The organism is Caulobacter sp. (assembly GCF_017744445.1).
GTDB lineage: Bacteria > Pseudomonadota > Alphaproteobacteria > Caulobacterales > Caulobacteraceae > Caulobacter.
This window is the reverse complement of sequence record NZ_JAGIBH010000001.1, coordinates 375,520-487,838: the sequence shown is the minus strand read 5'-3', so window position 1 is coordinate 487,838 and position 112,319 is coordinate 375,520. Positions and strand designations below refer to the sequence as shown.

Genomic DNA, 112,319 nt, shown 5'->3' with positions numbered 1-112,319 from the left:
ATGATCGTCGGCTTTTCGACCAACAGCGCCATCAGCCCCAATTATCGCGGGCCCGTCCCCAACCTGGTCATCGACGGCGCGGGCAAGCTGACGGCGCAGATCGCCAGCAACTTCACCAATATCGACGCCCGGCAGGCCGGCGACCTGAACCTGGCCTACCGGATCAACGTCACGGGCACGGAGCAGGTCGTCCGCCTGGGCGACGGGACCAACAGCCTGCGCCTCTATTTCGACTGGGCGGCCAACGCGTCCGGCAGCCCGGCATCGGCCAAGGTCTATCTGGGCGCCGGCGTGGACACCATCAGCCTGGGCGCGGGCGGTTACGACACCGCCGGGGCCGCCTCGGGTCCCGGCGCCGGCCTTTCCAACCTGTACCTTTTCAACGCCGTCACCCTGAGCGCGCCGCCCCAGATCGTCGGTTTCCAGAAGGGCGTCGACCACCTGGTGCTGGACACCCAGATCCACGCCATCACCGCCGATGTGCAGACCTACGCCGACGGCAAGGCCACCCTGCAGGACGCCCTGATCGCGGTCTCGGCCCATGTGGCGGCCAATACCGGCGCGGTCTTCACCTGGGGCGGCGACACCTATGTCTACGCCCAGGACACCCGAGCGGGCGTCAACTCGGCCGTGGACGGCAATCTGGGCGACGGCCTGATCAAGCTGACCGGCGTCACCGGCCTGACGGTCGGCACGGGCGCCGGCAGCTACGACATCCATTACGGCTAGGGCGGGATCGCCTCCCCGCCCCTTCCGCGCCTAGAACGTCTCGCCGACCATCTTCTCGCTCAGCGCCCACAGGGCCTGGGCGTTGGCCGGATCCAGCGCGTACGAGCGCACGCCGAAGCGGACCTCCGAGGCGTCCTCGACCGGCGGGGCCAGGTGGCAGTCCTCGCAATAGCGGCCGCCGACCTCGTCGATCGGCGCCACGACGCCGGCCCAGACGCTGGTCGCCGCGCCCTGCGGGATCGTCTTCCATTCCAGCGGCGGCTCGCCCCTGGCCTCGGCCTGGGCGTTCAGGTTGTCGATCATGCCCTGGATGAAGCTCGGGTCCAGGTGGCGGGCCAGCTCGGTCTGGATGCCGCCCGGATGCACGGCCACGGCGCGCACGCCGCGATCCTTGTGGCGACGGTCGAACTCGACGGCGAACAGGATGTTGGCGGTCTTGCTGCGGCCATAGGCGGCGAACGGGACGTACTCGGTGGTCTCGAAGTTGGGGTCTTCCAGGTTCACGTCCGAGAAGCGGTGCCCCGACGAGGCCAGCGACACCACCCGCGATCCGGCCTTCAGCAGGCTGGCGATGCGGTTGATGAAGGTGAAGTGGCCCAGGTGGTTGGTCCCGAACTGGGTCTCGAAGCCGTCGACGGTCTTGCCCAGGGGCGTGGCCATGACGCCGGCATTGGCGATGACCAGGTCGAAGCCGCGGCCATCGGCGACCAGCGCGTCGGCGGCGGCGCGGACGCTCGCCAGGCTGGCCAGGTCCAGTTCGATCAGTTGCAGCGAACCGCCGCTCGCCGCAGCCGCCTCGCGCACGACGGCGGTCGCGCCCTCGGCCTTCCGGAGGTCGCGCGCCGCGCCCACGACGTCGGCGCCGTGGGCGGCCAGGGCGCGGGCGGTCTCGACGCCCAGGCCGGCCGACACGCCGGTGACCAGCACGCGCTTGCCCTTGAGGTCGACGCCGGCCAGGACGTCGTCGGTGGTGGATTTGGCGCCGAATTGTTCGCTCATGACTCTCTCGCTTCCCCAAAGGATGTGGGTTGTTGTCCGAGCCGATCCGGAGGATAAGTGGAGGAAGGCTCCGGATACATATTCGGAGGCGCCCTCCGTTTTTCAAGTGCGATGCTCGAAGATTCCGCTCCCCAGGCGCGAAAGCCCCGCGCCGACAGCCTGCGCAACCGCGAACTGCTGCTGACGACGGCAAAGACCGCCTTCGCCGAGACGGGCGCCGACGCGCCGCTGGAAGAGATCGCCCGCCGCGCCGGCGTGGGCATCGGCACGCTGTACCGCCACTTCCCCACCCGCGAGGCCCTGGTGGCGGCGGTCTATGCGCGGGCGCTGGAGCAGTTGGCGGAAGCCGCCGACGGCCTGATGGCGACCCGCCCGGCCGGCGAGGCCCTGGCCGCCTGGCTTGACCTGCTGATCGACTACATGGCCACCAAGCGCGTCGTGGCCCCCGCCCTGCAAGCCGACCCCGGCGAAGGCTCCCGCGTCTACGCCAGCGCCGGCGCGACCATCCTGCCGGCCCTCCAGAAGCTCATCGACACCGCCCACGCCGCCGGGGAGATCCGGGGCGACATCGGCTTCGAGGACATCCTGCGGATGATGGGGGGCCTCAGCCAGGGGTATGAGCGGCCGGGCTGGGAGGTTGGCGCGCGGCGGTTGCTGGGCGTGATGATGGATGGACTGCGGGTGCGGTAGGGGGCGGTCGGATGGGGTTCGGCTTCCGGCCTATGCGGACCTCGGCGGTATATACAGGCCACGCGGAAGTGACGCTTAGGCGGCATTTTGAATGCTGGTTTGTGGGCACAAAGATGAGCTCACTTAAGCGAGCAGCCCAGAGCCCAAGGGCAAATACCCGAACTGGTTACACCCACCCATCACAACTAAGCCGAGCGCGTGTAAACTCGTCTCGGGCAAAGAAATAGCCAGATAGAGAACCGGCGCTCGCCCTATAACAGGGGGAGCGCATGGCTATCATCAAAAGAATAAAGACGCTCAAGGGTGCCGGAATACTCGCCGACAGGGGTGCTAAGGATCAAGCTCCCGACTTCCTGCGATTTAACCTCGTCTACGGTTTCAACGGCTCGGGCAAGAGCACACTTTCCCGCGTCTTCGCATGCCTCGAAGTTGGCAAGCATCACGAGGCCCTACCGGAAGAATGCAGCTTCGATATCGAGATGGACGATGCCACGAGCTTCAGCGCACCCAAGAAGCTGACGGGGTTGGAAAATCGAGTCTGCGTCTTCAACACCGACTTCATCGAGCGCAACCTTCAATGGGGTGTGGGTCGGGCCAATTCCATTTTTTACATCAGTCAAGAACAAGCCGACCTAGCCGCTGAGCTGAAGGCAGCACAAGCGTCTGTGCCCCCAGGCGAAGCCGCCAAGAAGGCACAAAGCGACGTGGTGAAAGCCACGGACAAAGCCCTAAAGACCTACCGCACGGAGCGAGCCAAGGTCGTGGCTGGCGCTCTTCATTCCGCCAGTCGGCGCTACGAAGCCGGACAACTTCAGGCGGACTACGAGAAGCTACCTCATGGGCCTGAGTTGGTGTTGGCCGAAGAAGCGTTGAAGGCGCTGATCAATGTCGCGCAGTTATCCGCACCACCGCCGACGCTTGAGGAAATCAAAATCGATGTCGCGGCGATTCAAACCCTGATCGAAAGCGCTCGCCACTTTGGCGAAGTTAGCATCGGCCAAGTCGTGCTTGCAGAACTCGAAAAGCACCCTTCCATGGTGCCATGGATGAAGGAGGGGCACGACTACCACGCATTAAACAGTTTGGAGACGTGCCTGATGTGCGGAAGCGTCCTGACAGAGGCGCGCAAAGACAAGTTGGCGGCAGCGCTAAATGATAAAATCGCCTCCCTCTTGGTGGATCTCGAGATAACACGGACGCAGGCCTCAAATCTTCTAGAAGCTGCTCTCGGACTGCAAGGCCGATGGCCAAAACCGATTGAACTCGATCTCTCATTACAAGCTGACTACGCCAAGGCATCCAATGCAATCGCCGAGAACTTCGGAAACATTCAGACGCACTTGAAGGAGGCAGAGCGGGTTGTCTTCGCGCGACTGACCCAACCGACCAATGCGGTGGCGCATGCACTGCCGACGACGGCAGCGCTGCAGAAGAGCAGTGAAGCTCTCGTTGGATCAGTGGCACTGGCAAATGCGTTGATCAGTCAACATAACACCGCGACCGAGGATTTCGTGAAACGCCAGGACAACGCGCGCGAATCTATTCGAAAGCACTACATTTCTGAGGGAAAATCAGACTACGCATCGCTGGAAATATCATACAGCGATGCATTGGCAGCAGCGCAGAAGATTGATCAGGACAACGCAGATATTCAGGAAAAAATTCGCGATCTGAACGCCAAGGTAAAGTCGCATGGTCCTGCTGCCGAACAGATCACAAAGCTGGTGCGCGCCTACCTTGGCCATGGCGAGTTGACGATCGTAGCAGCCGTCGAGGGGTACGAGCTGCATCGCCACGGCAAGCTGGTTCGAGGGCAGCCAAGCGAGGGCGAAAAGACTGCCATTGCGCTCTGCTATTTCCTGTCGACACTTGAGTCCGAAGGACGGTCGCTTAAGGACCTGATTGTTGTCATCGACGATCCAATATCTAGCCTCGACACCAAGGCGATGAACTATGCATGCGCGCTCGTGCGCAATCGCCTTGCAGAGGCAGCACAGGTATTCGTCTTAACGCACAATCAGCACTGCATGAACGAGTTCAAGAAGAATTGGCGTAATTTGTCGAAAAATGAAGATGGCAAATCTGCAAAGGCCACACTCCTATTCATGGATGTGAAAGCACCTGCTGCCACGGGTTTGCGCACGGCAACTATCGTCGAGATGCCTGCTCAACTTCGCGGCCACGATTCCGAGTATCATTTCCTCTGCTACAAGATGCTTCAGCTCGAAGCTACAGGCGAAGGGCACTCAGAATATTGGTTCATGGTGCCGAATGTCATCCGGCGGGTGTTGGAGATCTTTCTGGCCTTCAAGGTTCCCGGCAGTCACCCTATCTCCCAGAAGCTCGATACGCTGGCGAAAAAGCTTCCCAATTTCGACAAAGCCCGCATCGTGGCGCTGGAGCGGCTAACGCAAGTCGAATCTCACTCCGACAGCCTTGAAGATCTGATCGCTCACTCGTCTATGACCGTGGAGGAAACACGCGACGCCAACGCCGCTATGCTCGCCCTGATGTTCGCGGCAGACGATGATCATGCGAAGGCAATTCGCACTCAGTGTAAGGCCGCGTAGTCGTAGGCCGGTCTAGTGTCGCAGTGATGAACGTCGACTTCCTGGGGTCAGACCAAGGTCTGCTCCTAGCGTGGCGACCCGGCCGTTCAATCGCCAAGCCAGAGAGAAGCCCCTCAGTTCCCCTCCTCGTCCACGTAGATCACCACCGGCTTGCCCCGCGACAGCGGCTCCCATCCGGCCTCGACAGCCGAGGCGATGGCCTTGGCGACGATGCGGACGGGGATCTGCGAGGGCTTCAGCGGCGGGGCGCTGAACTTGGGTTTGGGGCCGGGCGGGAACTCGATCAGGGCTTCGCGCTGGCCTTCCTTGTGGCGCACGCCGATCACCTTGCCGTGGCGCTCGGACGGGTCGTAGGACCATTGCGGCAGGCGGTGCAGGCGCCAGACATAGGGGTCGCCGTCGACCTCGATGTCGAATTCAGTGATCAGCTTGGTGGTTTTGGCCATGCGGGGAGATACCGCGATGTGGGCGGAAGAAAAAGGGCCGCCTCTCCCTTCACCCTCTCTCATGGAGAGAGGGAGGGGCCCGCGCCGTAGGCGTGGGAGGGTGAGTGGGTAGGCGAAGCCCGTGGACGATCTTGGAACAGCCTAGCGGAGTCAGTGCCGGCACGCCGGTTGAGGGTGTAACCACTCACCCTCCCACCGCTTCGCGGCGGGCCCCTCCCTCTCTCTAAGAGAGAGGGAGTTTCGAGCCCTACTGCAACGTCGCCTTGCCGAACGAGAGCTGCCCACCTTCGACCCCGACGGCGATGACGCCGCCGTCCTCGATCTCGCCGGCCAGCAGCTTGCGGGCGATCGGGTCGATCAGTTCCTTCTGGATCACGCGCTTCAGGGGGCGCGCGCCGTAGACCGGGTCGTAGCCCTTGTCGGCGATCCAGTTCAGGGCCTCGGCGTCGATCGACAGCGTCATGCGGCGGTCGGTCAGCAGCTTCTCGACGCGTTGCAGCTGGATCTTGACGATATCGCCCATGTGCGCGCGCGACAGGCGCTTGAACAGGATGATCTCGTCGATCCGGTTGAGGAACTCGGGGCGGAAGTGGCCGCGCACCATGTTCATCACCATCGGCCGGACGGCTTCCACGTCCTCGCCCTCTTCCTGGTTGGCCAGGAATTCGGCGCCGAGGTTGCTGGTCATGATGATCAGCGTGTTGCGGAAGTCGACCGTGCGGCCCTGGCCGTCGGTCAGGCGACCATCGTCCAGCACCTGCAGCAGCACGTTGAAGACGTCCGGGTGGGCCTTCTCGATCTCGTCGAACAGCACCACCTGGTACGGACGGCGGCGCACGGCCTCCGTCAGCGCCCCGCCCTCGTCGTAGCCGACATAGCCGGGAGGCGCGCCGATCAGGCGGCTGACCGAGTGCTTTTCCATATATTCGGACATGTCCATCCGGGTGATGGCGTGCTCGTCGGCGAACAGGAACTCGGCCAGGCTCTTGGTCAGCTCGGTCTTGCCCACGCCCGTCGGGCCCAGGAACAGGAAACTGCCGATCGGCTTGGACGGATCGTGCAGGCCGGCCCGCGCGCGGCGGACGGCGTCCGACACGGCGGTCAGGGCCTCGTCCTGGCCGACTACGCGGCCGCGCAGCTCGTCCTCCATCTTGAGCAGCTTCTCGCGCTCGCCTTCCAGCATCTTCTCGACCGGCACCCCGGTCCAGCGGCTGACGACGGCGGCGATCTGCTCGGCGTCGACGACCTCGGGCGTCAGGGCGGCGGTGTCGCCCTGCTCGGCTTCCTCGAGGCGGCGCTCCAGGGCCGGGATCTCGCCGTACTGGATCTGGCCGGCGCGGGCGAAGTCGCCGGCGCGCTGGGCGTTGGCGAGATCGGCGCGCAGGCGGTCGAGGGCTTCACGCGCCTGGGCGGCGCCGCCGACCTTGTCCTTCTCGGCCTTCCAGCGGGCGGTCATCTCGTCCGACCGGAATTGCAGGTCGTCGATCTCGACTTCCAGGTTTTCCAGGCGGTGCTTGGAGGCCGCGTCGGTTTCCTTGGAGAGGGCTTCCCGCTCGATCTTCAGCTGCACCAGGCGGCGGTCGATCTCGTCCAGCTCCTCGGGCTTGCTGTCGATCGCCATGCGCACGCGGCTGGAGGCCTCGTCGACCAGGTCGATCGCCTTGTCGGGCAGGAAGCGGTCGGCGATGTAGCGGTTGCTGAGCGTCGCGGCGGCCACGATGGCGCTGTCGCTGATGCGCACCCCGTGGTGGACCTCGTACTTCTCCTTCAGGCCGCGCAGGATCGAGATGGTGTCCTCGACCGTCGGCTCGGTGACGAACACCGGCTGGAACCGGCGAGCCAGGGCCGCGTCCTTCTCGACGTGCTTGCGGTATTCATCCAGCGTGGTGGCGCCGACGCAGTGCAGCTCGCCGCGCGCCAGGGCGGGCTTGAGCAGGTTGGAGGCGTCCATCGCCCCGTCGCCCTTACCGGCGCCGACCAGGGTGTGCATCTCGTCGATAAACAGGATGATCGAGCCTTCGGCGGCCGTGACTTCGCCCAGGACCGCCTTCAGGCGCTCCTCGAACTCGCCGCGATATTTCGCGCCGGCGATCAGGCTGCCCATGTCGAGGGACAGCAGCTTCTTGTCCTTCAGGCTTTCGGGCACGTCGCCATTGATGATGCGCAGGGCCAGGCCCTCGACGATGGCGGTCTTGCCGACGCCGGGCTCGCCGATCAGGACGGGGTTGTTCTTGGTGCGGCGCGACAGGACCTGGATGGTGCGGCGGATCTCTTCGTCGCGGCCGATCACCGGGTCCAGCTTGCCGTCGCGGGCGGCGGCCGTCAGGTCGCGGGCATAGCGCTTGAGCGCCTCATAGCCTTCCTCGGCATTGGCGCTGTCGGCGGTGCGGCCCTTGCGGATGGCGTTGGCGGCGGTCTCCAGAGCCTGGGCCGAGACGCCGGCTTCCTTGAACAGCTTGGCCGCGTCCGCGCCTTCCTTGGCGATGGCGATCAGCAGGCGCTCGGTGGTGACGAAGGCGTCGCCCGCCGCCTTGGCGGACTTCTCGGCCTCGGCAAAGACGCGGGCCGTGTCGGGCTTCATGTAGAGTTGGCCGCCGGCGCCATCGACGCGCGGGGTCTTGGCCAGCAGGGTCTCGACGCCGCCGTCCAACTGGTCGGGGCGGCCGCCGGCGCTCTGGATCAGGGCGCGGCTCAGGCCGTCCTTCTCCTCGAGCAGAACCTTCAGGATGTGTTCGGGCGCGAACTGCTGGTGGCCGCGAGCCAGGGCCAGGCTCTGGGCCGACTGGACGGCCTGCTTGGCGCGGTCCGAATAGAGGTCGATATTCATGTGTCTAAGGTGTCCCCTTCCTAGGCGGATCTGGACCGGTCGCCTCCAATGAGCACGGCCGGTCCCGATGGGGCATTTAGGTGTGGCGCTCTAGCCACACAAGGCTCACCAGCCCCGGCTCGCGAGATAACGTTCCAGTTCCTGGATTCGCACCGCATCCGAGGGGTGGGTCGAGCCCAGGTCGCCGCCGCCCGACTGCCCGGCCTGGGCGTCCTGCGCCTGCATGTTGCGCCACAGGGCCACGGCCTCGCGGGGGCGGTAGCCGGCGCGCTGCATGAAGTCGACGCCCAGCTTGTCGGCCTCCAGCTCCTGCTTGCGCGAGAACGGCAGCAGCACGCCGAACTTGGCGGCCTGGTCGCCGTGGTCCTTGAGCAGCTTGCCAAAGTCGGTGCCGCCGGCGGCCGCCCCGGCGATGCCCAACAGGATCTTGGAGGTCCGCTCCTGCGAGACGCGCTCGGCGGCGTGGCGGGCGACGACGTGGCCGGCCTCGTGACCGATGACGGCGGCCAGCTGGTCGTCGTTCTCGACCAGGGCCAAGAGGCCCACGGTCACGCCGACATGGCCGCCTGGCAGCACGAAGGCGTTGGGGGCCTCGTCCAGGAACACCGCATAGTCCCACGGCCGGTTGGCCAGGCCCGCCGCCGTGATCACCCGCTGGCCCACGGCCTGGACGCGGGCGTTCTTGCGCGGCTCTTTCGAGATGTACGAGGTGCGCAGCGTATCGGCCCAGGCCTTCTCGCCCTCGCCGATCAGGCTGTCGTCATTGACGATCAGCAGCTGGTCGCGGCCCAGGTCGGCATTGTACGCGCAGCCGCCCAGCAGGGTGGCGGCCATCAGGAGCGGCAGGGTCAGGTGGCGGAAGGTTGCCATGAAGCTCGGCTGTGTTGCGAACGCGACATAGGACTTATCTCCGGCCGCCCGCCCGGACGCAACCGGCGACGCTTCGGGGATCTAGTCCTCGTCCAGCGGCCGGCCGTTCCGGGCCCGCAGGTCGGCCATCAGGGTGCGCATGGCCCAGCCGGCGGCCTTGGCGATCTTGTCGCCCGAGAGGCCCCAGTGGTCGCGCATCTCCAGCCAGGAGGTCGTGTGCAGCAGCTGCAGGATGGCGGTGGCCAGGTCCTGGTCCTCGGGCGGCAGGTCCTTGACCAAGTCGGCGGTGACGGCGCGGTAGCGGGCCTGACGCGCGTCGTTGGTGGCCAGGCGCATGGCCCGGCCCTGCGGGGTGGCCCGCACCAGGGTGGCGATCGCGGCGATGCTGTCGAAGCCGGTATGGATGTCGTGCAGGTCGCCCACCAGGTCGGCCTCGGTAGTGGGATAGGTGACCCGCGGCCCGGCCAGTTCCTGCACCCGCTGGTGGGCGACAGCCAGCAGCGCCTCGCGGTCGGGGAAGTAGCGATAGACCGTCCGCCGGGCCACGCCCGTGCGCTCGGCGATCAGGTCGTGATTGATGTCCATCCGACCCTCGCCCAGCAGGTCGATCAGGGCGTCGGCGATGCGGGTGCGCATCTCCTGCTTCTGGGTTTCACGAACGCCGGGCGGCTTGCTGTCGGGAACTTCGGGAATCTCACCATCCATGACCCGGATTTAGAGCGCGGCACATTTTGTGTCAAATTTCGATTGACACTTTTTGTGCCACATAGCATCAAGCGCGGCCTCAACCGAAGGGGATAACAATGCTATTTCACATGTCGATCGCCGCGCGGGATCCCAAGCGCGTGGCCGAGGTCTTCGCACAGCTGTGGGGCGGCGAGGCGTTTCCGTTTCCGCCGGTGTCGGACAATGGCTGGATCGCCGTGGCCGGCGACGCGCGCGGCACCGCGCTGGAGGTCTATCCGGCCGATGTCGTACTGCGCGAGGCCGACGGCGACGCGGACGCCTATGGCGAGGCCACCGGCCAGGTCGCCTACAGCGCCAGCCACGGCGCGGTCGCCACGAGCCTGGACCTGGACGCGGTCATGGCGATCTGCGCCCGCGAGGGCTGGCCGGCCAAGTACCGCAAGCGCGGCGGCATGTTCGGCGTGGTCGAGGTCTGGATCGAGGGCCGCCAGATGATGGAGATCCTGACCCCGCAGATGCAGGACGAGTACCTGGCCAGCATGAGCCTGGAGACCTGGGGCCGGATGCGCGACGCGATGGCGGCCAGTCAGGGCGCGAGCGCCTAGCGGCGCAGCTCCAGGATATCCAGCTTCGACTCCTGCTTGGGCCACGGCAGGGCCAGGCGGTACTGGCCCGCGCCGACGCGCTCCAGCACCCCGACCTGGTCGCGGTCGGGATCGCGGCCATAGCGGGCCCGGCCCTCCCCCGTGCCCCACGCCACCGCGCCCAGGAACACCAGGCGCCGGTTGGCCTCGGGATAGAGGTTCCCGGCCTGGCGCTGGCTGCCGGTGGTCTTCTCCAGGATCAGGTCGCCACCCGGGGTCAGCGCGACCCGGCAGCGGAACCAGCCATAGGCGACATAGGACGGCCCGCTGCTCGGCGAGCCCAGCTTGATGGTGCGGCAGCGGTAGGCGCCCGGCGTCGGCTGCGGGCGGGCCAGGGAAACGTCGGGATCAACCAGCGCGCCCAGGGCTTTCAGCTCACGCCCGTGACCCTCGGCGCGCGCCTGCGACAGCGCCGCGTCCCAGGCCTCGTCCAGCTGCTCCAGCCGGCGGACATCCGACCCCTTGGCGTCGGCGCGCCAGTCGCCGGACGCGGCGTGGGCCGAGCCGGCGGCCATCAGGGACAGGACGATAGCGACGGGCAAACGCATGGGCGGCTCCTGAGCTGTGCGGTCAGGGGTAACGCGAGTGTGGGGCGGGAGTTCGGCGGTTCCCCGAACCGCCTCCTCTCCCTGCCTTCCTAGGCCTTGTGCCTAGGACCCATGGCGCGGCTGGGCGCGGCGTCGCCGGTGTAGCGCGGCCCACGGGGGCGATCACAAGAGGAGCTCAGCAGAACCGGAACGATGGGTCCTAGGCACAAGGCCTAGGAAGGCAGGGTTGGTTTGCGGAGATCAGGGTGTGGTTTACCGACACCCCTGCTTCAACAACCCCGCCATCGCCACCGCCAGCTTCCCACCCAGCGCCCGCTGCCCCGCCGTCGTCAGGTGCAGCGTATCGGCCTTCAGCGGCAGGCCGCCGGCGGGGACCATGGCCACGCACGGCGGCAGCGGGCCGGCCTGCACCGCCTGGATCGCCGCCCAGGAGGGATAGGTCTTGGGCGCGGAAACCTCGGGCGACGGCGGGTCGGCCAGTTGCACCAGGACCAGCGGCAGGCGCTTGCCGCCCAGGTCGGCCCGGAACCGCGCGACCAGGACCTCGAAGCTCTCGCGCCAGTCGGTGGCGGAGTCCGCCCGGCCGGCGTCGGTTTCGCCCTGGTACCAGAGGATGCCCCGCACCTTGCCCACGGCGCGGGCGCGGGCCAGGCACGAGCCGTAGAGCGTGTCCCTGCCCTCGCCCGGTTTCCCCTCGTTTGGCTTCCACTGCGCCATCGACGAGCCGCCCTTGGCGCAGGGACCAGCAGGATCGGCCGGCCGTTCAGGCCGTGCAGGGTCCGCGCGAAGAACAGGCCCGGCCCGACGGCGGCGATGGTGTCGGTCGAGATGGCGTCGACCTGGCCGACGGCGGTGTCCAGCGGCTCGACGGCCGGGCGGATCGTCCCTTCGTTGCCATAGAGCGTGATGGCCGGATCAGCGACGCGCTCCTCTGCCGTCAGCTCCTCGACCAGCCCTCGGCCCGACATGTTGGACTGGCCGGTCAGAAGATAGACGTCCGGCGTCTGCGCCATCAGCGCCAGGGCCAGCAGCAGGCCGCTCACTTGAGCACCGCCAGCGGGATGGCGGCCGCCATGGCGCGATAGCCGGCCGGCGACGGATGCAGCAGGTCGCCGCTGTCGTACTCGGCCTTCAAGCGCGAAGGATTGGCCGGATCCCGCGTGATGGCGTCCAGGTCGACCACGGCGTCGAAGGCGCCGGACGCGCGGAGCGCGGCCGGCAGGGTCAGGCTGACGGCGAGCCGATCAAGAGCCTTCACGGGCAAGGTGACAGGGTCGGGCAGCCAGACCGCGCCAGCCGGAATGACCACCGCCTCGCGCCCGTCGAAGGTCACCTTACGATCACTGCCCGCCACGATCGCGGCGGATGCCGGCGCGGCCGACAGCGCCACATGCGCGGCGTCGATCCTCAGCGGCGCGGTCCCGAAGGCGTTGGACAGCCGCAACCGCACACGCGGCCCGCCGGCGGTCAGGCGCACGACCTCGCGGATCACGAACGGCCCTTCCGGCCAGGTTGGGGGTTTCTCGGTCTCAGACGACACCAGCCCGGTCGACCAGGCGCTGACCCACGGCGAAAGCCGCTCCGCCGCCTGCCCACTGGTCGCCAGCAGCAAGGCGCCCGCCAGCGCCAGCATCGCCTTCTTCATGGAAGCTCCCCGATCGTTGGCGGGGACCTTAGCGCTTCCCACAAATGGGGTAATGAGCCCACGATGTGGAAGTCAGGGATCGACCGAGCCGGCGAACGGCGGCTTTCGACCCTTGTTGGACGGGCATCCCTCTCCCCTTGCGGGAGAGGGTGGCCTGCGAAGCAGGTCGGGTGAGGGGTTGCGCTCCGTTGTCCGGACAGGCCTTTCAACCCCTCATCCGGCGCTGCGCGCCACCTTCTCCCGCAAGGGGAGAAGGACGCACGGCAGGTCCGCAAACCACCCATTGCCGACGTTTCCGCCTAGATACCGTCTCTCTTGGAGAGGGACCTCAACCGTCAGTCCAATCTGACATTTTTGGTCAGGCCAGTTTGACAAAGTCGAAAAACATGGTCATGCCAATCGCGCGGTTTTCATTCGTGGACGTCGCGGCAGGGACGCGACCGTAACGGCGGCGCGCTCAGGGGAAACGAAAGGTCATTTCTCGGACAGCGCAGGTCCGTTCGACGCTCTCAAAAAACATCAAAAATAACAAAGCGTAATACCGGGTAACCGGTCACCTCGATGAGCAGGAGGGGAAAACTTGCTCATGCAAAAAGGGGTGGAATACCAATGTCTCGATACAACAACGGGCTCGTGCGTCGCACGGGTCTGCTGGTCAGCGTCTCGACAGCCGTGCTGTTGAGCGGCGGCTACGCCATGGCCCAAGAGAAGGCGGCTTCCGACGAGTCTCAGGTCGTCGAAGCCGTCACCGTGACCGGCTCGCGGATCACCGCGATCGCCACCAACGCGCCGACGCCGGTGACGGCCGTCTCGACCGAACAGCTGACCCAGACCACGCCCAGCGCCCTGCCGGACGGCCTGAACAAGCTGCCGGTGTTCCAGGGCTCGTCGATCCCGACCCGCTCGGGCGACGGCGCGGGCAACCAGGCTCAGAACGTGCTGGCCCTGCGCGGCTTTGGCGCCCAGCGCACGCTGGTGCTGATCGACGGCCACCGCCAGACGCCGTCCAACGCCAACGGCACGGTCGATGTCGACTCGGTGCCGCAGATGCTGATCAGCCGCGTCGACGTCGTCACCGGCGGCGCCTCGGCCGTCTATGGCTCGGACGCCGTGACGGGGGTGGTCAACTTCATCCTCGACAAGAAGTTCACCGGCCTGAAGATCGAGGCCAACGCCGGCATTTCGACCTATGGCGACGGCCAGAGCTACAAGTTCGGCATCGCCGGCGGGGCCAAGGTGCTGGGCGGCCGCGGCCATGTGATCGGCTCTTACCAGCGCCGCGAGACCGACGACGTCGACAATTTCGACCGCGCCTATGGCCGAGGCGTCTATACCCTGACCGGCAGCGGCACCCAGGCGGCCCCCTTCACCACCTCGGCCAATGTCCGGCGCGGCGACAGCGCGTTCGGCGGCAAGATCACCCAGTGCCAGGGCGGCTGCGCGGCGCTGAACCAGCAGTTCATCAGCAACGGGGTGCTGGGTCCGTTCCTGCCCGGCCAGACCACCGGCACCGGCAACCAGAACGTCGGCGGCGACGGGGCCTATGCCCGCTACACCACCGCCCTGGTGGCCATGCGCCAGGACGAGCTGTTCGGCCGCTTCGACTATGACCTGACCGACAACGTCCAGTTCTACGCCCAGGCCTCTTACGCCAACGCCTATTCCGGCGGCTGGCACTTCCCGGTCAAGCTGACGCCCGGCAACGGCCAGGCCAGCACCTTCTACAAGAACAATCCCTTCCTGAACGCGGCCACGCGCGCGGCCCTGGGCGACAACGGCGCCTCGGACGCGACCAACACCTTCCAGATGGGGACCTACATCATCAGCACGGGCCCCAAGGGCCTGACCGGCACGCGCAACGTCAACGAATATACGAACTTCAACACCGGCCTGTCGGGCACGCTGGGCGCCTATCGCTGGGACCTGTTCTTCACCCACGGCCGCAACGACCTGATGGTCGAGAGCCGCAACAACTCCAACTACCAGAAGCAGTTCGCCGCCCTGGACGCGGTGACGGTCGGCGGGACGGTGCAGTGCTACGCCGCCACCCAGGCCGCCACGGCCGCCGCCTACAAGGGCTGCGTGCCGCTGAACGCCTTCGGCCCCACGGCGATCACTCAGGACGCCTTCGACTGGTTCACCGACAACACCCACCAGAACGTCATCAACACGATGGACAATGTGGGCGGCAGCTTCACGGGCCAGGCCTTCAACACCTGGGCCGGCCCGATCAACTTCGCCGTCTCGGGCGAAGCGCGCTGGAACAAGTACACCGTCTGGAGCGACGCCAGCCCGACGGCCACCGTCGACTGCACCGGCCTGCGGATCTGCAATCCGGGCCTGGCGCTGTGGGCCCAGCCGGTCTCGGCCAATGTCACGGCCAAGAACAACGTCTGGGAAGTCGCCGGCGAGCTGGCCGTGCCGCTCTTGAAGGACCTGCCGTTCGTCAGCAGCCTGGATGCCAACCTGGCCGGTCGCTACACCGACTACAGCACCTCGGGCAGCGTCCAGACCTGGAAGGTCGGCCTGGACTACCGCGTCAACAACAGCCTGCGCTTCCGGGCGACCACGTCGCGCGACATCCGCGCCCCGACCCTGAACGACCTGTTCCAGCCGGTGCAGGCCTCCGTCAGCGGCTTCGTCGACCAGCACACCAACACCAGCAGCACGGTGTTCATCTCCAGCCAGGGCAACGCCAACCTGGTGCCCGAAGTGGCCCGCACCTGGACGGCCGGCGTCGTGTTCACGCCCAGCTTCCTGCCCGGCTTCAACGCCTCGGTGGACTGGTACAAGATCAGCATGGACAACGCGATCGGCACGATCTCGGCCGGCAACACCAGCATCCAGCAGCTGTGCGAAGCCTCGGGCGGCAGCTCGCCCTACTGCGCGCTGTTCGAACGTCCGCTGCCGTTCAGCGACAAGACCCCGGCCAACTTCCCGACCAAGGTCTATAACCAGAGCCTCAACACCGCCTATACCGAGATCAAGGGCTTCGACTTCGAGGCCAACTACCGGTTCGAGGCCCTGGGCGGATCGTGGTCGGCGCGCCTGTTCGCCAACCACCAGCCGACCAACATCTCGCAGGCCTTCACCAACGCCATGTTCAACAAGGTCTCGGCCCCCAAGACCCGGGTCACGACCTTCCTGCGCTACGAGCGGGGCGACCTGGCGATCGGCGTGCAGGACCGCTGGCTGAGCGGCTTCAGCAAGATCACCAACATCCCGCGCACGCCGCAGGAAGTGCAGTACTGGGTCGATCCGGACGTGCGCGCCTTCAACAGCGCCGACGTCAATGTCGAGTACAAGTTCGGCGGCGCCACCACCGCCTATGTCACCATCCAGAACGTGGGCAACGCCAAGCCCGAGATCGTGCCGCTGGCCGGCTCGATCGGCCTGACCTTCCCGGTTCCGGGCGGCCAGGACATCATGGGCCGCTACTACACCGTGGGCGTTCGCGCGCGGTTCTAGAGGCAAAGAAAAAGGGAGCCGCTGCCGCGGCTCCCTTGATCTTGTCAGCGCTCTTGAGCGGATCAGGCGTCTTCGGATTCCGAACCGGCCGGAGCGCCCTCGCCCGCTTCGAAGCTGCGCGGCGCGCGGCGACGACGGGGCTTCTTGGCTTCCTCACCACCTTCGGCGGCCGGCGCTTCGGCCGGAGCCTCGGCGGCCGCGGCTTCGGCCTTCGGCGCGCGGGTCGACTTGCGGCCCAGGAAGGCCGGAGCCTCGCTGATGGCGCCGTCCTGGCCACGCAGCACCGGCGAGCTTTCGCCGGCGGGTTCGCTCGAGGTCGGCAGCGGCGAGGCTTCCGGCTCGATCACGGCCAGCGGGTCACGCTCGCCGCGCGGCTGCCAGTCCCGATCGCGGTCGCGGTTACGATCGCGGTCACGGCCCCGACGACGGCCTTCGCGGCCCTCGCCCTCACCGCCTTGCGGCTGTTCGCCCTCGGCGGCGGCCGGACGCTCTTCACGCGGACGATCATCCCGGGGACGATCGTCGCGATCACGGAAGCGGTCTTCACGGGGACGGTCGTCACGCGGGCGGTCGTCACGGGGACGATCATCGCGAGGACGGTCATCCCGAGGACGGTCATCGCGGTTGCGGTCACGGTCGTCACGGTCGCGCCAGCGGTCGCGGCGGCCTTCGCCGTCACGCCCGTCACGAGGACGATCATCGCGGTCGCGCGGACGGTCGTCGCGGTTACGGTCGCGATCGCGGCCTTCGCGGTTGTTGTCGAAGTTCCGGTCCCGGTCGCGGTTGCGATCGCGGTCACGGTTCTCGAAGCGGTCGCGGCGCTGCTCGCCTTCGCCCTCGCCGCCTTCGCCCTGGCCTTCGGCCGGAGCGGGCGTTTCGGTCACTTCCGGCTCTTCCGGCGGCTCGGCCTCGAAGTCGATCTCGTAGGCCGCGTAGACGTCCTTGCCCACGATGTCGGCCACCGGACGATTCGGCTGGATGGCGCGCAGGACGCGGAAATAGTGCTCGGCGTGCTGCAGGTAGTTCTCGGCCAGGACGCGGTCGCCGGACGACGTCGCGTCGCGGGCCAGCTGCTGGTACTTTTCGTAGACGCTCTGGGCCGCGCCGCGAACCTTGACCCCTTCGGGCCCGTTCGAGTCGAAAGCGCGGTTGGCGTTGTGCTGTTGAGGCTTGCCGCCGCTGCCACCGCGATTGTTGCGGCCGCGCTGGCGCTTCATGCCTTTGAAATCTCTCATGGTCTCTCTGAACCTGTCCGGAGGTCAGTCTTGCGCTGGCGCGTCCGGCCTTGCTGGTCTCTGAGCGGGTCTAACCCTGATCGGTTTCAGAGACACTGGTTTCCGTAGAGCCCCCGCCCTGTCTTTCGGCGCGGCGACCGGCGAACCGGGCGCGCCTGCCAGGGGAGCCTCGCATGCATCAGTGATGCCTGCTTTTCCCGTCACCTGGCGATCTGGAAGGGGACATGACTCGTCTAACGGTTCACGCCCCGGTTTCCAAGGGATTTTTCACCCCCGTGACGACACGGTCGTGCGTCGACAGGTCCTTGATCGTCTTGACCTGCTGCGCGCCCGCCTCACGGAACAGCGCCTCGACGGCCGCGGACTGGTCGAAGCCGATCTCGACGGCGAACATGCCGGCGGGCTTGAGCACCCGGAGGATCTCCGGCGCCAGCAGGCGATAGGCGTCCAGGCCGTCGGCGCCGCCGTCCAGGGCCAGGCGCGGCTCGTGGTCGCGAACCTCGGGCTCCAGCGTGTCGATGACCGCCGTCGGGATGTAGGGCGGGTTGGAGACCACCAGGTCGAAACTGGCGTCGCCCAGGCCGGCGGTCCAGTCGCCGTGCAGGAACGCCGCGCGGGTGTTCAAATCCAGATTGGCGGCGTTGTCCTTGGCCACGGCCAGCGCCTCGGCAGAAGCGTCGATTCCCAGGCCCTTGGCGGCCGGCCGCTCGGCCAGCACCGCCAGCAGGATGGTGCCCGAGCCCACACCCAGGTCCAGCATCGAAAAGCCCATCTGCTCGGGGAAGGCCTTCAGCACCTCGTCGACGATGACCTCGGTCTCGGGACGGGGGGTGAGGACGTTCTTGTTCACCTGCAGCAGGATCTTCCAGAAGCCCTTGCGGCCGATGATGTGGCTGACCGGCTCGCGACGCGTGCGGCGGGCCAAGTACTCGTCGAGGGTCGCTTCCTGTTCGGCGGTCAGCTCGCGATAGGGATCGGTGACGATCTCGGTGCGGGTGACGCCGGCGGCCACCTCCAGCATCAGGCGCGCGTCGATCGACGGCTGATCGATGCCGGCGTCCTTCAGACGATCCTTGGCGGCGGTCCAGGCTTTGACGAGGGTCAGGGTCATGGGCGGGGTTTAGCGTGTTGGGGCGGGGGTGGCGAGATTGAATGGGGTACCAAGTTCTGGTATTGTTGTGAAAGATTGGAGCCGTTCATGACCAAGAACACGTCCATCGTGCTCAGCGAGCATTTCCAGTCCTTCATCGCCGAACAGGTCGAGGAGGGCCGTTACGGCTCCGCGAGCGAGGTTGTGCGCGCCGGACTGCGGCTTCTGGAAGATCGCGAAATGCGGCTTTCCCGATTGCGCGCCGCCCTCCTCGAAGGCGAGCAAAGCGGCATGGCCGAAGAGTTCGATCTTGACGCCTTCATCGCCGAAAAGGCCAGAGAGGAAGGCCTTGAAGAGTGAGTGGCTATCGGCTCACGCCTAGGGCACAACGCGATTTCGACGAAATCTGGGTCTACTCCAAAGCCAAATGGGGCGCGCGGCGAGCACTGACCTACTTGCGAGAAATCCGAGCGACGATCGCGCTGGCCGCCGCCAACCCTGATCTCAGCCCTTTCGACGAAGATCTTCCCAGTGGATATCGACGGCGCTCGACGGGTTCACATTTCATCTTCTATCGGCGTGGTGAAGGCTTCATCGAAATCGTCCGCGTTCTGCACCAGACCATGGACATAGACAGCCATCTACGTTGACGGTCAGCCGACCGTCAGCCCATCCCCCTCCGTCACCGCGCCGCCCTGCGTCACGTTCACGTAGATCCCGCAGAACATGTGGCCGTAGTTGTCGAACAGCGCCTTCACCAGCTCGACATCCCGCTCGGCGGTCGTGGGATCGACGTGGGTGGCGGCGCAGCGGACGATGGGTTTGAGGACCGTGGCGGCCGCAGCCCCGACGGTCAGGGTCTTGCCGGTCCAATCGTTCTCGACCCAGGCCGGCCAGCCTTCGACATACAGGTTGGCGCGGAAGCGCAGCGGATCAAGATCCATTCCCAGCCGCTGCCCCAGATCCCGCACGCTGGCCAGGTTGACGATCGAGACGTAGCCGGACTTGCTGTCCATGAAGCGGTGCGCGCCCGGACCTTCGATCACCTTCAGCGGCCCGGTGATCTCGCCGTCCAGCAGATCGGCCAGCCAAGCCTCCAGCCCCTCCCGGCCTACGTCGCTACGCAGGTCGCCAGCGAAGTCGGGGCGGCCCTCGGCGCGGGCGGTGAAGACGCCGCTGGCCTCGTCATAGGCCGTGCGGGCCTTGGCGACGGCCGGGATCTTGGCCAGCACCGTGAACTTCATCTTCGAGATGTGGCCCGGCGCGGCCGGATCGAAGCCGCTGGGCCCGTCCTCGACCGCATACAGCCGGTCGCACGGGAAGCACGCCCCGGCCTCCAGCGTCGCGGCGGTCAGGCGTTCGGGGGTAAAGCCCTTGACCGGGTGGCGGTAGATCGAGGCGATGCGGGCGTCCATGCCGCGCAAGATTGTGGACGACTCACCCCGTGGCAAGGCTTGCGCGGAACGTCCCCGCCCCAACCGGGTTTTGCAGGCCTGGAGGGCGTTTCATGGCCGACGCAGCAAAGCGTCCGATCCTCGAGTACCTGAAGTCGCGTCCGTACCACCTGGCGCCCTGGATCGTGCTGCTGGCCGTCGCGCCGTTCGCGTTTCCGAAGAAACCCGTCGAAGAGCATATCGAAGCGCCCCCTGGCCTGTCGGAAGACCGCGCCATGCCGCCGGCCGACTTCGACCAGGCCGAACCGAAACGGGGCCGCGCCGCCCGCCATCCGGGCCACATCCCGCTGCTGGGCTGGCGCGACATTCTGTGGCGCACCTGGCGCGAGATCACCGTCGACCGCCTGCCGGCCGTGGCCGGGGGCGTGACCTTCTATACCCTACTGGCCCTGTTCCCGGCCATCGGCGCATTTGTCTCCCTCTACGGCCTGTTCGCCGACGTGCGCACGGTCGAGGAACAGCTGCGCGAGATGCGCGGCGTCTTTCCGCCCAGCGTGGTCCAGATCGTCGGCGAGCAGATGCTGCGGCTGGCCGGCCAGGGCCAGGCCAAGCTGGGCGTGGCCTTCGGCTTCTCCCTGCTGCTGTCGATCTGGAGCGCCAATGCCAGCATGCGGGCGCTCTTCGACGGGCTGAACATCGCCTATGACGAGGAGGAAAAGCGCCACCTCGTGCCGCGCACCCTGCTCAGCTACGTCTTCACCTTCTGCGCCCTGCTCTATGCGGCGGTCGCCTCGGGCGTGCTGATCGCCACGCCTCTATTTTTGAGGGCTGCACGCCTCTCGGCGCTGGATGAGATCATAGCCCCGATCCGCTGGCTGCTGGTGCTGGGCATGACGGCCTTCGCCTTCGCGGTGCTCTATCGTTTCGCCCCCAGCCGCGCCCAGGCCCGCTGGCGCTGGGTGTGGATCGGAGCCGCAGCCGCCTCGGCCGGATGGCTGTTCGGCTCGCTGGGCTTTTCGTTCTACCTGGCCAACATCGCGCACTACGACGCCACCTACGGCACGCTGGGGGCGGTGATCGCCTTCATGGTCTGGGTGTGGTTCTCGATCATGGCCATCCTGGTCGGGGCCGAGCTGAACGCCGAGATCGAGCACCAGACCGCCGTCGACTCCACCACCGGCCCCGAACGCCCGATGGGCGCGCGCGGCGCGGCCATGGCCGACACGGTGGGCCTGGCCTTCCATCCCTGGGAGATGATCAAGCGCGAGGCGGGCATGGTTCGCCGCGTGACCGGCGGGGCGTGGAACAAGGTGCGCGGGCGCTGAACATTGTTCGGCTTGACCCCGGGAATCGGGTTGTTGCGGCCGGGCGGCGTTCCTAGCTTCGCAGCTTCGCTTTTCGGGGACCGCCCATGACGCTGCTTCGCCCATACCAGGATCACGAATTGGCCGACCTGGCCGTGCTGGTGAACTCGGCCTATCGCGGCGAGTTGGCCGAGAAGGGCTGGACCAGCGAGAGCTACCTGCTGGGCGGCCAGCGCACCGACGAGGACAGCCTGCGGGCCGACCTAGCGCAGACCCCCGGCTCCACCTTGCTCACCCTGCGCGACGCCGAGGACGCCAAGCCCCACGCCTGCGTCTGGCTCCAGCCGGGCGAGGATGACGCCTGGTACGTCGGCATGGTCACCGTCTCGCCCCTGCGCCAGGCCGGCGGCATCGGCCGCACCATGCTGGAGGCCGCCGAGGCCTATGCCAAAGAGCGCGGCGGCAAGCGCATGACCATGACCGTGATCTCGGTGCGCGACACCCTGATCGCCTGGTACGAACGCCGCGGCTACCGCCTGACCGGCGAAACCGAACCCTTCCCCTATGGCGACGAACGCTTCGGCGTGCCCCAGCGCGACGACCTGCACTTCGTGATCATGGCCAAGGCGCTGTAGACGCGCTAAGCCTTGGGGACCTCGCAGAGGATCTCCATGCATCGCTACATCCTGACCGGCGCCCCGGGCGCTGGCAAAACCGTGCTGCTGCGCGCCCTGGAGCGCGCGGGGCATGCCGTGGTCGAAGAGGCCGCGACCGACGTCATCGCGCTCGCCCAGGCCGAGGGCGTCGCCGAGCCGTGGACCGATCCAGGCTTCATCGACGCGATCGTTGGATTGCAGCGGCAGCGGGAAGTGCGGGCCGTCGGCGAGGTCGTGTTCTTCGACCGCTCGCCGGTCTGCGCCTTGGCCCTGGCGCGGTTCCTGGGCCATCCGGTTTCGCCATTGCTGCGGGAAGAGTTGGCGCGGATCGAGGGGGTATACGAGCGCCGGGTGTTCCTGGTGCGGGGCCTGGGCTTCATCACCCCCACGGCGGCGCGGCGGATCAGCCTGGAGGAGGCGTGGGCGTTCGAGCGGGTGCACGAGGCGGCGTATGCGGAGCTGGGGTTCGAGCTGATTTCGGTGGAGCCGGGGTCGGTGGCCGAGCGCGCGGCGGCGGTGCTGGCTAGCCTGCGCTGAATCCCCTCCCCGTCTTCCCGGCGAAAGCCGGGACCCAGATCGAACCCGCAGCCCCTGCAAACCTGGCGGGGCCGCAGGCGCGAACACCCCAAAGGCTCAGGCTGGATCTGGGCCCCAGCTTTCGCCGGGGAAACGGGTTGGGGAGATTACCGAAGCTTAAGTAGCCGACCGCCCCCGCCTCCCCTCACATGCCCCGATCCAAACCCAGGGGCTCTCCATGTCGCTCACCCTCCGCGCGGCTATCGCCGTATTCGCCCTGTCCGTCGCCGCCTCCGCCCAGGCGGCCACAACGCCCGTGCCCGTCGGCCAGCCCCTCGCGCGGTTCGCCAAGCTCAAGCCCGCCACCCACCGCTACCTGCGCTACAAGCAGGTCGGCGAGACCCTCCAGCCGCTGGACGTCTGGACCCGCGAGATCCGCATCGAGCCCGACAAGGCGGGGGTCAAACGCCTGCACATCGTCCAGCACTGGGATGGCGCGACACCCGGGACGGTGAAGACCCTCGACAGCTGGTTCGAGCTCGGAACCTTCCGCCCCTTCACCCACGAGCGCCGCACCACCAAGGACGGCCAGACCAAGGTCGAGGGTTTCGACTTCAAGCCCGACCGGATCGTCGGTCTGAAGGACCTGCCGGACAACGCCCAGGCCGCCTATGACGTCGCCTCGCCACAGCCGACCTTCAATTTCGAGACCGACATGGAGTTCCTCCAGGCCCTGCCGCTGGCGGCCGGCTACGAGGCCCAGATCGTCTTCCACCATCCGGGCGGCGGCGCGCCGGCGCCCTATGTCTTCAAGGTGACGGGCAGCGAGGTGCTGACCAGCTCGGCCGGCGGCAAGGTCGACTGCTGGGTGGTGACCACCGACTACAATCGTCCGGAGATGAAGCCCACGACCTTCTGGATCGCCAAGGACAGCCAGGTGGTGATCAAGAACGTCGCGACCGCGCCGGACGGGGCGGTGTGGGTGAAGACGTTGTTGTGGTGAGCAAGAAACTCCGTCTCCCCGACGAAAGCCGGGGCCCAGATCGAACCCACGAACGTCTAGGAAGCTGACCGGGCGTATCCCGGATCATCTCAAACCGCTCCGGATGAATCTGGGCCCCGGCTTTCGCCGGGGAAACGGATAGGGGAGTAACCGCCTAGATCACCGCCCGCGAGCGCTCGGCCACCTCGCTGGAGAGGGCGCTGGCGACGATTTCCAGGCCGCGCCGCAGGGTCTCGCGATCGGGCACCGCGCCCAGGCAGACGCGGACGCCGCTTTCGAAGCCGGCCTCGACCACGGGGGCCGTCGGCGGTGTGACCTCCGCCCCGCCGCGCAGGGCGCGCCCGGCCAGGCGCTCGGCGTCCAGCTCGCTCATCGGCAGCCAGACGTGGGGCGCGGTCTCGGACTGCGGGGCTTCGATCGCCGAGCCCAGGAGGCTCCGGACCATGCCCATGCGGATGCGGGCCTCGTCGCGGGTCTCGGCCAGGATGGCGTCGGCGCTGCCGTCCTCGATCCACTGGGTGGCGATCAGCCCGCCGAAGGCCGGCGGGGCGTAGGTGGCCACCCGCACCGCGTCCAGCACCCGCTCGAACATGTCGCTGGCCGGCGCGACCAGGAAGCCGGCGCGCAGGCCTGGCGCCAGGGTCTTGGACACGCCCGAGACGTGGAAGGTCCGCTCCGGGGCCAGCATGGCGAATGGCGGCGGCGAGCCCGGCGCATAGGCGCCGTAGATGTCGTCCTCGACGATGGTCAGCTCGTGCTTGCGAGCGATGCGGACGATGTCGTCGCGGCGGCTGCGGCTCATGATCCGGCCGGTGGGATTCTGCAGCGTGGGCAGCACGGCCAGCACCTTGGCGCCGGTCTCGACGATCGCCTGCTCGAGCGCGTCGGGACGCAGGCCTTCGTGGTCCATGGCCAGGCCGCGCACGCGCCAGCCGCTGTGTTGGCCCAGGGTCTTGAGGCCGTGATAGGCCAGGCATTCGGTCAGCAGGGTTTCCCCCGGCCGCATCACCGCGCCCAGGGCCAGGGACAGGCCCTGCTGGGCGCCGGCGCAGCAGATCAGTCGCCGCCAGTCGACGCTCTCATAGCTGCTGGTCCGCGCCAGCCAGGCCGCGCCCGCGCGTCGCTGGGCGTCATGGCCGGTGGGCGGGGCGTAGGCCAGGTGCTCCAGGAGGTCGGCGCGCTTGCGCAGCCGGGCCAGGGCCTCGGGCAGGCGCGCGCCGGCCGGAGCCTGCGGCGCGATGTTCTGGGCCAGATTGATCGGGCCGGTGCGCTCATAGGTGCGGTGCTCGGCGGCGGCGTTGACGAAGCTGCCGCGGCCGACATGGGCGCTGACCAGGCCGGCCTTCTCGGCCTCGACATAGGCGCGGGTGACGGTGCCCAGACCCACGCCCAGGCGATAGGCCAGGTCGCGCTGCGGCGGCAGGCGCACGCCGGCGGCCAGGGCGCCCGAGGCGATGTCGGCGCGCAGCACCGCCACCAGCCGCTCGTAGAGCGGGGCGTCTCCGTCGGGGATGACGGGCGTCCAGATGGCGGCCACGGCAAGCGCTCCTTTATTGTCACTATGACAATATGCGATTTGACTCATGATACAATGGAAATCATCACGATGACATTCCTGACCATTGGAGGTCGTGATGACTCCGGAACTGCTGCTCGCCTACGTGCTCTTCTGCTTCGCCACCGCCGGTACGCCGGGGCCGAACAACATGATGCTGCTGGCATCGGGGGCAAACTTCGGGCTGCGGCGTACCGTACTGCACATCCTTGGGATCAGCTGTGGGCTGGGATTCATGGTGCTGTGCATGGGGCTGGGCCTGGGCGGCGTGTTCCGGACCTATCCGGTGCTGCACGAGATCCTGCGCTGGGTCGGGGCGGCCTACATGCTGTGGCTGGCCTGGAAGATCGGGACCTCCAGCAGCGTCAGTGACAAGTCGCTGGCCAAGCCCATGACATTCCTGCAGGCGGCGGCGTTCCAATGGGTCAATCCCAAGGCCTGGGCCATGGCCCTGGGCGCCGTCACCACCTATGCGCCCGAAGGGAGTGGCTGGACGATCGTGCCGCTGCTGGCCGGGACCTTCATGCTGGTCGGCGCGCCGTGCAGCGCCGCCTGGGCGGGGTTTGGGCAGGGCCTGCGGCCGTTCCTGGACAAGCCGGCGGTGCTGCGGACGTTCAATGTGGTGATGGCGGTGCTGCTGGTGGTGTCGCTGTATCCGCTGGTGTTCGAGCATCGGAAGCCGAACCTCAGCCTGGAGGCGCTGGCCAGTGTGCCGGCCCCGCCGGCGATGCAGTCGCGGGGGTAGCCCTCAAAATTGTCATCCCGGGCAAGCGCGTAGCGCGCCGACCCGGGACCGCCACAAACTCCGCGCTTGCGGCGGTCCCGGCTCTCCGCTTCGCTACAGCCGGGATGACAATGGATTTGGGACCGCCCATGCGCCTGCTGCTCGCCGCCTTCGCCGCCCTGACCCTGCACGGCGCCGCCCTCGCCCAGAACCTGAAGGTCACCGTCGCCGGCCGCGACACCGTCACCCTCTCGCCAAAAGACCTCGCCGCCCTGCCCCGCGCCAAGGCCACCATCAAGGTCAAGGGCGCCGACGTCACCTACGAAGGCGTGCGGCTGGACGCCGTGCTGGCCCAGGCCGGGGTGGTGCATGGCGAGCGGCTGATGGGGCGCTATCTGAACCAGGTGGTCATCGCCCGCGCGGCCGACGGCTTCTTCAGCGTGCTGTCACTGGCCGAGACGGATCCGGTCTATCGGGCCAATCCGGTGGTGGTCGCCGACACGGTCAACGGGAAGACGCTGGACGAGCGCGAGGGGCCGTATCGGCTGGTGGTCGACGGGGATCTGAGGCCGTCGCGGGCGCCGCGGCAGGTGGTGTCGATCGAGGTCAAACCGGCGTTCTGAACCAGGGGTCGACGGCGCTCGCCGAGTTCAAGCCGCGGTAGATTCAGCACTGGCCCCCACCTGACCTGCTAACGCAGGTCGTCCGCCCCCGGAGGGGGCGGAAGGTCGCCGCGCACCTTCTTCCCCCTTCGGGGGAGGAGCGCCGCAGGCGCGGAGGGGGCCTGTAACACCGCTCCCTACGCCGCCGCCTTCACCCGCTCCGGCCCGATCCCCAGGAAGTCCCGCTTGCCCAGCGGCACGCCCTGGTTCCGCAGGATGTCGTAGGCCGTCACCACGTGGAAATTGAAGTTCGGGATCGCGAACTCCAGCAGATATTCCAGACCCGTGAAGCCCAGGGTGATCGACGGCCCGGCCGGCACCGTCACGTCACGCTCGGCCGCGCCCTCGAACGCCGAGGCCGGGACGCTTTCGACGAAGGCCAGGGTCTTGGCCACGCGGTCTTGCAGCTGGGCGACGGTCGTCTCGTCGTCGGCCATGGCCGGGGCGTCGACGCCGGTCAGGCGGGCGATCGTGCCCTTGGCGGTGTCGGAGGCGCGCTGGATCTGGCCGCTCAGCGGCAGCATGTCCTCGAACAGGCGGGCGGTGACGTAGTCGTCCGGGTTCGCGCCCGAGGCCTCGGCATGGGCCTTGGCCTTGTCGAGCAGGGCCGACAGTGTCTTGAGGCCGCGCGTGGTCGTGGTCACCGCGACGTGCTGGATGGAAACGGACATGGGAGATCCTCGCTGAGCCGAACCCCTCCGGTCCAGCTGCCCTAGCGAGTTAGTCACGCTTATGAGCGTCTTCAATAAAGACTGATGACAATTCCTGTCAGCAGTTACGCGTCGATGCGCTCGATGCTGCTGACCTGGATCGGCTGAGAGACCATGTCGCCGTCAGGGCGCGGAAAGGCCGGCGACGGGAAGCCGACACACGCGTCGCGAATGGCTAAGCCACGGCTAACAGCGTGACCGTTGCTGTCCGAAACGGGTTTGCTTCCCCATCCATTCCCTTCGACGGCGAAAAGCACTAGAGAAGCCGACCCAATCCCTCCAGCCATGCGACCATAGCTTTGCGACTGCCCCAGGCCCGTCTCGACCAGGTTCTCGACCGTTTCCGCGAAGTGGAGGCCCGCATGGGCGCGGCCACCGACGGGACCGAGATCGTCAAGCTCTCCAAGGAGCACGCCGAGCTGCGCCCGGTCGCCGAGGCGGTCGAGCGCCTGGCCAAGCTGTCGGCCGAGCGCGCCGAGCTGGACGTCATGGCGTCCGATCCCGAAATGGCCGACATGGTCCGCGACGAGATCACGGCCCTGGACGAGAAGCTGCCCGTCCTGGAACGCGACCTCGCCTTGATGTTGGCCCCCAAGGACAAGGACGAGAACGCCTCGGCCATCCTGGAAGTGCGCGCCGGCACCGGCGGCGACGAGGCGGCCCTGTTCGCCGGCGACCTCTTCCGCATGTACCAGCGCTACGCCCAGACCCAGGGCTGGCGCGTCGAGATCGACAGCATCTCGGAAGGCGAAATGGGCGGCTTCAAGGAAATCGTCGCCTCGATCACCGGCGATGGCGTGTTCGGCCGGCTGAAGTTCGAGAGCGGCGTGCACCGCGTGCAGCGCGTGCCGGCCACCGAGGCCCAAGGCCGCATCCACACCTCGGCCGCCACGGTCGCCGTGCTGCCCGAGGCCGAGGACGTCGAGATCGACATCAAGGAAAGCGACCTGCGGATCGACACCTACCGCTCGTCGGGCGCGGGCGGTCAGCACGTCAACAAGACCGACTCGGCCGTGCGCATCACCCACTTGCCCACCGGCGTGGTCGTGACCTCCTCGGAAAAGTCGCAGCACCAGAACCGAGCCCGGGCGATGAAGAACCTGAAGGCGCGCCTCTACGACATGCAGCGCGAGGCCCTGGACAGCGCCCGCTCCGAGGCTCGCAAGAGCCAGGTCGGCAGCGGCGACCGCTCGGAACGCATCCGCACCTATAATTTCCCGCAAGGCCGGGTGACCGACCACCGGATCAACCTGACCCTCTACAACCTGGCCCGCATCATCGAGGGCGACAGCCTGGACGACGTGATCAATCCGCTGATCGCCGAAGACCAGGCCGAGCGCCTGGCCAGTCTCGAAGAGAGCTTCGGCTAGGATGGCCTGGACCCGCACCTATGACGAGGACGAGCCGCAGCGGGTCAACAAGTGGTTGGCCCAGAGCGGCGTCTGTTCGCGTCGCGAGGCCGAGCAGCTGATCAGCGACGGCCTGGTGTCGATCGACGGCGAGGTCGTGGAGGACGTCGGCCGCAAGATCCTGCCGGGCCAGACCCTGGTGCTGGCCGACCGCGCGACCGCCAAGCTCGACGCGGCCGTCACCTACATGATCCACAAGCCGGTCGGCATCGTCTCGGCCCAGCCGGATCCCGGCCAGGTGCCCGCCGCGCGCCTGCTGACCCGCCAGAACCAGTGGGGCAATGCCCCCGCCCCCATCCCGCAGTCGGGCGACCTGCTGCCGCCCGTGGGCCGCCTGGACAAGGACTCGCGCGGGCTTCTTTTGCTTTCCAGTGATGGGGTCGTAGCGAAGGCCGTGATCGGCCCGCAGTCGGACCTCGAGAAGGAATACCGGGTCGCCGTCATGGGCGAGCTGACGGAAGAGAAGATCGAGCTCCTGCGCTTTGGCCTGGAGCTGGACGGCAGAGAGCTGCGCCCCGCCGAGGTCGAGGTCATCTCCGACCAACGCCTGCGCATCGTCCTCCGCGAAGGCCGCAACCGCCAGATCCGCCGCATGTGCGAGCTGGTGGAGCTGAAGGTCGTGGACCTGTTCCGGGTGCGGATCGGGCCGTTGGATATGGATGACATGCCCGAGGGGCGCTGGCGTCCGCTGACGGCGGCGGAGCGGGCGGCGCTGATCGCGGGCTAGAGAAGCCCCCCAAAAAACCCTCTCTCATAGAGAGAGGGAGGGACCCAGCGCCGCAGGCGATGGGAGGGTGAGAGGTTTCACCGCTGGCCGGTAAACCTCGGGTCGTTCCGCGAGCCTTTGCCGTCGTGCGCCGCGGATGCTTCGTCAGCACCCTATCCTGAAAGATTATAACCTCTCACCCTCCCACCGCTTCGCGGCGGGCCCCTCCCTCTCTCTATGAGAGAGGGTTTCTGGGTGGCTGGCGCGCCCCGAATTTAGCGTTACATTATAACAATGACCTCGCCCAATCCCCCCGCCTCGACCAACTTCTTCAACCAGGAGATGGCCGACGCCTATGATCGCCGGAACAGCGCGCTGGCGCCCATCTCCGACAATCTGCATTTCCTGATGCGGCTGGTTCTGGCGAACCTGCCCGCCGATGCGCGGGTGCTGTGCGTCGGGGTCGGGACCGGCGCCGAGATCCTGTCCTTGGCCAAGGCCTATCCGGGCTGGTCGTTCGTGGGCGTCGATCCGTCCGAGGAGATGCTGGCCGTCGGCCGACACCGGCTCGAACAGGCCGGCGTGCTGCAGCGTTGCGAGCTCATTCAAGGCTACGTCCAGGACGCCCCCGCCGAGGGCTTCGACGCCGTGGTCAGCCTGCTGGTCGCGCACTTCATCCAGCGCCAGGACCGGGCCGCCTTCTACGCCGCCATCCACGATCGCCTGAAGCCCGGCGGCCGCTTCGTCAGCGCCGAGATCAGCGGCGACCTGGACGCCCCGGAGTTCCCGGCGATGCTGGAGGACTGGAAGCAGGTCCAGACCCTGATGGGCGCGACGCCGGAATCGCTGGCCAAGCTGGGCGGCATGATGCGTGACGTGCTGGGTGTCCTGCCCCCGGCGGAGACGCAAGCCCTGTGGCAGGCCGCCGGCTTCCCTCAGCCGATCCCATTCTTCCAGGCCTTCATGATCCGAGGCTGGCACGCGACCAGGGCCTAAATGAAAAGGGCGGCCGCCTCATGGCAGCCGCCCTCGTCCTTCGGCCAGGGCCGAGGGCTAGTTCAGGTCTATGCGGTCGGCGTTCATGACCTTGGTCCACGCCGCCACGAAGTCCTTCACGAACTTGCCCTGCGCATCGGACGAGCCATAGACCTCGGCGAAGGCCCGCAGTTCGGCGTGGGAGCCGAAGATCAGGTCGACGCGGGTGGCGGTCCAGCGCGGCTCGCTGCTCTTGCGGTCATGGCCGGCGAAGGCGTTGACCGCCGTTGGGCTCCAGACGGCGCCCATGTCCAGCAGGTTGACGAAGAAGTCGGTCGTCAGCACGCCCGGACGGTCGGTGAACACCCCGGCCTTGGAGCCGCCGGTATTGGCGCCCAGCACCCGCAGGCCGCCGACCAGCACGGTCAGTTCCGGCGCCGACAGGCCCAGCAGTTGCGCGCGGTCGACCAGGGCTTCTTCCGGGGCCATGAACTGGGTCCCGGCCGCGCGGTAGTTGCGGAAGCCGTCCGAGATCGGCTCCAGCGGCTCGAACGACTCCGCGTCGGTCTGCTCGGCGGTGGCGTCGGTGCGGCCCGGCGCGAACGGGACCTCGATCGGCGAGCCGGCGTCCTTGGCGGCCTTCTCGACCGCGGCCGAGCCGCCCAGCACGATCAGGTCGGCCAGGGAGACTTTCTTGCCGCCCGAGGCCGAGCCGTTGAAGTCGTTCTGGATGCCTTCCAGCGTCGACAGCACCTTGGCCAGCACCGGCGGATCGTTGACCGCCCAGTCCTTCTGCGGGGCCAGGCGCACGCGCGCGCCGTTGGCGCCGCCGCGCTTGTCGGACTTGCGCCAGGTCGAGGCCGAAGCCCAGGCCGCCGAGACCAACTCCGAGACCGACAGGCCCGAGGCCAGGATCTTGTCCTTCAGCGCCTTGATGTCGGCGGCGTCGACCAGCGGGTGGTCGACGGCGGGCACCGGGTCCTGCCAGATCAGCGTCTCGGCCGGGACCAGCTTGCCCAGGTAGCGCCGCTTGTCGCCCATGTCGCGGTGGGTCAGCTTGAACCAGGCGCGGGCGAAGGCGTCGGCGAACTGGTCGGGGTTCTCGTAGAACCGGCGCGAGATCTTTTCGTAGGCCGGGTCGACACGCAGGGCCAGGTCCGAGGTCAGCATGCGCGGGCGCTGCTTCTTGGAGGCGTCGAAGGCGTGCGGGATGTCCTCCGGCGCGTCCTTGGCTTCCCACTGCTGGGCGCCGCCGGGGCTCTTGGTCAGCTCGTACTCGTACTTGAAGAGGTTGTCGAAGAAGTGGTTGCTCCACTTGGTCGGCGTCTGGGTCCAGGTGACTTCCAGGCCCGAGGTGATGGCGTCGGCGCCCAGGCCCGTGCCGTGCTTGCTGGCCCAGCCCAGGCCGGCGGCTTCGATCTCGCCGCCTTCCGGCTCGGGACCGACGAACGACGGATCGCCCGCGCCGTGGGTCTTGCCGAAGGTGTGGCCGCCGGCGATCAGGGCGACGGTTTCCTCGTCGTTCATGGCCATGCGGGCGAAGGTCGCGCGGATGTCATGCGCCGAGGCCTGCGGGTCGGGATTGGCGTTCGGGCCTTCCGGGTTGACGTAGATCAGGCCCATCTGCACCGCGCCCAGGGCCGGATGCAGCTGGCGCTCGCCGCTGTAGCGCTCGTCGCCCAGCCACGAGCCTTCGGGACCCCAGTACAGTTCTTCCGGCTCCCACTGGTCGGCGCGGCCGCCGGCGAAGCCGAACGTCTTGAAGCCCATCGACTCCAGCGCGACGTTGCCGACCAGCACATAGAGGTCGGCCCAAGACAGCTTGGCGCCGTACTTCTGCTTGATCGGCCACAGCAGGCGCCGGGCCTTGTCGAGGTTGGCGTTGTCGGGCCAGCTGTTCAGCGGCGCGAAGCGTTGTTGCCCGCCCCCGGCGCCGCCACGGCCGTCGCTGGTGCGGTAGGTGCCGGCGCTGTGCCAGGCCAGGCGGATGAACAGGCCGCCATAGTGACCGAAGTCGGCGGGCCACCACTCCTGGCTGTCGGTCATCAGCGCGTGCAGGTCGGCGACCACCGCGTCCAGGTCCAGGGTCTTGAAGGCCTCGGCGTAGTTGAACGCCTCGCCCATCGGGTTGGAGCGGGGCGAATGCTGGTTCAGCCCCTCCAGGCGCAGGTTCTGGGGCCACCAGTCTCGGTTGCCCGGGCCACCGCGGCCGCGTCCCATCGGGCATTGGCCCTGAACGCTGTCTTCGACTTTCTTGTCCACGTCGTTTCCTCCGCTTTGGCTTGGTTCCAACCCAGCGCCGTCCCCCGACACGGAGCCATCAGGACGCCCCAACCGGCGATAGGTAAAATTGATTGTTCCTATCGCCAGAATAGACTGAGCCATTGACGATCAGGGTGCGGAGGATCGAACCGTCCGGGCAGCCTCGCATCGCCCGCCGCGCGAACGTAGCGACCTGCCTACAGCCCTTTGGAACAAATGTAGGTACGTACCTGCGAAATCTAAAATGACAACGTTGGACAAAATCGGCTTGCCACCTGAATTTTCAGGCTGTTAGCGTCGAACCCAGGGATGAAACGCGACCGCCACAAGGCGGCGCGGACACCAGGGGGAAAGCCGTGACGCCGGCCAAATCGCGCCTAGCCTTCGCGCCACCCGCGCCTTCGGATTTCAAGGACCTGCTGGCGCACCTGGCCAGCGGCGTCGCCATCGTCTCGTGCTGGGATGGCGACACGCCTCGAGGCCTGCTGGTCAGCTCGATCACCGGGCTGTCGGTCGACCCGCCCCGCTTCCTGTTCTGCGTGCGCAAGGAGGCCGGCTGCCACGACATCTTCCTGCGCCGCCCGGCCCTGTCGATCGCCTTGCTGGGCGCGGCCGACAAGGACGAGGCGGTGCGCTTCGGCGGCCCGGTTCAGGCGCACGAGCGCTTCTGCCCCAGCCGCTGGGACCTCGGCGCCGAGGCGCCACCGACCTACCGCCGAGGCCTGGCCCAGGCCGCCTGCACGATCGACGAGATCGTCGAGGCCCAGACCCACTCGATCTTCATCGTCACGGCCAGCGACCATCGCCTGGACCCGGCCGCGCCGCTGATCGCCTGGAACCGCGCGCTGATCGCGGTCGACTAGCCAAAAAACAAAAGTACGCAGGGAGTAACAATGAGCGACACCAACCCCAACGCCATCCGCAAGATCGTCATCGTCGGCGGCGGCTCGGCCGGCTGGATCTGCGCGGCCATGCTCAGCCACTTCTTCAAGGGCAGTGAGTGCGCGATCGAGCTGATCGAGAGCGAGCAGATCGGCACGGTGGGCGTGGGCGAGTCGACCATCCCGCCCTTCCTGCAACTGATCGCCAGCCTGGGCCTGGACGAGCGCGAGTTCATCCAGGAGACGCAGGCGGCCTTCAAGCTGGCCATCCGCTTCGAGAACTGGCGCAAGAAGGACGAGGTCTATTACCACCCCTTCGGCCAGATCGGCGGGCCGATCGGGTCGCACGAGTTCTACCAGTGCTGGCTGCGCGCCAAGGCCAACGGCCATCCCTCGGAATTGCAGGACTTCGCCCCGGCCACGGTGATGGCCGACCAGTGGAAGTTCATGCCGCCGGGCGCCTTGCAGGACACCATGCTGGCGGCCTCGCGCTATGCCCTGCACATCGACGCCAACCTGGTGGCCAAGTACCTGCGCAAGTTCTCCGAGGCGCGCGGCGTCAAGCGCGTCGAGGGCATTGTCGACCAGGTCGTCACCCGCAATGACGGCGCGATCGAGAAGGTGATCCTGCAAAGCGGCTACGAGGCCGCCGGCGAGCTCTTCATCGACTGCTCGGGCTTCCGCTCGATCCTGAACGGCAAGGCGATGGACACGCCATTCCTGGACTGGTCCGACGTGCTGCTGAACGACCGCGCCATCACGGTGCAGACCGACAACATCCGCGAGCCGCATCCCTACACCCTGGCCGCCGCCCAGGACTTCGGCTGGCGCTGGCGTATCCCGCTGCAACACCGGGCCGGCAACGGCTATGTGTTCTGCTCCAAGTACATCAGCGACGACGAGGCCCGGCACGTGCTGCTGAGCCAGGTGGAAGGCGAGCCGATCACCGACACCTGGCTGGTGCCGTTCAAGACCGGCATGCGCAGCAAGCTGTGGAACAAGAACTGCGTCGCGATCGGCCTGGCGGGCGGCTTCATCGAGCCGCTGGAGTCGACGGCTCTGCACCTGATCTATCGCGGCATGGACTATCTGCTGCGGTTCTTCCCCGACCGGAGCCTCGCCCCGTCGCTGCAGGCCGAATACAACCGCCGCATGGCCGCGGACTATGAGGAGATCCGCGACTTCATCGTGCTGCACTACCAGACCACCCAGCGCGACGACACGCCGTTCTGGCGCGAGTACCAGAAGGTCGAACCGCCGCAGAGCCTGAAGGAGCGCATCGAGCTCTTCCGCGAGACGGGCGCGCTGCGCGACGGCGTCGACGACATGTTCCGCGCCCCGTCCTGGCAGTCGGTGATGGAGGGCATGGGCATCCGGCCCAAGCGCTACCAGCAGCTGGTCGACACCACGCCCTATGAGGTGATCCGCCAGACCCTGGACCGCTCGGCCCCGATCGTGAAGGCCCAGGTCGCGACCCTGCCCGGCCACGGCGAGTTCCTGACCCACCACTGCCCCGCGCCGCCGCCGCCTCCCCCGCCGGAGCACCGCCGGCCGAAGGTGGCGGCAGCTGTGTAGCGGCTTTGCTACCGAAGGCGTGAACTCCCGCACGGCTTGATACATAGCTGTTACAGAGCCGCCCTAGTTGCACCGCAGCATTGGCGTTCTTTCCGACGGGTACGGAGAGACGGACATGCCCTACGACACCGCCAACACAGAAAGCCGCCGCCCGAGTTCGATCGACGCGCATGTCGGCACGCGGGTGCGGATGCGCCGCAAGGTGCTGGGCGTCACCCAGGACCAGCTGGCCGACAGCCTGCACATCACCTTCCAGCAGGTGCAGAAATACGAGCGCGGCGAGAACCGGATCAGCGCATCAAAGCTCTACCAGATCGCCAGCCTGCTGAAGACCGACATCGGCTTCTTCTTCGACGGCCTGCCCGATCCGGCCGGCGCGGACGGCGAGGCTTGCGAGGCCGACCGCACGGTGCAGACCTTCCTGCACACAGCCGAGGGGCTGCAATTGGCGGAGTTGTTCCCGCGCATCGGGCCCAGCCGCGTGCGGCGGCAGCTGGTGGACCTGGTGCGGGTGATGGCGGAGGGGTAGCGGTCCCCAGTATCCCCTTCATCCCAAAAGTTCGCCTTCCTAGGCCTTGTGCCTAGGACCCATGGCGAGACCGGGCGCGGAACTGTTCGAGAAAGCGCCGCCAACACAGCAGCAGCTGAACGCTGGGTCCTAGGCACAAGGCCTAGGAAGACAGGGTTGTTTCGGGCCTGGCTTGGAGCGGTGTGGCGCCCTACTCCGCCGCCAGCGCCTTGGCGTCCTCGGCCGCCTTCAGCTCGGCGGCCTTCTTTTCGACCAGCTCGACGATGTGGTCGATCATGCCGTCGTTGGACTGCTTGTGGTCGGGCTTGCCGGCCATATAGACCATGCCCGCGCCAGCGCCGCCGCCGGTGAAGCCGATGTCGGTCATCAGGGCCTCGCCCGGGCCGTTGACCACGCAGCCGATGATCGACAGCGACATCGGCGTGGCGATGTGGGCCAGGCGCTGTTCGAGGGTCTCGACCGTCTTGATGACGTTGAAGCCCTGCCGCGCGCACGACGGGCAGGCGATGATGTTGACGCCCCGGTGGCGCAGGCCCAGCGACTTGAGGATGTCGAAGCCGACCTTGATCTCTTCGACAGGATCGGCGGCCAGCGAGACGCGGATGGTGTCGCCGATGCCGGCCCACAGCATCGAGCCGATGCCGATCGAGCTCTTCACCGTGCCGGTGCGCGTAGCGCCCGCCTCGGTGACGCCCAGGTGCAGCGGGCAGTCGATGGCCTCGGCCAGCTGGTAGTAGGCCGCCACGGTCATGAACGGGTCGGACGCCTTCACCGAGATCTTGAACTCGTGGAAGTCGTGGTCCTGCAGGATGCGGGCGTGGTTCAGCGCGCTCTCGACCATCGCGTCGGGGCACGGCTCGCCGTACTTCTCCAGCAGTTCGCGCTCCAGCGAGCCGGCATTGACGCCGATGCGCATCGAGCAGCCGTGGTCGCGGGCGGCCTGGATGACGTCGCGCACGCGGTCAGGCGAACCGATATTGCCCGGATTGATCCGCAGGCAGGCCGCGCCGGCCTGGGCCGCCTCGATGCCGCGCTTGTAGTGGAAGTGGATGTCGGCCACGAGCGGGACCTTGGCCTCGCGGGCGATGGTCTTGAACGCGGCCGTACTTTCGACGTCGGGGCAGCTGACCCGGACGATATCGGCCCCGGCCTCTTCCAGCTGACGGATCTGATTCAGCGTCGCATTGGCGTCGCTGGTCAGGGTGTTGGTCATCGACTGGACGGTGATCGGCGCATCGCCGCCCACCTCGACATTGCCGACGCGGATCTTGCGCGATTGCCGGCGCGTGATCATGCGCCAGGGACGGACGTGCGTGTGGTCTGCGGCCATGGGGGTAATTTAGAGGGTGTTGGGGCGGAACTGAAGGGTTTCCCCTGCCCCGCCTTCGATTTCCTCTCCTCCGTTTCCCCGGCGAAAGCCGGGGCCCAGATACATCCGAAGAGGTTTGGGTGGGCGCGCCTGGGAGCGGCGCCGTCATCAGCGATGCTTGTGGGCTCGATCTGGGCCCCGGCTTTCGCCGGGGAGATCGGATTTATTATTGAAGCTTAGGCGCCGTCGGAGCCGCCACCGGAGCAGGCGCCGCCGGGACCAGCTTGCTCACCGCCGTCTGGTTCGACGTCAGACGCCCCGTCAGACGCCCGTTGAAATAGACGTCGAACAGGCTGGGCTCGACCACGTCCAGGATCAGGCCCGGGGTGTTGGGCGCGCGGTAGGCGTCGCCGGTCGAGAGCCAGCGGGTCATGTGAATGGTGCCGTCGGCGCGGCGCACGGTCAGGGCGCCGGCCTTGCGGGCCTGGATCAGGACGCCCGAGGCTTCAGCCGGCGAAGCGCCCAGCATCTGGCCCTTGGGCTTGAACTGCGAGCCGACCACGAACTGGTTGGCCGGATCCACGACGCCAGCCTTGGCTTCCGCTTCGGCGCGAGCCTTGGCGGCGGCCTTGGCGGCGTCGACCGAACCGCCGTTGGCGGCGGCGTCGTCCAGGCCGGGGGTCTTGTAGGGCTCGGGCGTGGTGCTCTCGACCGGGGCCGGCAGCGGCGCGCCCAGGGCGACCTGGTTGTTGCTGGCGTGAGCCTGGACCTGGGTGGAGGCGGCGGCGGGGGCCACCTGGGCCGGCGGTTCTTCCTTGGTGATGGCGCGCTGGGCCACGTTCCACAGCAGGATGGCGCCGACCACCAGCAGGCCGCCGGCGAAGATCAGGGCCAGGCGCGGGTCACGCTCACGGCGAACGCCGACCGGCGCGCGCAGCTCGGCGGCGTCGTTGTCGGGCGCATCGTTCTTGAAGCGGGCCACGGCGGCCTCGGCATCCAGGCCCAGCAGGCCGGCATAGGCGCGGACATAGCCGATGGTGAACGGGCGCGAGGGCAGGTCGTCGAAGCGCATATCCTCCAGCGCCTCGATATAGCTCTGGCGGATGCGGGTGGCGTCGGCCACGTCCTGGGTGTTGAGGCCGCGGAACTCGCGCGCCGCCTTCAGGGCCATGCCGATGTCGGCGCCCTCATCGATGGACGGGTGATGGACGGCGATCGGCGTATCATCCGTATCGGCGTCGGCGACGAGATGCAGACGTCTCACGTTGCCCGTATCCAGCGGCATGACTTGACTATACGCCCCCAAAACCGCGCCCCGCGCGAAGCGCGGCGCACTCCCCCACTCCGTATCGCACGGAGTTCTTAACAAGTGTTTGGGATAACAAACTAAGTAGCCGGATTCAATGGACTAAACGGCAGCGCTTGGTTAATGGCCAAGCTTTTCTTCTAAACGGCGACGTAAAGCTTCCGGGCCAAGGTTTCGATCTCGCCGCGCAAGGATCCGCTGGTCCCCTTCAGAAGGGCCTCGACATTGCGGCGCGCGGCTTCGCGATCGCACGACAGGACCATCTGCTTGACCGGGCCGATGCCGGCCGGCGGCATGCTAAGCCCTTCAAATCCCAGGGCGACCAGGGCGAAGGCCTCCAGCGGACGGCCGGCCATTTCACCGCATACGGACACTGGCGTGCCGGTGTCGGCGCAGGCCTGCTGGATGGTCTTCAGCGCGCGCAGGGCGGCCGGCGACAACGGATCATAGCGGTCGGAGACGCGCGGATTACCCCGGTCGGCGGCGAACAGGTACTGCATCAGGTCGTTGGTGCCGACCGAAACGAAGTCGGTCATCGGCAGCAGTGCGTCGAGATGCCACAGCAGCGACGGGGCCTCGACCATCGCCCCGACGTCCAGGCGCGCCGGCGCGGGACGACCGCGCTTCAGCGCCCAGGCGACCTCCTGATCCACGAAGGACCGAGCGGCGCGGAACTCGTCCACATTGGCCACCAGCGGGAACATGATCCGCAGCGGCCGGCCGTTGGCGGCCTTGACCAGGGCGCGGATCTGCATCCGCAGCAGGGCCGGACGGTCCAGGCCCATGCGCACGGCGCGCCAGCCCAGGGCCGGATTGTCCTCGCGCTCCAGCTCCATGTACGGCAGCAGCTTGTCGCCGCCCAGGTCGAGCGTGCGGAAGGTCACCGGCATGCCGTCGGCGGCCTCCAGCACCTTTTCGTACAGCGCCGTCTGGGCCTCCAGGCGCGGCAGCTCCTCGGCGACCATGAACTGGAACTCTGTGCGGAACAGGCCGATGCCCTCGGCCCCGGTCTCGGCCAGGATGTCCAGGTCGACGGCCAGGCCAGCGTTCATCAGGAGGGTGATCTTGGCCCCGTCCTTGGTGATCGGCGGAGTGTCGCGCAGACGGGCGAACTCGGCCTTGCGCTGGGCGCGGACCTCCATCCGGACCTTCAGCGCCTTCACGACGTCCGGACGCGGACGCAGCCAGGCCTCTTGCGTCTCGGCGTCGACGACCACGGGGTCGCCCTCGCTGACCCGGTCGCGCAGGCCGGCCAGGCGGCCGACGCACGGGATGTCCAGGGCGCGGGCCACGATGCCGGCGTGGCTGGCGGCCGAGCCTTCCTCGAGCAGGATGCCCTTCAGCTTGGTACGGTCGTATTCCAAGAGGTCGGCCGGCCCCAGGTTCCGGGCGATCAAGATGGCGTCGTCGGGCAGCACGCGCACGGCGTGGACGTCGCCCGACAGGTGGCGCAGCAGGCGGTCGTTCAGGTCTTCCAGGTCGTGCAGCCGCTCGCGCAGATAAGGATCGCGGGCTTGGCCCAGACGGGCGCGGTGCTCGGAGCGGACACGTTCGACGGCGGCCTCGGCGGTCAGGCCCGAGCGCACGGCTTCCTGCAAAGACCGGTTCCAGCCCCGGTCGTGGGCGAACAGGCGATAGGTCTCCAGCACCTCGTACGAGGCGCCGACCAGGCCATGCTGGCCCTCCAGCATCTCGTCGATCTGGGTCTGCAGCTGCTCGATGGCGTAGGTCAGCCGCGCTTCCTCGGCCAGGGCGTCGTCCGACAGCAGGGTCTCGGGAACCACCGGCTGCTCGTGCAGCACGGCCACGCCGTAAGCCAGGCCTTCGGCGAAGCGCGAGCCCTTCAGCCGCTCGGGCTTGTGGGGGGCCAGCTCGACGTCCTTGAGCTCGTCGGCGCCGAGCAGCTCGCTGGAGCTGACCATCTCGGCCAGCACCATGGCGATGATCTGGAGGTCCTCGACCTCCTCCTCGTCATAGACCCGCTCGGTGCGGTTCTGGACGACCAGCACGCCGATGGCCCGACCGCCGCGCAGCAGCGGCACGGCCAGGAAGGCGTGGTAGGGATCTTCGCCGGTTTCCGGGCGGTACGAGAACTGCGGATGGCTGGCGGCGTCCGACAGGTTCAACGGCCGGCCCAGGCGCATGGTCTCGCCGACCAGGCCCTCGCCCGGCTTCAGCCGCGTGACGTGGACGGCCTCGCGGGCCAGACCTTCGGTGGCGAACAGTTCGAGATCGCCGGACGCGCGGCGCAGATAGATCGAGCAGACCTCCGCCACCATCGAGATGGCGATGGTGCGCACGACCATGTCGAGCTTGGCCTGGGCGGGACCGCCCCCGGCCATCGCCTCGCGAATCTGCCGAAGCAGGCTGCGGGGTCCTCGAACGGCCATGCCGGATGCAGCCATCTCGCCTGCGCGTGCTCCCTACCCGAAAGACGGTTTAGCCCAGCTTCAAGCGCCAGGGGTTAAAGACCGTCCGTCTTCTAGATGGGGGCTATAGCAGATTTCGCCCGCGCGAAAGCGGCCTAGGTCAACCGAACGTCGATTAGGTGTAGAGGCACGAAAAAGCGCCGCCCGGTTTTGCCGGACGGCGCAGTGTTGCACGCTAGGGGAGGGATCAGGAAACTCTAGCGGCGAAAGGCGGGTGACTAGCGGCGATAGCCGTAGTCGCGGGCGTCATAGCGGTTGCCGTAACGGTCGTAGGCATAGCGATTGTTCTGATAACCGCGCTGGTTGTAGTAGCGGTTGTCGTAGCGCGGAGCCGTACGGTAGCCGTAGCGGTAGTCCTTCTTCTTGGCCGTCGTCGCGCCCAGGGCCGCGCCGGCGACCGCGCCGATGGCGACCGCTTCGGTCTTGCCGTTGCCGACAGCCGCGCCGGCCACGCCGCCGATCACCGCGCCCAGGATGGCGCGTTCGGTCTTGCTGGCGGCGAAGGCCGACGAGGCGGGGATGATCATCGCGGCGGTGACGGTCGCGGCGATCGCAGTCTTGGTGAAGGTCTTCATGACAAACTCCTTTTCCAGATGCGTCGCCCCCAAACCAATTCTGGGCGGCGCTGTTGATGTCTGTTGTAAGGGGGTCTGCCTGAACCTGATTTGAACCACGCCGTTCAGGTTCGCGTCATGTTGAGAAAAAGTTTTGAGGGCCTCTCCTCCCCCGCTTCCCCGGCGAAAGCCGGGGCCCAGATGGAGGAGCGCTGGGGCGGGTTCTAGAGGCGCTGCGCTTTTCCAATCACCCCAGCGCCATGAGATCTGGGCCCCGGCTTTCGCCGGGGAAACGGGGGTGGGGTAGCTAAGCCGGACTGGCGGCCGGCCGATGCAGCCGCACCGACCACAGCACGCCCACCAGCATCAGCACGATCGCCGCCGTCTCCAGACCGCGCGGCCAGCGGCCTTCATGCAGGAAACCGTACAGCAGCGCGAACAGGGTCTCGAACACGATCAGCTGGCCCGACAGGCTGAGCGGCAAGAGCCGGCTGGCGGAATTCCACAGGCCGTTGCCGATCACCGAGGCGCCGATCGCCACCGCGAAACTGACCGTCCAGAACCAGGTCCAGTCGGCGGACGCGTGCACCTTCCTGCCCAGCAGAAACGCCGGGACCACCAGCAGCAACGACAGCAGCCCCGTGGCCAGGCCCGTCAGCAGCGACCACTCGTGGCTGGTGAACTTGGGCGTCGCGGCCAGCCGGCGGGCGTTCCAGACGGCGTAGGCGGTCCACATGGCCAGGGCCAGGGTCGCACCCAGGACGCCGACGACCTGCTTGCCGACGCCCACGCCGTGGCTGTCGGTAAAGACCGAGACATTGATGCACACCCCGCCGGCCACGATCAGGGCCAGCGGCGCGGCCAGGCGGCGGAGTGGAACGCCCTCCCCCGGCTTGGCGCCCACCAGGGTCACGGTCACCGGCAGCAGGCCGATGACCAGCGAGGCCAGGGCCACGCCCGAGCTCTGCACCGACACCGACAGGCCGACATAGTAGATCAGGTTGCCCAGCAGGCTCAGCAGGACCAGGTCGCGCCAGTCGCGCCCGTCCATCTTGCCCATCACCGTCTTCCAGCCGGGGACCAGCAGCACCGCCGACGCCAGCCCGTAGGCGATATAGCGCCCCGCCGTCATCTGCAGCGGCGTGAACGCGGCCAGCAGCTTGGGCGCCAGGAACACCCCGCCCCAGAACGCGCCGGCGACCAGGCCGCACAGCAAGCCGAGAACAAGATTGCGGGAGGTGTTCATGGGGCTGGCGTAGCAGGTCGCCGCCCGCCGGGCTTGGCGAAAGCTCCCGCAGGTTTGGCGTTTTCTCCCTCTCCCCTTGCGGGAGAGGGTGGCCCGCGCAGCGGCTCGGGTGAGGGGTCGCGCGGCGGATCGGGCTATCGACCCCTCATCCGTCGGCTTCGCCGACACCTTCTCCCGCAAGGGGAGAAGGGAAACTACCGTCGCTTCCGCCACGCCCCTGGCGTGACCCCCAGCACCGCCTTCATGCGCTTGGTGAGACCGCTCTGGTCCCCGTGCCCCGTGCGCACGGCGATCTCGGCGATCGACAGGCTGGTGTCCGACAGCAGCCTTTGCGCCGCCCGCAGCCGCGCGTCCGACAACGCCCCGTGCGGGGTGGTTCCGTAGACTTCCGAGAACCGTGCGAAGAAGCGGCTCTGGCTCATGCCAGCCTCGGCGGCCAGGTCGCGGACGGTCAGCGGCTGGTCGAAGCGCGCCTCGATCATCGCGGCGGCGCGGGCCAGGCGCGGATCCACATTGATCGGCGCGGCCGACAGACCGCGCAGCACGAGCGGGGTCCAGAGGGTCGCGACGCCAGTGTCGATCGCGCCCGGCGCCTCGCCGGCCAGATATTCGAGCAGGCCGCGCACCGCGCCGGTGACCGGGGCGAACGGCCGATCACGCAGGGCTTCGAACGGCTTCATCAGCGCCCCGCCGATGTCGGCGACCACGAACAGGTTCTCGCCGCAGGCGGCGAAGGCGTGGCGGGTTCCGGGCGGCACGACCGCCGCGCGGCCGGGATCGACGCGCCCGCCCTTGCCGTCGATCTCCATCTCCAGCACGCCCCGGCGCGGCAGCACGATCTGGTCGAAGCCATGGGCGTGCGGCGGCGCGTCCTCGCCATAACGGCGGAACGACAGTTCGGCGGGGGCCTGGAGATGATCGCCCATAGGCGGGACCCTACCCTATTCCCGTCTTCCCGGCGAAAGCCGGGACCCAGATCTCAGGGCGCTGGGGCTGACTGGAAAAACTCAGAGCCCGTAGAACCCACCGCAGCGCTCTTCCATCTGGGCCCCGGCTTTCGCCGGGAAGACGGAGGTTGGGAGTGGCGGATAGCCTCAGCCGTGCCCCGGCAGGGCCAGGGGCTCGCTGGCGTCGGCGACCAGGCGGCGGGCCTGTTCCAGCGCCGCGTCGATGTCGCTCTCGATGAACTCGACCTCGAGGTCGGTCAGCGGGTGCGGGGCGGCGACGACGTTGCGCAGATAGGCGCGCTTTTCCGGCTCGGTCATGGTCCACCAGCCGACGGTGTGGCCTTCCTCGATGACCGCGTCGCCCATGGCCAGGAGGTCGTCGGTGTCGAAGATCGGCTGGCCGGGCTTTTCCGGGAACCACTGGCCGTCGTCCGGCAGGGCCTGGTCCAGCTGGTTCAGCAGCGCCGCCAGCCATGGGCTGATCAGCAGCGGCTTCTCATAGCCGTCGCCGAACTTGGCGCGCAGCAACAGGTCGTAGAGCAGGTCCAGGCCGGCGTCGCCGTGGAAGGTGACGGTCTTGGCGTCGGGATCGAACTTGAAGACGTCGGACATGGGGGCTCCGTGGGCTTGGAGCCCCTCATAACGTCCGAACGCGACGTTTTGTAGAAGGACTAGAGTTGGTCCAGCCCGTACACCGCGTGCAGCGCGCGCACGGCCAGCTCGGTGTAGGCCGCGTCGATCAGGACCGAGATCTTGATCTCCGAGGTCGAGATGACCTGGATGTTGATGTTCTTCTCGGCCAGGGCCGCGAACATCGACTGGGCGACGCCGGCGTGCGAGCGCATGCCCACGCCGATGACCGAGACCTTGGCGACGTCCTCGTTCACCGCGACGTCCTCGAAGCCGATCTCGTCGCGCGCGGCCTGGACGATCTCGACGGCGCGAGCGGCGTCACGCTTGCCGACCGTGAACTCCATGTTGGCGGTGTCGGCGCTGCGGGCGCGCGACTGCACGATCATGTCGACGTTGACGTTGGCGTCGGCGAGGCGGCCGAAGATCTGCGAGGACACGCCCGGATGATCGGGCAGACCCAGCAGGGTGATCTTGGCTTCGTCGCGGCTGTAGGCGACGCCCGAGACGATGCGCTTTTCCATGATTTCTTCCTCGTCGCAGACGATCGTACCTTGGCCGGGGGCTTCCCCGGGTTCGACGAAACTCGACAGCACCCGCACCGGGACGCGATGGGCCATGGCCATCTCGACCGAACGGGTCTGCAGCACCTTGGCCCCCAGCGAGGCCATTTCAAGCATCTCTTCGTAGCTGATCTTGGCCAGGCGCTTGGCCTTGCTCTCGATCCGCGGGTCGGTCGTGTAGACGCCGTCCACGTCCGTATAGATGTCGCAAGCGCCCTTCACGGCGGCGGCGATCGCCACGGCCGAGGTGTCCGAGCCGCCACGGCCCAGAGTGGTGATGCGCTGCTTGGTCGTCACGCCCTGGAAGCCGGCGATGACGGCGATCTCGCCGTTCGCGAAGCACTCGTCCAGGTTCTCGGACGGGATGTCCTCGATGCGGGCGCTGCCGTGGGCTTCGTTCGTGATGATCGGCACCTGCCAACCCAGGAACGAGCGGGCCTTGTGACCCATGTTGCGCAGGGTCATGGCGAGGAGACCCGCGGTCACCTGCTCGCCCGACGCGACGACGGCGTCGTACTCGTCGTCCGACTCGGGAAGCCCCGCCGCGGCGCGGCCCGCGCCGTCCGTCCAGGCGACCAGTTCATTGGTCTTGCCCGACATGGCCGAGACCACCACCGCCACCTGCTTGCCCGTCGCCACCTCGGCCGCGACCAGGCGCGCCACCCGACGGATGCGCTCCAGGTCGGCCACCGACGTGCCGCCGAACTTCATCACCAACCGAGACACGTGCCTGTCACCTCGAAAACCGGTCAATTCTTGCGCGGAACGCGTTGCTACGCCCCCGCTCGCGCAAGCCGCCGCCTTCTAGCGACCTTGATGCGGCGCCGCAATGCTCTCGGGGCTATTTTGGGCTCGAAACGTCCGTAACCGGCGGAACCTTGAACGCCACCACCTGGCGGGTAGCCCGGTTGACGCCCCACAGCACGCGCTTGTCGTAGGGGTCCCAGGCGATCGCCTGACCCTCCACGGGAATCGCCAGGGTGGCGACCAGGTCCAGCGTGGCCCCGCCTTCGGTCGGGATCTTCAGGGCATACATCTCGGGCCGGTCATGGCCGGTGATGTAGAGCAGGCCGTCGTCGCTAAAGCCCCCGCCCGAGCAGCTGTAGGGCGCCATGCGCTCCAGCACGGCGTCCGGCAGGGCCCAGGCCCCGACGCGCCGCCACTGGTCGTCGTACTTCACCAGGGTGGTCCAGCGATGGTCACGCCCCGGCTCGCCGCCCTTGCTGTCGTAGTTGGCGAACATCGCCCACCAGAAGCCGTCATGGCGGTCCACCCAGGTCAGCGAGCCGATGCCCGGCCCCAGCGGAACGGTCCGCGTGTGGGTCATCTTCACCGGGTCGAAGATCTCCACCGCGCTGTTCTGCGGAACGCTGGGATAGTTCGAGCCGGCGCAGACCAGCTCCTTGCCCACGATCAGGCAGGCGTTCAGGTGCTTGAAGCGCACCGGGTCGCCGGTCCAGGTCGCCTGCCTGGCGCCGCTGACCTTGTCATAGCGGGCAATGCGGCCGTTATCGATGGCGTAGAGGTGGGTCTTGTCGGCCGCCACGCCCTGCTTGGCCTCCGGCGCGTCGAAGCGGCGCGTTTCGGTGGTCTGCAGGGTGGGTTCCTGGGCCAGCGCGCCTGACGCTGTGATGGCGACCATCGCCGCGGCGATCAGAAGACGTTTCAAGCGCATACCCTTTAGACCGGTCTCGGACGAATGTGCGCACCTTGGACGCGGATTGTGACGGCTGATTTGCCGATCCAAAGATCCCGTCTCCCCGGCGAAAGCCGGGGCCCAGATCGAGCCCCGGACGGGCGGAGGGTTGGCGCCGCCGTATCTCGGATCATCCCCAGACGCGCCGGATGAATCTGGGCCCCGGCTTTCGCCGGGGAAACGGATAAGACGGATAGAGGGGTGGTTCAGTTTGGAGTCGCCCTGCTCTAGAACACCCCCATGACGCAAGCAGCCGCCCCCTCCTGGAGCATCGACCCGGCCGACGTGGCGCGGTTCTCGGCGATCGCCGCCGAGTGGTGGGATCCGCGCGGCAAGTTCGCGCCGCTGCACGTCTTCAATCCCTGCCGCCTGGCCTTCATTCGCGAGCAGGCGCTGGAGCGGTTCGAGCGCGACGGCAACCTGCGCCAGCCGTTCGAGGGCCTCTCCTTGCTCGATATCGGCTGCGGCGGCGGGCTGCTGTCCGAGCCGATGGCGCGGCTGGGCTTTGACGTCACCGCCGTCGACGCCTCGGAAAAGAACATCAAGACCGCCGCGACCCACGCGGCCGAACAGGGCCTGACTATCGGCTATCGCCCCGCCACCGCCGAGCAGCTGCTGGCCGAGGGCGCGGGGCCGTTCGACGTGGTGCTGACCATGGAGGTCATCGAGCACGTCGCCGATCCCGGCGAGTTCCTGCGCACCTGCTCGCGGCTGCTCAAGCCCGGCGGCCTGATGATCGTCGCCACCCTGAACCGCACGCTGAAGGCGCTGGCCCTGGCCAAGATCGGCGCCGAGTACGTCCTGCGCTGGGTGCCGCCGGGCACCCACGAGTGGAAGCAGTTCCTGAAACCCGAAGAGCTGCGCGCCTTCGTCGCCGGCGAGCCCGTCCAGATGCACGGACCCTTCGGCGTGGCCTACAACCCGCTGACCGGCCGCTGGAGCCGCTCGGCCGATGTCGACATCAACTACATGATGACCGTCACCAAGGACTGACCCAAAAACTGACCGGGGGTTGTAAAGCTCAACATCCGGGAACTTAGCCCCGCCGCGAGCTTTTGTTTGCGCAGGGACAAGAACCCGGATTGGCGACCCGCTGTCGGGGGTCGGACGTCGATCCGTTCGAGTGGGAACGGAGACACCTAATGACCAGCAAGACCTTGGCCGCCGCCCTGGCCGCCACCGTGGCGTTTGGCGCGATCGCCCCGGCCTTCGCGCAGGATTCGGCCTATCAGCGCAGCCTGCAGAACTACGACAACCAGCGCGCCAACTACTACGACAAGGTGGCCGAATATCAGGACCGCCAGGCCGCCTACGAGCGCGACCGCGCCAACTACATCCGCAATCGCGACGACTATGACCGTCGTTACGGCCGCGGCGCCTATGACCGCCGCAATCCCAGCTTCGCCGAGCGCTACCGCGTCGCCCAGTATCGCGACAGCGCCGCCTACTATGCCGAGCAGGCCGAGTTCGAGCGGTCGCGCGCCACCTACGAACGCGCCCGCTACGACTATGACCGTCGCTACGGCGAAGGCAGCTATGACCGCCGCAACCCGCGCGAGGCCGATCGCTTCCGCACCGAGGGCGTCAGCTATACGTCCGGCTATAATGCCGACCGCGACCAGTGGGAGCGCGACCGCTCGCGCTATCTGAGCGCCCGCGACGACTATGATCGCCGCCGCGGCGCCGGCGCCTACGACCGTCGTTATCCGGGCGAGGCCAGCCGTTACAACACGCCTTACGCCGGCGGCTATGCGATCGACACCAGCGCCAACGTCAACTACCCCAACGACTGTCGCCAGGACGCCAAGCGCAACGCCACCGTCGGCGGCGTGATCGGGGCCCTGGCCGGCGCGGCCCTCGGCTCGAACGTCGCCGCCCGCAACGCCCGTCCGGAAGGCACCGTCCTGGGCGCCCTGGTCGGCGCCGGCGTCGGCGCGGCCGTGGGCAACGCCTCGGCCAAGTGCGACACGCGCGGCAACTACTACAGCTATGACCAGACCCAGCCCTATCGCTACAGCGACGGCCGCTACGCCGAAGCCAGCGAACGCTGCCGCCTGGCCCCGGCCCCGACCGAGTACAACGGCCGCGTCGAGCAGCGCTATGTCCGCGTCTGCCCCGACGCCGACGGCCGCTATCGCGTCGAAGGCTAACGCCCGATCGTAAGACCCAAGCTGGACGGTCGGATGCCCGACTTTCTGGAAACCGGCCGCCAGCTTGGGCGTTTACGAGATGAGGGATCGTACAAGAAACAATATTGGAGAGCTCGCCATGCGCGCCCGCCTGAAGACCATCGTCCTGGCCACCGTCGTCGGTTTCACCGTCAGCAGCGTGGCCATCACCGCCGCAGAAGCCCAGCAGCGCCGTGAGCGCGTGCTGGTCTGCAACAAGTCCAAGGCCAAGAACGGCGCTGTCATCGGCGCCCTCGGCGGCGCCCTGCTGGGCAACACCGTCGCCGGCCGCGGCAACAAGACCGAAGGCGCCCTGCTGGGCGCCGGCGTCGGCGGCCTGGCCGGTCACGAGATCGGCAAGGGCAAGAAGAAGTGCCACTACGAGTACCGCTATCGGTAAACGCGTAGCGGTTCTTCGGAAAGCCATAAGGGCGGCGGATCTTAAGGGTCCGCCGCCTTTTGCGTGTCACAGCCTCTGAAAACCCTCTCTCTATGAGAGAGGGCGAAGTAGACACAGCCCGCCTAATTCACGTCCGTCTTCTTCGGCGCCGCCGGCGGCAGGGCCGCGACCTTCACGCCGTCCTCGACCAGCGCCTTGACCTCGGTCGGCGAGGCTTCGCCGTAGATGCCGCGGTCCTCGGACTTGCCTTCGTGGATGGCGCGGGCCTCCTTGGCGAAGGCGTCGCCGACATAGTCGAAATTGTCCTCGACGTGCCGGCGGACCTCGCCCATGGCCGTCATCATCATCTCGCGCATCTTGGGGTCGACCTCGGGGGCCGCGCGCTGGGCCTTGGTGCCCGCCACGGCCGGGGCCATGATCTGCTTGGACACCCCGTGCGAGCCGCACACCGGGCACTCGACCAGCCCCCGCGCGGCCTGGTCGTCATAATCCGTCGACGAGCCGAACCAGCCCTCGAACTCATGGGCGTGATCGCACTGAAGCGCGTACTTGATCATGGGACGAGGATGAGGACTTTCAGGGCCCGACGAAAGGCCGGGCGTTCTTGAGGACCGGGATCGCCGCCCGCGCCTTGTCGGCGGCGGGCAGGTCGAGATCGGCCAGCAGCACGCCGGGCTCGTCGTGGTCAAGCTTGCCGATGACCTCGCCCCACGGGCCGATGGCGATCGAGCGCCCCCAGGTGCCGCGACCGTCCTCGTGGAAGCCGCCTTGCGCGGCGGCGATCACGAACGAGCCGGTCTCGATGGCGCGGGCGCGCAGCAGCACATCCCAGTGCGCCTCGCCCGTCGGACGGGTGAAGGCGGCCGGGGCCGTGATCACCGTCGCGCCGGCCAGCGCCAGCGCCCGGTGCAGGGCCGGAAAGCGCATGTCGTAGCAGATGGTCAGGCCGAACTTGGCCAGCGGCGTGTCGACCACCTGCGCCTTCTCGCCCGGCGTATAGGTCGCCGACTCCCGCGCCGTCTCACCGGTGGGCAGGTCGACGTCGAACATGTGCAGCTTGTCGTAGGTGGCCACGATCGCGCCGGTCGGGTCGATCACCGCCTGGCGGTTGGCCGCCTTGCCGTCTTCACGCAGCACCAGGGCCGAGCCGATGTCGATCCAGGTGCCGGTCTGCGCCGCGATCTCCCGCAGGCCGTTGACCACGACGTCGTCCTCCAGCGCCACCAGGGTCGGCAGCAGCTTGGCGCGGTCCTTCTGCAGGACGTTGGTGCATTCGGGCGTCAGCACGAACTGGGCCCCGCCGGCGATCGCCTCGCGCACCAGCGGCGCGACATGCTCCAGCGCCGCCGCGTGGGTGGCGGGCGTGCGCGTCTGGATCAGGCCGACTTTCAGGGTCATGCGACGAGAAGCGCGTCCAGCTTGCCCTCGCGCTCGAGGGCCATCATGTCGTCGCAGCCGCCGATGTGCTGCTCGCCCACGAAGATCTGCGGGAAGGTGGTGCGGCCCGACCGCTGCATCATCTCCTGACGGAGCGCGGGATCCATGCCGGCCTCGACCTCGGTGAAGTCGGCGCCCTTCTCGTCCAGCAGGGCGAGGGCGCGGGCGCAGTAGCCGCAGAACGGACGGGTGTAGATGGTGACGTGAGCCATGGTGCAGTCGATACCCTGGTGTTGTGCGTCCTCATATAGGACGCGCCTGCATTTCTGTAACGCGGGCGACGACAGATAACGTCACCGACGCCGCGCCGGCCGCCAGAAGCGCTCGCGCGCAACCCTCGGCCGTAGCGCCCGTGGTCAACACGTCATCAATGAGAACGATCCGGCGGCCATCAATCCGCGCACGCCTCGATTCGGGGACGGTGAAGGCGGCGGCGACGTTGCGGCGGCGGCCGGTGGCGGACTTGCCGCCCTGGCTGGCGGTGTCGCGTTTTCGAACGAGGACGTCGGGCATGTAGGCCACTCCCGCCGTCCGGGCCAAAGGCCGGGCGATCTCGGCGGCCTGGTTATAGCGGCGACTGAACAGGCGCGAACGGTGGACGGGCACGGGGACCACCGCGTCGGCATCGTCCAGCAGCTCCACCGCCGCCCGCGACAGCCAGCGGGCGAACAGCCGCGCCAGCTCGGGCTGGTCGGCGTGCTTCAGCTTAAGGATCAGGTCGCGCGAGTGCTCGTCATAGACACAAGCCGCCCGGCACCGCTGGAAGGCTCTGGGCTTGGCCTGGCAGGCGAGGCACCGCTGCAGCGCCATCTCGGCATAGGGCAGAGCCAGGCCGCAGCCGTCGCAGACCGGGTCGTCCAGAAAGGTCACCTTCGAGAACGCCCGCGCGGACAGCCCGCCGCTAAGCGCCGCCTCCCCGTCCAGGCTGGACGGCGGTAGCAACAGATCGAGGACGCTTCTCCCGACACCTTTCCAGAACGGTCCGGAATCGCCATGTTCCGCGCGCAATGACCACCTCGCCCCTGCTCTTCGACCGCGCCCTGCATCGCGCCCGTCTCGACCGCGCCGCGCCCGACTTCGCGGCCGCCGACTTCCTGAAGGCCCGGGCGGCCCAGGACGTGGTCATGCGGCTGGAGACGATCCTGCGACGCTTTCCGGTCGCCGTCGACCTCGGCGCGAGAAACGGACATTTTTTCAAGGCCTTGAGCGAGAGCGACGCCCGCGCCAACATCGACACGCTGATCGAGGCTGACCTGTCTGAGCGAATGCTGGGCGGCCGCGACGGCTTGCGCGTTGTGGCGGACGAAGAGCGCCTGCCGTTCGGAGACGGCACGCTGGATCTCGTCACCTCGACGCTGTCGCTGCACTGGACCAATGACCTGGTCGGCGCCCTGATCCAGATTCGCCGTGCGCTGAAGCCCGACGGCCTGTTCGTCGGCGCGATCTTCGGCGGGGCCACCCTGACCGAGCTGCGCCAGTGCCTGCTGGCCGCCGAGGCCGAGCTGTCGGACGGCGCGTCCATGCGCGTCTCGCCGTTCGCCGACGCCATCGACGCGGCGGGCCTGCTGCAACGGGCTGGTTTCGCCCTGCCCGTCGCCGACGTCGACCGCGTGAAGGTGCGCTACAGCCACCCGCTGAGCCTGCTGCAGGACCTGCGCCGCATGGGCGAGACCAGCGTGCTGATCGACCGCTCGCGGAAGCCCTTGGCCAAGAAGGTGCTGTTCCGGGCGATGGAGCTCTACGTCGAACGCTTCGCCGAGGCCGACGGCAAGGTTCCGGCCACGTTCGAGATCGTCTCGGTCACCGGCTGGGCGCCGCACGACAGTCAGCAGAAGCCGCTGCGGCCGGGCTCGGCCAAGATGCGGCTGGCGGATGCTTTGGGAACGACCGAAGAGTCGGCCGGAGATAAGGCCGGCTAGTTGCCGAAGCCGTCCGACGCCTTATTGAAGGCGCCCTTGATGGCCGCGCCGGAAGCGGTCACGGCGGCGGCGATGACGACGGTGATCAGGCCGACCAGCAGACCGACCTCGACGGCGGTCGCGCCGCTATCGTCATGCCAGAAACGGCTCAGAGCAGATCGCGCAGCCAGGCGACCAGCGGCTCGTCCGCGGGCGGCATCGGATAGTCCGTGAGCTTGTCGGGCTTCACCCATGCCAGCGCCTCATGCTCCTTGCGTGTCACCTGGCCCTCCCAGCGACGCAGCAGGTACAGTGGCATCATGAGGTGAAAAGACTCGTAACTGTGGGATGCAAAAACGAACGGCGCCAGGCAGGCCTGTGCGACGGTGATGCCCAGCTCCTCGTTCAGCTCGCGGATCAGGCATTCCTCGGGCGTCTCGCCCGGCTCGACCTTGCCGCCCGGAAACTCCCACAGGCCGGCCAGCTGCTTGCCCTGCGGCCGCTGGCAGATCAGCACCCGCCCGTCGACATCGATCAAGGCGGCGGCGGCGACGAGGACGATGGGCTTGGTCATGGGCTGGGTGTGGCGTGGCCCGGCGCGGCTGGCAAGGGCCAAGCGTCGCCGCAAGGTCGCCACATAACGTCGGTATGCCTCCCGCCGTCACTGGGAGGGAACCTCATGCACAAGACGCTCGCCATGCTGGTCGCCGGCGCGGCCCTGCTCGCCTCGGCCCCGGCCTTCGCGCAAGCTTCCAATCCGGAAGAGCCCGCCGTCCGCGCGGCGCTGGAGCACTACCTGGCCGGACACGCCACCGGCGATCCCAAGGCATTCCGCCAGGCCTTCCATGACGACGCCCGCCTGATGTGGATCCGCGACAACGCCTTGGTGCAGCGCTCGGACGACGAATATATCGGCGGCGCCACCGGCAAGCCCGCCGCCGACGAGGCCCAGCGCAAGCGCTGGATCGAGTCGATCTCGATCACCGGCTCGGCCGCCAGCGCCAAGATCGTGCTGGATTATCCGAACGCCGTCCTGACCGACTACATGCAGCTGCTGAAGACGCCCGAGGGCTGGAAGATCGTGCACAAGATCTTCGACGTGGCGCCGAAGAAACCGGCGGCTTAAACCTCTAGATGCTCCCCCGCGATGCGGGGGAGCTGTCGCGGAGCGACTGAGGGGGCGAGTGCTGCATAAGCCGAGCTAGCCCCCTCCGGCCCTCTGGGCCACCTCCCCCGCATCGCGGGGGAGGATCACCTTCCTTGACTTTTGCACTGCAACAAGCGATATCCGCCTCGCGCCCCATCGGCGCTATCGGTGCTCCAGCCGCGTGAGGGTCCTTTTCGGACCAGCCTGTCGAGCGCCCTGAAGAGCTTCTCATTAGAGAGCCCGTGCACGCGGGGCGCTCCCCGACAGACTAGCCGACAGGCCAGCCTTGCGAGGACGCATGGGCTGCATTCGGCGCATGATTAAGACAGACATCCGTGACTCAATTCGCTGACCTTGGCCTGGCCAAGCCGCTGCTGAAGGCGCTGGCTGAAAAAGGCTACAAGGAACCCACCCCGATCCAGGCCCAGGCCATCCCGGTGGTCCTGCAAGGCAAGGACCTGCTGGGCATCGCCCAGACCGGCACCGGCAAGACCGCCGCCTTCGCCCTGCCGATCCTTCAGCGCCTGGCCGAAGACCGTAAGCCGGCCCCGCGCCGCGGCTTCCGCTGCCTGGTCCTTTCCCCGACCCGCGAACTCGCGACGCAAATTGCCGAGAACTTCAAGGCCTACGCCGTCCACATGGGCCTGTCGGTCCACACGATCTACGGCGGCGTGAAGTACGGCCCGCAGATGAAGGCCCTGGCCGGCGGCATCGACGTGCTGGTCGCCACCCCCGGCCGCCTGATGGACCACATGGCCGAGAAGTCGGCCGTGGTCTCGGGCACCGAGATCTTCGTCCTCGACGAAGCCGACCAGATGCTGGACCTGGGCTTTGTGGTGCCGATCCGCAAGATCGCCAGCCAGCTGACCAAGAACCGCCAGAACCTGTTCTTCTCGGCCACCATGCCCAGCGAGATCGGCAAGCTGGCCGGCGAGCTGCTGAAGGATCCGGTGCAGGTCTCGGTCGCGCCGCAGGCCACCACGGTCGAGCGCATCGACCAGCGCGTGCTGTTCATCGAGGCCCAGCGCAAGCGTCCGCTGCTGGCCGAGCTGTTCGCCGACAACAGCTTCTCGCGCACCATCGTCTTCACCCGCACCAAGCGCGGCGCCGACCGGGTGGCCAAGTACCTGAACGCCGCCGGCGTCGAGGCCGCCTCGATCCACGGCGACAAGACCCAGGGCCAGCGCGAACGCGCTCTCGCCGCCTTCAAGGCCGGCGAGATGCGGGCCCTGGTGGCGACCGACATCGCCGCGCGCGGCATCGACGTCAACGACGTCAGCCACGTGATCAACTACGAGCTGCCCAACGTCCCGGAGGCCTATGTCCACCGGATCGGCCGCACCGCCCGCAAGGGCAAGGATGGCATCGCCATCAGCTTCTGCGCCGATGACGAGCGTAACCTGCTGAAGGACATCCAGAAGGCCACCCGCCAGCAGATCCCGTCCTTCGACCGTCGCAACGACAAGCAGCTGGCGGCCGCCGCGGCCGTCGCCGACAAGCTGGTCCCGGCCGAGAAGTACGTCGATCCGCGCAAGGCCGACCCGCGCAACGACGTGCCGTCGGAACTGCGCCGCAAGCGTAACCGCAACGGCAATCGCAACGGCGGCCAGGGTGGCGGCGGCGGTCGCTCCGAGGGCGGACAAAAGGCGCAGGGCAAGGGTCCGCAACGCCAGGGTCGCGGTCAGGGCCAAGGCCAGAAGGCCGGGGGTCCCCGGAACGAGTTCCGCGGACCCAAGCGCGACGCCGCGCCGGCCGAGAAGCGCTGGTCGCCCATCGACTAAGCGGAAATAAAACAAAGGGTTGTAAAACGGGGCGGCGAAAGCTGCCCCGTTTGTATGTCTGCGTCCTTTCGTTACAGCGCAGCTTGTGTCCGCCTCGTCTATAGGGTCACCTAAACGACGGGCCAGCCAAGTGGCTGGATGGGGGACCGACTGCGATGGGCGAGGGTGAACCACGCGCCACGCCTGTACTGACACGCATCGCGGGCGGCGAGATGGCTGCTCGCGTCATCGCCTTCGACTGGTCGACGACGCCCTTGGGCGCGCGGGACGCCTGGTCCCCCGCCCTGCGTCTGGCCGTCGACATGATCCTGGCCGCCAACTTTCCCATGGCTCTGCGCTGGGGTCCCGAGCTGGTCCTGATCTATAACGACGCCTACGCCCCCGCCCTGCACCAGAACCATCCGCAGTCGCTGGGCATCCTGTTCAACCAGACCTCGCCCGAGTTCCAGGCCTCGATCCGCGCCCTGCACGATGACATCCTGGCCGGGACCAGCCCCGGCTACGCCTTCGAGAAGCTGCCCCTGCGCGTCACGCGCGGCGGCAAGCAGGAGCTGGGCTACTTCCGGGCCAGCTACAGCCCCGTGCCCGACGCCACGGCCGCCAACGGCATCGGAGGGGTGCTGGTCACCGCCGTCGAGATCTCGCAGTCCGTCGCCGCCGAAAAGACCCTGCGCACCACCCAGGAGCGCTACGCCATGGCCCGCGAGGTGGCCGGGGTGGTCGGGGCCTGGGAGTGGGACATCAAGGCCAACAAGGTCTATGCCGACGCCCGCTACGCCGAACTGCACAACGTCTCGCCCGAGTTCGCCGAGGCCGGCCTGCCGGCGCAGAGCTACACGCCCGCCGTCCACCCCGAGGACGCCGACCGCATCCGCGACATCGCCTTGAAGGCCGCCCAGGCCGGCGGCGACTTCTCCGGGGAGTACCGGCTGGTCCAGGCCGACGGCTCGATCCGCTGGGTCTATACGCGCGGCCGCGCCTATCTGGACGACGAGGGCCATCCGCACCGCAACACCGGCGTCATCGTCGACATCACCGAGCGCAAGCAGGTCGAGGAGGAACTCGCCACCGCCCGCGTCGGCCTCGACATCGCCGCTGAGTCCGCCGGGCTGGGGCGCTGGGACTATGATCCGAAGAGCGGCCGGCGTTTCTGGGATCCCCGGGTGCGCGCGATCTTCGGTGTCGCGCCCGATGTCCCCGCCTCCGCCGAGGCCTTCGCGGCTCTGGTGCATCCCGACGACGTGGAAGGGCTGAACGCCGCCATCGACGCGGCCATGGACCCGACAGGTCCAGGGGCGATCAACCGTGAGTACCGCATCCACCGCGGCGACGATGGCGCCCTGCGCTGGGTCGAGGCGTTCGGCCAGGCCTTCTTCGACGGCGACCAGTGCATCCGCTTCGTCGGCGTGGTCTCGGACGTCACCGCGCGCCGCGAGGCGGTCGAGCGCACGCTGCGCCAGGAAGAGACCCTGCGCCAGGCCGTCGACGCCGCCGATGTCGGCACGTGGGACCTGGACATCGACAGCGGGACCCTGACCTGGTCGGACCGCTGCTACCAGATGTTCGGCATGTCGCCGGGCGATCCGGTCGATGTCGAGACGGCCTATGCGCTGATCCATCCAGGCGACGTGGCCCGCGTGCGCGAGGCCACGCTGGAGGCGATGAACCCGGCCCTGCGCCCCGACTACGCCGTCGAGTACCGCGCCATCGGCCGCGATGACCATGTCGAGCGCTGGCTGGGCGTGAAGGGCAAGGTGTTCTTCGGCGACGACGGCAAGGCCCATCGCTTCGTCGGGGCCGTGGTCAACATCACCGACCGCAAGCGCTCGGAGCTGCACCTGCGGCTGCTGGTCAACGAGCTGAACCACCGGGTCAAGAACAGCCTCGCCACCATCCAGGCCATCGCCGCCCAGAGCTTCACCGGCGAGCGCGCCCTGCCCCAGGCCCAGGAAGCCTTCTCCAGCCGCATCGTCGCCCTGGCCGAGGCCCACGACCTCCTGACCCGCGAGAACTGGGAAGGCGCCGAGCTGCACGACGTCACCGCGCGGCTGGCGGCCCTGCACGGCGGCGCGGCGCGGTTCGACCTGTCGGGTCCTTCGATCCGCCTGTCGCCCAAGACGGCCCTGTCGCTGTCGATGGCGCTGCACGAACTGGCCACCAACGCCATGAAGTACGGGGCGCTGTCGACGCCCGAGGGCCGCATCCGCGTGGTCTGGGATTTCGCGCCGGAGCCAGGCGCGGCGCGGCTGGATTTGACCTGGACCGAAAGCGGCGGCCCGCTGGTCAAGCCGCCGACGGATCGCGGCTTCGGCTCGCGCCTGATCGAGCGGGGCCTGGCGGCGGAGCTGTCGGGCTCGGCGGCGATTGATTTTCAGCCGGATGGGGTGGTGTGTCGGATCCGGGCGTTGCTGGAGGCTTGAACCCCTCGTCCGATTTTCCCGGCCAAAGCCGGGACCCAGATCCCAAAGCACCAAGGCTGATGGGATGAATTCAGCGTTTGTGGAACCGACCCCAGCGCTTTTCCATCTGGGCCCCGGCTTTCGCCGGGGAAACGGAATTAGGTAGCCGCCGTCCTCAACGCCGCCCCGATCTGCTCGTCCGTCCGCCGCAGGGCCATCATCACCGCCCCCGCCACGATCAGCGGCAACAGCGCCCAGACATACCACCCCGCCACCGCCAGCGCCGTCGCGCCGCCGAACAGGAAGGCGATCAAGAGCTCGGCCAGGGCCGACAGGAACGAGCCCGTGCGCCGACGGCGGAAGTCGGCGCGCTTGCCGGGCTTCTGATGCCATATGCCGATCAGGCCCGAGCTCCAGGCCGTCAGGGCGGCGCCGATCGCGGTCCACAGGGCGGCCAGCGGCGCGAACCAGGCCAGGATCGCGATCGGGATCGCCAGCAGCACCGCCACCGGGATCAGGGCGGCCGTCAGCTTGGCGCGGCGCAGCACCTTCATCGGCGTCGGCGATATGGCCAGCAGGTCGGGCGTGTCCTCGGCCGAGACGGTGATCCAGATCAGGCTGCCGGCCACCTGGCCTGCCAGGAAGGTCACGGCGGCGGCCGGTCCGGCCAGGGCCCAGACCGGCAGGTGCGCGGCGCTGCGCGACATCGCGAACGCCAGGGGCACCATGTAGAGCACCCGCAGCAGCACCTGCGACAGCAGCGCCGCGTCGCGGCTGACCAGCCGCAGCTCCTTGCGGACCGTCGCCCGGAACGCGCCGGCGGCGAAGGCGCGGGTCGGGCCCTTGGCGGCCTTGCGGGTCTCGGCCCCTTGGGTGGCGGCGGCCGCGTCGGCGAACCGACGGCCCAGCACGCGGGCAGCGAATAGGAAGATGCCCGCCCCGATCAGCACGATGACCAACAACGGGACTGGCTGCCCTATCGCCGCCCTCAACGGCCAGTCGGCGAACGGCGGCAGGACGATCTTGCCATCACGGACGTCCAGGGCGATGCGGGCGAACAGGCTCTCGCTGGCGCGCTCGCCCATCAGGTTGCGGTACTGGCTGGCGAGGAAGAAGGCGGCGCCGATCAGGGCCGCCATCACCTGGGCCACGGTGCGCGTGCGGCGCGGGCCGATCAAAGCAAACAGCGCCATGGCCAGCAGCAGGCCCACGCCAGACGCTCCAAGCGCGGCGGCGCTCAGCACCACGAACACGCTGGCCCAGGCCCAGTGCCCCAGCACGATCGACGGCGTCAGCAGCAGCGCCGCCGGGACCAGGAACCAGAGCCCGGCATTGACCGCCAGGCCCAGGGCCCGGACGAACAGCACCTTCCTCGGCGCCAGGGGCGAGGAGAACAGCAGATCCAGGTCATTGCGCTCGTAGAGCGCGTCCGCCGAGGCCGCCAGGGTGGTCGACAGCATCAGGGTCAGGATCACCGCCAGGATCAGGTCGGCGATGATGCTGGACAGCGGGATGATCGGGACCTCGTGTCCCCGTACGGCCAGGCCCAGGAAGATCCCGCCGATCAGGATGATGCAGCCCAGCACGACAAAGGCGATGAACGCGCCCGGCCCGCTGGCCTTGCGCCCAGCCTTGAAGCCGCGCCAGTTCAGCCGCAGCTCGTGGGCCAGCAGCCAGGCCGTGCTGGCGGGCTTGAACGGCAGGCTCACGGCGCAACCGCCTCGGACGTGAGCTGCAGGAACACATCCTCCAGCGTCCGGCCGCTGGCCTCGCCGGCCTTGGACCGCAGCTCGTCCAGCGTGCCCTCGGCCATCAGCCGGCCGCCGGCGATGATGCCGATGCGGTCGGCCATGCGTTCGGCGACTTCCAGGATGTGGGTGGTCAGGATCACCGTGCCGCCGGCGTCGACGCGAGCCTGCAGCATGTCCTTCACCAGGCGCGCGGCGGCGGCGTCTAGGCCCGTCAGGGGCTCGTCGAGGATCAGCAGCTTGGGGTCGTGGATCAGGGCCCCGGCCACGGCGACCTTCTGCTTCATGCCGCGCGAGAAGCCCTCGCAGCGGCGGCGGGCCTCGGACGTCAGGCCCAGGGTCTCGAGCAGCTCTTCGGCCTTGGTCTTGGCGGCGCGCGGCTCGATGTTCCAGAGGCCGGCGACGAACTCCAGATATTCCAGCGGGGTGAGCTTGTCGTAGATCATCGCCTCGTCGGGGGCCCAGGCCAGCAGGGCCTTGGCCCCGGCGGGGTTCTTGCGGGCGTCGACGCCGAAGATCTCGACCTCGCCGCTGTCGGGCTGGGTCAGGCCGGCGACCATGCGCAGGGTGGTGGTCTTGCCCGCCCCGTTGGGACCCAGCAGGGCGTAGAGCTCGCCGGCATGAACCGTCAGGTCCAGGTCGGACACCGCGGGCTTGGCGAACGTCTTGTTCAACCCGCGAACGATCAAAGCTTCCGTCAAACCCGCCCCCAGCACTGCACGGCGGCGATGTGAGCCTGATGCGTGGGGAGTGGCAAGAAAAAGCGCCCGCCCTTTGAAGAAGAGCGGGCGCCTTTATCAAATCCCCCGATCATCCCCGCGAAAGCGGGGAACCAAGCTGGCTTTCAGGATCAGGTTAGGCTGAGCAATACCCGCTGCCTCCGCTTGGATCCCCGCTTTCGCGGGGATGGTCGGATTTGGGGTTGGCTCGAGATCTGCCCTAGAACGCGTACTTCAGCGCGACCGTGTAGTTGCGCGGCTCGCCATAGCGGTACTGGCTGTAGAAGCCGGTCTGGGCGTAGTAGGTCTTGTCCGTCAGGTTCTCGATATTGGCCTGGACCGACAGCTGGTCGTTGATCTCGTAACGGGCCATCAGGCTGACCAGCGTGTAGGACTTCTGAGCAAAGCTGAACGGCGCGCCGGTGACCGGGTTGGTCGAGGCCGAATAGGCCTCGCTCTGCCAGTTGACGCCGCCGCCCACCGTCAGGCCGCTGAGCGCGCCGGGCAGTTGGTAGGTCGTGAACAGCTTGAGCAGCTTGCGCGGGAAGGCGGTGTTGACCTTCACGTCGCTCTCGTCGCGCATCTGGAACTGGCTGTAGCCCAGCGAGATGTTCCAGTTGTCGACCGGCTTGCCGATCACCTCCAGCTCGAAGCCCTTGCTGGTCGCGCCCTTGGCCGCGATCGAGGCGCGGGTCGGCGGGGACGAGCCGGGGATGATGTGCGTCAGGTCCGGATCGGTCTGGGCCAGGTTGTCCTGGACGATGCGGAACACCGCGACCGAGGTCTGCAGCTTGTCGCCGAAGAAGGCGCTCTTCAGGCCCCCTTCCAGGCTCTCGCCGGTGATCGGCTTCAGATAGTCGCCCCGGAAGTCCTGAGCGTTCTGCGGCTGGAAGATCTCGGTGTAGCTGGCGTACAGGCGATGGTTCGGCGTCAGGTCGTACAGGGCGCCCAGATACGGCACCAGGACGTTGTCGTCGCCGAAGTCGAAGGTCCCGTAGTTGAAGCCCTTCTGGCGCCAGCTGGACAGGCGCGCGCCGCCGATGACCTTGAATTCGTCGGTGACGTTCAGGCGCGTGGCGACGTAGTAGCCGCTCTGGGTGATCGTCTGGTCGACGGTCGGCGACTTGGTCTTCGAGAAGGTCGGGTGCGGGATGGCCTGCCAGTCGAAGAAGCTGCCCGCCGTTGTCGCCGCGCTGGTGGCTGCGAAGGTGTCGGTGGTCAGGTGCTGCTTGCTGCCCAGCGCGCCCAGCACCAGTTCGTGCTGGCGGCCAAACAGGGTGTAGTCGCCCTTGACCTGCACATCGATGCTGTTCTGCAGGCTCTCGCCCTTGTCCTTGTAGGGGAACGGCGCCCACTGCCAGGTCCCGGCCGTCTTGTCGATCAGGCCCGACATGTAGAGCAGCTCGGTGCTCTGGGCGTTGCGGATCCAGTTGTAATTGACGCTCAGCGACCAGCCGTTGCCGAACTGGTGCGAGAGGTTGGCGAAGATGTTCTGGTTGGTGCTGTCCCAGTAGCTCCACTTGGCCGAGGCGGTCTTGGTGCGCGGCCAGATGGCGACGCCGCCGTCGCTGTAGAAGGTAGGCAGCGCGCCCCAGGCCGGCGCGTTCGGCGCGCCCTTCTGCTGGCTGGCGCCGACGCGCAGCAGCGTGGCGTCGTCCAGGTCGGCGTCGATGACCCCGTACAGCACCGACTTCTCGTTCTTGTACCAGTCGATGAAGTTCTCGGTCTTCTCGTACTTGGCCACGGCGCGGCCGCGGATCTTGCCGCTGGACGTCAGGGCGCCGGCGACGTCGGCCTGGACCTGGCGGTTGTTCCAGCTGCCGACGCTGGCGTTGATATAGCCGGTCAGCTCGGTGCTGGTCGCATGCTTGCGGACCAGGTTGATCGAGGCAGAAGGATCGCCCGCGCCGGTCATCAGGCCGGTGGCGCCGCGCACGATCTCGACGCGGTCATAGATCGACACGTCGGCGATGGTCTCGCCGGCGCCGCCCGCCAGGGTCCAGGCGGTCGGGACGCTGTCGATCTGGTAGTTCTTGATCTCGAAGCCACGCGCATTGAACGTGTTGCGCACGTCGTCGACCTGGTTGGCCGCGACGCCGACCGTATTCACGACCACGTCGGCCACGGTGCGCATGTTCTGGTCCAGGATGCGCTGGGCGGTGATCACGGTCACCGACTGCGGCGTCTCGCGCAGGGTCAGGCCCAGGCCCGTGGCCGTGTCGATGCGGTTGTTGATCGTGTACGAGCCGGTGATGACCACCTGGTCGACTTCGCTCGCGTCGGTCTTGACGTCCTGCGCCAGAGCCGGCGCCGCGAAGGCGAGAAAAGCGCTGCCTGCCAGCAGCGTGGTTTTGAAGATCATAGGACCTTACCCCCTGATATTGCGCGCCTTCCCGGCCAAACACACGAGCCGGGACAGGGCGGGATCGGCGCCGCGACGCCGAAAGATCGGGAGGCTATAACGAGCGTCACCTGCAATTGCAAATGACTCTCATGAAGAATTGGGTGACGGTTCCTTCTAGAACTTCGTCTTGCAGCCCTGCTTCAGGTGCACGCCGCGCAGGAAGCCGCGCCGGGCCAGGCCCGCATCGACCGCGGCGTTCATGCGACGGTCGTTGGGCGCCGCGCCGGTCACTTCGCGGACCAGGCCGCGGAAGGGGATGATGCTGTTGATGATGGTCTTGCCGCCTGCCTCGGCCAGCTTGCCGGCGCGGTTTTCCTCATAGGAGTTGCCGACGACGTAGTCGGGACCCAGCACGCCGTTCAGGGTGGTCACTTCCGAGGCGATCGCCTTGCAGGTCTTCAGGCCTTTCAGGCTGTAGGGGTCGGCATAGGCCTTTTCCAAGATCGGCGGGATCTCGCGCTTGGACATGCCGACGTCGCGGACCGGCTGGCTGCCGATTTCGGTGGCCTTCTTCTTGGCCTCGCCCCAGCGGCCGCCGGGCTCGTCCGGCGTGGAAGGCGGCTTGACCTGGGCCGAGGCGGCCAGCGGGGCTCCGAGCAGGACGGCGATCGTCCCGACCATGACGAAAATCTTCCGAGACATCCTAACGCCCTCCACCCAGGTAAACACCGATCAGGAACGGCATCACCGGCAAGCGGTTCCCCCTTGCGGGGCAAGGGGTCGCCAAAGCTTAGTTCGGCGGCGTCGCCGCTTCCAGTTCGAAGGCCGCGTCGAAGGCGTCTTCGCTGGGAACCTTGCCTTCCAGGGCGCCGATGAACAGGTCCTCCAGCGCGTCCCAGATGAAGGTCATCTGCTCCAGCACGGCCGGCACGCGGGCGGGCTCGAAGCCGGGATACAGGTCCTCGACCAGCCACAGGCCGGTCTGGCCGTCATACCCGAAGCGGCAGCCGATCAGGCGAAACTGGGCCAGGGCCATGGTCTCGAACAGCGCCGTCAGGTCGCGGGCCTCGGCCAGGTCCTCGGGGTCCAGGACCAGGCAGCGCACCTGCAGCCAGCCGTGGTCGGGCAGCAGGTAATAGGCGCCCTCCTCCTCGCCGCCGGAGACCTCCAGGCCGCGATCGATGGCGTCGACGACATAGCCGGCTTCGCGGCAGGCCTTGGAGAGGTCGGCCAGCAGGGCGGCTTCCTGGTCGGGGGTGAGGTCGGTCATTGGGGGGCTCCGGTCGTGTGTCGGTCGGGTTCTAGCACGAGCCAGCTCCCTCCTTCTCCCCTTGCGGGAGAAGGTGTCAGCGAAGCTGACGGATGAGGGGTTGAAAGGCCTGTCCGGATAACGGAGCGCAACCCCTCACCCGGCCCTTCGGGCCACCCTCTCCCGCAAGGGGAGAGGGAGTTTCTCTCTAGCTCCGATAATCCCCGTTGATCGCCACATACTGCTTGGTCAGATCACACGTCCAGACCGTGGCCGAGCCCTTGCCGACGCCGACGTCGACGCTGACCTCGAACTCCTGGTTCTTGACGTAGGCGCTCATCTTGGCCTCGTCGTATTCGGCCGAGATCAGACCGTCGCGGGCGGCGTAGAAGTCGCCGAACTTGACGCTGATCTTCTCGCGGGCCACCGGCTCGTCGGCGCGGCCCACGGCCATGACGATGCGGCCCCAGTTGGCGTCCTCGCCGGCGAAGGCGGTCTTGACCAGCGGGCTCTCGGCGATGGTGCGGGCGATCTTGCGGGCCGAGGCGTGGCTCTCGGCGCCGTTGACGGTGATCTTGACGAACTTGGTCGCGCCCTCGCCGTCCTTGACCAGCTGCAGGGCCAGGTCCAGCAGGACCGCTTCCAGCTTCTCGCGGAAGTCGGCCAGACGCTTGTCGCCGGCGCGGTGGATCTTGGGCGCGCCCGACTGGCCCGTGGCGAACAGCAAGAGGGTGTCGTTCGTGGAACGATCGCCGTCCACCGTCACGCAGTTGAAGGTCGTGCGGGTATAGAGGCTCACCAGGTTCTGCAGCGCCGCCGGGGCGATCGCCGCGTCGGTGGCCACGAAGGCCAGCATGGTCGCCATGTCGGGCGCGATCATGCCCGAGCCCTTGGCGATGCCGGCGATCTTCACTTCCACGCCGTCGATCATGGCCGTGGCGTAGGCGCCCTTCGGGAAGGTGTCGGTCGTCATGATCGCGCGACCGGCCTGGGCCCAGGCGTCGGCGGTCAGGCGGGCCTCGACCTCGGGCAGGCGGGCGGTGATCTTGCTGTCGTCCAGGATGACGCCGATGACGCCGGTCGAGGCCATCATCACGTCGCGCTGGCGGCAGTCGAAGCGCTTGCCCACGGCGGTGGCCACGCGGCGCACCGCGTCGGCGCCGGGACGACCCGTGAAGCTGTTGGCGCAGCCGGCATTGACCACCAGAGCGCGGACATCCGCGCCGCCCGTGGCGGCCAGTTGCCGCTTGCACCAGTCGACCGGGGCCGAACCGACGCCGTGACGGGTGAAGACGCCCGCCGCCGAGGTGCCCTCGGCGAAACGCATCAGCAGCAGGTCCTCGCGCTCGTGCTTGTAGAAGCCGGCGCGACCGGTGGCGATCTCCACGCCCGGGATCGGCGGGATATGCGGAAACGGCACAGCCAGCGGCGAGACGGCCAGGCCCGGCTTGCCAGCGTCAGTCGCGGCGGGCTTGGCCGGGGCCGCGGCGGCGGCCGGAGCGGGCGTCGTCTCGCCGGCCGACTTCTGGGCGCGGCGCAGGCCGGCGCGCTTCAGGGCCGAGGTCAGGGGATCGACGATCGCATCGATCACGCCGCCGGCGCGCTCGACCGGCGTGGACACGGCCTCGGCGGCCTTCGCGGCGACCTTCTTGCCGGAAGTCTTGGGAGTCTTGGTCATAGGCCGCTTCTTACTTCTTAGCGGGTTGAGCGGGAGGCGGCGCCGAGGCCGGCGCGCCGGCCGGCGGCTCCGGCGGCGCCGAAGCCGGTTCCTGGGCGCCGGCGGGGCCGGTCGCGTCCTGGGTCTTGCCGATCAGCATCTCGACCTTGGCCGAGCCGCGCAGCTTCTCGAGGATGTCGCGGACCTGGTCATAGGTCAGGAAGCGCACGATCTGCGGACGCGCGGCCTCCAGCGTGATCGGCTCTTCGGTGCGCTTGTCCTCGACCTTGACGATGACCCAGCCGCCTTCGGCCGCGAACGGACCGACCAGCGCGCCCTTGGCGGCGTCCTTCAGGGCCACGCCATAGGGCTCGGGCATCACGTCCAGCGTGAAATAGCCCAGGTCGCCGCCGTTGAAGCGGGTGGCCTGGTCGGTCGAGCGCTCCATGGCCAGGGCGTCGAACGAGGCGCCGGAGGCCAAGAGCTTCTTGACGCTGTCGGCCTCGGCCTGGTTGCCGACGATGATCTGGCGGGCGCGGATCTCTTCCGAGCGCTTCGAAAGCTTCTGCTGCTCGGCATAGAGCTTGCGGATAGCGTCCTCGGTGACGGCCTTCTCGACCACGCCCTCGACCAGCATGTCGCCCAGGATGCGCTCGCGGGCGGCGGCCAGGCGGCGCTGGGCGATGGCTTCCTTGTCGATCTTGCGCTTGGTCGCCTCGGCGGCCAGCAGCTTCTGGTCGATCACCTCGTCCAGGCGCTGGCGGAAGACCTCGCTGGAGATGTCCAGCGGCTCGCCTTCGCTGATCAGGCCTTGAGCCACCGCCTCGCGCTTGACGTCCGACGCCCAGATCACCTGGCCGTTGACGCGCGCCACGGCGGTGTCGCCGGGCTCGGGCGGACGCTCGGCGACCTTGTTCTGGCCGCACGAGACCAGCACCAGGGCGCAGGTTACGGCGCCGATCATACCCAGGAGGCGGAAAGTGGTTTTCAAGGCCAAGATCTCCGGCTTTGTTGCAGACGGCTCTAGCGTGCTTTTTCGCCGAGTGGAAACGGCTTCGCCACCTAAAGCGTTCGGGGTGGCGAAAACTGAGGCGGGACGGCCACTAAGCGGGCCTAAAGCCTTACTTGCGCCGGGGTCTTCGCGTTGACACCAAGATGACCGGTGCTTAAGTCTCCGGCCGCGTGGGAATAGCGGAATTTTCCGTTGATCCCGTGCGACTCCATATTCCGTAGTCGAGGCCGCACAGCCTTAGCGCCGGCCTCCTCGTCAAAACGTCCCTTTCGGATTCCCCCTGCATGCTTGGTCTCGCCAAAAAGCTCTTCGGCTCTTCGAACGAACGCAAGGTCAAGACCTTCCAGGCGCGGGTCGCCAAGATCAATGCGCTGGAGCCGGAATACGCCGCCCTGTCGGACGAGGCCCTGAAGGCCAAGACCGCCGAGTTCAAGGACCGCCTGGCCAACGGCCAGACGCTGGACGACATCCTGAACGAAGCCTTCGCCGTGGTGCGTGAAGCTTCGAAGCGCGTGCTGGGCATGCGCCACTTCGACGTCCAGATGGTCGGCGGCATGGTGCTGCACTTCTCGGGCATCTCGGAAATGCGCACGGGTGAAGGCAAGACCCTGGTCGCCACCCTGCCCACCTATCTGAACGCCCTGGAAGGCAAGGGCGTACACGTCATCACCGTCAACGACTACCTGGCCACCCGCGACGCCGACTGGATGGGCCAGATCCACAACTTCCTGGGCCTGTCGTACGGCGTCATCGTCAACGGCCTCAGCCAAGGCGAGCGTCAGCGCGCGTACCGCAGCGACATCACCTACGGCACCAACAACGAATTCGGCTTCGACTACCTGCGCGACAACCTCGTCTACAGCGTCGAGGAAATGGTCCAGCGCGGCCACAACTTCGTCATCGTCGACGAAGTGGACTCGATCCTGATCGACGAAGCCCGCACGCCGCTGATCATCTCGGGCCCGACCGAGGACCGCAGCGAGTTCTACAAGACGATCGACGTGCTGGTGAAGCAGCTGATCCTCGACAAGGGCACCTACGACCACGACGAGAAGCAGAAGCAGGTCATCCTGACCGAGGACGGCCAGGAAAAGATCGAAGAGATCCTGATGGCCGGCGGCCACCTGGCCGAGGACTCGGCGGGTCTGTACGACGCGGCCAACGTCTCGGTGGTGCACCACGTCAACCAGGCCCTGCGCGCCAACGTGCTGTACACGCGCGACAAGGACTACATCGTCAAGGGCGGCGAGGTTGTCCTGATCGACGAGTTCACCGGCCGCATGATGACCGGCCGCCGCCTGTCGGAAGGCCTGCACCAGGCCATCGAGGCCAAGGAAGGCGCCGACATCCAGCCCGAGAACCAGACCCTGGCCTCGGTGACCATCCAGAACTACTTCCGCCTCTACAAGAAGCTGTCGGGCATGACCGGCACGGCGTCGACCGAGGCTCAAGAGTTCGACGACATCTACAAGATGAGCGTGTCGGAAATCCCGACCAACCGCACCATCCAGCGCATCGACGACGACGATGAGGTCTATCGCACCGAGCGCGAGAAGAACGAGGCCATCCTCAAGCAGATCGCCGACTGCCACGTGCGCGGCCAGCCGATCCTGGTCGGCACCGTCTCGATCGAGAAGTCGGAAGAGCTGTCCAAGCTGCTAGCCACCTACGCCTTCGAGAACGACGGCAAGAAGCAGAAGGGCATTCCGCACCAGGTGCTGAACGCCCGCTTCCACGAGCAGGAAGCCGGCATCGTCGCCGACGCGGGCGTGCCTGGCGCGGTGACCATCGCCACCAACATGGCCGGCCGCGGCACCGACATCCAGCTGGGCGGCAGCGTCGACATGCGCGTCGCCAACTGGAAGCAGCAGCAGCGTGGCATGGGCCTGGAGATCTCGCACGAGGACGAGGTCGAGGAACGCGCCCGCATCGAGGCCGAGGTCGCCGATCGCAAGAAGCAAGCGCTCGACGCCGGCGGCCTGTTCGTGCTGGGCACCGAGCGCCACGAAAGCCGCCGCATCGACAACCAGCTGCGCGGCCGCACCGGCCGTCAGGGCGACCCGGGTCGTTCGAAGTTCTTCCTGTCGTGCGAAGACGACCTGCTGCGCATCTTCGCCGGCGAGCGCCTGGACGCGATCATGCGCACCTTCGGCGTCCAGGAAGGCGAGGCGATCACCCACAAGTGGCTGAACAACGCCATCGCCACGGCGCAAAAGCGCGTCGAGCAGCGCAACTACGAGATCCGCAAGAACCTCCTGAAGTACGACGACGTCGTCAACGACCAGCGCAAGGCCGTGTTCGAGCAGCGCCAGGAGTTCATGGAGTCCAGCGACCTCTCGGAAATCATCGCCGAGATGCGCCAGGACACGATCGACGACCTGGTCGCCCGCCACCTGCCGCCCAAGGCCTATGCCGAGCAGTGGGACATCGAGGGCCTGAAGGAACGCGTCCAGTCGATCCTGGGCCTGGACCTGCCGATCGAGGCGTGGGCCGCCGAGGAAGGCATCGCCGACGAAGAGATCAAGGACCGCATCCAGAAGGCGGCCGACGAATACGCCGCTCAGCGCGAAGTGATCATCACGCCCGAGCAGATGCGCTCGGTCGAGAAGAACTTCCTGCTGCAGATGATCGATCTGCAGTGGCGCGAGCACCTGATGCACCTGGACCACCTGCGCAACGTCATCGGCCTGCGCGGCTACGGCCAGCGTGATCCGCTGAACGAGTACAAGACCGAAGCCTTCTCGCTGTTCGAGAAGCTGCTGGGGGATCTCCGCACCAACACCACCCGCTGGCTGATGACGGTCGAGATCGCCTATGCCGAGCCGGAAGTGCCGCACCAGTCGCTGGACAACCTGGTCGAGGTCCACCTGGACCCGCTGACCGGCGAGAACGCCGCCGTCGCCGGCGCGATCCCGGACGGCCTGTCGCCGCAGCAACGCGAAGCCCTGCCGGTCTCGGCCCTGCCCGACGGCTGGGACCGCACCAACCGCAACAGCCCCTGCCCCTGCGGCTCGGGCAAGAAGTTCAAGCAGTGCCACGGCTCGCTGGTGTGAGTTTCACACTGAACGATCTCAAATAACCCGATCTCCCCGGCGAAAGCCGGGGCCCAGATCGAACCGAAGGGCGCCGGACGATCTCGTTCGGCGCCCTTTCGCATTCACGTCAGAGCTTCAGGGCTAGCCCAGGAATTCCAGCCCCAGGTCCCGCCAGTCCGGATTGGCGGCTTCGATCAACTGGAGCTTCCAGACCCGCCGCCACTCCTTGATTTGCCGTTCGCGGATCAGGGCGCTCTCGCGACCGTCATGGACCTCGCTCCAGACCAGCATCGTGCAGCCATATTTGGCGGTGAAGCCCGTGACTTGGCTTTTGTGCTCGAAGACGCGCCGGCCGAGGTCATCCGTAGAGCCGGTGTACAGCGTGCCGTTGCGACGACTGGCCATGATGTAGACGTAGAACGCCATGGGCCAATGTTTATGGCAAAGCTCGCACCACTCAACCTATAGATTTATAAAACTCCGCATTCCCGGCGAACGCCGGGACCCAGATTCATCCGGAGAGGTTGGGGTGTTCGCGCCCACGGCCTCACCCAACCACAAGCGCCCTGGGCTCGATCTGGGCCCCGGCTTTCGCCGGGGAGACGGACTATTGTTGTTGGATTTTCTGAGGCAACCCCGCCACTCCCGCCGCCCCGACCAGCAGCACTGCCGCGCTCAAACCCGACACGTGCAGCCCCGTCACCACATCCGCCCCCGCCAGCGCCCCGAAGATCGCCACCCCCGCCGCGCCGCCGACCTGGCGGCAGGCGTTGAGCGCGCCCGAGGCCGCGCCGGCGTCGTGCTTGTCGACGCTGGCCAGCAGGCCGCTGGTCAGGGCCGGGATGGCCAGGCCCATGCCGCCAGGGATCAAGGCGAAACCGGGCAGCATCTCGACCATGCCGCTGCCCACGCCCAAACGCGCCGTCAGGGCATAGCCGCAGGCGGCCAGCAGCACGCCGCCCGTCGTCACCGTCCGCGCGCCGAAGCGGGCCACCAGGCCGCCGCTCAGCAGGTTCGAGACGATGAAGGTCGCCGTCAGCGGCAGGAAGGCCAGGCCCGCCTTGGCCGGCGCCCAGTGCAGGGCGCGCAGCATGTACAGGCCCAGCACGAAGATCAGGCCGTAATAGGTGAAGTTCAGCGCCGAGCCGACCACCACCGCCGTCCAGGCCGGACGCTTGCGGAAGGCGCTGAGCGGCATGGCGGGGTGCTCCGCGCGACGCTCGAACAGGACGAAGGCCACGGCCAGCAGCACGCCGGCGATCAGGGCCAGCAGGGGCGCACCACCCCAGCCTCGGTGGCCGCCCTCGATCAGCCCGCCGACCAGCAGCGACACCGCCGCCACCGCCAGGGCCTGCCCGGGGATGTCGAACGGGACCTTGGGCTTGGCCGGCGCCTCGGGCGCGACCGCCAGGGTCAGCACCGCGCCCAGGGCGCAGACCGGCAGGTTGACGAAGAACACCCAGCGCCAGCCCAGGGTCTCGACCAGCAGGCCGCCCAGCACCGGGCCCAAGGCGATCGACACCCCGCCGGCGGCGGTCCACCAGCCCACGGCCGAGGCGCGCTTGCTGGCGTCGCCGTGCGCCGCGTGGGCGATCAGGGCCAGCGAAGGCGGGATCAGTAGCGCACCAGCCGCCCCTTGCGCCGCGCGGGCCAGGATCAGCGCCAGCGGACTCATCGCGAACCCGCACGCCGCCGAGGTCAGGCCGAACAGCACCAGCCCCGCCACGAACGCCCGGCGCGGCCCCACCCGGTCGCCGATCGCGCCGGCCGACAGCAGCATGGCCGCGAGCGCGAGAATGTAGGCGTCGACCACCCATTGCAGCTGCGCCGTCGGGGCGTGGAACGCCGCGCCGATGGCGTCCAGCGCCACATTGACGATGGTCACGTCCAGCTGGGTGACGAAGAAGCCGAAGCTGGCGGCGGCGGTGATCAGCGGAAGGCGTGGGTTACTCATGGTCCTCGACATGCCCCGATCCGCCGCCCGGATGCTACACGCGCCGATGAACCATTCCGCCGGCGATGGCCGTATGATGCGAATATGGACGCCAATATCGCCACCCCCGCCCGCCCTGATCGGCGACCCGACCCGCGCCGCCATGCTGCAGGCCCTGCAGGACGGCCGCGCCCAGCCCGCCAGCGCCCTGGCCTGGGCGGCCGGCGTCACGGCCCAGGCGGCCAGCAATCACCTGGCCAAGCTGGTCGACGGCGGCCTGCTGGCGGTCGAGCGCGAGGGGCGGCATCGCTACTACCGCCTGGCCTCGGCCGAGGTGGCGCACGCGATCGAGGCCCTGTCGGTGCTGGCGACGCCGGTGCGCTCGCTGGAGGTCCCGCGCTCGCCCAAGGCCCGGGCGCTGCGGGATGCGCGGTGCTGCTATGGCCACCTGGCGGGACGGCTGGGGGTGCGGGTGTGCGAGGCGCTGGTCGATCGGGACCTGATCCGGCCGGCGGCGGAGAAGCTCTATGAGGTGACGGAGGACGGCCGCCGCTGGTTCGAGGACCTGGGCGTGGCGGTCGATGCTCTGCGCTCGCCGAGGGGCGTGGCGCGGCAGTGCCTGGACTGGACCGAACGGCGGCATCATCTGGCCGGGCCGCTGGGGGTGAAGTTGCTGGAGGCGATGACGCGGCGGGGGTGGTTGGCGTTGGAGGTGAAGGGACGGGCGGTGCGGTTGACGGCGGAGGGGGTGCAGGCGTTGCGGGAGCGGCTCGGCGTGAGTCTTGAAGACGAAGGCAGCATCGCCGCTTAGGTTTTCCCCTCTCCCCTTGCGGGAGAGGGTGGCCCGTAGGGCCGGGTGAGGGGTCGCACGGCGCCGCCGAGAAACCCCTCATCCGTCGGCTTCGCCGCCACCTTCTCCCGCAAGGGGAAAAGGAAACTACGGCTTCAGCACCACACCCGTGTCAGGACGGGTCCCGCCCTCCACCTGCGCCAGGTACGCCGCCTGCATCGCCTCGCGGCCCTCGCCGACCTCGACCTTCAGCCACCGTGGCGCATCGGCCACGAACCCCGCCCAGGCCGCGCCGTAGCGCTGCTCGAACTCGCCCGGCGCCCAGTCCTTCTGCCGCTTGGCCACACGATCCGGCGCGAAGAAGAAGGCCGGCTGCGGCCCCGGCAAAGCCCCTCCCCCACGCGGCGCCTCCCAGTGCGTGCCGCCCACCAGGATCGAAGCCTTCAAGTCATCGGCGAACCGCTCGTGCACCGCCCCCAGCACCGCCGCATCGCCCGCGAAGTCCACGAACGCCGCAGGCCCGTCGATCGGCGCGGCCGCCAGGTCGTCGTACAGCACCACCTGGTCGTAGAACCCCAGCCCCTCGACGAACGCCTTGTTGCGCGGCGAAGTCAGGCCCACCACCGTCACGCCGCCGCGCTTCTTCAGCAGCGCCGCCAGGGCGATCGCCGTCTTGGACGAGGCGCTGGACAGGATCACGCTCTTCGCGCCGTAGAAGCCATACTCGTCGAACTGGTCGTCGATCAGGAAGCCGGTGATGAACAGCGGCTGCAGCAGCGCCCGGTGCGCCTCCAGGTCATCCGCCGCGCCCACCGCCAGGTACTGGTTGTAGACCGGCGGTAAAGGCTGGCGATGGGCCGACACATCGGTGAAGCCGCTCTTGCCGGGCTTGGCCTGCACCGTCAGGTGCGTCGACATCGGCCAGTAGCCGTAGAACCGCTGCCCCACCGCGATGTCGGAATGCGCCGAGGCCTCGACCCGCGCATGACCCCAAACCGGCACGCGGCCGAAGCCGTCTGGGCCTGGGAAAAAGCCCCAGTACTTCATCATCTCGCCGAACACGGCATAGGTGATGTTGTTGGCCGTCAGGGCGAAGCTCTCGATGGCCAGCCGAACCTGACCGTCGGCCAGCGGTGGCGGCTCGACGTCGCGAAATTCGCTGCGGCGCAGGTCGGTCTTGGCGACGACGAAGTCCCAGGCCATGGCGGCCTCCCATGCTGTTTGGCGCGAGTTAGCGGGAGGCCGCGCGGCGAGTCAAACGTGCGTTTGAGCTCAGACGCGAACCCACTGGCCGTGGAAGCCGAACGGCACGCGGCGCGGCAGCCTGGCGCCGGCGATCGGGCCCCGCTCCACCTTCTGGGCGTCGAACACCACGAACTCCGACACGTCGTCCGCCTGGCGATAGATCACCGCCGTCAGCCAGCCCTCGCCTTCCGCCGCGCCGTCGCCGGCATGGGTGAAGACGGCCTCGGAGATCGCGTCGCCCTGCGGCACGGTCCAGGTCTTTTTCGCGCCCGTCGCGAGGTCCAGATGCACCACGATGTTGGATCGGAAGTCGCCGGGCTTGAGGCTCTGGCCCACGAACCAGCCATGACGATAGGGCATGCCGGCGAAACGTTCGTCGAAGCGCGGAAACTCGCCGGCGGCGTCGTCCAGCGCGGCCTCCGACACCGTTCCGGCGACTAGGTCGATCGTCCAGCGGGTCAGGTAGGCGGCGGCGTTCTCGCCCTTGATCCCGTCGGGATTGGGGAACAGCGGGGCGGAGTCGTAGCGCATGACGTCGGCGACGATCGCCTCCCCGTCTTCGAACGCGTTCATGACGTGGAAGACGTAAGCCGCCGGGACCTCGATCCAGCGCAGGCTGGCCACCCCCTCGTCGCGCCGGATCACCGCCAAGTGGCCGCCCACCTGCGGCTCCCAGGCGAAGGCGGGTTTGCCGCTCATGGCGCGCGGCAGACTGCCAGTCAGGGGCAGGACGGGGATGACGATATGGCGCTCGGTGACGATGCAGTCGTGGATCATCGAGCAGTACGGCGCCTCGAAGGTCTCGCGCTTGATGAGCTTGCCGCTGGCGTCGGCCAGGCCCCAGCTGATCTTGTTCGACAGCGGCACGGGGTCGTCGGCATAGGCGAAGAAGACGAGCTCGCCGGTGAACGCGCAGGTCTTGGGATGGGCCGTGACCTTGCCGCCCAGGTCGTAGGTCCCCAGGGTCTCCAGGTCCGGGCCGCTCATCTCGAACGGCGCGTGGGCCTCTTCCAGCGCCAGCAGATGGCCGCCGTGCTGGATGATGTTGGTGTTGGCCGAGCCTTCACTGACCACGCGCAGCACTGACGGGTCGGTGGTCATCGGATTGCCCCAGCTGCCGAACAGCGCCCGGCCGGCGTCGTATTCCAGGCTCCACTTGTTGGTGCGGACCCAGCGGTTGCGGTAGCGGACCTGGCCGTCGGCCACGGTGAAGGCGTGCAGCATGCCGTCGCCGACGAACCAGTGATAGTTGGCGTCGCGCGGGTCGAACTGCGGGTTGGGGCCGTTGCGATACAGCGTGCCTTTCAGGCCCGCCGGCAGCTGGCCCCAGACCTCCAGCGCGAAGTCGTCCTCGCTGCGCACCGGCGCGAAATTGCCTGAGAGGAAGGGATTGATACGCACGTCACCGTCCATGGTCGGACCTCCTGAATGACGATTGTTTACAGTGTAAATTTATGTTGTAAGCGAATGGTCGAGTCAATGTGGATTCTCGCGTGCCCCGCGTCCTGTCGTCCGAAGACGTCGAAGCCTTCCGCGCCCGCCTGTGCGAGGCGGCGCAAACCCTCTTCGCCGAACGCGGCATCGAGGCGGTGACCATGCGCGAGCTGGCCCAGGCCCTGGGCGTCAGCCCGATGACGCCCTACCGCTATTTCAAGGACAAGGACGCGATCCTGGCGGCCGTCCGCGCCGCCGCCTTCGCCCGCTTCGCCGCCCGGCTGGAGGCGGCCATGGCCGCGCCGGCCGATCCGCTGCATCGCTCGCGCAACGCCGGCCAGGCCTATGTCGACTTCGCCCTCGCCGAGCCGCAGGCCTATCGCCTGATGTTCGACCTGAACCAGCCGACCGAGGGCGACTATCCCGAGCTGCAAGGCGCCATCGTCCGCGCCCGCCGCACCATGACCGTGCACATCGAGGCGATGATCGAAGCCGGCCAGTTGGAGGGCGACGCCGAGCTGATCGGCCATCTCTTCTGGTCGGTGCTGCACGGCATGCTGATGCTGCAACTGACCGGCAAGCTGGCCCCGACGATCGACCCGGTAAAGCTGCGCGGCCTGGCGCTGGTAACCCTGGTCAAGGGCCTGGGGATCGCCACGCCCTGATTGTCACGGGAACAATGTTTCCGTTGCGACCTCGGGCTTGAAGGCCCAAGTCGAAGCCAGTCCAGCTTGCGATTGGAACTTCGATGCCGACCACCACGCCCCTGCCCTTGCGCCACTTCCTGCTGGCCCTGGCCGTGGTCGCGGTGTGGGGCACCAACTTCGTGGTCATCCGCATCGGGCTGAACCACCTGCCGCCGCTGCTGTTTGCGACCCTGCGCTTCTGCATGGTGCTGATCCCCATGGTGTTCTTCGTCAAACGGCCGGCGGTGTCGTGGAGCAACCTGGCGGCCTATGGCCTGTTGATCGGCGCGGGGCAGTTCGGCCTGCTGTTCGTGGCCATGAAGGGCTCGATCTCGCCGGGCCTGGCCTCGCTGATCCTGCAGACCCAGGTGTTCTTCACGATCGGCATGGCCATGTGGATCAGCAAGGAGCGCATCCAGGGCTTCCAGATCGCCGCCCTGGTCCTGGCCGTCGCCGGCATCGTGGTCATCGCCGCCCACGGCGGCGGCGCGGCCACCCCGCTGGGCGTGGCGCTGGGCCTCTTGGCCGCGCTCAGCTGGTCGGGCGGCAACATCGTCGCGCGCCAGGCCGGGCCGGTGAACATGCTGGGCTATGTGGTCTGGGCCAGCCTGTTCTCGATCCCGCCGCTGTTCGCCATGTCGCTGTGGCTGGAAGGCTGGCCGGCCATCGTCAAGGGCGTGACCGGCGCGGGCCTCGGCACCTGGCTGGCCGTCGCCTGGCAGGCCGTGGGCAACACCATGTTCGGCTACGCCGCCTGGGGCTGGCTGCTGGCCCGGCACCCGGCCGCCACGGTGACCCCGATGGCCCTGCTGGTCCCGGTCTTTGGCATGAGCGCCTCGGCGCTGCTGCTGGGCGAGGGTTTGCCCGCGTGGAAGCTGATCGCGGCGGCGCTGGTGCTGACCGGCCTGGCGGTGAACATGCTGTGGCCGAAGGTGCGGATGAAACTCGCCGCGGCCTAAACAATACCCCGTCTCCCCGGCGAAAGCCGGGGCCCAGATCGAACCCACAACACTTCATTGGCTGGCTGGGCGCATCTCGGATCAAACCCAAGCCGCTCGGGATGTATCTGGGCCCCGGCTTTCGCCGGGGAGACGGATTGAGGGTTGCTTGACCTCCCCCACGTCACCCGAACGACGCTCCTCCCAAAACAAGGGAGGCCGTCATGACCCCATTCAAGGTCGCGTGGACCCAGACGCAGATCGACAAGGTCCTGGCCCAAGTCCGCGCCTACGAATTCCCGCCTGCTCCCGAAGGCGGCGGCTGGGCCTACGGCTGCGATGCCGACTTCCTGCGGGACCTCCGCGCCTACTGGACCGACGGCTTCGACATCGGCGCGGCGCAGGCAAACCTCAACCGCTTCCCGCAGTTCACGACCTCCATCGAAGACCTCGACATCCACTTCGTCCACGTCGTCGGTGAGGCCCAGGGCAGACGACCGCTGCTGATCAGCCACGGTTGGCCAGGCAGCCACTTCGAATTCTGGGACGCCATCGCGCCCCTGGCCTTCCCGTCGCGCCATGGCGGCGATCCAGCGGACGCCTTCGACCTCGTCATCCCGTCACTGCCGGGCTTTGGCTTCTCGGGCAAACCAAAGCGGCCGCTGGGCCAGCGGGCGACGGCGCGGATGTTCGACACGCTGATGGGCCAGCTGGGTTACGAGACCTACCTGGCCCAGGGCGGCGACTGGGGCGGCCTCGTCACCTCATGGCTGGGCCTGGACCACGCCGCCCATGTGAAGGCCATCCACCTCAACATGATCGGCCTGCGCCCGCACGGACCGCCGACCACGCCCGAGGAGATCGCCTGGATCACCGGCTTCGGCGCGCAGATGGATCTGTGGGGCGCCTACTTCCGGCTTCAGGCCAGCAAGCCGCAGTCGGTGGCGTGGCTGGGCGCGGGCAACCCCGTCGGCCAGGCCGCCTGGATCCTGGAGCGCTTCCATGACTGGGCCGACCTGTCGGCCAAGCCGTTCGAGCGGGTCTTCACCCGCGACCAGCTGCTGACCAACATCATGCTCTATGTGATGACCGGCAGCTTCACGACCGGCGCCTGGTACTACCGCGCCCTGCTGGAGGAGGGCGGCCCCGTGCTGGCCCAGGGCCAGCGCTGCGAGACGCCCACCGCCTTCGCCAATTTCCCCGGCGAGAGCATCTACAAGCCCCCGCCCCGCTCGTGGGCCGACCGGGCCTACAACATCACCCGCTGGACCGACCAGCCGCGCGGCGGCCACTTCGCGGCGATGGAGGAGCCGGGGCTGTTCGTTGACGACGTGAGGGCCTGGGCGCGGGACCTGTAGACGACGAAGGCTTGGCCGTGGCATGCCCGGCGGCAGTTCCTTCCAGGAGTTCGCGCCCATGGCCCGCTACGATTTCGCGTCCGACAACGTCGCCGGGGCCATGCCCGAAGTGATGGAGGCCATCGTCGCGGCCAATGCCGGCACGGCCTCGGGCTATGGCACCGACCACGTCAGCAAGGCCGCCGCCGACCGGATCCGCGCGTTGCTGGACGCCGACGCCGAGGTGCGGTTCACCGCCTCGGGCACGGCCGCCAACGCCTTCGCGCTGACCTTGCTGGCCCAGCCGCACGAGGCGGTGCTGGCCCACGAGCACGCCCACATCTGCACCGACGAGACCGGCGCTCCGGGCTTCTTCAGCCAGGGCAGCGGCCTGATCGGCCTGCCTGGCGCCTCGGGCAAGATCGAACTCCCGGCGCTGGAGGCCGCCCTGGCCCGGCCGGAAGTCTCGTACAACCAGCCCGCCAACGCTCTGTCCCTGACCACCGCCACCGAATACGGCACGGTGTACTCAGAGGCTGAGTTGCGCGCGCTGGTCGCGCCGGTGAAGGCCAAGGGCTACGGCGTCCACCTGGACGGCGCGCGCCTGGCCAATGCCGTGGCCGCCGGCTTCGATCTGAAGAGCGTGGCCAAGATGGGCGTCGACATCCTGGTGATGGGCGGCACCAAGGCCGGCTCGACCCCGACCGAGGCCGTGGTGTTCCTCAATCCCGACCACGCCCGCCGCCTGGACGCGCGCCTGAAGCACGCCGGCCAGCTGGTGAGCAAGGGCCGCTTCCTGGCCGCGCCGTGGCTGGGCCTGCTGGGCGAGGATGGCGGCGCGGGGCCGTGGGCGGCGCGCGCGGCGCATGCCAATGCGATGGCGCAGAAGCTGGCGGCGCTGATGCCGTTCGAGATCAAGCACCCGGTCGAGGCGAATGGGATCTTCGTCGAAATGGACGAACCCGCGCTCGAGCGCCTGCGCGGCGAGGGCTGGTTCGTCTATCGCTTCCTGGACGGCACGGTGCGCTTCATGTGCTCGTGGGCGACGACGCCGGAGATGGTCGAGGAGCTGGGGGCGGCGCTGGGGCGGGTGAAGTAAAACCCTCTCCCCCAGGGAGAGGGCGGGGCCCGCCGCGAAGCGGTGGGAGGGTGAGGGGTTAAACCGTCAACCGCTGTAACCCCTCATCCCCCCACGCCTGCGGCGCGGGTCCCTCCTTCTCCCTATGGGAGAAGGTGACAACAGGAGCAGCGGCTTCGGCGGCCGAGGTGGCCGTAATCCCCAGCAACTTCGCGATCTCGCTCGCTGGCGCCGGCCGGCTGATGAAGTACCCCTGGATCTCCGCGCAGCCCTGCCCGCGCAGGGCGTTCAGCTGCTCCAGCGTCTCGACGCCCTCGGCCGTGGTGACGATGCCCATGGACGAGCCCAGGTCCAGCACGGCCTTGATGATGGCCATGGCGTCGCTGTCTTCCAGGATGTCGCGGACGAAGGTCTGGTCGATCTTGATCTTGTCGAACGGGAAGCTGCGCAGATAGCTCAGCGAGCTGTAGCCCGTGCCGAAGTCGTCCATCGAGATGCGCACGCCCAGGGCTTTCAGGTCATGCAGCATGGTCATGTTGGCCTGGCTGTCCTGTAGCAGCACCGACTCGGTGATCTCCAGCTCCAGGCGCTGGGCCGGCAGGCCCGAGGCGGCCAGGGCCGAGACGACGGTGCGCACCAGGCCGCGATCGCGGAACTGGGCCGGCGACAGATTGACCGCCAGGCGCACGTGCGAGGGCCACTTGGCGGCCTCGGCGCAGGCCGTGCGCAGCACCCACTCGCCCAGCTGTACGATCAGGCCGATCTCCTCGGCCAGCGGGATGAAGTCGGCCGGCGAGACCATGCCCCGCTCGGGGTGGCGCCAGCGCAGCAGGGCCTCGCAGCCCGTGACTCGCTCGTCGCCGAGGTTGTAGAGCGGCTGGTAGAACAGTTCGAACTCGCCGGCCTGCAAGGCGCGACGCAGGTCCAGCTCCAGGGCGCGACGCGCCTGCAGCTGCTCGTCCATGGCGCGTTCGAAGAAGTGGAAGGCGCCGCGGCCATCGGCCTTGGCGCGGTACAGGGCCATGTCGGCCTTCTTCAGCAGCTCGTCGGCGTCTTCGCCGTCCGAGGGCGCGGCGGCGACGCCGACGCTGGCGCCGATCACCACCTGGTGGCCTTGCAGGTCGAACGGCTGCGACATCGCCTCGACGATGCGGCCGGCCAGGCGGGTCGCGCCGGCCATGTCCTTCAGGCCGCTCTGGACCACGGCGAACTCGTCGCCGCCCAGGCGGGCCACGGTGTCGCCCTCGCGCACGCAGCCGCGCAGGCGCTCGGCGGCCTCGCGCAGCAGCGCGTCGCCCAGCGGATGACCCAGGGTGTCGTTGACGGTCTTGAAGCGGTCCAGGTCGATGAAGTGCACCGCCAGCTTGTCGCCCTTGCGGGCCCGGCGGGCCAGGGCGTCGGACAGCGACTTCTGGAACAGCACGCGGTTGGGCAGCTCGGTCAGCGGATCGTAGTGGGCCAGGCGCGCGATCTGGGCCTCGGCCCGCTTGCGCTCGGCGATGTCTTCCGAGACGCCCAGCAGGTATTCGGCGTGGCCCTCGGCGTTGTGCAGGGCGATCTTCTTGGTGCGCAGGATGGCCATGCCGCCGTCCTTGCGCGGCACGTGGTCTTCCTCGACCACCCGGACCTCGCCCGACTCCAGCACCTCGCGGTCGCGCTCGACATAGATCGCCGCCAGCTCGGCGTCGTGGATGTCGGCGTCGGTCTTGCCGATCACCTCGTCGCGCTTGAAGCCCAGGGTCTTCTCGCCGGCGCGGTTCAGCAGGACGTAGGAATGGTCGTCGGCGCGCTTGACGAAGACCATGGCGGGCATGGCCTCGACGATGGCGGTCATGAAAGTCTGGGCACGCTCGACGTCGGCCTTGGCGGCGGCCAGGGCCTCGACGCCCCGGCGGTTGGTCTCGTTGGCGGCCTGCAAGAGGCCCAGCACCGTGCCGACGCCCAGATAACGGCCGTCCTCGGTGACGATGAAGCCCCGCAGGAGGTCGGAGGCGCGATACGACAGGCTGTCGGTCGTGAAGGCGGCCAGCTCGGTATTAGCGTCGACGACCAGCGGCTCGCGGTCCATCAGCGTCGAGATCGGGCGGTTGGCGTACAGCGCGCGGCCGTATTCGGCGGCCATGCGCAGGAAGAAGGCGTTGCGCTCGACAATGCCGATCGGCCGGTCCTCGGCGTCGAGAACCGGTACGATCAGGGTGTCGGGCTCCTCACGGAACCGCTCATACAGCGACTTGCCGAGATCGTCCTGGCGCGCCGGCGCCAAGGAAGAAACGGTGTCCCGCAGGGTGAACATGGTACGCCTCCACTTGCGGGTGGCAGGGACCATTTCCTGACTAACGGGGCGCTAATGGCTCCGCTTGCGACGGGTTATTTCGCCAAAACTTCACGGGCCTGTCACAGTGTTTGCGAGGCCGTTTACTGTGCTTGTCCACTTGCGGGAGAAGCTTGGACCTAGCGCCCGGTATCCATGAAGTCTCGGGCCTTGAAGTCCTCGGGCGCGGCGACCTCGACGATGGGCTCGTCGCGGTCGTCGAACTCGGTGCGCAGGGCCCGGCTCATCACCGCGTGCATCTCGTAGAGACAGGTGATGTAGGTCAGCTCCAGGATCTCCTCGTCGGTCAGGAAGGCCTTGAGACTGGCGAAGACGCCGTCGGCGACGCGGCCGCCGTCCAACACCAGGCCGTCGGCATAGGCCAGCACCGCCCGCTCGCGCGGGTCGAACACCTCCGAGATCTGCCAGTGCGGCACGGCGGCGATCTTGTCCTCGGGCACGCTTAAGGCCCGCAACGACTTGCAGTGCTGGGAGAACACGAACTGGCTGCCGCGTGTCCAGCCGGCCCGGGTCTGGGCCAGCTCGCGCAGCACCGGATCGATCTTGCGGGCCGGGTCGCGATAGAGCGCGAAACCCTGGGCGGCGTGGCGCAGCACGTCGGGACTGTTCGCGAACACCGTCCACCAGTCGCCGCGCGTGCCGGTGGCCGTGCCCGGCTGGGCGACGGGATCGCGGTCGCCGAAGAGTAGGTCGTAGAGCTTCAGCGTGCCCTTGTCGGTCACCTCGCCGCGAGGGACTTCGCGCAGGCGAGGCATCCTAAGCGTCCACCGTCGCGCGCGCCGGTTCGTGCTTCACATCCTCCGGCCCGAAGTCGCGGGTGAAGGCGGCCAGTTCCATCATGACGCCGTTGGGGTCGGTGAAATAGACCGAGCGGACGAAGACGCCGGGATGCAGCTTGCGCGCCACGCCCATCTCGCTGTCGTCGTGATTGACCACCATCGGAAAGGCCGGCACGCCCGCCGCCTGCAGGCGCTCCAGGCAGGCTTCCAGATCGGCCTCGTCGACGGTGAAGGCCACATGGTTCATCGAGCCCACGGCGGTCTTGCTGTCGGCCGGGAAACTCTTCACCGAGGCGATGCCCGGCGCGGCCGGCGGCGTCTCGGGCCACCAGAAGAAGGCCAGGCAAGAGCCGCCGCCGCAGTCGAAGAAGAAGTGCTGGCCGCCGTCCGGCAGGGCCACGGTCTTCACGAGGGGCATCCGCAGCACCTCGGAATAGAATCTGACGGTTTCCGCCATGTCGCGGCAGACCAGAGCCAGGTGATTGACGCCGGTGATCTTCATCTCGGCTTCCTCCCGGAGACCGAGGTTACGCCAGTTGAGACAGGCGTACAGTGTGCCGTTGGGGCGCCTGCCCAACCAACCCCGTTTTCCCGGCGAAAGCCGGGACCCAGATCTCATGGCGTTTGGGCTGATTGGAAAAACTCAGAATCCGTAGAACCCACCCCAGCGCTCTTCATCTGGGCCCCGGCTTTCGCCGGGGAAACGGATGAGGGGATGAGGGATGAGGGATGGGGAAGTCGGATCAGGCCTCTTCCCTCTTCGCATCCCCCAGCAGCACCTGGCCAATCCAGCTGACGACACCCGTCACCACCGCCGCCTGCACGCCGGCCCACAGGCCATGCACCGCCAGGCCGTCCAGGAACCAGGCCACCAGCCCGATCATCGCCGCGTTCACCACCAGCAGGAACAGGCCCAGGGTCAGCAGGGTCAGCGGGAAGGTCAGAACCGTCACGATCGGCCGCACCACCGCGTTGACAATCCCCAGCAGGAAGCCGGCGATGATCAAGGTCACCCAGCCGTCGGCGGTGACGCCGGGGATGATCCGGGCCGACAGCCACAGGCCGGCGGCGGCGATCAGGATGCGAAGAACGAAACGGATCATGGCGGCGCGACTCCCCTCAATTTCCGCAACAGTGAACTACGGAAATCGAGCGAGCAAACTGTCGCCCGATTTGTACAATACCCAAGCCGTGAACTCGGACATTACAAATGCGTTACCGCCCTTCCAACCGCGACATCGCGACCTATCTATCCTCTCGTGTGGGGGATGATCGCGCGCGAACGGCGAGCGGATCCGCGCACCGCAAGGGGATATAAGAACTATGGCCGTGAATTCTCTATCGGTGATGTCGCCGGACGGCGGCCTGTCGCGATACCTCACCGAGATCCGCAAGTTTCCGATGCTCAGCAAGGACGAAGAGTTCATGCTGGCCCAGCGCTGGAAAGAGCACCAGGACCCGCAAGCCGCCCACAAGATGGTGACGTCGCACCTGCGTCTCGTAGCCAAGATCGCCATGGGCTATCGCGGCTACGGCCTGCCGATCGGCGAAGTGATCTCGGAAGGCAATGTCGGCCTGATGCAGGCCGTCAAGAAGTTCGAACCCGAGAAGGGCTTCCGTCTGGCGACCTACGCCATGTGGTGGATCCGCGCCTCGATCCAGGAATACATCCTGCGCTCGTGGTCGCTGGTGAAGATGGGCACGACCGCCGCGCAGAAGAAGCTGTTCTTCAACCTGCGCAAGGCCAAGAGCCAGATCGCCGCCTTCCAGGAAGGCGACCTGCGCCCTGACCAGGTCTCGCAGATCGCCACCAAGCTGGGCGTGCTGGACAGCGAGGTCATCTCGATGAACCGCCGCCTGTCGGGCCCCGACGCCTCGCTGAACGCGCCGCTGCGCGCCGACGGCGAAAGCGAGTGGCAGGACTGGCTGGCCGACGACGATCAGGTGTCGCAAGAGACCGTCGTCGCCGAGAACGAGGAAAAGTCGCTGCGGATGTCGCTTCTGGAAGAAGCGATGGTCGAACTGACCGACCGCGAGCGTCACATCCTGACCGAGCGCCGCCTGAAGGACGACCCGACCACCCTGGAAGAACTGGCCGCCCAGTACGGCGTCAGCCGTGAGCGCGTCCGCCAGATCGAGGTCCGGGCGTTCGAGAAGCTGCAGAAGACCATGCGCGAGGCGGCCATCGCCAAGAACATGGTGGATGCGTAAGGCACACCGCTCACACGAGTGAGACGGAAAGGGGCGCTCTTCGGAGCGCCCCTTTTTCGTTGCCGCCGAGGCGCCTTACAAGCGTCGGCCATGACCATCACCTGCGCCCACACCGGCCAGCCGGCCGTCTACCAACGCTCGCCCGATGACTGCATGATCTGCGTCCTGGCGATGCTGACCGGCCGCTCCTACGAGGAGGTCGTCGCCGCCGCCCTGGCCCATGACCCCGCCTTCCCGGTCCAGGGCCCGATGAGCCACTCGATCCTGCGCAGCGTGGCCCACGGCTGGGGCTTCATGCTGGTCAGCAGCATCTACATGCTGTGGGGCAGCCCCGGCATCGTCGGCGTGCTGTCGCCCAACATTCCCGGCACGGGCCATGCGGTGTTCTGGGACGGCGAGAAGATCATCGATCCCAAGCCCGGCGGCGAGGTCGATCGCGCCTATGTCGACGCCCACGGCCTGGAGTTCACCCAGCGGGCATCGGACCTGCTGCCGTTGGCGGATCACGAACTGGCCATCGCCGCCGCGCTGACGACGGACGAACCGTTCTGAGTCTATAAGGCCAGAATGACCGCGCCCCTGCCCCAGCTGATCCTGCTCCCTGGCCTGCTCAACGACGCCGAGCTGTGGCGCGACCAGATCAGCGGCCTCTCCGACGTCGCCCGGATCTGGGTCCCGGACCTGGCCCCCTACGCCACCCTGCGCGAAATGGCCGACAGCGTGCTGGCCAAGGCCGAGCCGACCTTCGCCCTGGCCGGCTTCTCGATGGGCGGCTACGTGGCCCAGGAGATCGCCCGGATCGCCCCGGAACGCATCGAGCGGCTGGCCCTGCTGGACACCTCGATCCGCGTCGACACGCCCGAGCGCGCCGCGCAGCGCAGGGCGCTGAACAAGGCCGCGGCCAAGGGCCAGACCTTCATCGGCATCGGCCAGGCGATCATGAAGACCTATGTCGACGCCTCGCGCCTGGACGATCATGACCTGACCGGCCGCATCGTCGACATGACCCAGCGACTCGGCCGCGACGTGTTCCTGCGCCAGAACAGCCTGGAGCGCGAGGACGGCGAGGCCGCGCTGCGGGCCCTGCGTGTCCCTTTGGTCATCATCGTCGGGGAAAACGACCAGATCACGCCCGCCCCCGGCCACCACGAGATGGCCAAGGCGATCGGCTGCTCGCACCTGGTCGTCATTCCAAAGACGGGCCACATGACGCCCATGGAGGCGCCCGGCGCGGTCAACGGCGCGCTGCGGCATTGGCTGCAAAGGCCCGCAGGACAGCGCTGACGAACGGCTTAAGGCCACGCTTTAGCCGCATTTGAGCACGAAGTAATAGTTATATCGTATCAGCAAAGCCTGACGATCGACGCTCCGGGAATCCAGTAATAGGCGCTTTACTTAAGCGCCTATGGTGGAGCCGTTTCAAAAAACTGCAACAAAACCGTCAAGCAAACATCACTGGTCCACCTGGACCGTGAAATCTATCCCCTGCCCCGCATACGCGAACGCGCGCCTGCTCAAACAAGAGCGCGCAGACAAAGGGGATATTTCATGCGGAAGACCATGCTCTTCGCGCTGGCGGCGCTCGCGCCGCTGGTCATCGCCTCGGCCGCCACGGCCGCTCCGGAAGACGCGCCGATGGCCACGGCGGACGAGCCGACCCTGGCTTCGGCGGTCGTCGTCCAGGCCAAGATCGCCTACCGCAACCGCAGCGAGTCGACCGCGCCGGTCCTCGACTACGGCCTGGACTACTTCCAGCGCTTCGAGCCGCTGACCGTCGGCGACGCCCTCAAGCGCGTCCCCAGCGTCTCGTTCCTGTCGGACGTGCTGGAATCGGACGGCGTGCGCCTGCGCGGCCTGGACCCGGCCTACACCCAGATCCTGATCAACGGCGAGAAGGTCCCGGGCTCGGGCTCGTCGTCGGGCGCGTTCGGCAACGGCGCCGACCAGTCGTTCTTCGTCGACCGCATCCCGGCCGAACTGATCGACCATATCGAGATCTCGCGCGGCGCTTCGGCCAACCGCAGCGGCGACGCCGTCGCCGGCGCTCTGAACATCGTCCTGCGTGACGCCCTGGCCCTGGACGGCGGCTATGTCCGCGCCGGCGCCCTGATGTTCGACGACAAGCGCATCCGCGGCGCCTTCGGCGGCGTGTGGGGCGGCCAGGTCGGCCCGGGCCGCCTGCTGGTCGGCGCCAACGTCCAAGGCCGTCGCAACCCGAAGGAAAAGCTCAGCCTGCGCTATGACGAGCCGGGCGCGGCCCTGAACAACAACGAAGTCCAGACCGACAAGCGCAACGGCACCGACAGCTCGTTCAACATCGCCTACGACGTGCCGGTCGGCGCCGGCCAGCTGTCGGTGAACGGCTTCTACGTCCACACCGACCGCTACCAGGACGAAGACTCGATCGAGTACAACACCGGCAACAACACCAACGCCAACCTGTCGACGATCAACAACAACGACGTCGACATCCAGCAGGACAGCTACTCGCTGAACAGCAAGTACAAGTTCCCGATGGCCGGCGGCACGACGACCGTGAAGCTGGGCTACGCGGCGTTCAAGAACGACGAGTACGAGTTCGAGTACGAGACCGAATATCTGCGCGACTCGACCCCGTTCCCGGACGGCGACCGCTTCACCGGCGACCGCGCCAAGACCCGCATCACCGATGACGAAGTCTCGGCCAAGCTGGAGCACAAGCGCGAGCTGTCGCCGAGCACCGACCTGGAGTTCGGCGTCCAGTACGAAGGCAAGCGCCGCGACAACCGCAACAGCGAAGTGCCGCGCAACCGCTACAACCTGCCGGCCGCCACGCCGCCCGCCTACAAGCCCTTCGAGGTCGTCGGCAAGGCGCGCCTGGAGCAGACCCGCATCGACCCATACGTGATGCTGTCGGGCCGCTCGAACGGCTTCAAGTGGGAAGCTGGCCTGCGTTACGAGACCACGGACGTCGACGTGACCGACTTCGTCCTGCGTGAAGAGACCAAGAAGAAGTACGAGGTCCTGCTGCCGTCGGCCTCGGTCCGCTACAACCTGACCGCCGCCGACCAGATCTACGCTTCGGTCGCCCGCACGCTGCGCCGCCCCAGCTTCCAGCACCTGTCGCCGGTGCTCCTGGAAGAAGAACTGGGCGCCAACGACTTCGTCGGCAACCCGGACCTGGAGCCGGAAAAGGCCTGGGGTCTGGACGCCGGCTACGAGCGCCGCATGGGTCGTGACGGCGTCTTCGGCGTCAACGTCTTCTACCGCGAGATCAAGGACCTGCTCGAGATCTACAACACCGGCGTCCGCGGCTCGGCCGATGATCCGCCCAGCGACATCGCCTGGGTCTTCTCGGCCCGCAACACCGGCGACGGCAAGGTGTACGGCATCGAGTTCGACCTCTCGACCCCGCTGTCCTTCATCGGCATGGACAACACCGGCGTGTTCCTGAACTACTCGTATCTCGACTCTGAGGTCAGCGACGAGTTCGGCAAGCGCCGCTTCAACAGCCAGGCCGAGTCGGTGTTCAATGTCGGCTTCATCCAGGACATCCCGACCTTCGCCGCCTCGTTCGGCATGACCTATCGCAAGCAGGGCGAGGCCTATAGCCGCGTCGTCGGCGAAGAGGTCACGACCACCTACGGCGCCGACCTGGAAGCCTTCGTCGAGAAGCGGATCGGCAAGAACATGGTGATCCGCCTGACCGGCTCGAACCTGCTGGACGCCAACAAGCGCGAGACGTTCAACAAGTTCACCACCATCGCCAGCCAGCAGACCCGCGACTTCGACGAGTACGAGCTGGAGCGCGAAAAGGCCGGCCCGGTGTTCCAGCTGACCGCCCGCGTGGCGTTCTAAGGAACCTTCGGGTTTGAAATGGAGAAGGCGGCGTCCGCGAGGGCGCCGCCTTTTTCTTTGGCGTTTACCGTCTCACACGCCCCTAAACACCGTCATTCCCGCCCTTGTGGCGGGAACCCCTGGTTCAGCTGACACGTGAGATGCAAACGGCCCTGCGCACCTGCGGCGGACAGAGGGGTTCCCGCCACAAGGGCGGGAATGACGGAATATATGGATGACGTTAGACGCCGCCCTTAAGCCGCTCTTCCCGTATCCTCGGCGCTCATGAAGCCCATCAGCGCGTCGATGCGCTTGACCAGTTCGACCCGCGCGGCGCTGCCGGAGAGGTCGGCGCCCATGACGGTTTCCAGGGCCGCGGCGGCCTGGACCAGACGGGGATCCTTGACCGCCTCGCCCACGCGCTTGAGCTCGACGGCCTGGGCGACCAGGGCGCGGCGGGCCTGGGCTGGATCGGTGTCCAGGGCGGTGGCGGCGGATTTGACGATGCGCAGGGCCTGGCTCAGGCGCGCGGCGGGCGTGCCGGCCGCGTCGGCCTTGCGCTTGCGCGGACCCTTGTAGTCGGCCGAGTTGAAGCGGCGGCGGTCGGGACCGACATAGGCCACGGCCTCGATCCAGTCGCGCGGCTTCAGGGTCACCGCCTCCAGGCGGCGCTCCAGGTCCTTCAGGTTGAAGGGCTTGCGCATGAACTCGTGCACGCCGGCGTCGCGGGCGCCGAAGATCGCTTCGGCGGTGGCTTCGGCCGTGCACATGATCACCGGGGCCTCGCGGCACAGCAGGTCGCTGCGGCGGATCTTGCGGGTGAAGGCCAGGCCGTCGACGCCGTTCTGGGCGTGCTCGACAAAGATCAGCTGCGGGTCGGTGGCGCGGGCCATGGCGTAGCCCTTCTCCGCCGACGGCGCGGCGAAGATCTGCACGCCGCCCAGCGGGCGCAGCTGTTCGGCCAGCAGGCGCGCGGTCGCGGGGTTGGGGTCGACGACCATCACCCGCTGCACCTTGGCGGCGATACGCTGAATTGTGCGGACGTTCCCGTCGAACACGTGACCCGAGACTCCTCGAAACCAGACCCCTTCACTAGGCCTAGAATGTAAAAATCCGCTTATTGATCCAGGGGGGTTAACCGCGTCAGTTTGTCAGGGGGTCCCTAGAGGCTGAGCGGCACCGACAGGCCGGCTTCGAAGTCCATGAAGATGTCGATCGCCTCCTCGACATCGACCGTCAGCGGCTCGCCCTGCGGGAAGCGGTACCGCCAGTAGCTCGAGATGTGCGAGATCACCCCGACCCGCTCGCCCAGCGACAGGAACATCTCGGGCGCGCGCAGCAGGAAGTCGCGGAAGGCCGTCGGACGGCCATTCTCGATAAGATCCTCGAACGCGTCGTCATAGACTTTCAGCGTCCGCAGGATCGCCGAGCGCTCGACCAGCACCCCACCTTGCAGGCGGCGGCGGCTGTCGTCGATGAACTTGGCGGTCTCGGCGTCCTTGTTGCCGGTGATCAGCAGTCGGCCGATCTCCTGGCCCACCGTGGTCAGCTGCGGCCACAGCTTGGTCAGCATCCACTTGTAATAGAGGAAGCCCTTCCAGCTGAAGACGCCTTCCTTGAAGCTCTCACCCTGCATGACCAGGGTGTCGCGCAGGGGCTCCAGACGCTCGTCGACATCGGTCGACAGCAGGGCCTCAACCAGGCGCGCGGCATGGGCGCGGCCGACGCCGCCCGACCCGCGATAGGCCAGCTCGATCAGCCGCGCGATCTCCATCGTCACGAAGCCCTGCATGTTCTCGTAGTCGGCCAGCGACAGGGCGAAGTAGCAGTTGGCCACCAGCACGCCGTTGCGCCGCAGGTGCTCGCGCAGCAGGAACGGATCCAGCGACGGCAGCATGTCGATCAGCCGCAGGGTCGCCAGGTCGCGGCTCATGTCGCCCGAGGCGTTGCAGGCCTCGACCACCAGGTCGGTCCAGCCCCGCTGCCCCACGAACACCGACTGGCCGCCCAGGCCCAGGTCGCCGCGGTCGAAGGGGATGATGATCTTGGTCGCCGTCGGCCGCGCCTCGTCGAACAGGTACATGTCGTCGTTGCGCAGGCGGTGCTTGAGCACGATGGCGGTGTTCAGAGTCCGGTTCCGGAACAGCGGCGCCTGGCTATATTCCGGCCGCTTGCCGCTCTCGGCCTCGACGGCCAGCAGGTTCAGGACGCGGCTGGTCGAGGCCGTGCGCTCCAGGGCGCGCAGGCTGCGCATCATCCGGTCGGCCTTGTGGACCGGCTTCAGCTTGCGACGGCGCGCGAGTGCGGACACGAAACCCCCTGTGTAGACAAGCCGTCATAGGGGAAGGTGGCTAACAAACGCTAACCGAACCGCGTTCGGCGGAAGGTCCGCAACCGGAAGTGGGGAGGGTCAGGCGGACCGCACGAAATCCACGATCAGCCGCGCGGCCGGCTCAGCGTGGGTTTCCAGCAGCAGGTGGCCGGCGTCCAGCACGTGGGCCTGCGCACGCGGCAGGTCCTCCAGCCACGACAGCACCTCGGCCGTCTCGAAATAGGGGTCGTGGCGGCCCCAGAGGATCAGGCCGGGCGGCTGGTGTTGTTTGAGATAGGCCGCGATCTCGCCGAAGCGGGCGACGTGGTTTCCGTAGTCGGCGATCATCGCCTTCTGCGTCTCCATGCGGCCCGGCAGGTTCATGACCCGCCAATCCTCTTCCCAACGCGCGGGATCCAGGCGCGCGACCAGGTCCTCCGGCACGTTGTCGGCGTACTGGCCGCGTGTGCCCTCTGCCGTGAGATGGGCGGTCGCGGCGGCGGTGTTGCGGGCGTCCGGCGCGGACCAGAATTCGATGACGTCGGCCCAGTTCGGTCCCATGCCCGAGCGGTGGGCATTGCCGTTCTGGACGATCAGGCCGCTGACGAGCTCTGGCGCACGCATGGCCAGGTCCAGGGCGACCGGCGCGCCGAAGTCGTGGACGTACAGATAGCGCTCGCCTACGCCCAAGCGGTCGAGCAGTTCCTCGATACAGTCGGCGAACGCCTTGAAGGTCGGCTGGTCCAGCGGATCAGAGGCGCCGCTGCCCGGCAGGTCAGGGGCCACGACGAAGGCGACCTCCAACAGCGGTTCCATCAGCCCTCGGAAATAGCCCGAGGCGTTGGGCACGCCGTGGATCAGCACCACCGCCGGCCGCTGGCTCACATCACCGGCGGTCCGGAACGCCAGGTCGCCGCCGTGCGCCAGGCGCATCGTCTGGATCGGGAGGTCAGGGGCCATGGACACCAAACGCGGCGTCGCCAGGCCAAGGTTCAGAGCTTGGCCGCGGCCCGGTGAACGACTTGCCTGGCACCTTCTGCGCCTCGAATTTTTGGCGTTACAGAATTTATTGACAGCATCATTTTCCGTAGCTACATTAATGATGCTCTTCCAAACCGGGAGAGCCCTCAGCCTCGGCTGAGGAGACGGGGCAATGCCCCAGATCGAAGGTAACGACCATGACCAGAAGTAACAGAAGACCGATGCAAACCCCGGGGATCAACAATGCAATTAGAGTGGGATGAGAATAAGCGTTCCGATACGCTGGAAAATCGCGGTTTAGATTTTGCCGATGCAGCCAAGATCTTTGCCGGAAAGACGTTACAGCACACGGATGACAGGCAAGATTACGGTGAAATCCGCTACGTGACCATCGGCCGCCTTGGTAGGAAGATGATCATGCTGGTCTGGACACCGCGAGACCCAGCGCGACGCATCATCTCAATGAGAGAGTGCGATGAGCAAGAAAGAAAGCGATACGCCCGCCGTCTGGCACGATCCCGATGACGGGCCCGTTTGGACCGATGATCAACTTGATCGGGCCGAATTAAAAGAGGGCGACCTCGTTCTGCGCCCCGCAGATGGGACGCTGACGAAGCGAGGTCGTCCAAAACTCGACACCCCGAAGAAGCAAGTCACGCTTCGACTGGATCAAGAGGTCCTTGATAAGCTTCGCGAACAAGGACCGGGATGGCAGAGCAGGGTCAACGAACTGCTCAAGAAGGCGGTGGGCGTTTAAGCCCGCCGCCTTTTCTATGAGCTCGAGCTATCCCGCGACAGCTTGTACCGTCTGAAGCACCGGCGCCGCCGACCGCAGCGCCGCCACCGTCATCAACAGTCCCGCCGGCTGGATCGGCTTGGGATGCGCGGCGTCGAAGCCTTCGCTCAGCAGGCGTTCGGCGTCGCCGGCCATGGCGTCGGCGGTCAGGGCCACTACCGGCACGTCGACGCGGCCGGCCTCGCCGGCGCGGATGCGGCGCACGGCCTCGCTGCCGTCCATGCAGGGCATGTGGACGTCCATCAGCACGACGTCGAAGTCCTCGACGCGCAGGCGCGCCAGGGCCGTGTGGCCGTCATCGGCCGTGGCCACGGCGGCGCCGGCCGCTTCCAGGATGGCGCGGGCGACGGTCTGGTTGATGCTGTTGTCGTCGACCACCAGCACCCGCGCGCTGGCCAGATCCAGCGCCTCGTCGGCGCCGTCGGCGGCGTCCAGGCGTTGCGAGGCGGCCAGCGGCAGGCGGGCGGTGAAGGTCGAGCCTTGGCCCAGCGTGCTCTCGACGCCGATCTCGCCGTCCATCATGTCGACCAGCTGGCGGCAGATCGCCAGGCCCAGGCCGGTGCCGCCGAACCGGCGCGCGATGGTGCGATCGCCCTGCACGAACGGCGTGAAAAGCCGAGCGCACTGCTCCTGGCTCATGCCGACGCCGGTGTCGGTCACGGCCAGCAGGACGCCGGCTTGCGTCGGCGCGATGCGCACGGTCACGCGGCCGGTCTCGGTGAACTTCAGGGCGTTGGAGACCAGGTTCATCAGCACCTGGCGCACCCGGGCGGCGTCGCCCGACAGCCATTCGGGGGTCGCTGGGTCGATGTCGAGCATCAGATCGACGCCCTTCAGCCGCGCGGTCTCGCTCCAGACCAGGCGGATCTGGGCGGCCAGCTTGCGGATGTCGAACGGCAGGGCTTCTAGCTCCAGCTTGCCGGCCTCGATCTTGGACAGGTCGAGAATGTCGTTGAGGATGGTCATCAGGCCGTGGCCCGACTGCTCGATCATCTCCAGATATTCGGCCTGGCGCTGGTCCAGCTTGGCCCCGCGCAGGGCGTAGGCCAGACCCAGAATGCCGTTCATCGGCGTACGCAGCTCGTGGCTCATCATCGCCAGGAAGGCCGACTTGGCGCGGTTGGCTTCCTGGGCCTCGGCCTCGGCCCTCTCCAGAGCCTTGGCGGAGCTGCGCATCACCCGCACGGCGTCGAAGGCGTAGCCCATCAGGCCGGCCAGGGCGGCCAACGCCACCGCCTTTTCCCAGATCCCGAATTTCGGCGCCATGATCGGCACCATGACCAGGGCGACGATCGGCCCCGGCAGGATGGTCAGCATCGCCGACCAGCTGACCGTGGCGTATTTCAGCCCCTCAACGATCAGGCCGAACAGGATGATCAAGGCGGCGAAGCGCATCGACATCGGGCCGTGCAGCGCGCTCCAGCAGGCCATGGTCGACCAGGCGATCGTGAAGGCGGCGGGCGGCGCCAAGCGCTTGAAAAGATTGGTCCGCCCATGCGCGCGCGGCTTGAAGGTCAGCTGCAGGTAGATCAGCCAGCCTTCCAGCAGGATATTCACCCCGCCCCAGAGCAGAGCCGGCTTGGGACCGAAGTTGAAGGCCAGCAGGCCGCCGACCAGGGTCGTGACGGTCAGACGCGCGACCCGACTGCGCTTGCTCATGACGAGCGTCGCGCCTTCCTGTCCGTCGTCGAGGATGTTCCGGAGCCCCACTCGCCGCCCTTTCGCGGTGATTCTTGCGGCGGAGCTTCGGCGAACAAGGTTCACAAGCATTTACCGTGCGACCGGTTGTCGCACCATTTTTAGGCGCCGCTTCCCGGGATCGGGTTGCGGCGCCTAAAGCTCGTGAGGGCGGTCAGCCCTGGAAGGGGTCGCGCATCAGAATGGTGTCGTCCCGCTCGGGGCTGGTCGACAGCAGGGCGACGGGAGCGCCGATCAGCTCCTCGACGCGGCGCACATACTTGATGGCGTTGGCGTTGAGGTCCTTGAACGAGCGGGCGCCGGCGGTGCTTTCCGTCCAGCCCTCGATCTCTTCGTACACCGGGGTGGCGGCGGCCTGGTCGCGCAGACCGGCGGGCAAGTAGTCGACGACCTTGTCGCCGATCTTGTAGCCGACGCAGATCTTCAGGGTCTTGAGGCCGTCCAGCACGTCCAGCTTGGTCAGGGCCACGCCGTGGATGCCGTTGATGGCCACCGACTGGCGCACCAGCACCGAGTCGAACCAGCCGCAGCGGCGAGCGCGGCCGGTGTTGACGCCGACCTCGCGGCCGACGGTCGACAGGTGCTTGCCCACGTCGTCGAACAGCTCGGCCGGGAACGGGCCTTCACCCACGCGGGTGGTGTAGGCCTTGACGATGCCCAGCACGAAGCCGGTCGCCGACGGGCCCATGCCCGAGCCGGCCGAGGCCTGGCCAGCGGCGGTGTTGGACGAGGTCACGAACGGATAGGTGCCGTGGTCAACGTCCAGCAGCGAACCTTGCGCGCCTTCGAACAGGATGCGGCGGCCGGCCTTGTTGGCCTGGTCCAGCACGCGCCACGCCGGCTGGGCGTAGGGCAGGATGCGCGGGGCCAGCTCCATCAGGGCGTCGAACAGCTCCTGCGCGCTCGCCTCCGGCAGGTTCAGGCCGCGACGCAGGGCGCCGTGGTGGCTGAGCAGGCGCTCGATCTTGGGCTTCAGGGCCTCCGGATCGGCCAGGTCGGCGACGCGGATGGCGCGGCGGCCGACCTTGTCTTCATAGGCCGGGCCGATGCCGCGGCCGGTGGTGCCGATCTTCTGGGTCGAGGCGGCTTCGCGCGCCTGGTCCAGGTCGCGGTGCAGCGGCAGGATCAGGCAGGCGTTGTCGGCCAGGATCAGCAGCTCGGGGGTGATGTTGACGCCCTGGTCGGCGATCTTGTCGATCTCGCCCAGCAGGTGCCACGGGTCGACGACGACGCCGTTGCCGATCACCGACAGCTTGCCCTGCACCACGCCCGAGGGCAGCAGGGCCAGCTTGTAGACCTTGCCGTCCACCACCAGCGTATGGCCGGCATTGTGCCCGCCCTGGAAGCGCACGACGACATCGGCTCGGTTGCTGAGCCAGTCGACGATCTTGCCCTTGCCCTCGTCGCCCCACTGGGCGCCGACAACGGTCACATTGGCCATGATTAGATATGCCTTGTCGCCTGCCGGGTGACGTCACAGGGTCCTTCGACAGGACTCGACCCAGGACGTTCGATCAGTTTTAGGCGTCGCCGCGCCGCAGGTCATCCGACCCGGCGCGAAGTCAGAAGGCGTAAACCAGCCGGACCCCCGCGTCGTCAAGCCCCTGGTTCTTCCCCTGGTGGAAGATCTGGCCGTTCGACAGGTGGGTGTAGCTCAGTTCCACCGACACCTTGTCGCTGACCTGGTAGCCCAGGGCCAGCTCGGGCTCGAACAGCACCTCCGAGCCGAAATCGATGCGGTGATAGTAGAGATAGGTGCGGCGCGCGCGCTCTTCGGGCGTCAGGTTCGGGGCGTTGGCGGGCGGCAGGCCGGCCTTGCCGTCGGTATAGGCCAGGCCCATGCCGGGGCGGAAATAGAAGCCGCCGGGCTGGCCCAGCTCGATCTTCCAGTCGAAGCCCGCGGCCACGAAGTTGGAGGTGTTGTTGGTGTTGATCGACACCATGGTGTGCACCTGCGGCTTGCCCAGCCAGCGCAGGTTTTCGAGGCGGTTGGTGCGATAGCCCAGATGGATGTCCGCCCCGCCTTCACGGCCCGCGGCGCCCAGGCCGACGGCGTTGCCGATGAAGGTGACGTCGTGCTTGTAGACGCCGACGAAAACTTCGCCGGCGCAAGCGGGCGCGGCGACGGCCAGCACGGCGGCGGCCGTGATGGCGAACATGGCGGTCTTCATCGAGTCGTCCTGAAAAATCAGCCCGTTCCCTATATGGAGCGAACGGGGATTGTCGCAAAGTGTTTCAGGCGGCGAGTTTTGAACGCTTCCGCCCCCGTGTCTTCAAAAGCGCGGCCGCAACCCCTAAAGCTGGGGGCATGACCGTTTCCCTCGCCGACATCCAAGCCGCCGCCGCCCGCCTGAAGGGCCTGGCGGTCGAAACGCCGCTGATCGAGAGCCCCGCGCTGAACACGCGCCTGGGCGGGCGGGTGTTCCTCAAGCCCGAGACGATGCAGCGCGCGGGGGCCTTCAAGTTCCGGGGGGCCTATAACCGCCTCAGCCAGCTCTCGGACGCGGAGAGGGCGCGCGGCGTCGTGGCCTTCTCGTCGGGCAATCACGCCCAGGGCGTGGCACTGGCGGCCCAGATCCTGGAGATCCCGGCCCTGATCGTCATGCCGACCGACGCGCCGACGGTGAAGGTCGAGGCGACCAAGGGTTTCGGGGCCGAGATCCGCTTCTACGACCGCTTCACCGAGGACCGCGTCGCCATCGCCGACCAGATCGCCGCCGAGCGCGGCTGCACGGTGGTCCCGTCGTACGACGACCCGCACATCATCGCCGGCCAGGGCACGCTGGGGCTCGAGATCGTCGAGCAGGCGCGGGCGTTGGGCGTGAGGCTGGACCGCGTGCTCTCGCCCGTCGGCGGCGGCGGGCTGATCGCCGGGACGTCGACGGCGGTGAAGGGCCTTTCGCCCGCCACCGAAGTCTGGGGCGCCGAACCCGCCGGCTTCGACGAGACCCGCCGCTCGCTGGAGAGCGGCCAGCGCGAGACCATCGACAAGGACGCCCGCTCGATCTGCGACGCCCTGCTGACCCCGATCCCGGGCGACCTGACCTGGCCGATCAATCAGCGCAACCTGTCGGGCATCGCGGCGGTGACCGACGCCGAGGTCGCCGAGGCGATGCGGTATGCGTTCTCGGTGCTGAAGCTGGTGGTCGAGCCGGGTGGGTGCGTGGCGCTTACCGCCGCTTTGACCGGCAAGGTGGATCTGAAGGGCAAGGCCGCGGCGATCGTGCTGTCGGGCGGGAATGTGGATCCGGGGTTGTTCGCGCAGGTTCTGAACGGCCAGATCTAGACCAATCGTCATCCCGGGCGGCGTAGCCGACCCGGGACCCAGGGGCAGCCGCATCGTAGTGGCCCCTGGGTCCCGGCTCTCCGCTACGCTGCGGCCGGGATGACGAGCATAGGAGATGGGGAATTTTGACATGAACCTACCGCCCGCAGCACACCTCCCCCAGACCCCGCTCCTGGTCGTCGACCGCGGGGCCCTCACCCGCAACCTCGCCCGCATGCAAGCGCTCTGCGACACCGCCGGCATGCGCCTGCGCGCTCACGGCAAGACCCACAAATGCTCCACCCTCGCCCGCCTGATCGTCGAAGGCGGCGCGGTCGGCCTGTGCTGCCAGACCGTCGGCGAAGCCGAGGCCTTCGTGGCCGGCGGGATCAAGGACGTCCTGGTCACCGCCCCCGTCCCGCCCTGGGGCGCGGCGCGCCTGGCCGCCCTGGCCCGCACCGGCGCGACGGTCGGCGTGGTCGCCGATGACGAGGGCCAGATCGACCGGCTGTCGGACGCGGCCGTTGCAGCCGGGACCATGCTGGACCTGGTCGTCGACCTGGACCTCGGCACCCACCGCGCCGGCGCCTATACGAAAGACGCCCTGCGGCTGGCCCGCGCCGCCGACGCCTCGCCGGGCCTACGCTTCGCCGGCATCCAGGCGTATCTCGGCCACCTACAGCACATGGACGACCTGGCCCTGCGCCAGAGCGCCGACGAAGCCGCTCACGCCACGCTGAAAGAGGTCGTGGCCCAGCTGACCGCCGCCGGCTTGCCGCCGCCCGTCGTCACCGGCGGCGGCACCGGCACTCACGCCTACGACCTGGCCTCCGGCGTCTATACGGAACTCCAGGCAGGCTCCTACGCGGTGATGGACGTCGAGTACGACGCCTGCGGCGCGCCGGACGGCGAGGCTTGGGGCTTCGAGCCGGCGCTGTTCGTGGCCGCGACCGTGGTGTCGGGCAATCACAAGAGCCACGTGACCTGCGACGCCGGCTTCAAGGCCATGTCGATGGACGGCCCGCTAGCCCGCGTCGTGGCCGGCGCCGCGCCCGGCTCGCTGTGGCGACCGATGGGCGACGAGCACGGCATGATCGCCCATCCGGGCCTGATCGACGTGCTGAAGGCCGGCGGCCGCGACCCGCTGGGCTTCGACAAGGCCGTGGCCGCCGCCGACGCCGATCCCGCCCGTGATTTTCCTTCAGACGCCCCCAAGGTTGGCGACCTTGTCTGGCTGCAGCCGGGCCACTGCGACCCGACGATCAATCTCTACGACGCCCTGCATGTCTGGGACGGCGAAAAGCTGGAGCGATGGCCGGTGGACGGCCGCCGGGTCACGCTCGTCTAGCCCGTCTCCCCGGCGAAAGCCGGGGCCCAGATCGAACCCACAAGCGCTTGAATATTGGACGGGCGGTGTTCGGATCATCCCAAACCGCTCAGGCTGGATCTGGGCCCCGGCTTTCGCCGGGGAGACGGAGTTTAGGGTAGCGGTAAAGCGCTTCCCCTCCGAACAAACCCCCTCTAGGGTCCGCGCCAAGATTTCCCCCAAAGAGGGTTCCGGATGAAACGCCTTCTGCTCGCTACCGCCCTGATCGCCGTTCCCATGCTGGCTCACGCCGCTGAAGCGCCCAAGATCGACCCCGCCAAGCTGTCGGCCCACATCAAGATCCTGTCCTCGGACGACTTCGAAGGCCGCGGCCCCGGCACGGCCGGCGAGACCAAGGCCGTCGGCTACATCGTCGAGCAGATGAAGGCCATCGGCCTCTCCCCCGCCGGCGACCCGCAGAAGGACGGCAAGCGCGCCTGGACACAGAACGTGCCGCTGGCCAAGTTCGAGATGGCCGGCCCGGTCGCCGCCTCGGTCTCCAAGGACGGCAAGAGCACGCCCCTGGCCCAGGGCGACCAGATCGCCATCCGCGCCTCGATGACCAATGTCGACGCGGTCTCGCTGAAGAACGCCCCAATCGTCTTCGCCGGCTATGGCGTCAAGGCTCCGGAGCGGAACTGGGACGACTTCAAGGGCCTGGACGTGAAGGGCAAGATCCTGGTCGTGCTGATCAACGACCCGGACTTCGAGACCGGTTCCGGTGACTTTGGCGGCAAGGCCATGACCTATTACGGCCGCTGGACCTACAAGTACGAAGAGGCCGCCCGCCTGGGCGCCGCCGGTGTGCTGATCGTCCACGAAACCGCCCCGGCCTCGTACGGCTGGGCGACGGTCAAGAACTCCAACACCAATGTGATGTTCGACATCGTCCGCAAGGAGCCGGCCAAGTCGCACCCGGCCATCGAGGCCTGGATCCAGCGCGACGTCGCCGTCGACCTCTTCAAGCAGGCGGGTCTCGACTTCGACGCCCTGAAGAAGCAGGCCCAGAGCCGCGACTTCAAGGCCGTGGAACTGCCCGGCGTGACCTTCTCGGCCGACTTCAAGGTCAAGCACGAGGTGATCACCTCCAAGAACGTCGCCGGCCGCATCGTCGGGACCAAGTTCCCGAACGAGACCCTCATCTACAGCGGCCACTGGGACCACCTGGGCGTCGGCGCTCCGGACGCCAAGGGCGACAAGATCTATAACGGCGCCATCGACAACGCCGACGGCATCGCCGCCCTGCTGGAACTGGCCCGCGCCTTCAAGAGCAAGCCCGCGCCGCAGCGCTCGATCCTGTTCCTGGCCGTGACCGCCGAGGAGAAGGGCCTGCTGGGCTCGGAATACTACAGCGCCAACCCGCTGTTCCCGATCGCCACCACGGTCGGCGACATCAATATCGACGCCCTGTCGGCGGCCGGTCCCGCCAAGGACATCGGCACCTCGGGCGACGGCAAGGTTGATTTGCAGGACATGCTGGTCGCCAAGGCCAAGCTGCACGGCCGCTACTTCACTCCCGATCCGTCGCCGCAGGCCGGCCACTTCTACCGCTCGGACCACTTCCCGTTCGCCAAGCGCGGCGTGCCGGCCATCTCGATCGGCTCGGGCAACGACCTGATCAACGGCGGCAAGGAAGCCGGCGAGAAGGCTGAGGCCGACTACACCGAAAACCGCTACCACCAGCCGGCCGATGAATGGTCGGCGAGCTGGGACCTGTCGGGCCAGGCCATGGACCTGGGGCTGGTCTATGAGATCGGCGCGGATCTGGCGAACTCGCGCGTGTGGCCGCAGTGGCAGGCAGGGTCCGAATTCAAGGCCCTGCGCGACAAGACCGCGGCGCAGCGGAAGTAGTTACCCTTCCCCGTTTCCCCGGCGAAAGCCGGGGCCCAGATACAGCCTGAGCGGTTGGGGTATGCTCGCCAGCAGCCTCGACCGCTCGGCAAACGCTCCTGGGTTCGATCTGGGCCCCGGCTTTCGCCGGGGAGACGGATCTGGGGGCTGAAGTGAATACCCAGAGTTCCCATGACCGCCTCCGTCTTCGATCTCTTCAAACTCGGCGTCGGCCCGTCGAGCAGCCACACCATGGGGCCGATGAGCGCCGCCGTGCTTTTCATCGGCCGCCTGCGCGACGCCGGCCAACTGCCTGCCGTGGCCCGGGTCGAGACCCGCCTCTACGCCTCGCTGGCCCTGACCGGCAAAGGCCACGCCACCGACCGCGCCGTGATCCTGGGCCTGATGGGCTTCGTGCCCGCCACGCTGGATCCCGACGCCGGCGAGGCCCTGCTGGAGAGCCAGGCCACCCAGTCCCTGAATCTGGGCGGTGACCATGCGATCACCTTCGACGAGGCCAAGGACATCGTCTGGCTGGGCCACGAGCGCCTGCCCCAGCATCCCAACGGGCTGACCTTCACGGCCTTCGACAAGACCGGTCAGACCCTGCTGGAACGCACCTACTTCTCGATCGGCGGGGGCTTCGTCCGCGATGAGTTCGAGATGGGCAGCAATGCCCCGCCGGAAGAAGGCCCCGCCATCCCCTTCCCGTTCGAGAGCAGCGCCGACCTCTTGGACCGCGCCGAACAGGCGGGCCTGACGATCGCCCAGGTCATGGCCGCCAACGAACTGGCCCGCATGGACGAGACCGCGATGAACGCGGGCCTGGACCGCATCTTCGAGGCCATGGAGGCCTGCATCGATCGCGGCATGCGCCAGGACGGCGTCCTGCCCGGCGGCCTGACGGTCAAGCGCCGCGCCCGCCAGATCCACCAGACCATCCAGGGCCGGATGGAGCGCCAGATGAGCGACCCGCTGGCGGCCATGGACTTCGTCAACCTGTGGGCCATGGCGGTCAACGAGGAGAACGCCGCCGGCGGCCGCGTCGTGACCGCCCCGACCAATGGCGCGGCGGGCCTGGTGCCGGCCGTGCTGCGGTTCTTCGTGCGCTTCCACAAGGGGACGCCCGAGCAGGTGCGCGTGTTCCTGCTGACCGCCGCCGCCATCGGCGCGCTCTACAAGCGCAACGCCTCGATCAGCGGGGCCGAAGTCGGCTGCCAGGGCGAGGTGGGCGTGGCTTGCTCGATGGCGGCGGCCGGTCTCGCCGCCGCGCTGGGCGGCACCAACGCCCAGATCGAAAACGCCGCCGAGATCGGCATGGAGCACAACCTCGGCCTCACCTGCGACCCGATCGGCGGCCTGGTGCAGATTCCCTGCATCGAGCGCAACGCCATGGGCGCGATCAAGGCTATCGACGCCGCCCGCCTGGCCTTGCTGGGCGACGGCCAGCACTCGGTCAGCCTCGACAAGGTCATCGCCACGATGAAGCGCACGGGCGAGGACATGAACGAGATCTACAAGGAAACCTCGATGGGGGGCCTGGCGGTGGGGCTGTCGGTGAACCGGGTCGAGTGCTGACCACAGGAGTCAGCAGGCTTCGTCCGCGCTCTTGCCCATCCGCGCCGCGATGCTAGGGTGCGCACCGGAACAGGAAGGGAACAAAACATGGCCAAGGGCGTGATCCGGGCGGGCATCGGCGGCTGGACGTTCGAGCCTTGGCGCGGGACCTTCTATGGCGATGACGTCAAGCAGAAGGACGAGCTGAAATATGCGTCGTCCAAGCTGACCAGCATCGAGATCAACGGCACCTACTATTCGACCTTCAAGCCCAACAGCTGGCAGAAGTGGCGGGATGAGACGCCGGACGACTTCGTGTTCGCGGTCAAGGCCAGCCGCTACTGCACCAACCGCAAGGTGCTCAGCGAGAACAACGACTCGCTCGAGAAATTCCTGTCCCAGGGGCTGGAGGAGCTGGGCCCGAAGCTGGGCCCCATCAACTGGCAGTTCATGGGGACGAAGAAGTTCGATCCGGCGGATTTCGAGGGATTCCTGAGATTGCTGCCAAAGGAACGCGGCGGGGTGCGCCTGCGCCACGCGCTGGAGGTCCGCAACCCGACCTTCGCCTGCCAGGAATTCTACGACCTGGCCGCCAAGTATGGCGCGGCCATCGTCTATGCCGTCGACGACGAGGAGCCGACCTGGCCCTGCATTGACGAACCCACGGCCGACTTCACCTATGCGCGGCTGATGTCGAGCAAGGAAGACGAGCCGACGGGGATGACGTCGGAAGAGCTGGACGGGGTGGTCAAGCAGGCGCGGACCTGGGCTGAGCGCGGGGACGTGTTCGCGTACTTCATCGCGGGGGCCAAGGTGCGGAATCCGGCGGCGGCGATGGCGCTGATCGAGAAGCTGGGGGACTGACTCCCTCTCTCTTAGAGAGAGGGTTGGGGTGAGAGGTTACGAGGTTCGACGGCGTGCCGGCACTCCGGTTGACACCGTAACCTCTCACCCTCCCACCGCTTCGCGGCGGGCCCCTCCCTCTCTCTTAGAGAGAGGGTTTCTCAGACCTTCTTCGGAAACCACGGCACGAACCCACTCGTCCGCGCCGCATATTCCGTATAGCCCGGCTTGCTCTTCCGCATCCGCCCTTCGGTCGTGGGCACGCCGCTCCACTTCGTCAACAGGAAGGTGATCAGCACCGGTCCCGGCAGGCTCCAGGCGCCCAGCCCGGTGTCGGCGGCGATGCCGTAGAGGCCCCACCAGACGCAGGCGTCGCCGAAATAGTTCGGGTGGCGGGTGTAGCGCCACAGGCCCTTGTCCATGACCTTGCCCGCATTGGTCGGATCGGCCTTGAAGCGGGTCAGCTGCCAATCGCCGATCGTCTCGAAGGCGATGCCGACCACGGCCAGCACCGCGCCGGCGATCGCCAGCGGCCCCAGCGCTCCCGGCTGCTGGCCCAGTTGCACCGGCAAGGCGACGACGAAGCCCAGCACCATCTGCAGCGAGAACACGTAGATCAGCGCCGTCTTGGCGAAGCTCCAGCCGCGGGTCTTCTCGGCATGGGCGATCATCGAGACGTAGCGTCGGTCGGCCCCATGCTTGCGCCAGCGCCAGAAGAGGTACCCGCCCAACCGCGCCGCCCACAGGGTGCACAGGCCGGTCAGCAACAGGGCATGCGGCGTTGGCGGCGACTGCAGAAACGTGCTCCAGGCCAGCAGCGCCATGCTGGGGCCCCACCAGGCGTCGATGAAGCTGACATCCTTGATCCGCAGACTGACGATCCACAGGAGCAGGAACGCGACCAGCGAGACGGCGGCGTTGGTGAGCAGCAGGGTGAGCAGCGGAGGCATGGAAGTCCTTTGTCTCTCCTCCCCCGTCTGGGGGAGGTGGATCGCCCGCGAAGCGTGGCGAGACGGAGGGGGTTGGTCATGAGTCGGCCGCGCTGGCCCCTCCACCGCCTACGGCGGTCCCCCTCCCCCAAAGGGGGAGGAGAGAGGAACCCGCCGACGGCGAGGCCCCTACGTCCCCACGACAAAACTCACCGTCGTCGTGGTCGAACCGCCGATGTTCAACGTCTGCACCGTCCTGGCCCCCTCGACCTGATAGTCCCCGGCCTTGCCCGAGGTCTGTTTCCACGCGTCCAGCAGCATCCGAACGCCCGTGGCCCCCACCGGGTGCCCAAGGCCGATCAGGCCGCCGGACGGATTGATCGGCAGGCGCCCGCCCATGGCGATGTCGCCGGCCTCGACCGCCTTCCAGCTTTCGCCCGGCGCGGTCAGGCCCAAGTGGTCGATGGCCATGTATTCCGTGGCGGTGAAGCAGTCGTGGGTCTCGACGGCGTCGACGCCGGAGACGTCCGGCGCGATCCCGGCCCGGGCGCGGGCGTCCAGGATGGCGCGGCGCACCTGCGGGAAGACGTACTCGCTGTCGCGACTGGCCTCGACCTTACGCGCATAGCTGAGCGGGGCCGAGCGATGGCCCCAACCCTTGATGCGCGGGATGTTCTCCAGCGCGATCCCGCGCTTGTCGGCATACTCGCGCGCCCGCTTCTCCGAGGCCAGGAACACCACGGCCGAGCCATCGGTGACCTGGCCGCAGTCCTGCTTGCGCGTGCGGCCCTCGACCACCGGATTGGCGACCTCGTCGGCGGTGAAGGCCTCGGGCCCGAAGTTCCAGCCGCGTGTCTGGGCGTTGGGATTGCGCTTGCCGTTGGCGAAGTTCACCTCGGCGATGCCCATCAGATGCTCGTACTTCAGCCCGTAACGGCGGTCGTACTCGTCGGCCAGGTCGGAGAAGGCCCGCGGCCACAGGAAACGGGCGTCCTGGAATTCGTGGCCGGCCCAGGCGGCGGCGCCCAGGTTCTCGGCCGCCTTCTGGCCCGGGACGTTGCGCATCTGCTCGATCCCGACCACACAGGCCAGGTCGTAGCGCCCCGCCTCGATCTCGGCCGTCGCCGCCAGGATCGCCACGCTGCCCGAGGCGCAGGCCGCCTCGTGCCGCGCCGTCGGCAGGCCGTCGAAGTCGGGATGCACCAGGCCGAACATGCCGCCCAAGAGGCCCTGCCCCGCGAACAGCTCGGCGGCGAAATTGCCGACATGGCCGGTCTCGACGTCCCCCACGTCGAGACCGGCCGCCGCCAGGCCCTCCCCGACGGCCTGCGCGAAAGCGTCGGCCAGCTCGCGCCCCTCGCGGCTCCAGTTGGCGGCGAAGTCGCTCTGCCAACCGCCCAGCACGTAGACCATGCGCGAGCTCCCTACCTCTAGTTAGTTCGATTATACAAGCGACCATCGTCGAGTCCACGACTTAGACGAACAATGGTTTGAACGCTGATTGACTTCCCCGCCCGAAACGCCCCACCAACCGGCCATGGTCGCTCAGAAGGCCCCCGCTTTGGTCAGACGCAGTTCAGCCGCTCGCGCGCTGAACCTGATCGGCGACCGCTGGACCCTGCTGGTGCTGTACGCCGCCTTCATGGGCGTGAAGCGGTTCGACGGCTTCGTGGAGATGACCGGCGTCGCCCGCTCGCTGCTGACCGACCGCCTGAAGCGCCTGGAGGCCGGCGGGATCCTGGAACGCCGCCCCTATCAGGACCGCCCGCCGCGCTTTGAGTACCGGCTGACGGCTATGGGCCGCGACCTCTACGACTCGGCGCTGATGCTGCTGGGCTGGGAGATGCGCTGGCGCTTCGATCCCGACTGCCCGTCGCACCAGATCGTCCACGAACCCTGCGGCCGGCCGCTAAAGCCGATCCTGGCCTGCAAGGCCTGCGGCGAGGCGGTGAAGGTGCGCGACATCACCCTCTCCCCCGGCCCCGGCGCCGGCCTGGAGCCCGCCCCGCCAGCCCGCCACTCGCGCCGCGCCAGCTCGGACGACGTCGGCGGCGCGCCGCTGCATCCGATGCTGGAGCGCGGCATCGAGGTGCTGGGCGACCGCTGGACCGCCCACCTGATCGCCGCCGCCTTCTACGGCCTGCGCCGGTTCAAGGACTTCCAGGCCGAGCTCAAGGTGGCCAGCAACATCCTGACCGACCGCCTGGAGCGGCTGGTCGCGAGAGGGATGCTGGAGCGGGTGCGGTATCAGGAGCGGCCGGAGCGGTGGGAGTATCGGCTGACGACCGAGGGCCGGGATCTGTTTCCGCTGATCGCGGCGCTGATGGCGTGGGGCGATCGGTGGCTGGCAGGGAATGAGGGAAGTCCGGAAATCCTGACGCATAGCTGTGGGGCAAGGTTGGAGCCGGTGGTGCGGTGTGACGTCTGCAGCGGCGCCGTGGACACGAGCAACACAAAGATCGCGGCGAGCGCTTGAAAGATGCTCCCCCGCGATGCGGGGGGAGCTGTCGCGGAGCGACTGAGGGGGTTAGCTGGATCGAGGCCGAGCTCGCCCCCTCCGGCCCCCTGGGCCACCTCCCCCGCATCGCGGGGGAGGATCTATGGTTTCACAGCCAGAGCCCTTCGGCCTCCACGCCATCCCCCCAGAAGCCCGGCTTCGGCGCAGCGATCCGCCCGCGCTCCACCCGCAAGCCGCCGGGATGATCCACCGCCAGCCACCACGGCCCGTCCAGATCGGCGAAGTCACTCGCCCCGCCCAGATGCAACGCCGGCGCGACGCCGAGCGACGACGCCACCATGCACCCCGTCATCACCTGGAACCCCAGCCCCCGTGCGGCCCGCAGCATCGCCACGGCCTCGGTCAGGCCGCCGGTCTTGTCCAACTTCAGGTTCACCGCCTGATAGCGCCCCCGCAGCGCCGCGAGGTCTCCGCCGACATGGACGCTCTCGTCGGCGCACACCGTGAACGGCGGGTCCCAGCCCTCGAGCGCGTGGTCGGCGTCGGCCGGCAACGGCTGCTCGACCAGGGCGATCGGCAGGTCGGCCAGAAGACTCTTCAGCCCGTCCAGGATGGGGAAGGTCCAGCCCTCATTGGGATCGACGATGAAGCGGGAATTCGGCGCGGCCGCCGCGACGGCGCGCAGGCGGGCCGCGGGGTCGTCGGCCGAGAGCTTGATCTTGATCAGCGGCGCGTCGGCGACGGCGCGGGCGGCGGCGGCCATCGCCTCTGGCGTGTCGAGGCTGACCGTGACGGCGGTGACCAAGTCCTGAGGGACTGGCAAACCCGTCGCCGCTGCGACACTCACGCCGGTGCTCTTCGCCCGCAGATCCCACAGCGCCAAGTCCAGCGCGTTGCGGGCCGCGCCGGGCGGCAGGGCGGCGCAGGCGGCCTCGGCATCGGCCGAGGCCAGGGCCGGTCCCAGCTGGGCCAGCACGCTCTCCACCGTCTCGCCGTAGCGACCGTAGGGCACGCTCTCGCCGCGCCCGACATGACCGTCGGCGACCGCGATCACCTCGACCACGTCGGCCGCCGTCTTGACCCCGCGCGAGATGCGGAACGGAGCCTTCAGCAGGTGCGAGACCGGGCGGGCGGAGACGGCGATCGACATGCCCGCAGGCATGCCGCGTTTCGCGAAGTCCTACCAGCCCCAGTGACGCGGGATCGGCGAGTCCGCCCGGCGCTCGGCCATCACCTTCAGGGCCAGCGGACGATCGACCAGGAACAGCACGGCCCAGACCAGCAGCACGCCGGCATAGTGGATGGCGCCCAGAACGCCGCCCGGACGGCCCGGACGAACGAAACGGCGCGGGGCGGTGAACGGCTGGGTGATGGCGTAGTCGGTCATGTCGCGCCCCTGTTCCAAGGAAAGCCTCATCTGATGAAGCCAACTTGGCTGGGCCATGCGCCAGAATCGGACGTATTGAACTGGACCTTCATCGCCCGCATTTCAACGGTGCGACTTCACGAGGATCCCATGGCCAAGACCGTCAGCATCAACATCCCCCACCAGCTGGGCGCGGCCGAGGCCAAGCGTCGTCTGGAAGAGGGCCTGTCGCAGCTGGCTGGCCAGATCCCCGGCGGCGACGCCAAGGGCTTCACCCAGAGCTGGGCCGGCGACGTGCTGAACTTCTCGGCCGTGGCCATGGGCTCGACCATCACCGGCGTCGTCCAGGTGCTGGAGGACCACGCCCGCCTCGACATCACCCTGCCCGGCCTGCTGGGCATGGCGGCCGGCAAGATCAAGGACGAGCTGACCCGCCGCGGGCAGCTGCTGCTGAAATAGCGCCGGATGGGGCGCCGGATCGGAACGTTCGTACTGGCCTCTGCCCTGGCGGTCAGCGGCGCAGCCTGGGCTCAGGCGTCGAAGTCCCCGCTCGACGCTAGCCGGCTGGCTGGGCTGGTGGGCGTCTACGCGCCCGGCGAGGCGGATTCCACGGTCGTTCTGACGACGCAGGAGACCGGCCCCCTTCGCACCGTCCGCCAGACCGTGCGCCGGCATGGCCCGTGGGTGAGGATCGACACCCTGGACCGTGACGTCACCTGCACCCGCTATGTCCACCGGCCCAGCGGCCTGACCGTCGACGTCGGGACCGGCTACTTCAGCATGAACCGCCCGACCCTTGTCGCCGAGACCACCGACTACCGCAGCGTCCCGACCGGCCGCACGTTGCAGGTCGCCGGCGAGACCTGCCAAGAATGGGACGTCTATCGCGGCATGGAAGGCGGCCAACCCACCTATCGCCGACTAGGCTGCGTCGCGGCGGACGGCATGGAGCTGTCCAGCCACACGGTCGGCCGATCGGGCGCCAGCCTGGGTCAGGCGACTACGGCGATCAGCGTCTCCCGCTCGCCCGTGAGCCCGTCCGAGGTCCAGCCGCCGACCAGCCTCGATCCCATCGTCTGGGCGCCGCCGACGCCGGCTCGCGACGGCTGGGAGGTCGTGTTGTCCAGCGACAGCGGCGGCGTCCGGACGGTCCGCGCGCGCGGGGCTTGGCGCTACCAGGAGACGCGGCGTCCCGACGGCGCGCGCGACATTTCCAGCAACCTGGCCTCCGCCGGTTTCCAGGCCCAGGCCAGCATCGACCGCGAAGGCGTTCCGATCACCGTGTCGATCATGGCCAGACCGCCTGTCGCCCTCGACGGCGAACGGCCGCTCGATCGCCCGCGGGAGACGGTCCTGGGCCAGACCTGCGCCTGGTACGACAGCATGCCGCTGGTCTCGGACGCCTTCCGTCACGAGTGCCGGACAGCCGACGGTGTCGTGTTGCGGATGGCCGAAGGCGGGCGTGGGCGCTCGGGCGCGACCTATGTCGCGATCACGCTCATCGACAAGCCGCCAGCGGTCGCCCAGATGATGCCCCCGGCGACGCTGTTCGACCTGGCCGCCTGGCTGCCCTAGAGCGCCGACACCTCGACCGAGGCCAGGCGGTCGGGATCGCCCGAGGCGAAGATCTCGACGACCTTGCCGCTCTCGACCCGGATATCGAGCACGACGTACAGCTTGCCCAGCGGGGCCACGACCGCGCCGATCGCGCCGTCGACCAGGGCCGTGCGGGCGGTCTGAGCCAGGCCGTTGTAGAAGTTCGCGACCTTCTCCGCGCCACGCAGCTCGCGGGTCTGGCCGCCGCCGGCGAAGATGTCGGCGCGGACCACGACGTTCGGATCCAGCACCGCCATCAGCCCGGCCATGTCGCCGGTGCGCGAGGCCAGCAGGAAGGCGTCGACCACGCTCTTCTGCGCGACCTGGCCGGCGTCCAGCGCCTCGCCGCCCCGCACCCGGCGACGGGCCCGGCTGGCCAGCTGGCGGGCGGCGTCGGGCGTGCGGTCGACGATCGGGGCGATCTGGTCGAACGGCATGTCGAACAGGTCGTGCAGCACGAAGGCGATGCGCTCGGCCGGGTTCAGGCTCTGCAGCACGACCAGCAAGGCCAGACCCACCGAGTCGGCCAGGATGGTCTCACGCTCGATCGCCTCCTCGGCGCTGACCGAGGGCTCGGGCGCGTCCTCGCCCATAGCGTCCTCGCGGCGGGATTTCTTGCTGCGCAGCATGTCCAGGCACACGCGCGAGGTCACTGTCGTCAGCCAGGCCGACAGGTTGTCGACGCCACTGGTGTCGGCGCGTGACAGGCGCAGCCAGGCCTCCTGCACGGCGTCCTCGGCCTCGGGCAGCGAGCCCAGCATGCGGTAGGCCACGCCGCGCAGGCGGGCGCGATCGGCTTCGAATTTTTCGGCGAGAAAATTTTGTTCGGGCATCGGTCACATCGCTCCGTCGGGGTCCGTCACCTCTTCGACGAACGCAAATCGCCGGATGTGACCGGCGCGTCGAAACGAACTGAAAGGATGCTCCGATGCAAGCGCGTATGACCCAGCCCGCCTTCCTGCTGCCCGACGCGATGAAGGCCCTGATCGCCCTCTCCAAGTCCGCCCATGTCGAGGGCGTGCCCGACACCCTGCACGAGCTGCTGCACCTGCGCGTCAGCCAGATCAACGGCTGCGGCGTCTGCCTGGAGATGCACGCCCGCGCCGCCGCCAAGTCGGGCGAGAGCCCCGAGCGCCTGGCCACCGTCGCCGGCTGGCGCGACACGCCCTACTTCACAGACGCCGAACGCGCGGCGCTGGCACTCGCTGAAGCCGTGACCCGCGTGGCCGACAAGGCCGACCCCGTGCCGGACGACGTCTGGAACGAGGCCGCCAAGCACTATGACGAGAAGGCGCTGGCGGGTCTGCTGATCAGCATCTCGGCGATCAACGTCTGGAACCGCCTGAACGCGGCGACGCGGCAGGTGGCGGGAAGCCTGGGGGTTTAAACCCCCTCTCCCCCACATCCCGTTTCCCCGGCGAAAGCCGGGGCCCAGATCTCATAGCGCTGGGGCTGTTGGGAAGAGCTCAGAGTTCATAGAACCCACTCCAGCATTCATCCATCTGGGCCCCGGCCTTCGCCGGGGAGACGGATGGAGGGAGATTAGTCGGAGTAGGCTAGAGCCGCCGCGAATCGAAGTCGTGCTTCCCCAGGCTCTCGAACCGGCCTTCCTCGGCCTTGTTGATGTACTGGGCGGCGACCAGCCAGCTCTTTACGGGGCGCAGGGTGCCCAGGCATCCCAGGATCAGGGCCGGGAAAATCGTCACCAGATGCACCCAGATCGGCGGGCGGTAGACGATCTCGACCCAGGCGAAGACCGCCGTGATCAGGATGCCGACGCCGCTCATCACGAAGAAGGCCGGGCCGTCGGCCGGGTCGGCGAAGCTGTAGTCCAGCCCGCAGCGGTCGCACTTGGGCGCCAGCTTCAGGAAGCCGGCATACAGCTTGCCCTCGCCACAGCGGGGACAGCAGCACTTCAGACCGGCCTCAACCGGCGTCGGGGAGTCGTAGAATTCATAGTCGGCCATCGGTGGCCCCTTCCTACAATCGCAGGATTGATCCATACATTGTGCGTATAATGTATGGAAATTCAGCCGTGACGACAACTAAGGGATCACCGAATCCCGCTGCTGCGTGGTTGCGCCGCATCGAGACCTTCTCCGGCCCCGCCTACCGCCGGATCGCCGAGGCCCTGGAGGCCGCGGTGGCGCAGGGCGAGCTGCAGGCCGGTGACCAGATCCCGGCCCAGCGCGAGGTCGCGCGGATCGTCGGCATCGATTTCACCACCGTCACCCGCGCCTACGCCCTGGCCCGCGAGCGTGGCTTGATCGAGGGTACGACCGGTCGCGGCACATTCATCCGTTTACGGACGATCGAGGATGAGGCGGGCCTGGTCGACCTCTCCATGAACCTGCCGCCCCCGCCGGCGGGACTGAACCTGGCGGCGCTGCTGCGCGAGACGACGGGCGCGATCCTGGCGCGCACGGATCCCGCGACCCTGATGGCCTACCACCCCGGCGCGGGCTCGCTGGCCCAGCGCGCGGTCGGCGCGGCCTGGCTGGCCCCTGTGCTGGGTGAGGTCGCGCCCGAGCGGGTGGTGGTCGCCAGCGGCGCGCAGACGGCGCTGTCGGCGCTGCTGGATCACCTGACCACACCGGGCGACACGATCATCGCCGAGGCCTTCGCCTATCCGGGCCTGCTGGCCACCGCCGCGCGACGGGGCCTGAAGGTCGTGGCCTGTCCACTGGATGGCGAGGGACTAGAGCCGGAAGCGCTCGCGCGGTTGGTCGCCCAGCACCGTCCGCGCCTGATCTGCGCCACCCCGACCTTCCAGAACCCGACGGCGGCGACCATGGGCCTGGCGCGGCGCGAGGCGGTCCTGGACATCGCGCGGATGGCCGACGTCACGATCGTCGAGGACGACGCCTACGGCCTGCTGCCGACCACGCCGCCGCCAGCCCTCGCCGCCCTGTGGCCGGAAGGCGTGTTCCATGTCGCCACCACCGCCAAGACCCTCTCACCGGGGCTGCGCCTGGCCTATGTCGTGGCGCCGCCAGGGCACGCCGAGGGCTTCGCGGCGGCCCTGCACGCTATCGCCCAGATGCCCGCGCCGCTGATGGCGGCCGTGGTGACGAGCTGGATCCGCGACGGCGTCGCCGGTCAGGTGCTGGCGGGGGTGCGGGAAGAAGCCGCGGCGCGGCGGGCCGTGGCGGCCGAGCTGCTGCCGGCGGCGGTGGGCGGCGCGGAAAGCCTGCATGTCTGGCTGCCGGGCGCTGTCGCCGCGCCGGCGGCGCGCGAGCGGGGCTTGGCGCTCGTGGGGGCGGAGGCGTTCCGCGCGCAGGGCGTAGCCGGCGAGGGACTGCGGATTTCCCTGGGGGCGGCGGGAAAGCGCGCGACGCTGGCCAAGGGATTGAGAGAGTTGGCCACTCTTATCCGCTAACCCAAACCCGTTTCCCCGGCGAAAGCCGGGGCCCAGATGGAAGAGCTGGGATCAGAACTCGACGTCGTCCTCGTTCTCTTCGCCTTCACCCTCGCCGCCCATGGCGTTCTCGAGGCTGTCGATGATGTCGTCCATCTGGTCGGCGGTGATAGAGACGTAGATCGACTCGCCGCCGATGGCCGAGACCAGCAGGCGGTAGCCGTCCTCGGTTTCCTGCAGGCTGAACGATTGGAGCGGCAGGAGCTTGGCCATGGGGGATCCTTCCCGAGAGAGCGAGGGTGTCACTTAGAGGCCCCCACCCCCTACTTCAATGGACCTCTATTTCAACGCACCACGCCGCAGCATGGCCACATGGGTCGCGATCAGCGGCGCGCGGTCCACC

General features: G+C 67.9%; 104 protein-coding genes and 8 pseudogenes (2 of these 112 only partly in view). 50 read left to right on the top strand and 62 right to left on the bottom strand.

All coding sequences use genetic code 11. The annotated features are described in order from the left end of the window. Positions 1–729: the 3' portion of a bluetail domain-containing putative surface protein gene (locus J7528_RS02410; RefSeq protein WP_291870944.1), read on the top strand. The gene continues 1,428 nt to the left of window position 1, outside the view; 729 of the gene's 2,157 nt are visible here — the last part of the coding sequence; its start codon lies beyond the left edge, outside the window; it ends in the stop codon at positions 727–729. Between the two features lie 30 nt (positions 730–759). On the opposite strand, the gene J7528_RS02405 is transcribed toward J7528_RS02410, so the two are convergent. Next, positions 760–1,728, bottom strand: coding sequence for an SDR family NAD(P)-dependent oxidoreductase (locus J7528_RS02405; RefSeq protein ID WP_291870942.1), 969 nt, complete (start codon positions 1,726–1,728; stop codon positions 760–762). 111 nt (positions 1,729–1,839) lie between these two features. Between J7528_RS02405 and J7528_RS02400 the strand changes: the two genes are divergently transcribed. Both J7528_RS02400 and J7528_RS02395 read left to right on the top strand, forming a co-directional pair. Further along, complete coding sequence (locus tag J7528_RS02400) at positions 1,840–2,418, top strand: TetR/AcrR family transcriptional regulator (protein WP_291870940.1); 579 nt, start codon at positions 1,840–1,842, stop codon at positions 2,416–2,418. 269 nt (positions 2,419–2,687) lie between these two features. After that, positions 2,688–4,988: an AAA family ATPase gene (locus J7528_RS02395; RefSeq protein WP_291870938.1), complete on the top strand. Its 2,301-nt coding sequence runs from the start codon at positions 2,688–2,690 to the stop codon at positions 4,986–4,988. Positions 4,989–5,101: 113 nt separating this feature from the next. Here the strand turns inward: J7528_RS02395 and J7528_RS02390 are convergent, their stop codons facing one another. Next, entirely contained in the window at positions 5,102–5,434 is a 333-nt protein-coding gene (locus J7528_RS02390) for a hypothetical protein (protein ID WP_291870936.1), read from the bottom strand. 104 nt (positions 5,435–5,538) lie between these two features. Here J7528_RS02390 and J7528_RS02385 point away from each other — a divergent pair. After that, a pseudogene (locus J7528_RS02385) lies at positions 5,539–5,655 on the top strand (hypothetical protein); the annotation flags it as partial. 26 nt (positions 5,656–5,681) lie between these two features. Here the strand turns inward: J7528_RS02385 and clpB are convergent. From clpB to J7528_RS02370, 3 genes are all read right to left on the bottom strand, one after another. Beyond that, positions 5,682–8,261 (bottom strand): ATP-dependent chaperone ClpB, encoded by a 2,580-nt coding sequence (clpB, locus tag J7528_RS02380; RefSeq protein WP_291870934.1) that lies wholly within the window; start codon positions 8,259–8,261, stop codon positions 5,682–5,684. 105 nt (positions 8,262–8,366) lie between these two features. Continuing rightward, on the bottom strand, positions 8,367–9,131 hold the full coding sequence (locus J7528_RS02375; protein ID WP_291870932.1) for a M48 family metallopeptidase: 765 nt from the start codon (positions 9,129–9,131) through the stop codon (positions 8,367–8,369). A gap of 81 nt (positions 9,132–9,212) precedes the next feature. After that, entirely contained in the window at positions 9,213–9,836 is a 624-nt protein-coding gene (locus J7528_RS02370; protein WP_291870930.1) for a TetR/AcrR family transcriptional regulator, read from the bottom strand. Between the two features lie 110 nt (positions 9,837–9,946). Between J7528_RS02370 and J7528_RS02365 the strand changes: the two genes are divergently transcribed. Continuing rightward, positions 9,947–10,423, top strand: a complete 477-nt coding sequence (locus tag J7528_RS02365) for a hypothetical protein (RefSeq protein WP_291870928.1) — start codon at positions 9,947–9,949, stop codon at positions 10,421–10,423. On the opposite strand, the gene J7528_RS02360 is transcribed toward J7528_RS02365, so the two are convergent. From J7528_RS02360 to J7528_RS02350, 3 genes and pseudogenes are all read right to left on the bottom strand, one after another. Then, positions 10,420–11,010 carry a DUF4893 domain-containing protein gene (locus J7528_RS02360; RefSeq protein ID WP_291870926.1) on the bottom strand — a complete coding sequence of 197 codons (591 nt, stop codon included), beginning with the start codon at positions 11,008–11,010 and terminating at the stop codon, positions 10,420–10,422. The two genes, J7528_RS02365 and J7528_RS02360, sit on opposite strands and share 4 nt — an antisense overlap. A 252-nt stretch (positions 11,011–11,262) precedes the next feature. Beyond that, positions 11,263–11,978, bottom strand: a pseudogene (locus tag J7528_RS02355) (sialate O-acetylesterase). A gap of 71 nt (positions 11,979–12,049) precedes the next feature. Further along, positions 12,050–12,655 (bottom strand): hypothetical protein, encoded by a 606-nt coding sequence (locus J7528_RS02350; RefSeq protein WP_291870923.1) that lies wholly within the window; start codon positions 12,653–12,655, stop codon positions 12,050–12,052. A gap of 609 nt (positions 12,656–13,264) precedes the next feature. Between J7528_RS02350 and J7528_RS02345 the strand changes: the two genes are divergently transcribed. After that, positions 13,265–16,123 carry a TonB-dependent receptor gene (locus J7528_RS02345; protein WP_291870921.1) on the top strand — a complete coding sequence of 953 codons (2,859 nt, stop codon included), beginning with the start codon at positions 13,265–13,267 and terminating at the stop codon, positions 16,121–16,123. A 62-nt stretch (positions 16,124–16,185) separates the two neighbouring features. On the opposite strand, the gene J7528_RS02340 is transcribed toward J7528_RS02345, so the two are convergent. The 3 genes and pseudogenes from J7528_RS02340 to prmC form a co-directional block, all read right to left on the bottom strand. Then, a complete protein-coding gene (locus J7528_RS02340; RefSeq protein ID WP_291870919.1) occupies positions 16,186–17,358 on the bottom strand; it encodes a DUF4167 domain-containing protein in 1,173 nt (390 codons plus the stop codon). Positions 17,359–17,362: 4 nt separating this feature from the next. Next, a pseudogene (locus J7528_RS02335) lies at positions 17,363–17,562 on the bottom strand (hypothetical protein); the annotation flags it as partial. A 37-nt stretch (positions 17,563–17,599) separates the two neighbouring features. Continuing rightward, positions 17,600–18,469 carry a peptide chain release factor N(5)-glutamine methyltransferase gene (gene prmC, locus J7528_RS02330; RefSeq protein ID WP_291870917.1) on the bottom strand — a complete coding sequence of 290 codons (870 nt, stop codon included), beginning with the start codon at positions 18,467–18,469 and terminating at the stop codon, positions 17,600–17,602. An 87-nt stretch (positions 18,470–18,556) separates the two neighbouring features. Between prmC and J7528_RS02325 the strand changes: the two genes are divergently transcribed. After that, positions 18,557–18,808 (top strand): type II toxin-antitoxin system ParD family antitoxin, encoded by a 252-nt coding sequence (locus tag J7528_RS02325; RefSeq protein WP_291870915.1) that lies wholly within the window; start codon positions 18,557–18,559, stop codon positions 18,806–18,808. Continuing rightward, positions 18,805–19,098 (top strand): type II toxin-antitoxin system RelE/ParE family toxin, encoded by a 294-nt coding sequence (locus tag J7528_RS02320; protein WP_291870913.1) that lies wholly within the window; start codon positions 18,805–18,807, stop codon positions 19,096–19,098. The genes J7528_RS02325 and J7528_RS02320 overlap by 4 nt, the downstream gene beginning before the upstream one ends. Before the next feature lie 3 nt (positions 19,099–19,101). On the opposite strand, the gene J7528_RS02315 is transcribed toward J7528_RS02320, so the two are convergent. Continuing rightward, positions 19,102–19,863 carry an MOSC N-terminal beta barrel domain-containing protein gene (locus tag J7528_RS02315; RefSeq protein ID WP_291870911.1) on the bottom strand — a complete coding sequence of 254 codons (762 nt, stop codon included), beginning with the start codon at positions 19,861–19,863 and terminating at the stop codon, positions 19,102–19,104. Between the two features lie 92 nt (positions 19,864–19,955). Here J7528_RS02315 and J7528_RS02310 point away from each other — a divergent pair, with 92 nt between their 5' ends. The 4 genes from J7528_RS02310 to J7528_RS02295 all read left to right on the top strand — a co-directional run bounded on the left by J7528_RS02310 (position 19,956) and on the right by J7528_RS02295 (position 23,321). Further along, positions 19,956–21,167 (top strand): YihY/virulence factor BrkB family protein, encoded by a 1,212-nt coding sequence (locus tag J7528_RS02310; protein WP_291870909.1) that lies wholly within the window; start codon positions 19,956–19,958, stop codon positions 21,165–21,167. A gap of 86 nt (positions 21,168–21,253) precedes the next feature. Further along, complete coding sequence (locus J7528_RS02305; protein ID WP_291870907.1) at positions 21,254–21,781, top strand: GNAT family N-acetyltransferase; 528 nt, start codon at positions 21,254–21,256, stop codon at positions 21,779–21,781. A 36-nt stretch (positions 21,782–21,817) separates the two neighbouring features. Next, the gene (locus tag J7528_RS02300; RefSeq protein ID WP_363269669.1) at positions 21,818–22,339 is read left to right on the top strand and encodes an AAA family ATPase; all 522 of its coding nucleotides are present in this window, start codon (positions 21,818–21,820) and stop codon (positions 22,337–22,339) included. 217 nt (positions 22,340–22,556) lie between these two features. After that, the gene (locus tag J7528_RS02295; protein ID WP_291870905.1) at positions 22,557–23,321 is read left to right on the top strand and encodes a DUF3108 domain-containing protein; all 765 of its coding nucleotides are present in this window, start codon (positions 22,557–22,559) and stop codon (positions 23,319–23,321) included. A 154-nt stretch (positions 23,322–23,475) separates the two neighbouring features. On the opposite strand, the gene J7528_RS02290 is transcribed toward J7528_RS02295, so the two are convergent. Further along, the gene (locus J7528_RS02290) at positions 23,476–24,858 is read right to left on the bottom strand and encodes a PLP-dependent aminotransferase family protein (RefSeq protein WP_291870903.1); all 1,383 of its coding nucleotides are present in this window, start codon (positions 24,856–24,858) and stop codon (positions 23,476–23,478) included. A 97-nt stretch (positions 24,859–24,955) separates the two neighbouring features. On the opposite strand from J7528_RS02290, the gene J7528_RS02285 reads away from it, so the two are divergent. Together J7528_RS02285 and J7528_RS02280 are read left to right on the top strand one after the other, a co-directional pair. Continuing rightward, on the top strand, positions 24,956–25,621 hold the full coding sequence (locus J7528_RS02285) for a LysE family translocator (protein WP_291870902.1): 666 nt from the start codon (positions 24,956–24,958) through the stop codon (positions 25,619–25,621). A 128-nt stretch (positions 25,622–25,749) separates the two neighbouring features. Further along, a complete protein-coding gene (locus J7528_RS02280) occupies positions 25,750–26,223 on the top strand; it encodes a molybdopterin-dependent oxidoreductase (RefSeq protein WP_291870900.1) in 474 nt (157 codons plus the stop codon). Between the two features lie 176 nt (positions 26,224–26,399). Here J7528_RS02280 and J7528_RS02275 read toward each other — a convergent pair whose 3' ends face one another. Then, positions 26,400–26,933, bottom strand: a complete 534-nt coding sequence (locus J7528_RS02275) for a DUF1993 domain-containing protein (protein ID WP_291870897.1) — start codon at positions 26,931–26,933, stop codon at positions 26,400–26,402. A gap of 338 nt (positions 26,934–27,271) precedes the next feature. On the opposite strand from J7528_RS02275, the gene prfA reads away from it, so the two are divergent. From prfA to J7528_RS02260, 3 genes are all read left to right on the top strand, one after another. Beyond that, entirely contained in the window at positions 27,272–28,342 is a 1,071-nt protein-coding gene (gene prfA / locus J7528_RS02270; protein WP_291870895.1) for a peptide chain release factor 1, read from the top strand. A gap of 1 nt (position 28,343) precedes the next feature. After that, the gene (locus J7528_RS02265) at positions 28,344–29,108 is read left to right on the top strand and encodes a pseudouridine synthase (protein ID WP_291870893.1); all 765 of its coding nucleotides are present in this window, start codon (positions 28,344–28,346) and stop codon (positions 29,106–29,108) included. Between the two features lie 273 nt (positions 29,109–29,381). After that, complete coding sequence (locus tag J7528_RS02260) at positions 29,382–30,083, top strand: class I SAM-dependent methyltransferase (protein WP_291870891.1); 702 nt, start codon at positions 29,382–29,384, stop codon at positions 30,081–30,083. 57 nt (positions 30,084–30,140) lie between these two features. Here the strand turns inward: J7528_RS02260 and katG are convergent, their stop codons facing one another. Next, positions 30,141–32,354, bottom strand: coding sequence for a catalase/peroxidase HPI (gene katG / locus J7528_RS02255; RefSeq protein WP_291870889.1), 2,214 nt, complete (start codon positions 32,352–32,354; stop codon positions 30,141–30,143). 326 nt (positions 32,355–32,680) lie between these two features. Between katG and J7528_RS02250 the strand changes: the two genes are divergently transcribed. The 3 genes from J7528_RS02250 (at position 32,681) to J7528_RS02240 (ending at position 35,309) form a co-directional block, all read left to right on the top strand. Further along, a complete protein-coding gene (locus J7528_RS02250; protein WP_291870887.1) occupies positions 32,681–33,187 on the top strand; it encodes a flavin reductase family protein in 507 nt (168 codons plus the stop codon). Positions 33,188–33,217: 30 nt separating this feature from the next. Further along, on the top strand, positions 33,218–34,780 hold the full coding sequence (locus tag J7528_RS02245) for a tryptophan halogenase family protein (protein WP_291870885.1): 1,563 nt from the start codon (positions 33,218–33,220) through the stop codon (positions 34,778–34,780). 115 nt (positions 34,781–34,895) lie between these two features. Then, a complete protein-coding gene (locus J7528_RS02240) occupies positions 34,896–35,309 on the top strand; it encodes a helix-turn-helix transcriptional regulator (protein WP_291870883.1) in 414 nt (137 codons plus the stop codon). Positions 35,310–35,499: 190 nt separating this feature from the next. Here J7528_RS02240 and ispG read toward each other — a convergent pair whose 3' ends face one another. The 10 genes and pseudogenes from ispG to J7528_RS02190 form a co-directional block, all read right to left on the bottom strand. Continuing rightward, positions 35,500–36,639, bottom strand: coding sequence for a flavodoxin-dependent (E)-4-hydroxy-3-methylbut-2-enyl-diphosphate synthase (gene ispG / locus J7528_RS02235; RefSeq protein WP_291870881.1), 1,140 nt, complete (start codon positions 36,637–36,639; stop codon positions 35,500–35,502). A 205-nt stretch (positions 36,640–36,844) separates the two neighbouring features. Beyond that, complete coding sequence (locus J7528_RS02230) at positions 36,845–37,903, bottom strand: helix-turn-helix domain-containing protein (RefSeq protein WP_291870879.1); 1,059 nt, start codon at positions 37,901–37,903, stop codon at positions 36,845–36,847. Positions 37,904–38,064: 161 nt separating this feature from the next. Next, complete coding sequence (gene ptsP / locus J7528_RS02225) at positions 38,065–40,329, bottom strand: phosphoenolpyruvate--protein phosphotransferase (RefSeq protein ID WP_291870877.1); 2,265 nt, start codon at positions 40,327–40,329, stop codon at positions 38,065–38,067. 242 nt (positions 40,330–40,571) lie between these two features. Continuing rightward, a complete protein-coding gene (locus J7528_RS02220) occupies positions 40,572–40,928 on the bottom strand; it encodes a glycine zipper 2TM domain-containing protein (RefSeq protein ID WP_291870875.1) in 357 nt (118 codons plus the stop codon). Positions 40,929–41,214: 286 nt separating this feature from the next. Next, on the bottom strand, positions 41,215–42,153 hold the full coding sequence (locus tag J7528_RS02215; protein WP_291870873.1) for a DMT family transporter: 939 nt from the start codon (positions 42,151–42,153) through the stop codon (positions 41,215–41,217). Positions 42,154–42,218: 65 nt separating this feature from the next. Then, a pseudogene (locus J7528_RS02210) lies at positions 42,219–42,366 on the bottom strand (hypothetical protein); the annotation flags it as partial. Next, positions 42,348–43,079 (bottom strand): AraC family transcriptional regulator, encoded by a 732-nt coding sequence (locus tag J7528_RS02205; protein WP_291870871.1) that lies wholly within the window; start codon positions 43,077–43,079, stop codon positions 42,348–42,350. The pseudogene J7528_RS02210 and the gene J7528_RS02205, both read right to left, overlap by 19 nt. 168 nt (positions 43,080–43,247) lie before the next feature. After that, complete coding sequence (locus J7528_RS02200; protein WP_291870869.1) at positions 43,248–43,712, bottom strand: hypothetical protein; 465 nt, start codon at positions 43,710–43,712, stop codon at positions 43,248–43,250. 59 nt (positions 43,713–43,771) lie between these two features. Continuing rightward, the gene (locus J7528_RS02195; protein ID WP_291870867.1) at positions 43,772–45,019 is read right to left on the bottom strand and encodes an aspartate kinase; all 1,248 of its coding nucleotides are present in this window, start codon (positions 45,017–45,019) and stop codon (positions 43,772–43,774) included. 115 nt (positions 45,020–45,134) lie between these two features. Further along, entirely contained in the window at positions 45,135–45,968 is an 834-nt protein-coding gene (locus J7528_RS02190; RefSeq protein WP_291870866.1) for a hypothetical protein, read from the bottom strand. Between the two features lie 261 nt (positions 45,969–46,229). On the opposite strand from J7528_RS02190, the gene ubiG reads away from it, so the two are divergent. The 3 genes from ubiG to J7528_RS02175 all read left to right on the top strand — a co-directional run bounded on the left by ubiG (position 46,230) and on the right by J7528_RS02175 (position 48,557). Next, a complete protein-coding gene (ubiG, locus tag J7528_RS02185) occupies positions 46,230–46,982 on the top strand; it encodes a bifunctional 2-polyprenyl-6-hydroxyphenol methylase/3-demethylubiquinol 3-O-methyltransferase UbiG (RefSeq protein ID WP_291870864.1) in 753 nt (250 codons plus the stop codon). 149 nt (positions 46,983–47,131) lie between these two features. Beyond that, positions 47,132–48,139: a glycine zipper domain-containing protein gene (locus tag J7528_RS02180; RefSeq protein ID WP_291870863.1), complete on the top strand. Its 1,008-nt coding sequence runs from the start codon at positions 47,132–47,134 to the stop codon at positions 48,137–48,139. A 118-nt stretch (positions 48,140–48,257) separates the two neighbouring features. Beyond that, complete coding sequence (locus J7528_RS02175) at positions 48,258–48,557, top strand: glycine zipper 2TM domain-containing protein (RefSeq protein WP_291870861.1); 300 nt, start codon at positions 48,258–48,260, stop codon at positions 48,555–48,557. A gap of 122 nt (positions 48,558–48,679) precedes the next feature. Here the strand turns inward: J7528_RS02175 and J7528_RS02170 are convergent, their stop codons facing one another. Genes J7528_RS02170 through J7528_RS02155 form a run of 4 tightly spaced genes read right to left on the bottom strand, consistent with a single transcriptional unit; the run spans position 48,680 to position 51,002 of the window. Next, positions 48,680–49,114, bottom strand: a complete 435-nt coding sequence (locus J7528_RS02170) for a DUF1178 family protein (protein ID WP_291870859.1) — start codon at positions 49,112–49,114, stop codon at positions 48,680–48,682. A gap of 19 nt (positions 49,115–49,133) precedes the next feature. Beyond that, positions 49,134–49,955 (bottom strand): carbon-nitrogen hydrolase family protein, encoded by an 822-nt coding sequence (locus J7528_RS02165; protein ID WP_291870857.1) that lies wholly within the window; start codon positions 49,953–49,955, stop codon positions 49,134–49,136. Further along, positions 49,952–50,206 (bottom strand): glutaredoxin 3, encoded by a 255-nt coding sequence (gene grxC / locus J7528_RS02160; RefSeq protein WP_291870855.1) that lies wholly within the window; start codon positions 50,204–50,206, stop codon positions 49,952–49,954. Before grxC ends, J7528_RS02165 begins: the two co-directional genes overlap by 4 nt. 31 nt (positions 50,207–50,237) lie before the next feature. Continuing rightward, on the bottom strand, positions 50,238–51,002 hold the full coding sequence (locus tag J7528_RS02155) for a ComF family protein (RefSeq protein ID WP_291870853.1): 765 nt from the start codon (positions 51,000–51,002) through the stop codon (positions 50,238–50,240). On the opposite strand from J7528_RS02155, the gene J7528_RS02150 reads away from it, so the two are divergent. Further along, positions 51,002–51,913, top strand: a complete 912-nt coding sequence (locus J7528_RS02150) for a methyltransferase domain-containing protein (protein ID WP_291870851.1) — start codon at positions 51,002–51,004, stop codon at positions 51,911–51,913. The two genes, J7528_RS02155 and J7528_RS02150, sit on opposite strands and share 1 nt — an antisense overlap. Here the strand turns inward: J7528_RS02150 and J7528_RS02145 are convergent. Continuing rightward, positions 51,910–52,146, bottom strand: coding sequence for a Flp family type IVb pilin (locus J7528_RS02145; RefSeq protein ID WP_291870849.1), 237 nt, complete (start codon positions 52,144–52,146; stop codon positions 51,910–51,912). The genes J7528_RS02150 and J7528_RS02145 overlap by 4 nt on opposite strands. Further along, positions 52,062–52,466 carry an 8-oxo-dGTP diphosphatase MutT gene (gene mutT / locus J7528_RS02140; protein ID WP_291870847.1) on the bottom strand — a complete coding sequence of 135 codons (405 nt, stop codon included), beginning with the start codon at positions 52,464–52,466 and terminating at the stop codon, positions 52,062–52,064. The genes J7528_RS02145 and mutT overlap by 85 nt, the downstream gene beginning before the upstream one ends. A gap of 105 nt (positions 52,467–52,571) precedes the next feature. Here mutT and J7528_RS02135 point away from each other — a divergent pair, with 105 nt between their 5' ends. The 3 genes from J7528_RS02135 to J7528_RS02125 all read left to right on the top strand — a co-directional run bounded on the left by J7528_RS02135 (position 52,572) and on the right by J7528_RS02125 (position 57,240). Next, a complete protein-coding gene (locus J7528_RS02135; protein WP_291870846.1) occupies positions 52,572–53,018 on the top strand; it encodes a nuclear transport factor 2 family protein in 447 nt (148 codons plus the stop codon). Positions 53,019–53,374: 356 nt separating this feature from the next. Then, positions 53,375–54,820: a DEAD/DEAH box helicase gene (locus tag J7528_RS02130; RefSeq protein ID WP_291870844.1), complete on the top strand. Its 1,446-nt coding sequence runs from the start codon at positions 53,375–53,377 to the stop codon at positions 54,818–54,820. A 212-nt stretch (positions 54,821–55,032) separates the two neighbouring features. After that, positions 55,033–57,240 carry a PAS domain-containing protein gene (locus J7528_RS02125; RefSeq protein WP_291870842.1) on the top strand — a complete coding sequence of 736 codons (2,208 nt, stop codon included), beginning with the start codon at positions 55,033–55,035 and terminating at the stop codon, positions 57,238–57,240. Positions 57,241–57,377: 137 nt separating this feature from the next. Here the strand turns inward: J7528_RS02125 and J7528_RS02120 are convergent, their stop codons facing one another. The 7 genes from J7528_RS02120 to J7528_RS02090 all read right to left on the bottom strand — a co-directional run bounded on the left by J7528_RS02120 (position 57,378) and on the right by J7528_RS02090 (position 65,933). Next, the gene (locus J7528_RS02120) at positions 57,378–58,928 is read right to left on the bottom strand and encodes a hypothetical protein (protein WP_291870840.1); all 1,551 of its coding nucleotides are present in this window, start codon (positions 58,926–58,928) and stop codon (positions 57,378–57,380) included. Further along, entirely contained in the window at positions 58,925–59,680 is a 756-nt protein-coding gene (locus tag J7528_RS02115) for an ABC transporter ATP-binding protein (protein ID WP_291871311.1), read from the bottom strand. Before J7528_RS02115 ends, J7528_RS02120 begins: the two co-directional genes overlap by 4 nt. Before the next feature lie 226 nt (positions 59,681–59,906). Continuing rightward, on the bottom strand, positions 59,907–62,048 hold the full coding sequence (locus J7528_RS02110; RefSeq protein ID WP_291870838.1) for a TonB-dependent siderophore receptor: 2,142 nt from the start codon (positions 62,046–62,048) through the stop codon (positions 59,907–59,909). A gap of 156 nt (positions 62,049–62,204) precedes the next feature. Further along, a complete protein-coding gene (locus J7528_RS02105) occupies positions 62,205–62,732 on the bottom strand; it encodes a hypothetical protein (protein ID WP_291870836.1) in 528 nt (175 codons plus the stop codon). Between the two features lie 88 nt (positions 62,733–62,820). Then, the gene (locus tag J7528_RS02100; protein ID WP_291870834.1) at positions 62,821–63,300 is read right to left on the bottom strand and encodes a hypothetical protein; all 480 of its coding nucleotides are present in this window, start codon (positions 63,298–63,300) and stop codon (positions 62,821–62,823) included. Positions 63,301–63,487: 187 nt separating this feature from the next. Continuing rightward, on the bottom strand, positions 63,488–64,957 hold the full coding sequence (argJ, locus tag J7528_RS02095) for a bifunctional glutamate N-acetyltransferase/amino-acid acetyltransferase ArgJ (RefSeq protein WP_291870832.1): 1,470 nt from the start codon (positions 64,955–64,957) through the stop codon (positions 63,488–63,490). A 10-nt stretch (positions 64,958–64,967) separates the two neighbouring features. After that, positions 64,968–65,933 carry a peptidyl-prolyl cis-trans isomerase gene (locus J7528_RS02090; RefSeq protein ID WP_291870830.1) on the bottom strand — a complete coding sequence of 322 codons (966 nt, stop codon included), beginning with the start codon at positions 65,931–65,933 and terminating at the stop codon, positions 64,968–64,970. Positions 65,934–66,232: 299 nt separating this feature from the next. Between J7528_RS02090 and secA the strand changes: the two genes are divergently transcribed. After that, positions 66,233–69,001: a preprotein translocase subunit SecA gene (gene secA, locus J7528_RS02085; protein ID WP_291870828.1), complete on the top strand. Its 2,769-nt coding sequence runs from the start codon at positions 66,233–66,235 to the stop codon at positions 68,999–69,001. Between the two features lie 123 nt (positions 69,002–69,124). Here secA and J7528_RS02080 read toward each other — a convergent pair whose 3' ends face one another. Next, positions 69,125–69,409 carry a GIY-YIG nuclease family protein gene (locus J7528_RS02080; protein ID WP_291870826.1) on the bottom strand — a complete coding sequence of 95 codons (285 nt, stop codon included), beginning with the start codon at positions 69,407–69,409 and terminating at the stop codon, positions 69,125–69,127. A gap of 181 nt (positions 69,410–69,590) precedes the next feature. Next, the gene (locus tag J7528_RS02075) at positions 69,591–70,937 is read right to left on the bottom strand and encodes an MFS transporter (protein WP_291870824.1); all 1,347 of its coding nucleotides are present in this window, start codon (positions 70,935–70,937) and stop codon (positions 69,591–69,593) included. A gap of 84 nt (positions 70,938–71,021) precedes the next feature. Between J7528_RS02075 and J7528_RS02070 the strand changes: the two are divergent. Further along, positions 71,022–71,727 (top strand): annotated as a pseudogene (locus J7528_RS02070) (winged helix-turn-helix domain-containing protein). Between the two features lie 126 nt (positions 71,728–71,853). Here the strand turns inward: J7528_RS02070 and J7528_RS02065 are convergent. Beyond that, positions 71,854–72,909, bottom strand: coding sequence for a DUF2855 family protein (locus tag J7528_RS02065; protein ID WP_291870822.1), 1,056 nt, complete (start codon positions 72,907–72,909; stop codon positions 71,854–71,856). A gap of 69 nt (positions 72,910–72,978) precedes the next feature. Continuing rightward, positions 72,979–74,364, bottom strand: a complete 1,386-nt coding sequence (locus J7528_RS02060) for a carotenoid oxygenase family protein (protein WP_291870821.1) — start codon at positions 74,362–74,364, stop codon at positions 72,979–72,981. Between the two features lie 80 nt (positions 74,365–74,444). On the opposite strand from J7528_RS02060, the gene J7528_RS02055 reads away from it, so the two are divergent. The 4 genes from J7528_RS02055 to J7528_RS02040 all read left to right on the top strand — a co-directional run bounded on the left by J7528_RS02055 (position 74,445) and on the right by J7528_RS02040 (position 78,445). Next, complete coding sequence (locus tag J7528_RS02055; protein ID WP_291870819.1) at positions 74,445–75,050, top strand: TetR/AcrR family transcriptional regulator; 606 nt, start codon at positions 74,445–74,447, stop codon at positions 75,048–75,050. A gap of 83 nt (positions 75,051–75,133) precedes the next feature. Further along, positions 75,134–76,030: an EamA family transporter gene (locus tag J7528_RS02050; protein WP_291870817.1), complete on the top strand. Its 897-nt coding sequence runs from the start codon at positions 75,134–75,136 to the stop codon at positions 76,028–76,030. Between the two features lie 203 nt (positions 76,031–76,233). After that, entirely contained in the window at positions 76,234–77,367 is a 1,134-nt protein-coding gene (locus tag J7528_RS02045; RefSeq protein ID WP_291870815.1) for an epoxide hydrolase family protein, read from the top strand. A 22-nt stretch (positions 77,368–77,389) separates the two neighbouring features. Continuing rightward, positions 77,390–78,445 carry a low specificity L-threonine aldolase gene (locus tag J7528_RS02040; RefSeq protein WP_291870813.1) on the top strand — a complete coding sequence of 352 codons (1,056 nt, stop codon included), beginning with the start codon at positions 77,390–77,392 and terminating at the stop codon, positions 78,443–78,445. 58 nt (positions 78,446–78,503) lie between these two features. Here J7528_RS02040 and J7528_RS02035 read toward each other — a convergent pair whose 3' ends face one another. The 4 genes from J7528_RS02035 to J7528_RS02020 form a co-directional block, all read right to left on the bottom strand. Next, complete coding sequence (locus tag J7528_RS02035; RefSeq protein WP_291870811.1) at positions 78,504–80,717, bottom strand: EAL domain-containing protein; 2,214 nt, start codon at positions 80,715–80,717, stop codon at positions 78,504–78,506. 158 nt (positions 80,718–80,875) lie between these two features. Continuing rightward, positions 80,876–81,511 (bottom strand): carboxymuconolactone decarboxylase family protein, encoded by a 636-nt coding sequence (locus J7528_RS02030; RefSeq protein WP_291870810.1) that lies wholly within the window; start codon positions 81,509–81,511, stop codon positions 80,876–80,878. A 1-nt stretch (position 81,512) separates the two neighbouring features. After that, a complete protein-coding gene (locus J7528_RS02025) occupies positions 81,513–82,037 on the bottom strand; it encodes a VOC family protein (RefSeq protein ID WP_291870808.1) in 525 nt (174 codons plus the stop codon). 241 nt (positions 82,038–82,278) lie between these two features. Next, a complete protein-coding gene (locus J7528_RS02020) occupies positions 82,279–82,638 on the bottom strand; it encodes a phage holin family protein (RefSeq protein ID WP_291870806.1) in 360 nt (119 codons plus the stop codon). 211 nt (positions 82,639–82,849) lie between these two features. Here J7528_RS02020 and rpoH point away from each other — a divergent pair, with 211 nt between their 5' ends. The 4 genes from rpoH (at position 82,850) to J7528_RS02000 (ending at position 87,583) form a co-directional block, all read left to right on the top strand. Further along, positions 82,850–83,746, top strand: coding sequence for an RNA polymerase sigma factor RpoH (gene rpoH, locus J7528_RS02015; RefSeq protein WP_291871309.1), 897 nt, complete (start codon positions 82,850–82,852; stop codon positions 83,744–83,746). A gap of 90 nt (positions 83,747–83,836) precedes the next feature. Beyond that, positions 83,837–84,298 (top strand): hypothetical protein, encoded by a 462-nt coding sequence (locus J7528_RS02010; protein ID WP_291870804.1) that lies wholly within the window; start codon positions 83,837–83,839, stop codon positions 84,296–84,298. Between the two features lie 15 nt (positions 84,299–84,313). Beyond that, positions 84,314–85,030 carry an alpha/beta hydrolase gene (locus tag J7528_RS02005; protein WP_291870802.1) on the top strand — a complete coding sequence of 239 codons (717 nt, stop codon included), beginning with the start codon at positions 84,314–84,316 and terminating at the stop codon, positions 85,028–85,030. A 264-nt stretch (positions 85,031–85,294) separates the two neighbouring features. Beyond that, the gene (locus tag J7528_RS02000; RefSeq protein WP_291870800.1) at positions 85,295–87,583 is read left to right on the top strand and encodes a TonB-dependent receptor; all 2,289 of its coding nucleotides are present in this window, start codon (positions 85,295–85,297) and stop codon (positions 87,581–87,583) included. Between the two features lie 90 nt (positions 87,584–87,673). Here J7528_RS02000 and J7528_RS01995 read toward each other — a convergent pair. The 4 genes and pseudogenes from J7528_RS01995 to J7528_RS01980 form a co-directional block, all read right to left on the bottom strand. Next, positions 87,674–87,791 (bottom strand): annotated as a pseudogene (locus J7528_RS01995) (hypothetical protein); the annotation flags it as partial. A gap of 25 nt (positions 87,792–87,816) precedes the next feature. Continuing rightward, on the bottom strand, positions 87,817–88,563 hold the full coding sequence (locus tag J7528_RS01990; protein ID WP_291871307.1) for a response regulator: 747 nt from the start codon (positions 88,561–88,563) through the stop codon (positions 87,817–87,819). A gap of 161 nt (positions 88,564–88,724) precedes the next feature. Further along, positions 88,725–89,873: a hypothetical protein gene (locus J7528_RS01985; protein ID WP_291870798.1), complete on the bottom strand. Its 1,149-nt coding sequence runs from the start codon at positions 89,871–89,873 to the stop codon at positions 88,725–88,727. 99 nt (positions 89,874–89,972) lie between these two features. Then, complete coding sequence (locus tag J7528_RS01980; protein WP_291870796.1) at positions 89,973–90,833, bottom strand: alpha/beta hydrolase; 861 nt, start codon at positions 90,831–90,833, stop codon at positions 89,973–89,975. A gap of 264 nt (positions 90,834–91,097) precedes the next feature. On the opposite strand from J7528_RS01980, the gene J7528_RS01975 reads away from it, so the two are divergent. Further along, positions 91,098–91,379, top strand: coding sequence for a BrnT family toxin (locus J7528_RS01975; protein ID WP_291870794.1), 282 nt, complete (start codon positions 91,098–91,100; stop codon positions 91,377–91,379). Beyond that, positions 91,330–91,611, top strand: coding sequence for a BrnA antitoxin family protein (locus J7528_RS01970; protein ID WP_291870792.1), 282 nt, complete (start codon positions 91,330–91,332; stop codon positions 91,609–91,611). The genes J7528_RS01975 and J7528_RS01970 overlap by 50 nt, the downstream gene beginning before the upstream one ends. A gap of 27 nt (positions 91,612–91,638) precedes the next feature. Here J7528_RS01970 and J7528_RS01965 read toward each other — a convergent pair whose 3' ends face one another. The 3 genes from J7528_RS01965 to J7528_RS01955 all read right to left on the bottom strand — a co-directional run bounded on the left by J7528_RS01965 (position 91,639) and on the right by J7528_RS01955 (position 95,519). Next, positions 91,639–93,309 (bottom strand): ATP-binding protein, encoded by a 1,671-nt coding sequence (locus J7528_RS01965; protein WP_291870790.1) that lies wholly within the window; start codon positions 93,307–93,309, stop codon positions 91,639–91,641. Positions 93,310–93,502: 193 nt separating this feature from the next. After that, positions 93,503–94,789 carry an adenylosuccinate synthase gene (locus tag J7528_RS01960; protein ID WP_291870788.1) on the bottom strand — a complete coding sequence of 429 codons (1,287 nt, stop codon included), beginning with the start codon at positions 94,787–94,789 and terminating at the stop codon, positions 93,503–93,505. Positions 94,790–94,910: 121 nt separating this feature from the next. Then, positions 94,911–95,519, bottom strand: coding sequence for an acyloxyacyl hydrolase (locus J7528_RS01955; protein WP_291870787.1), 609 nt, complete (start codon positions 95,517–95,519; stop codon positions 94,911–94,913). A gap of 137 nt (positions 95,520–95,656) precedes the next feature. Here J7528_RS01955 and J7528_RS01950 point away from each other — a divergent pair, with 137 nt between their 5' ends. Further along, the gene (locus J7528_RS01950; protein WP_291870784.1) at positions 95,657–96,634 is read left to right on the top strand and encodes a threonine/serine dehydratase; all 978 of its coding nucleotides are present in this window, start codon (positions 95,657–95,659) and stop codon (positions 96,632–96,634) included. Between the two features lie 7 nt (positions 96,635–96,641). Here the strand turns inward: J7528_RS01950 and J7528_RS01945 are convergent. After that, positions 96,642–96,766: pseudogene (locus J7528_RS01945) on the bottom strand (hypothetical protein); the annotation flags it as partial. On the opposite strand from J7528_RS01945, the gene J7528_RS01940 reads away from it, so the two are divergent. The 5 genes and pseudogenes from J7528_RS01940 to J7528_RS01920 form a co-directional block, all read left to right on the top strand. Then, positions 96,765–97,961 carry an alanine racemase gene (locus J7528_RS01940; RefSeq protein WP_291870782.1) on the top strand — a complete coding sequence of 399 codons (1,197 nt, stop codon included), beginning with the start codon at positions 96,765–96,767 and terminating at the stop codon, positions 97,959–97,961. The pseudogene J7528_RS01945 and the gene J7528_RS01940 sit on opposite strands and share 2 nt — an antisense overlap. A 213-nt stretch (positions 97,962–98,174) precedes the next feature. Continuing rightward, a complete protein-coding gene (locus J7528_RS01935; protein ID WP_291870781.1) occupies positions 98,175–99,830 on the top strand; it encodes a M28 family metallopeptidase in 1,656 nt (551 codons plus the stop codon). Positions 99,831–100,001: 171 nt separating this feature from the next. Continuing rightward, complete coding sequence (locus J7528_RS01930; RefSeq protein ID WP_291870779.1) at positions 100,002–101,387, top strand: L-serine ammonia-lyase; 1,386 nt, start codon at positions 100,002–100,004, stop codon at positions 101,385–101,387. Between the two features lie 87 nt (positions 101,388–101,474). Beyond that, complete coding sequence (locus J7528_RS01925; protein WP_291870777.1) at positions 101,475–102,230, top strand: DUF72 domain-containing protein; 756 nt, start codon at positions 101,475–101,477, stop codon at positions 102,228–102,230. Between the two features lie 28 nt (positions 102,231–102,258). Beyond that, positions 102,259–102,351 (top strand): annotated as a pseudogene (locus J7528_RS01920) (hypothetical protein); the annotation flags it as partial. A gap of 19 nt (positions 102,352–102,370) precedes the next feature. On the opposite strand, the gene J7528_RS01915 reads toward J7528_RS01920, so the two are convergent. Together J7528_RS01915 and J7528_RS01910 are read right to left on the bottom strand one after the other, a co-directional pair. Continuing rightward, positions 102,371–103,159: a DUF1295 domain-containing protein gene (locus J7528_RS01915; protein ID WP_291870774.1), complete on the bottom strand. Its 789-nt coding sequence runs from the start codon at positions 103,157–103,159 to the stop codon at positions 102,371–102,373. A 168-nt stretch (positions 103,160–103,327) separates the two neighbouring features. Continuing rightward, positions 103,328–104,551 (bottom strand): acetyl-CoA acetyltransferase, encoded by a 1,224-nt coding sequence (locus tag J7528_RS01910; RefSeq protein WP_291870773.1) that lies wholly within the window; start codon positions 104,549–104,551, stop codon positions 103,328–103,330. A 124-nt stretch (positions 104,552–104,675) separates the two neighbouring features. Between J7528_RS01910 and J7528_RS01905 the strand changes: the two genes are divergently transcribed. Beyond that, on the top strand, positions 104,676–105,614 hold the full coding sequence (locus J7528_RS01905; protein WP_291871305.1) for a helix-turn-helix domain-containing protein: 939 nt from the start codon (positions 104,676–104,678) through the stop codon (positions 105,612–105,614). Between the two features lie 130 nt (positions 105,615–105,744). Here J7528_RS01905 and J7528_RS01900 read toward each other — a convergent pair whose 3' ends face one another. Both J7528_RS01900 and didA read right to left on the bottom strand, forming a co-directional pair. Continuing rightward, positions 105,745–106,746: a dipeptide epimerase gene (locus J7528_RS01900; protein WP_291871303.1), complete on the bottom strand. Its 1,002-nt coding sequence runs from the start codon at positions 106,744–106,746 to the stop codon at positions 105,745–105,747. Positions 106,747–106,776: 30 nt separating this feature from the next. Further along, positions 106,777–106,983: a DNA damage-induced SOS-independent cell division inhibitor A gene (gene didA, locus J7528_RS01895; protein WP_291870770.1), complete on the bottom strand. Its 207-nt coding sequence runs from the start codon at positions 106,981–106,983 to the stop codon at positions 106,777–106,779. A 129-nt stretch (positions 106,984–107,112) separates the two neighbouring features. Here didA and J7528_RS01890 point away from each other — a divergent pair, with 129 nt between their 5' ends. Next, complete coding sequence (locus J7528_RS01890; RefSeq protein WP_291870768.1) at positions 107,113–107,421, top strand: polyhydroxyalkanoic acid system family protein; 309 nt, start codon at positions 107,113–107,115, stop codon at positions 107,419–107,421. 6 nt (positions 107,422–107,427) lie between these two features. Next, complete coding sequence (locus J7528_RS01885; protein WP_291870766.1) at positions 107,428–108,537, top strand: hypothetical protein; 1,110 nt, start codon at positions 107,428–107,430, stop codon at positions 108,535–108,537. On the opposite strand, the gene J7528_RS01880 is transcribed toward J7528_RS01885, so the two are convergent. Further along, a complete protein-coding gene (locus J7528_RS01880) occupies positions 108,534–109,391 on the bottom strand; it encodes a sigma-70 family RNA polymerase sigma factor (RefSeq protein ID WP_291870764.1) in 858 nt (285 codons plus the stop codon). The two genes, J7528_RS01885 and J7528_RS01880, sit on opposite strands and share 4 nt — an antisense overlap. Before the next feature lie 95 nt (positions 109,392–109,486). On the opposite strand from J7528_RS01880, the gene J7528_RS01875 reads away from it, so the two are divergent. Continuing rightward, positions 109,487–109,945, top strand: coding sequence for a carboxymuconolactone decarboxylase family protein (locus J7528_RS01875; protein ID WP_291870762.1), 459 nt, complete (start codon positions 109,487–109,489; stop codon positions 109,943–109,945). Between the two features lie 169 nt (positions 109,946–110,114). Here the strand turns inward: J7528_RS01875 and J7528_RS01870 are convergent, their stop codons facing one another. Next, complete coding sequence (locus J7528_RS01870; protein ID WP_291870759.1) at positions 110,115–110,525, bottom strand: DUF983 domain-containing protein; 411 nt, start codon at positions 110,523–110,525, stop codon at positions 110,115–110,117. 50 nt (positions 110,526–110,575) lie between these two features. On the opposite strand from J7528_RS01870, the gene J7528_RS01865 reads away from it, so the two are divergent. Beyond that, the gene (locus J7528_RS01865) at positions 110,576–111,937 is read left to right on the top strand and encodes a PLP-dependent aminotransferase family protein (protein ID WP_291871301.1); all 1,362 of its coding nucleotides are present in this window, start codon (positions 110,576–110,578) and stop codon (positions 111,935–111,937) included. A 51-nt stretch (positions 111,938–111,988) separates the two neighbouring features. Here J7528_RS01865 and J7528_RS01860 read toward each other — a convergent pair whose 3' ends face one another. Both J7528_RS01860 and J7528_RS01855 read right to left on the bottom strand, forming a co-directional pair. Further along, positions 111,989–112,189, bottom strand: coding sequence for a hypothetical protein (locus J7528_RS01860; protein WP_291870757.1), 201 nt, complete (start codon positions 112,187–112,189; stop codon positions 111,989–111,991). A 66-nt stretch (positions 112,190–112,255) separates the two neighbouring features. Then, positions 112,256–112,319: the 3' end of a TetR/AcrR family transcriptional regulator gene (locus tag J7528_RS01855; RefSeq protein ID WP_291870755.1), read on the bottom strand. It continues 560 nt past the right edge of the window; 64 of the gene's 624 nt are visible here — the last part of the coding sequence; its start codon lies off the right edge, out of view — the gene reads right to left on this strand; the stop codon is at positions 112,256–112,258.

Bases quoted from the DNA above. Each gene is read 5' to 3' on its own strand.
- J7528_RS02275 (WP_291870897.1), bottom strand. From the start codon at position 26,933: ATGTCCGTTTCCATCCAGCACGTCGCGGTGACCACGACCACGCGCGGC.
- J7528_RS02135 (WP_291870846.1), top strand. From the start codon at position 52,572: ATGCACAAGACGCTCGCCATGCTGGTCGCCGGCGCGGCCCTGCTCGCC.
- J7528_RS02315 (WP_291870911.1), bottom strand. From the start codon at position 19,863: ATGGACGCCCGCATCGCCTCGATCTACCGCCACCCGGTCAAGGGCTTT.
- J7528_RS02025 (WP_291870808.1), bottom strand. From the start codon at position 82,037: ATGAAGATCACCGGCGTCAATCACCTGGCTCTGGTCTGCCGCGACATG.
- J7528_RS01930 (WP_291870779.1), top strand. From the start codon at position 100,002: ATGACCGCCTCCGTCTTCGATCTCTTCAAACTCGGCGTCGGCCCGTCG.
- argJ (WP_291870832.1), bottom strand. From the start codon at position 64,957: ATGACCAAGACTCCCAAGACTTCCGGCAAGAAGGTCGCCGCGAAGGCC.
- J7528_RS02035 (WP_291870811.1), bottom strand. From the start codon at position 80,717: ATGTTCACCCTGCGGGACACCGTTTCTTCCTTGGCGCCGGCGCGCCAG.
- J7528_RS02375 (WP_291870932.1), bottom strand. From the start codon at position 9,131: ATGGCAACCTTCCGCCACCTGACCCTGCCGCTCCTGATGGCCGCCACC.
- secA (WP_291870828.1), top strand. From the start codon at position 66,233: ATGCTTGGTCTCGCCAAAAAGCTCTTCGGCTCTTCGAACGAACGCAAG.
- J7528_RS02215 (WP_291870873.1), bottom strand. From the start codon at position 42,153: ATGAACACCTCCCGCAATCTTGTTCTCGGCTTGCTGTGCGGCCTGGTC.
- J7528_RS02000 (WP_291870800.1), top strand. From the start codon at position 85,295: ATGCGGAAGACCATGCTCTTCGCGCTGGCGGCGCTCGCGCCGCTGGTC.
- J7528_RS02240 (WP_291870883.1), top strand. From the start codon at position 34,896: ATGCCCTACGACACCGCCAACACAGAAAGCCGCCGCCCGAGTTCGATC.
- J7528_RS01915 (WP_291870774.1), bottom strand. From the start codon at position 103,159: ATGCCTCCGCTGCTCACCCTGCTGCTCACCAACGCCGCCGTCTCGCTG.
- J7528_RS01940 (WP_291870782.1), top strand. From the start codon at position 96,765: ATGAACCTACCGCCCGCAGCACACCTCCCCCAGACCCCGCTCCTGGTC.
- J7528_RS02060 (WP_291870821.1), bottom strand. From the start codon at position 74,364: ATGGACGGTGACGTGCGTATCAATCCCTTCCTCTCAGGCAATTTCGCG.
- J7528_RS02220 (WP_291870875.1), bottom strand. From the start codon at position 40,928: ATGAAGACCTTCACCAAGACTGCGATCGCCGCGACCGTCACCGCCGCG.
- J7528_RS02105 (WP_291870836.1), bottom strand. From the start codon at position 62,732: ATGTCTCGGAAGATTTTCGTCATGGTCGGGACGATCGCCGTCCTGCTC.
- J7528_RS02175 (WP_291870861.1), top strand. From the start codon at position 48,258: ATGCGCGCCCGCCTGAAGACCATCGTCCTGGCCACCGTCGTCGGTTTC.
- didA (WP_291870770.1), bottom strand. From the start codon at position 106,983: ATGACCGACTACGCCATCACCCAGCCGTTCACCGCCCCGCGCCGTTTC.
- J7528_RS01900 (WP_291871303.1), bottom strand. From the start codon at position 106,746: ATGTCGATCGCCGTCTCCGCCCGCCCGGTCTCGCACCTGCTGAAGGCT.
- J7528_RS02300 (WP_363269669.1), top strand. From the start codon at position 21,818: ATGCATCGCTACATCCTGACCGGCGCCCCGGGCGCTGGCAAAACCGTG.
- J7528_RS02395 (WP_291870938.1), top strand. From the start codon at position 2,688: ATGGCTATCATCAAAAGAATAAAGACGCTCAAGGGTGCCGGAATACTC.
- J7528_RS02285 (WP_291870902.1), top strand. From the start codon at position 24,956: ATGACTCCGGAACTGCTGCTCGCCTACGTGCTCTTCTGCTTCGCCACC.
- J7528_RS02260 (WP_291870891.1), top strand. From the start codon at position 29,382: ATGACCTCGCCCAATCCCCCCGCCTCGACCAACTTCTTCAACCAGGAG.
- J7528_RS02125 (WP_291870842.1), top strand. From the start codon at position 55,033: ATGGCTGCTCGCGTCATCGCCTTCGACTGGTCGACGACGCCCTTGGGC.
- J7528_RS02325 (WP_291870915.1), top strand. From the start codon at position 18,557: ATGACCAAGAACACGTCCATCGTGCTCAGCGAGCATTTCCAGTCCTTC.
- J7528_RS02200 (WP_291870869.1), bottom strand. From the start codon at position 43,712: ATGTCCGACGTCTTCAAGTTCGATCCCGACGCCAAGACCGTCACCTTC.
- J7528_RS02180 (WP_291870863.1), top strand. From the start codon at position 47,132: ATGACCAGCAAGACCTTGGCCGCCGCCCTGGCCGCCACCGTGGCGTTT.
- J7528_RS02345 (WP_291870921.1), top strand. From the start codon at position 13,265: ATGTCTCGATACAACAACGGGCTCGTGCGTCGCACGGGTCTGCTGGTC.
- J7528_RS02080 (WP_291870826.1), bottom strand. From the start codon at position 69,409: ATGGCGTTCTACGTCTACATCATGGCCAGTCGTCGCAACGGCACGCTG.
- J7528_RS01875 (WP_291870762.1), top strand. From the start codon at position 109,487: ATGCAAGCGCGTATGACCCAGCCCGCCTTCCTGCTGCCCGACGCGATG.
- J7528_RS02190 (WP_291870866.1), bottom strand. From the start codon at position 45,968: ATGCGCTTGAAACGTCTTCTGATCGCCGCGGCGATGGTCGCCATCACA.
- J7528_RS02340 (WP_291870919.1), bottom strand. From the start codon at position 17,358: ATGAGAGATTTCAAAGGCATGAAGCGCCAGCGCGGCCGCAACAATCGC.
- J7528_RS02230 (WP_291870879.1), bottom strand. From the start codon at position 37,903: ATGCCGCTGGATACGGGCAACGTGAGACGTCTGCATCTCGTCGCCGAC.
- J7528_RS02075 (WP_291870824.1), bottom strand. From the start codon at position 70,937: ATGAGTAACCCACGCCTTCCGCTGATCACCGCCGCCGCCAGCTTCGGC.
- J7528_RS02365 (WP_291870928.1), top strand. From the start codon at position 9,947: ATGTCGATCGCCGCGCGGGATCCCAAGCGCGTGGCCGAGGTCTTCGCA.
- J7528_RS02045 (WP_291870815.1), top strand. From the start codon at position 76,234: ATGACCCCATTCAAGGTCGCGTGGACCCAGACGCAGATCGACAAGGTC.
- J7528_RS02390 (WP_291870936.1), bottom strand. From the start codon at position 5,434: ATGGCCAAAACCACCAAGCTGATCACTGAATTCGACATCGAGGTCGAC.
- ubiG (WP_291870864.1), top strand. From the start codon at position 46,230: ATGACGCAAGCAGCCGCCCCCTCCTGGAGCATCGACCCGGCCGACGTG.
- grxC (WP_291870855.1), bottom strand. From the start codon at position 50,206: ATGGCTCACGTCACCATCTACACCCGTCCGTTCTGCGGCTACTGCGCC.
- J7528_RS01955 (WP_291870787.1), bottom strand. From the start codon at position 95,519: ATGAAGACCGCCATGTTCGCCATCACGGCCGCCGCCGTGCTGGCCGTC.
- J7528_RS02350 (WP_291870923.1), bottom strand. From the start codon at position 12,655: ATGAAGAAGGCGATGCTGGCGCTGGCGGGCGCCTTGCTGCTGGCGACC.
- J7528_RS01935 (WP_291870781.1), top strand. From the start codon at position 98,175: ATGAAACGCCTTCTGCTCGCTACCGCCCTGATCGCCGTTCCCATGCTG.
- J7528_RS02110 (WP_291870838.1), bottom strand. From the start codon at position 62,048: ATGATCTTCAAAACCACGCTGCTGGCAGGCAGCGCTTTTCTCGCCTTC.
- J7528_RS01950 (WP_291870784.1), top strand. From the start codon at position 95,657: ATGACCGTTTCCCTCGCCGACATCCAAGCCGCCGCCGCCCGCCTGAAG.
- ptsP (WP_291870877.1), bottom strand. From the start codon at position 40,329: ATGGCTGCATCCGGCATGGCCGTTCGAGGACCCCGCAGCCTGCTTCGG.
- J7528_RS02280 (WP_291870900.1), top strand. From the start codon at position 25,750: ATGCGCCTGCTGCTCGCCGCCTTCGCCGCCCTGACCCTGCACGGCGCC.
- clpB (WP_291870934.1), bottom strand. From the start codon at position 8,261: ATGAATATCGACCTCTATTCGGACCGCGCCAAGCAGGCCGTCCAGTCG.
- J7528_RS02050 (WP_291870817.1), top strand. From the start codon at position 75,134: ATGCCGACCACCACGCCCCTGCCCTTGCGCCACTTCCTGCTGGCCCTG.
- J7528_RS02295 (WP_291870905.1), top strand. From the start codon at position 22,557: ATGTCGCTCACCCTCCGCGCGGCTATCGCCGTATTCGCCCTGTCCGTC.
- J7528_RS01865 (WP_291871301.1), top strand. From the start codon at position 110,576: ATGTATGGAAATTCAGCCGTGACGACAACTAAGGGATCACCGAATCCC.
- J7528_RS02030 (WP_291870810.1), bottom strand. From the start codon at position 81,511: ATGCCTCGCCTGCGCGAAGTCCCTCGCGGCGAGGTGACCGACAAGGGC.
- J7528_RS02360 (WP_291870926.1), bottom strand. From the start codon at position 11,010: ATGCGTTTGCCCGTCGCTATCGTCCTGTCCCTGATGGCCGCCGGCTCG.
- J7528_RS02205 (WP_291870871.1), bottom strand. From the start codon at position 43,079: ATGGGCGATCATCTCCAGGCCCCCGCCGAACTGTCGTTCCGCCGTTAT.
- J7528_RS01870 (WP_291870759.1), bottom strand. From the start codon at position 110,525: ATGGCCGACTATGAATTCTACGACTCCCCGACGCCGGTTGAGGCCGGT.
- J7528_RS02265 (WP_291870893.1), top strand. From the start codon at position 28,344: ATGGCCTGGACCCGCACCTATGACGAGGACGAGCCGCAGCGGGTCAAC.
- J7528_RS01925 (WP_291870777.1), top strand. From the start codon at position 101,475: ATGGCCAAGGGCGTGATCCGGGCGGGCATCGGCGGCTGGACGTTCGAG.
- J7528_RS02010 (WP_291870804.1), top strand. From the start codon at position 83,837: ATGACCATCACCTGCGCCCACACCGGCCAGCCGGCCGTCTACCAACGC.
- J7528_RS02405 (WP_291870942.1), bottom strand. From the start codon at position 1,728: ATGAGCGAACAATTCGGCGCCAAATCCACCACCGACGACGTCCTGGCC.
- J7528_RS02040 (WP_291870813.1), top strand. From the start codon at position 77,390: ATGCCCGGCGGCAGTTCCTTCCAGGAGTTCGCGCCCATGGCCCGCTAC.
- J7528_RS02170 (WP_291870859.1), bottom strand. From the start codon at position 49,114: ATGATCAAGTACGCGCTTCAGTGCGATCACGCCCATGAGTTCGAGGGC.
- J7528_RS02020 (WP_291870806.1), bottom strand. From the start codon at position 82,638: ATGATCCGTTTCGTTCTTCGCATCCTGATCGCCGCCGCCGGCCTGTGG.
- J7528_RS01880 (WP_291870764.1), bottom strand. From the start codon at position 109,391: ATGCCCGAACAAAATTTTCTCGCCGAAAAATTCGAAGCCGATCGCGCC.
- ispG (WP_291870881.1), bottom strand. From the start codon at position 36,639: ATGGCCGCAGACCACACGCACGTCCGTCCCTGGCGCATGATCACGCGC.
- J7528_RS01960 (WP_291870788.1), bottom strand. From the start codon at position 94,789: ATGGCCAATGTGACCGTTGTCGGCGCCCAGTGGGGCGACGAGGGCAAG.
- J7528_RS02310 (WP_291870909.1), top strand. From the start codon at position 19,956: ATGGCCGACGCAGCAAAGCGTCCGATCCTCGAGTACCTGAAGTCGCGT.
- J7528_RS02400 (WP_291870940.1), top strand. From the start codon at position 1,840: ATGCTCGAAGATTCCGCTCCCCAGGCGCGAAAGCCCCGCGCCGACAGC.
- J7528_RS02305 (WP_291870907.1), top strand. From the start codon at position 21,254: ATGACGCTGCTTCGCCCATACCAGGATCACGAATTGGCCGACCTGGCC.
- J7528_RS02145 (WP_291870849.1), bottom strand. From the start codon at position 52,146: ATGGGTGAAGCCCGACAAGCTCACGGACTATCCGATGCCGCCCGCGGA.
- J7528_RS02150 (WP_291870851.1), top strand. From the start codon at position 51,002: ATGACCACCTCGCCCCTGCTCTTCGACCGCGCCCTGCATCGCGCCCGT.
- mutT (WP_291870847.1), bottom strand. From the start codon at position 52,466: ATGACCAAGCCCATCGTCCTCGTCGCCGCCGCCGCCTTGATCGATGTC.
- J7528_RS01905 (WP_291871305.1), top strand. From the start codon at position 104,676: ATGGTCGCTCAGAAGGCCCCCGCTTTGGTCAGACGCAGTTCAGCCGCT.
- J7528_RS01885 (WP_291870766.1), top strand. From the start codon at position 107,428: ATGGGGCGCCGGATCGGAACGTTCGTACTGGCCTCTGCCCTGGCGGTC.
- J7528_RS01990 (WP_291871307.1), bottom strand. From the start codon at position 88,563: ATGGTCGTCGACCCCAACCCCGCGACCGCGCGCCTGCTGGCCGAACAG.
- J7528_RS01860 (WP_291870757.1), bottom strand. From the start codon at position 112,189: ATGGCCAAGCTCCTGCCGCTCCAATCGTTCAGCCTGCAGGAAACCGAG.
- J7528_RS02245 (WP_291870885.1), top strand. From the start codon at position 33,218: ATGAGCGACACCAACCCCAACGCCATCCGCAAGATCGTCATCGTCGGC.
- J7528_RS02370 (WP_291870930.1), bottom strand. From the start codon at position 9,836: ATGGATGGTGAGATTCCCGAAGTTCCCGACAGCAAGCCGCCCGGCGTT.
- J7528_RS02065 (WP_291870822.1), bottom strand. From the start codon at position 72,909: ATGGCCTGGGACTTCGTCGTCGCCAAGACCGACCTGCGCCGCAGCGAA.
- J7528_RS01965 (WP_291870790.1), bottom strand. From the start codon at position 93,309: ATGAGCAAGCGCAGTCGGGTCGCGCGTCTGACCGTCACGACCCTGGTC.
- J7528_RS02005 (WP_291870802.1), top strand. From the start codon at position 84,314: ATGACCGCGCCCCTGCCCCAGCTGATCCTGCTCCCTGGCCTGCTCAAC.
- J7528_RS01910 (WP_291870773.1), bottom strand. From the start codon at position 104,551: ATGGTCTACGTGCTGGGCGGTTGGCAGAGCGACTTCGCCGCCAACTGG.
- J7528_RS01970 (WP_291870792.1), top strand. From the start codon at position 91,330: ATGAGCAAGAAAGAAAGCGATACGCCCGCCGTCTGGCACGATCCCGAT.
- J7528_RS02100 (WP_291870834.1), bottom strand. From the start codon at position 63,300: ATGACCGACCTCACCCCCGACCAGGAAGCCGCCCTGCTGGCCGACCTC.
- J7528_RS01980 (WP_291870796.1), bottom strand. From the start codon at position 90,833: ATGGCCCCTGACCTCCCGATCCAGACGATGCGCCTGGCGCACGGCGGC.
- J7528_RS02165 (WP_291870857.1), bottom strand. From the start codon at position 49,955: ATGACCCTGAAAGTCGGCCTGATCCAGACGCGCACGCCCGCCACCCAC.
- J7528_RS01890 (WP_291870768.1), top strand. From the start codon at position 107,113: ATGGCCAAGACCGTCAGCATCAACATCCCCCACCAGCTGGGCGCGGCC.
- J7528_RS01975 (WP_291870794.1), top strand. From the start codon at position 91,098: ATGCAATTAGAGTGGGATGAGAATAAGCGTTCCGATACGCTGGAAAAT.
- prmC (WP_291870917.1), bottom strand. From the start codon at position 18,469: ATGACCCTGACCCTCGTCAAAGCCTGGACCGCCGCCAAGGATCGTCTG.